This is a genomic window from Koromonas soli (genome assembly GCF_059726265.1).
Window position 1 is genome coordinate 3,735,072 of the sequence record NZ_AP040872.1, and the last position, 113,359, is coordinate 3,848,430.

Genomic DNA, 113,359 nt, shown 5'->3' on the forward strand with positions numbered 1-113,359 from the left:
AACGTATTGCGCGGCACGATCTTCTGAAGCACCCCTTTTATCAGGCGTGGAGCAACGGCCATCTTAGTCTCGATCATTTACGCGCATACGCTGACGAATATTTTCATCATGTCGCTGCCTTTCCCACTTTTCTGAGCGCGCTCCACTCCCGCCTGGCGGATGGGCCGTTGCGTCGGGCCGTCCTGCGCAACCTGGCAGAAGAGGAAATTGAAGGACGCGCTCACAGCGACATGTGGTTGGACTTTGCCGAAGGGATTGGGCTATCTCCTGATCGGGTGCGAACCGGCGAGCCAAGCCCGCCGGTCCGTAACCTGATCGAGCGGTTTTACCGCAGCGCCTGCAAGGATTCTCCCGCCGAAGTGCTTGCTACCTTTTACGCCTATGAGTCGCAGATTCCCCGCATCAGTGGGGAGCGTGCCCGAGGGCTGTTGCGGCATTATCGTGCCGACGCTCGCACCTGCGGATACTTTGCGCTCCACACCTATGCCGACGTTCGCCACTCGGAGATCTGGCGCGAGGAACTGATCAGGGTGATTGCACGCAACTGCAATCTCGCCGTTCCTGCCCTCGACGCAGCCGAACGCGCGGCCTACTGGTTGTGGCAGGCTTTGGATGCCAGTAACGCGCACAATCTTCAGTACCGCTACGCTCCCGCCATGTAGTGGAAGGCTCTCCAGGAAAGGCGGCTCATTGGGCCGCCTGTTAAAACCCTACTGTCTCTTCCCCGATTCGGACGCCTTCACAGATCCTGAATACTTTCGCTTGCTGTTCGGCCCGCAGTTCGATAGAGTGTCCGCCCTATGGTGAAAACGGTTCCAGTTGGCGCTAAAGGTACGGCAGAGGAGCGGGTGCAGTACGAACACACTCTGACGGCGCACAGTCATCAACTTCCGCCTCTTTACTCCACGCCGGACATGATCCGTTTGATGGAGACAGCGGGCTCCAATGCGTTGCATCCTTACCTCGAGCCGGGTGAAATCTCGGTAGGCACTGCCATTTCTGTGGAGCATCGCGCTCCGGCGGGCATGAACACTGTCGTGCGCGCCACCGCCGAAGTTGAGGCGATCGAGGGGCGTTTCTACAAAATCCGTGTTTCAGCGCACGAAGGGAAGCGTGAAATCGGCACGGGTGTCATTACTCGCGCCATCGTCCGCGTTGACGATTTCCTCAAGAAGCACGACATCCCCAAGCCGTAATTCTCGCGTTTTGTCCTGCTCTCAAAATAATGCTTCGAGTCGACGCCCCCATCTCCGCAATCCGCAGATGGGGGCATCGTTTGATAACGTGTGCGTCCGATGACGAGTTTCAAGTCGTGACGGAGCTTGAGCTTCCGCTGCCTCTTTCCGGTCAGGGCATAATCGGGTATTCAGGATCCCTACCCTCGCACAGCACGTCGCCCAACCGAGTCAGACTAAAGAGTTCTTTAAGCCGACTGTTGAGGTTTACGACACGAAGTTTGCAGTGTTCACGTCGAGCCGAAACGTACAGCCGAACTATTGCGCCGAGTCCCGAACTGTCCATATATTGAACGTCGGTAAGATCGAGAACGACGTTGTCCCGTCCCGTCAGTAGCGGACGCACTGTTTCGGTTAGCTCTTCCGATGTGCTTGAGTTGATTCTGCCGCTACAGAGAACCGTGGCTTCCGTGTCGTTCTTCTGGGTTATGACGTTCAATCCGGAGTTGGGAAGGGGATTCGCAGCCATGTGACCCTCCGTCCCCGCGCAGAGATGCAGTTTGGATACACTCCGCCGGGGTTTCGTCTGATTCAACTAGCCCGTCCCCTGTTGTCCAATTCCATCGTGCTACCGCGTCGAATAGAGCGCTATCGTTTCTCGGCGCCGCCTACTGACTTCGCCTCTCCCAGCAACAAATGCCGGAGCTCTGTGACCGTGATCTCGGGCTCGCCCGTGAGCATTACCGGATCCGGCGCCGAGTGAAATACATAGCTCTGCAATCCGGCTTTCTTCGCAGCGTCGGTGTTTACCTTCTTATCGTCGAGGAACAATGCTTCTTCAGGCTCGCACCCCAGTCGCTCGCAGCAAAGGCGGTAAATCTCAGGCGCGGGCTTCATGATCCCGAGTTCGCAGGAATAAATTTGGACGTCGAACTCGTCGAGCCAAGCGAATTTTCGCCGCATGGCTTCGAGCATCTTGAATTCCATGTTGCTCAGAATGGCGATCTTGTATCCCGCAGCCTTCAGGTCACGGGCAAACTGTACGGTCTCGGGACATTCCTTAGTCCATTGCTCGTTGTCCACGGCCATCAGCCGCACGGCTTCCTCGTCGCTGATTTCAATGCCGCAGTCGCTTCCGACTTTCTTCCAGTACCCTGCATTGTCCAGAGTACCCAGATCGATTGCTTCGCGATGGTGCCAGTAGATCTTCTGGAAGCTCTGCAAGTCCTTGCCAAATCGCGCACTCATCCGCTTCCAGTCTTCCAGAGTAGGCGGCAGCGACAACACTTTTCCGTAATCAAAAATGATGGCCTTCAACGTATGCATAACTGAAATCCTACACTCGCAACTTACCCAAGCGGTGGCGATTTGAGCTCGTGACACCGACGAAACCTTTGAAACCTTGAAACCTCGTCTTTTACAATCAACTCTCCATGTCATTTTCGTTTCAGGTTGAAGCCACTTGTGGCGCCGCGCGCGCTGGCCGTTTCATCACCCCGCACGGAGAGGTTCGCACTCCCGTCTTTATGCCCGTCGGCACCGTCGCTTCTGTCAAGGGTGTTCCGCAGGATCTGCTGGAAGAACTCGGCGTTCAGATCCTGCTCAACAACACCTACCACCTCTATCTCCGTCCCGGAGTCGAGACCGTGCGCCAGCTCGGCGGGGTGCAGAAGTTCATGGCATGGCACAAACCCATCCTCACCGACTCCGGCGGGTTCCAAGTATTCAGCTTGAGCGAGTTGCGCAAGCTCACCGAAGACGGTGTCCAGTTCCGCTCGCATCTGGATGGCTCGTTGCACTTCTTCTCGCCTGAAACCTCGATTGCCACCGAGATTGGCCTTGGCGCCAACATCATCATGGCCTTCGATGAATGCACCGAGTTTCCGGCCACCTACGAGCGGGCTCGCAAGTCGATGGAGATGACAGCGCGCTGGGCGCTGCGCAGCAAGCAGTATTTCGAGGCCCACAAGCATGAGGTGCCGTGGTTTGAGGAGAAGACGCGCCAATTCGGCTCCGAGCAAACTCAGGCTCTCTTCGGCATTGTGCAGGGAGGCATGTACGCCGACCTTCGCCGCGAATCCGCAGAGCGCACATTGGAGATTGGCTTCCCCGGATACGCCATCGGAGGACTTGCCGTGGGAGAGCCTCGCGACAAGACTTGGGAGATGATGGATGCGACCATTCCTCTGCTGCCCGCCGACAAGCCGCGCTATGTGATGGGAGTCGGCACGCCCGAGGAGATTGTTGAATACGTACGCCTTGGCGTGGACATGATGGATTGCGTCATGCCCACCCGCGCCGCCCGCCACGGACTGCTCTTCACCAGTGAGGGCAAGCTCAACATCAAGAACGCGCGCTTTGCCCGCGACGAAGGCCCTATCGACCCGCGGTGCCCGTGCAAGGTATGTGCAAGGTATTCACGAGCTTATCTTCGCCACCTGTATTCCTCTCAGGAGGTGCTGGCACAAGTGCTTAACACCGTGCATAATCTGGCGCATTACCTTGACATCATGCGGCGCGTCCGAGAGACTATCATTTCAGGGGAATTTGCAAACGCTCGTTCCGCCGTCTAGGGACCGGGCAAAGTTGTGGGCGTTCGCTAAGTTTTTACCTTTTCGCGGCCGTCATCCCCAATTTCTGCGTGCTGGAACTTGGAATTCGCGTTAATCTGAACTCCCAGATACCAGAAGAACTTTGGCACCACCGGTGAGTCACTCCTGTGCTCAGAGTGTGTCTCTCGTGCGCAGGCTCGCCGCGATGTTCCAGGTAGTTATATATTCTGCGCCGCGATATGCCAGCGGGCACCGGCAAGCGGCGGGAGCCCTAAAGAATGATTGCTCATTTCGCATCCCTCGTCCTGTTCCAGCAGTCTGGTGGAGGGATGACTGGTCTTCTGATGATGGTGGCGATCTTCGCCATCTTCTACTTCCTCCTCATCATGCCGCAGCAAAAACGGCAGAAGAAGTGGCAGGACATGCTGGCCAACCTTAAGTCCGGCGACCGTGTCACCACCACCGGAGGCATCATCGGTATCATTCTTTCCATCAGGCAAGCTGAGGGAACTGACGCGGGGAGCATTGTCCTGCGCGTACCCCCGGATAACCTGAAAATTGAAGTTGCTCGCAATGCCATCGCATCGGTCACCATCGACGATGGCGCAAAGAAATCTTAGGCGGTCGCGGTTTCCATGAAGAAGAACCTGCTTTGGAAAGTCGTACTCATCCTCGCTACTCTGATCGTGTTCGTCTGGGGAATTTTCCTCGGTACTGATCCTCAGAAGAGCCTTGAAGCCATCAAGACCCGCGGTCTTGTCGCTGGCATTCAGGAAAACATCCACCTCGGTCTCGATCTTCGCGGCGGCACCCACCTCATCCTTCAGGTGCAGGTCAATGATGCCGTCAACGCTGAAACCGATCAGACTGTCGAGCGTCTAAAGGATGCGCTGAAGAAGAAAAACATCAACTACGGCGACATCGTTAAGACCGATCCTGTGGCTGCTCCGCAGCGCATCAGCGTTCGTGGCGTCGATATCGGTGCCGCCGGCGACCTGCGCTCGCTCATCAATGAGCAGTTTGGTGAATACGATCTTGCCTCCGGCGCCGAGAACTCCTGGGCCGTGGCTCTCAAGCCGCAGGTTCTGGATTCCATCAAGAAGCGCGCCGTCGAGCAGGCGATCGAAACCATCCGCAACCGAATTGACCAGCTTGGTGTCTCCGAGCCGATCATTCAGGAGCACGGCCTCGGCGAATACCAGATTCTCGTGCAGCTTCCCGGCGTGGACGACCCTGCCCGCGTGAAGGAAGTCATGCAGTCCACCGCCATGCTTGAGATCCGTCAGGGTCTCGACAATGGCAAGGCCTACGGCAGCGAGCAGGAAGCTCTCGCCGCACATGGTGGCATTCTTCCTTCCGACGCGGTCATCATGAAGGGGCGCAGCATCGGTAGCAAGGGTGGCAATGAGAATGGCGAAGTCTTCTATCTGATCAGCCGTGTCTCAGCCGTCAGCGGTCGCGACCTGCGTTCGGCCGAGTCCGGACGTGAAGAGAGTGGTCGCCCGGATGTGATCTTCAATCTCACGCGCGACGGTGGCGAGCGTTTCTACAACTTCACCTCCTCACACATTGGCGAGCCTCTGGCCATTGTGCTGGACGGCAAGGTGCAGGAAATCGCGAACATCAAGGAAGCTATCCGCGACCAGGGCCGCATCTCCGGATCGTTCTCCGAGCAGCAGACGAAAGATCTTGCGATGATCCTTCGCTCGGGTGCTCTTCCGGCCTCGATCAAGTACCTCGAAGAGCGCACCGTAGGCCCGTCGCTCGGAGCTGACTCGATCCATCAAGGAATTCGTGCCGCGCTGATTGGCATGCTGGCCGTCATGGTCTTCATGCTGGTCTATTACCGTTTCGCCGGAATCAACGCAGACCTCGCGCTCGTCCTGAACCTCGTGATTCTGCTTGGATTCCTCGGCTTCTCGGGAGCCACGCTGACTCTGCCCGGCATCGCCGGTCTGATCCTCACCGTCGGTATGGGCGTCGATTCCAACGTGCTGATCTTTGAGCGTATTCGTGAAGAGCTGCGCGCCGGTAAAACTCCGCCTTCGGCTGTTGAGCAGGGATTTGGACACGCCTGGGTGACCATTGTCGATACGCACGTCACCACGATTGTTTCGGCGGCCATCCTGTTCCTGTTCGGAACCGGACCGGTCAAGGGTTTCGCCGTCACGCTGACCTTCGGTCTGCTGGCCAACCTGTTCACCGCCGTCTTCGTATCGCGCACCATCTTCGACAGCATCCTCAACCGCCACAAGGTTGGCGAGGCTCTCTCGATCTAGTTCGCCGGCGGGCAACTCCGGTAATCGGGCTGCCCGCCGCAGCAAGTCAGGTGTAGGGACCGCGGCAGCGACTGCGGCGCAAAAAGAATTCAAGAGAAGCCCGCGCTTCTCGGGTAGAAGGCTTCTACAGTGGAACTGTTTCGCAATACAAATATCGACTTCCTGAGCAAGAAGTGGTTCTTTCTCGCTCTCTCGCTCGTCTTCTCCGTCGCTGGCATCATCTCCATGGTTGCCTGGCACGGCATCCCGCTCGGCATCGACTTCCGTGGTGGCACTGTCGTGGACGTCAAGTTCACCCAGTCGCCCAACGTGGATGCGATCCGCCATGAGCTCGACCGCGCCGGTCTGAAGAACCCGACCATCCAGGCCGACACTCGCCCGGGCCGCAACGAGCTTCTCATCAAGCTCGACATCCGCGAAACCAGCGAGCAGGCACTCGATCAGGGCAAGGAAAAGATCATCAATGCCCTCGAGACCAACGCTCAGCCGGGTAAGACCGACCTGAACAACATTGGCTACACCTCGCTTCAGGACTACCTGCTCAAGAACGACCCCTTACATCTCGGAACCGATGCCCCGCAGCAGTATGGCCAGATGGCTCGCGCCATTGTTGATTTCCGTGACAAGACTCGCGGCGGCGTGCTGAATGCGGTTTCCGATATCAGCGGCATCGTTCCCGGCCCGGTCGTGCAGGCGCTACAGCAGGACTTCTTCACCTCCAACTTCGGCGTCCGCAACGTAGAAATCGTCGGACCCCAGGTCGGAGCTCAGCTTCGCCAGCGTGCATTGCTTGCTACGCTGTACTCGTTGCTCGGAATGCTGGTGTATCTCTGGTTCCGGTTCGAGCTGATCTACGGTGTTGCTGCCGTGGTCGCCTGCTTCCATGACACGCTGATCACCGTGGGTGCTTTCTCGCTGCTCAACACGGAGATCTCGCTGACGGTCATCGCCGCCATCCTCACCCTGGTCGGCTACTCGATGAACGACACGATCGTAGTCTTCGATCGTATCCGCGAGAACGTGAAGCTGCTGCGCAAGGAGTCGCTCACCGAGATTGTGAACCGCAGCATCAACCAGACGCTGAGCCGAACTGTTCTGACCTCCGGACTGACGTTCCTCACCGTTTTGGCACTGTTCCTCTTTGGTGGCGAGGTTTTGCACGGCTTCTCTCTTGCCCTGGTCATCGGCATCATAATTGGTACATATTCGTCGATCTTCATTGCCGCTCCCATGCTGGTTGCATATCAACAGTGGCGGGGTAAGCAGAGCGTGCCGGGAGCGCCGGCCACCAGTACTGAAGGCCGTCGCTACAAAACTCCTGCCAAGGCTTAACGCCGGGCTGGTCTAAAACGTGGTTCAGACAAGGCGGGCAGACCCCGAGGTCGCCCGCCTTGCTGTCTTCCGAGTCGGCTTTTCTGGTCTATCTGATTTTTTTGTGAATTTTTTTGAGGTTCGCGCCCGATTCCGGGAGCAAATGGAATCTCCCCGGTGTCTATTTGATTAAGTAACGGAGAACAGGCTTATGTTTGAAGACAGCCTCTTGGAGTCTGGCGGGAGGAACTCGAAGTTGCACCGGCGCGGCCCCTGGGCCACTATGGTGTCGTTCCTGATCCAATTCGCCCTCGTCGGCGTACTCGTGCTGATTCCTTTGATCTACACTGAAGCACTTCCCAAGCAGCAGCTGATGGGTTATCTGGTTGCTCCTCCTCCTCCTCCTCCTCCTCCGCCTCCACCGGCGGCGACCCCGGCGCCTGTTAAGGTGGTCAAGGTTCAGACCGAGATCGACAACGGTCAGCTCAAGGCGCCAACCACGATTCCTAAAAAGATCCAGATGATTAAGGAAGAGGACACTCCGCCGCCGTCGAGTGGTGGCGTTGTGGGTGGTGTAGTCGGTGGCGTACCGGGTGGTCAGGCCGGTGGTGTTGTCGGTGGCGTGCTCGGGTCCATCGTTTCCTCTGCTCCCACTGCGGTTCCCAAGGCGGCTACCCCTCAGCGCGTAAAGGTGTCCTCCGGTGTCACCACCGGTATGGTGATCCACAAGGTGCAGCCGACCTATCCTCCGCTGGCCAAGCAGGCTCGCATCTCTGGTGCGGTGGTGCTTCAGGCGGTGATTGGTAAGGATGGCAGCATTCAGAATCTGCGTGCGGTCAGTGGTCACCCCATGTTGATCCAGAGCGCCATTGATGCCGTGCGGCAGTGGAAGTACAAGCCGTACATTCTGAATGGCGAGCCGGTCGAAGTGGATACGCAGGTCACGGTCAACTTCAACCTGGCGGGAGCAAGCTAGTCCCGAATCAGGGGTAATCAGTTTCTGGCTTGCGTTATCGGCCTGAGACGGTTCCTTAACCGAACTTCAATGGTGGCAGGCGCATCTCTCTTTAGAGATCCTGCCAAACCTGCGGGTAGCTCCGCGTAAGCGGCGGCCCGGAAAGATCGCGCAGCAGCGGCTGCGCACTAACTCGAAAAATCAGAACTCTTTCAAGGCGTTCTGAGGAGGAAATTTCACTCATGGTTCTCGCAAACATTGCAACTCTGGTTCTGTGCAACCTGCACCAAGCCGCGGTCCTGCTCTTCCAGGAACCCGAGGGTGGTATCGGATGGGATCCGATCTCGCTGTGGAAGCAGATGGGCACGCTGGCCAAAATCGTGGTCATCGTCCTCTTCCTTATGTCTGGTTGGTCGATCGGTATCATGATTGATCGCGCGCTCGCCTTCTCGGCTGCCCGCAGCCAGTCGCGCGCCTTTGCCCCGGCCGTTGCCGGAGCCCTGAAGGACGGCAAGATCGAAGAAGCGATCAAGGTTGCCGACCGCAACAAGAAGAGCCACCTGGCCAAGGTTGTCGCCGCCGGGCTGCAGGAGTTCAAGGCTCATGGTGAATCCACCGAACTGCCTGGTGAAGAGCTCGAAGCTTCCCGTCGCGCCCTCGAGCGTGCCGAAGCGATCGTCCACGCTGAACTGAAGCGCGGTCTTGCTGGTCTGGCCACCATCGGTTCTACCGCCCCGTTCGTCGGTCTGTTCGGAACCGTGGTCGGCATTTTGAATGCGTTTAAGGGCATCTCGGGCGCCAAGGCAACCGGTCTGGCCGCCGTCGCTGGTGGTATTTCGGAAGCTCTGGTTACGACTGCTATCGGTCTGTTCGTGGCTATCCCGGCCGTCTGGATGTTTAACTACTTCACCGGTCGCGTCGAAGCGTTTGACGTTGAAATGGAAAACAGCTCCAGCGAGTTGATCGACTACTTCCTGAAGCGCCGCAACGTTCGCCGGTAACTGAACTCCCGGAGATAGGAACGAAATGGCAAACGGCAAGAAGAAAAGGATCGCAGGCGTCAACTCGGATATCAATGTGACTCCGATGGTGGACGTGATGCTCGTATTGCTGATCATCTTCATGGTGATCACGCCGATGCTCCAGAAGGGCGTCAGCGTGACCCTGGCGAAGACAGACAATCCGATCAAAATGCCTGAGGCCGACAAGGAAGACTCCCTCATCGTGGCTGTCATGCGCGACGGGAAGATTTACTTCAACTCCGACTCGGTTACGCCTGAGACATTGACCGACAAAGTGAAAGACAAACTTGCGAACAAGCCCGACAAGCGCATCTTCGTGAAAGCCGACGCCGGCGCCAAGTATGGCGACGTGGTCTCCGTGGTCGATAACGTCCGCTCCGCTGGAGTGGATCAGCTCGGCCTGCTCACCGAAGAGCGCAAGCAAGGCTCGCTCGAGTCACCGGCTACGCCCGGGACCAAGTAGGAGACAGCCGCTATGGCAATGGCAGTTGGCGGTGGGGACGGTGGTCCCCAGGCAAACATTAACGTAACGCCGTTGATTGACGTGCTGCTCGTGTTGCTCATCATCTTCATGGTGATCACTCCGCTCACGCCCAAGGGGCTCGACGCGCTGGTTCCCCAGCCGCCGAAGCAGCCCCAGAAGCAGACGGAGTCCAACGATCGCACGATTGTTGTTCAGGTGCTCAAGAACAACACGATCAAGATCAACCAGGACGACGTTACAATCGACAAACTCCAGGGCCGTCTGGAAGACATCTTCAAGACGCGTGCTGAAAAGGTTGCGTTCGTCAAGGGTGATGAAGACCTCACCTTCGCCGACGTAGCCGCAGTGATCGACAAGGTCCACGCCGCGGGTGTGGACAAGGTGGGTCTCATCACGGCCAAGATCGAACAGGGTCAATAGCCGTATCGCGAGAAAATGAGTACCGGGAGTGCGGTGCGAGCCGCGCTCCCTCCTCCTCGCAAGCTCCCGCATCGAGGTTCGGGAGAGTGAAGCGCCAGCAGCCTGCATCGGCCACCATTGGGCTGGCCCGGCTCCGAAGCTTCCCCTCGAGACCTTAAACTCCGGCCAAGAAATGGCAACGGAAGGTGACATCAAATGAACAGAATCGTACGCGTGCTGGCCGGTTTGTTCCTCGCTCTCATCGTACTGGCCTCTGCCGGCTGCACCAAGCTCCAGGCTCGCGACCACCTCAACAAGGGCGTGCAATCCTACAAGAATGCCCGTTACGAAGAGGCGATCGAACACTTCAAGACGGCCGTCAGTCTTGATCCCAAGCTCCTCAACGCGCGCATCTATCTCGCCACCGCCTACGCTCAGCAGTATGTGCCCGGCGCCGAGACGGAAGAAAACAAGCGCTTCGCCGCGCAGGCCATCGACGAATACAAGAAGGTACTCGCCGTTGATCCGAGCAACATCAACGCCGTCAAAGGTATCGCCTACCTCTACCTTCAGCAGAAACAGTTTGACGACGCTAAGCAGTACTACAACAAGGCCGTCCAGATCGACCCGAATGATCCGGAATCCTACTATTCCGTGGCCTTCATCGATTGGACTCAGGCTTACAAGTTCCGTCAGGAAGAACGCAACAAGATTGGCATGAAGGCCACCGACCCGCTCAAGGACAAGAAGGTCTGCGACGTGGTCAAGGCTCACAACGCTCCCATGGTTGAGGAAGGCATCAACCTCCTCAACAAAGCCCTGCAGCTCCGTCAGGACTATGACGACGCCATGGCCTACATGAACCTTATGTATCGTGAGCGCGCCGACTACGAGTGCGATACTCCAGACGCCCGCATCGCCGACCTCAAGGCGGCCGATGGCTGGGTGGACAAGACCATCGCTACCAAGAAGGAAAAGGCCAACAAGGCAGGTGGTCCGGGCGGAATCGTTCTGGATCAGCAACAGCAGCAGGGCAAGTAAGCGTCCTCTGTGGCTTTTCGCTGCGGCCCCTCTTCGGAGGGGCCGTTTGCATTTGCAGTGAAAATTCTGATTCCTTCTCTCGCCCGCTGTGTTCTAGACTAAAGCTTCACAAAACATCTGGAGTGAGTTGTGGCTGTCGATCTCAGTTGGGAACTTACTATCCTCGAAATCGTGCACGGGTTCTATCTCAACCTGCTCCACGAGTTTCTTGAGGACGAGGTAACCCCGCCGCGCGGTCTCGAACCTGAGTCCCTGCGCGCGCGAGATCGCGACGTTGACACCCTGCTGCCTGCCATGCGTCGCTGGCTCAAACTGCTCGACATGGCGATCACCCCGGAAATGCTGCGCCACAGCCTCACCGCCACGGTCGATCAGGACCTGGCCGAAGCTCTGCTCCGCTACTACGCCCGCAAGCAATCCAAGAACGATTTCGATCGCGACAAGACCGATTTTGTCGCGACGTTCCTATATCGCAATCCCCGCGTTCCGGGTCAGTGGGAGCGCCGCGGGTATTCCATGGATGGCGTCGCCCCGGTTCCACCGTTCGAGATTGCGCTGATGGAGATTCTCGACGACGCCGATCTACCGCAACTTACGCCCGACGAGACGCGCATTCTCGACGAATTCGAGTACCTGAGCGAAGAGGTCGAGCACATCAGTCATTTCGACCGCCTCATGGATTCCGGCCTGATGCAGAAGGCACGCACCATTAAGCACACCTTCGGTCCGGCCTTCTACCATCCGCACGCGCTGGCTACCATCGCCCCTTACAATGACAAGTTCGGCCGACGCTTCACCGAGCTCTTCAACTCAGCCACTTCGCGCATCAAGGCGTTTGCCGACGACATCCAGCAACGCGGGGGCAGCCTATCCTCGCGGGTCGATGGAGACGTCACCGTCCAGCAGCTCACGCAACTGGAAGTGCAGAAGATCCTGAAGACCGAGTACCGCCGCGCCCAGGATCATTTCCGCTACGTTTCGCGATTGAAGAAGGCCGTCGACTCCCGCGCGCACACTCGCATCCTCGACGAAGCATCCCGACCTGCGAGCGCAATCCGTGTTCCGACTCCGGCGCCACCTCCGATGCACGCAGCGCCCCCTGCGGCCGTACCCTCGCCCATGTCGAGCATGCATAGCTTTGGGGACCAGGCGTTGTTGCAGGAGGAAACTCGCATCCGTTCCGTGGAAGATTCGCTGCGCAGTTGGGTTCGGGCTGCCGACGAGCGCTTCCGGCAGATCGTTCCCATGAAGTTCGGCAACTTTGTCCTGCAACCGCACGAAGCGGATGCCTGCGCCGCTGAGTTTCATCAGGAGAAAAGTTTCCGTGGCGACAATGCTCGTGCTCTTGTCCGCATGGTGGCAGTCATGGCGCGCATGCAGGCTGAGATAGAGGAGTTCAAGCAGCGTCAGGACTCAACCCACCTCTGGCGTCCCCACGCCGACGCGCTTGTCCGCCTGCTCGAGGCTGCTTCGAGCGCCACCCAGAGCGCAATGGCTACGCTCAAGATCGCGTCGGATCGTGGATTGCTAGAAAAAGCGAAGGTGCTCACCGTCACTCTCGACCGCCTGCGCAATCGTATCGAACAGGTGCAGCAAACGTTGGCGCTCGCCCCCATGCAGGCAGCGCACTCGCAAATCTAGTCCCGTACCTTCTGCAAGCGGGATCCTGCTTCGACTTCCTGATTGTCTTCTCTGTTTCCCCGTGACCCGGTTTTTGGTAACATCCAGAACTTCACCCACCTCGGGGGTCTCAAGGGGAGCTCATGTTCAAACGAATTCTTGTCGCCAACCGCGGCGAGATAGCAGTTCGTGTCATTCGTGCCTGTCGCGAGATGGGCATCGAGACTGTGGCTGTCTATTCGGATGTGGACCGTCGCGCTCTTCACGTGCGCAAGGCCGATTTCTGTCAACACCTCGGCCCGGCGCAGGCGTCGGAGTCTTATCTGAATATTCCAAAAATCCTCGAAGCAGCCCGCCGCAGTGGGGCAGAAGCGATCCACCCCGGCTACGGATTCCTTTCGGAGAATGCCGGATTTGCGCGCGCCTGTCGCGAAGCGGGCTTCGTGTTCATCGGCCCCTCACCGGAGTCGATGGAGATGATGGGCTCCAAGACACGGGCGCGTCAGCACATGAAGAAGGCGGGAGTTCCTTTCGTCCCCGGAACTGAGAGCGGTCTTACCAGCGTCGAAGAGGCTCTGGAGGTTGCCGAATCGATAGGCTACCCCGTGATGCTCAAGGCGGCTGCCGGAGGCGGCGGCAAAGGAATGCGCATGGTATCCAGCGCCTCGGAACTCGCATCGGCTCTTCGCGCCGCCCAGAGCGAGGCCCAGCGCTCCTTTGGTGACTCCGAGGTTTACATCGAGAAGTTCATCGAGAACCCGCGTCACGTCGAAATGCAGATCTTCGGCGACACCCATGGAAATGTGATTTACCTTGCCGAACGCGAGTGCAGCGTTCAGCGCCGCCATCAGAAAGTTCTCGAAGAAGCACCGTGCTCGTTTGTCGATCCGGACATGCGCCGTCGTATGGGAGAAGTCGCCGTGCGTGTCGGCAAGGCAGCGAACTACTTCAACGCAGGCACCGTTGAGTTCCTCGTCGATGCCGATAAGAACTTCTATTTCCTGGAGATGAACACCCGCCTGCAGGTTGAGCACCCGGTCACCGAGATGGTCACCGGAATCGACCTCGTACAGATGCAGATCAGTGTCGCTGCCGGCGAGCCACTACCAATCAAGCAGGAAGATGTCGTGCTTCGCGGCAACGCCATGGAGCTTCGCATCTATGCCGAGGACCCCGACAACAACTTCTTCCCATCGCCTGGACGCATCACGCGCCTCATCTCGCCTTCCGGCCCCGGCATTCGCCGCGACAGCGGAATGTACGAGGGATGGGTGGTGCCGCTCGAGTATGATCCGCTGCTGGCGAAGCTCATCGGCTATGGCGAAAATCGCGAGCAAGTCATCAATCGCCTGCGTCGCGCCCTCATCGAGTACTTCATCGGAGGCATCAAGACGAACATCTCGCTCTTCCGCCGCATCCTCCTTCATCCCGAGTTCCAGGCCGGAAGCGTCGACACCGGATTCCTCGATCGCCTTCTCAAAGAGCCACGCATCACGGACGAACGCACCGAGCGTCGCCGGCCAATCGTCGCACTCGCGGCAGCGATCTTCTCTCAACAGCCGCCACCTGGCTCGCAACCAGCGCGCAATCAGGATGGACTGCACGCAGCCATGCCGCGCACCGCAACTCCCACCAACGGAAGCACCAAGCCGAGTGGATGGAAGGCTGCCGCACGCATCGAGGGGGTAGGCCGATGAAATACGAAGTTCTCGTGGATGGCAACGTATATCAAGTCGAACTGGAGCGCGTAAGCAACGGCTTTGAATGCACCGTCGATGGTGAGCCCTATGCGCTTGATGTTGTGATGACCGCGCGCGATGTGCTCTCCATCATCTACGAAGGGCGCAACTACGAAGCCAAACGCGAATACTCATTGATGGGCGAGACCCACGTCATCATCGGCTCGGAGCGCTTTAATACCGAGGTGCGCGATCCGCGTTCGCTCCGCAGCCGCCGCGCCGCCATGGCCGGGCAAGCCGGGCCAGCCAGAATCACCGCTCCCATGCCGGGAAAGGTCGTGCGGCTTCTCATCTCCGAAGGCGATGAGGTCGAACCTGGCCAGGGCCTCATCGTTGTCGAAGCCATGAAAATGCAGAACGAAATCAAGTCTACGAAAAAGGGAAAGGTCACCAGGATCCCCGTTCAGGAGTCCTCCGCCGTCAATGCGGGAGATCTGCTCGTGGTTATCGAGTAAGTGCTCAGCACAAATGAAAACGCCCGGCGCTGATGCCGGGCGTTTTTCCTTGCGATCCTTGTGAAACCTTGCAACTTGCCTCTCTACTGTCCGCTCCCCTTCAGCACCTGATCCGCCAAATAGTTCTCAATCGAGGCGCTGTTGTGCAGCGACTCATAGTAGGCGGCCTTCAGCAGTTGTTCCCTGCGGTCGCGCAACTGTTCGCGTATCGCCTGCTGCACGCGGGGATCGTTCAATTCTCTCTGCCCTGCGGGTTCGCGCGAAATCAGCTTGATGATGCGATAGCCAAATAACTGATGCGTGCCGTTATCCGCCGCCGGAAGCGGTTGCGTAAACTGCCCCGGCTTCAGCTTGCTGATCGCGTCGTAAGCCTGCTTGTCGCCCTGCAACGAGTTCTCGGGGATGAACCCGAGATCTCCGCCCGTGGCCGAAGTGTCCGGCTGCTCGCTGTAATTCATCGCGACGGTGGCAAAATCTTCTCCGCTTTCCAACCGGTTCAGCAGCATCGAGACTTTCTTCTTCGCCTCGGCCTCATTCTGCGCCTTGTCATTCTTCAGGTTTCGCACCTGAGGATTCGGCTGCGTCGTCACCAGAATCTGCGCCAGGTGATACTGCGGCACGATCAGGTTGAACTCCGCTTTGTGCTGGTTGTAGTAGTTCGAGATATCGCTGTCGCTGATGTTGATCTTCGACGTGATCTCTTTGTTCAGCACTTTCTCCACGGTGATCGAGCGCCGCAGATCGCGCTTGAACTCATCGAGTGTGATGCTGCGCTCTTTCAATCGCTGATCGAATTCTTCCTTGGTGAAAGGGGCGCGAATCTCGTTCAGCTTGCTGTCAACTTCTTCATCGGTTGCCAGCAGCCCGAGCTTTTCCGCCCTTTGCAGCAGAATCTCGTTCTCGATCAGTTCGCGCAGAATACTCATTCGCAGGCTCTGCGCCTGTTCATTCGAAGGCGAGGGCTGACCTTCGGTCTGGTTGCGATAGTACTTCTCGACTTCTGAGCGCAGAATCTTGCGTCCGTTGACTCGCGCTACGACGTCTGAGCTGCCCTGCGCGCCTTTGCATCCCGCTCCCGCCAACAATGCCAGCGCACACAGAACCAGCGCCGCGCTCCAAACATTCATCTTGCGTTTCAATCGAGATCCCTCCAAACCCTGCGTGGTACCCAGCTCAACAAACACCAGTTCTGCAAATTCACTGACAAACGTGCTTCCATCGCGATTTTCGCGAGCCGAACGTTACATCGAACTTATTCGCCTGCTCCCGCAGATGCCTTCGCCGGAGGCTCTTCGCCTACCGCCTTCAATTCCTTATCCAGCACTAGCCGCAGCTCTTCGGCGGGCACTGCGCCCTCCAGCTTCGTTCCGTTGATGAAGATAGCCGGAGTCGCCTCCACGCCCAGCGATTCGGCTTCCTTCACGCTGTCGTTCAAGTCCGTCTTGGGCTGCTCTTTTACGCAGCTTGCAAGAGTCTCGGTGTTGGCCGAGTGGCGCTTTCCCATATCCAGCGCTACGCGATCCACCTCGGCTGTCTGCACTGCCTGCGGACGCTTCTCTCCCTGAATCTCACGCCCATTGGCGTGCACGTAATCTGCGAAGTCCCAGAACGCGCCATCGCTCTGCTTCGCCAGGCACTGCGAATCGATCGCCGCACGCTCCGCCCAAGGATGAATCTGCGAAAGCGGAAAATCCTTGTACACCACCTTGATCCGGTCGCCATAATTCTTCAGCACATCGTTGATCGTGCGGTGCATCTGCGAGCAATAGGGGCATTGGAAGTCGTCATAAACAACGACCGTCACTTTTGCGTTTTTATTGCCGCGTACCGGGCGCCCTTTCAGGTCGATCTTCGACATGACTTCCGCCGTGGGATCGCGCGTCAGGTCCATCTTTACCACGGAAATCAGAGTCTTACCATCTTTGCTTACCAGCATCTGCCGCGTCTGTGACTGCGGACCATATGACATCTTCACTTCCATCTGATCGTAGCCGGCGAACTCTGTACTGGGCTTCCGCGGACTCACCTCTACGTTGACATAGGGAGGCAAGCTGAAGGTCGAGCGAATCTGCTTCTCGATTCTGCGGTCCAAGTCTGCGCCGCTCGGGCTCTGAGCCCGGCAACCCACTGCCAACAACAAAAGGCACATCATCATCAAACGGCGCATGCACACTCCCACCAGTAAGGTGCTGGTAAACCAGTAGAATTATCTCACGCGCCCCATTTCAGGGCACCCGCGGCGCTTCAAATAGCGAAGCCGCCAACAGGCGGCCCCGATCATTCATAGCTTGGATTCTCGTATTTCGGTTTCCCGCTGCACGATTCGCTCTATCGCAAACTCTCCACCGCCAGCACCGCATTCATCGACCCCGAGCGGAAGCCTTCCACATCGAGCGCAACGTACTTGAAGCCGCAGGCCTTGATCTCCGCACTCATCCGCGCAAACATCTCCAGCGAGAGCGCCCGTTCCAGTTCGTCGCGCGCGATTTCGATCCGCGCCACGTCGCCGTGGTGCCGCAGCCGGAACTGCCGGAAACCCATAGCCCGCAGCGCATCTTCTCCGCGCTCTACCTGCTCCAGCGCCTCACGAGTCACTTTGCGCCCGTACTCAATGCGCGATGACAAACAGGCCGACGCAGGCTTGTCCCACACCCGCAACCCTGCCTCAGCGGCCAGTGCGCGAATGTCCGCCTTGGTCAGTCCGGCCTCCAGCAGTGGAGCCGCGACTCCGTGCTGCTGTGCCGCCTTCTGACCCGGACGCCAATCGCCTTGGTCATCCAGGTTCACGCCATACGCAACAGCCCGCCAGCCCTTGTCTGCGGCGAACTTTTCCATCCCCGCAAAAAGTTCATCCTTGCAGTGGAAGCACCGCATCGAGTCATTGCGCTGATAATCGGTGTTTTCAATCTCTTCCGTTCGCACCGTGTCCAGCGGAATCCCGCACTCCTGGGCAAATGCGATTGCATCGCGCATCTGCGCCCGCGCCAGCGAAGGCGAATCCGCCATCACCGCCAGCATGTTGTTGCCAAGCACTTCGTGCGCGGCCCAAGCCAGGTAAGCTGAATCTACGCCACCCGAATACGCCACCAGCACCCGCCCTAGCTCTCGCAAATGCGCATAGAGACGCTCGCGTTTTGCAGCCAGTTCGTCTGCTGTTCCAAGGATGATTCCGTCTGAAGCCATGTATACATTCTAAACGAGTGCCGCGCCGGGTTCACGTGGGCCCTTAGTGGCCCTGTTTTGCAGCCTTTTCGATTAGTGCTGCCACTTCTTTCGGTCGAGAGACATACACTGCATGACTTGCTCCTGCCACTTCGACCGTGTCACTCTTCGCCCGCTGCGCATACCACCGCTCCAGGTCAGGATGAATCGCCCTGTCCTTGGTGGCCACCAGCATCCAGCTTGGTTTGCTTCTCCATGCTGGATTCGTGATCACCGCCTTGAAATTGTCGGCTGCATTCATTACCTGCGATCGAGCCATGAACGCCGCCTCGGCCTCGGGCACATCGGCGGCAAAGAGGTCGTGGAACTGTGCGAGGTCAAGATAGGTGAACCCATCCGGTGTCTTCTTGATTGCCGTTGACTTGCTCAGATCGCTCGGAAAGCGCTTGCCGTCATCGGCCTCGTTCTCTCCTGCGTCCGGCATGTGTGCCGCGATATATACCAACCCAACCACGTTCGGTTCATTTCCGGCTTCGGTGATCACTGCTCCACCGTAGCTATGTCCTACAAGGATGCACGGTCCATCCTGCAGTGCCAGTGTTCGTTTTGTCGCAGCCACATCGTCTTTGAATGTCGTCTCCGGCTCCTGCACGATGCTGACTTTGTATCCATCCTTCACCAGGATGTCGTAAACACCTCTCCAGCCCGAACCATCTGCCCACGCGCCATGTACCAGAACGATGTTTCGCACCGGAGGTTTCGATGGAGCCGAGGGCTTTTCTGCCGCGCCGCTCTGCGCCAACATCGTGCTTGCAAACAACCCGAAGAGTGTCGCCGCGCCCCTCAAGACTCGCAGCAATTCGACATGAGTGCTCATCCTCATCCTCCAATCACAAGAAGAGCCCGGAAACCTTCCGGGCCCGCGACATTTGATCGATAGCTTCAGCAGTAATCTGACAGGTGGCGCCTAGAAACCGCCGCCCGGGTCGTCATACAGTTCCATCACTCGAAGCGACTCTTCACGTTCTTTTTCTGTTGGCGCCTTCGGAGCGGCAGTCATCTTCACATGTTTTCCCATGTGTGACTTGCACATGTCCTGATTGGCGATCTTGTGCACGTTGCCGGAATCGTCCACCAGCACGGCGTCGCCTTTGATCGTGCAGGATGGGTCGCAGGTCGGCGTCATACTGCTGCCCACGCTGGTTACGCACGAAGAGGCACACACCGTGCCGCTTAACTTCATCGTGCTATCCGGGTTGTTCATGGCTTTGGACGCATCTTGTGCCTGCAATAGTCCTACGGAGCCCAGTACAACGACAAACATCCAACCGATTCGTTTCATCTCGTTTCCTCCTGGCTTGGCGATTTTGATTGAACGCAGGCGACCGGGCTACCACGTATTCGGTCTCTGCAGCACTGGGGCGGTGCTTCTTTCTCTCTTGCAGAGTCTGATGACTCCGCCCTGAGAAGGTATGCAATAAATCGAGTGCTTCTCGTCCGGGTTGCTGGATTGGTTGTCTCGATGTTGAGTGACAAACCGCGCCAACGCGCGGCGGAATAAACCATCCTTCTATTCACCTTGATCATCGAAAACGGCAGGGCTGCAGGAACATCAAGTGACCGAACAGACCATCTCGCATTACCGAATCGCCGAGAGGCTCGGTGCCGGAGGGATGGGTGTTGTTCATAAGGCGGAGGACACCGAGCTAGGTCGTTCCGTCGCCATCAAGTTCCTGCCCTCGGACGTGGTGCGCGATCAGATTGCGCTCGAACGCTTCCGCCGCGAAGCGCGCGCTGCGTCTGCCCTGAACCATCCAAACATCTGCACCATCTACGAGATCGGCCAATGGCAGGACGAGCCATATATCGTCATGGAGTATCTCGATGGCGAGACGCTCAAGCACCGCATCTCCGGCAGACCTCTCGATCTGGAAACACTGCTCGGCTTAGGCATCCAGATCGCAGATGCGCTCGATGCCGCACATGCCGAGGGCATCGTTCACCGCGACATTAAGGCAGCAAATATCTTTGTCACGCGCCGCGGGCAAGTGAAAATCCTCGATTTCGGACTGGCGAAAGTAGCCGCACGCCGTGCAGAAGTGCGTGTCACGGATTCAAACACCACGGCTGCTGCTCCTGCCGAGCAACTCACCAGTCCGGGCAGCACTCTCGGCACGGTTGCATACATGTCTCCCGAGCAGGTGCGCGGCAGGGAGGTCGATCAGCGCACGGACATTTTCTCCTTCGGTGTCGTGCTCTACGAGATGGCAACCGGGCTTCTGCCGTTTCCCGGCGAAACACCCGGACTGATCTTCGATGCCATTCTGAATCGCGCGCCTACTCCGCCCTCGCAAGCGAACCCGCAGATTCCCGCAGAGCTGGTGCGTATCATTACCAAGGCACTCGAGAAGGATCCCGAGATGCGCTATCAACATGCGAGCGACATGCGCACCGATCTCAAGCGCCTCAACCGCGAACGCGAGTCGGCCAGCACACCTGCAATTCCGGTTGCTGAGTCAAAACGCTCGTCCAGTCGCCTTCCCCTGTTCGTCGCTGCGGCCGTGCTGGTCGTCGCGATTGCCGGGGCGCTGATGATTTATCGTTCGAAGGCAAAAACAACCGCTGTTGATACGGCCGACAGGCCTGCGCCTTCCGCCGAAGTCGCTGTGCCATCCGTTCGCACAATCGCCGTGCTACCGTTCCACGATCTTTCTGGCGAAAACGAGGGAGAGTGGGGACTCGGTATGGCCGACGCAATCATCAGTCGGCTCACGACGCTGAGAAATCTTGCCGTGCGACCTACCAACTCGGTTTTGCGATATGCGAAGACGGCCGGAGATCCCGTCGAGGCCGCGCGCGAGCTTCAGGTTGATTCCGTCCTGGCAGGAACGTACCAGCGCCTGGGAAACACGACGCGCATCTCGGTTCAACTGATCGACCACGGTGCCACGCGCTGGGCTGGCCGTTTTGATCTTCAAGGCCGCGACCTGCTGCGCTTCGAAGACGATGTCGCGCAGAAGGTCGTTGAGGGCTTGAGTGTGCAGCTCTCCGGCTCCGAGCAGGAGGCACTCAAGATTCCCTCCACCTCCTCTCCTGAGGCATACAATCTCTCGTTGCAAGCCCGTGCGTACCTCAACGATTACTTCGTCACCTCGCGGCTTGAGCAACTGCGCGATGCCCGACGAGCAGCCCAGCAAGCCATTCAAAAAGATCCGGGCTTCGTGGACGCCTACTCTCTCATCACGCAGACCTTCTATTACGAGGCAGCGAATTTCCAGGAGGGCGGTGCTCGAAATCTTGCGCTTGCCGAAGAGAATGCCCGCAAGGCCGTGTCCCTGAATCCACACTCCTTCGAGGCCAATCTTTCGCTCGGCGCTGTTTACGGTGAACGAGGAAAGAATGAGCTTGCGATGCCTTTGCTGCGCGAAGCCGTAAAGCTCGCTCCGAATTCACTGACAGCCTGGGAAGACCTCGGCTATACTTACCACTACACCGGACTCACCGACCTCGCTGAAGCGGCCTTCCGTCACAGTCGCGATCTCAATCCCGCGCCGCCGCGTATCTACTGGATGCACGGGCGCATGCTGCTCTACCAAGGCAAGTACCACGAGGCGGAAGAGGAAGTCCGGCAGGGCCTTGTTCGTCATCCAGACCAGTTCAAGTTGCTCTCTTTCCTGGGATACTTTCTCTACTATCAGGGCAAGCTCGACGAGGCTGAGCAAGTGCTCAGACGCGCAGTACAACTCCGCGGTTCCAGCGGTGATGACTCGCCCCTGATTTCTCTTGCTATGGTGCACGCTGCTCGGGGACGCCGCGACTTGATCGACCCCGGCCTACTGCGCTACACGCCTGAGAGTATCGTTGACGGCGATCTCGCCGAGTGGATTGGTTCCATGTACGCGCTGCTGGGCGAAAAGCAAACGGCGCTCACCTGGTTGCGCCGAGCCGTCCAACTCGGAAATCACAACTACCCCTGGTTCCAGCGCGACAAGAACTGGGATAAGTTGCGCGATGATCCCGAGTTCCAGAGCATCATGCGCGAGGTGCGGAGCCATTGGCAGCGCTACGTTGATTTGTTCGCCCAAGCCTGAGGTTCAGGCACATTCTCGCTCATCGTCCTCGGTACACCCCGTTTTCATCCCTCGCATCCATACCCGCATAGCTAAACAAACAGGAGCTGATGGAATGGGATTATTTGGATTCGGCAATAACAAGCTGAGAGGCGCTCGTGTAGCGATCCTCGCCACCAATGGCGTTGAGCAAATAGAACTCACCAGTCCCAAGAAGGCCCTCGAGCGTGCTGGTGCAACCGTGCACGTCATCTCGCCTCATAAAGCATTCAAGGCCGGGAAGATTAAGGCGTGGAATCTCGTGAAGTGGGGCGATTCCATCAAAGTCGATGTTTCCCTCTCCGACGCGAGCGTCCATCGTTATGACGCGCTGCATCTGCCCGGCGGCGTCATGAATCCCGACTTCCTCCGCATGGATGGCGGCGCCGTCGAGTTCGTCCGTGCATTTTTCGCCGCAGGAAAGCCTGTAGCATCCATCTGCCATGGTCCGTGGCTGCTCATTGAGGCAGATGTTGTTCGCGGAACTACGCTCACCTCGTGGCCCTCGATCAAGACCGACCTCATCAATGCCGGAGCAAACTGGGTGGACAAGCAAGTAGTCGAAGACAACGGACTGGTTACGAGCCGTGGTCCCCAGGACCTCTCAGCCTTTAATCGACGAATCGTCGATTTCTTCAGCCGGCCCGTCGTCTCGGCGCGCTCCGCCGCGGCCTGAGAAGTGTTTTTCAGATGGGTTGAGACCGTAAGAAAAAAGCGCTGCTCAAATGGGCGGCGCTTTAGTATTTACCTCGCTTAACCTCGCGAAACTTCGCCTACAAGATGTAACGCGACAGATCCTGATCCTTCACGATATCCGCCAACATCTGCCGGACGTATTCGCGATCGATCTTCACTTCCTTCTCCTTCAGGTCCGGAGCTTCGAAGCTGATCTTGTCGAGCACGCGTTCCATAATCGTGTGCAGGCGGCGAGCGCCGATATTCTCTGTCGTCTCGTTCACCCGCGCGGCGAATATGGCGATCTCTTCAAGCGCGTCCGAAGTGAATTCCAGCTTCAGGTTCTCCGTTTCGAGCAGCGCCACGTATTGCTTTGTGAGCGACGATTTCGGCTCGGTCAGAATCTTGACGAAGTCTTCGACCGTCAGCGACTTCAGCTCCACGCGAATAGGGAAGCGGCCCTGCAATTCTGGAATCAGGTCGCTCGGCTTCGATACGTGGAATGCTCCGGCGGCGATGAACAGAATGTGGTCCGTGCGCAGCATTCCATACCGCGTGTTGATCGTCGTTCCTTCCACGATCGGCAGAATGTCCCGCTGCACGCCTTCGCGCGAAACATCCGGCCCATGTCCGCCTTCGCGTCCGGCGATCTTGTCGATCTCATCGAGGAAGATGATGCCGCTCTGCTCCACTCGGTCCAGCGCGGTCTTCGTCACCTGGTCCATGTCGATCAGGCGCTGTTCTTCTTCGGCGATCAGGTATTCGAATGCTTCAGCAACCTTCATCTTTCGCTTTTTCGTGCGCTGGCCAAAGATGTTGGGCAACATGTCCTTGAAGTTGATGTCCATGTCTTCAATGCCCTGGTTGCTGATGATTTCAAAGGCAGGCATGTTCTTCTCGCGCACATCGAGTTCCACCATGCGCTCGTCGAGCTTGCCTTCTCTCAATTGCTGACGCAGCTTTTCCCTCGTGCGTGAAGTGCTCTCTGCAGGCAAGGTGATCGCCGTTGAGTCGCCAGGAATCGTCGTTGGACCCGAGCCCGCGGCAAATCCCGTTGCTCCCGGAGTGCTGCTTCCCGCGCTGGCTCCATCGGTTCCCGTGGTGGTGGAAGTCGTTCCCGGCGTCGGAGGCAGCAGCAAGTCGAGAATGCGTTCTTCCGCGTTCATCTCGGCCTTTTCGGCTACGTCTTCCAGCTTTTCCTCGCGCACCATGTCGATTGCGATTTCGATCAGGTCGCGGATCATCGATTCCACGTCCCTGCCCACGTATCCGACTTCGGTGAACTTCGACGCTTCAACTTTGAGGAACGGTGAATTCGCAAGCTTCGCCAGCCTGCGCGCAATTTCGGTTTTGCCCACGCCCGTTGGCCCAATCATGATGATGTTCTTCGGCATCACCTCTTCGGCCATTTCCGGCGAGAGTTTTTGCCTGCGCATCCTGTTCCTCAGGGCGATGGCCACGGCGCGCTTCGCGTCCTGCTGGCCCACAACGTATTTATCCAACTCAGCTACAATCTCGCGCGGTGTCAGTTCGTCCAACGCGAGTGAATCTTCTTCTGCGGTCTGTGGCAAATAAATCGCCATTCCGAATCCTTTCGGCGTCCGGGCCACTTGGCTCGTTTTTCCGACGCCCACTTCAATCGCGTCCCTTGCTGGGGAGCCGCGAGTCCTACAGTTCTTCGATGGTGAACTTCTCGTTGGTGTAAATGCAGGTTTGCCCTGCGATAGTCATCGAGGCTTCGGCAACTTTTCGCGCATCTAGATCCGTGTATTCCATCAGCGCTCGTGCTGCGCTCAGAGCAAACGGCCCTCCGCTTCCGATCGCGGCGATATCGTTGTCAGGCTCAATCACGTCTCCGTTGCCGCTCAGCAGATAGGTCTGCTTCTGGTCGGCCACCAGCAGCAGAGCCTCAAGCTGGCGCAAGCTCTTATCGGTTCTCCAGTCCTTGGCCAGTTCCACGGCCGAGCGCCCTAGGTTCCCGGCAAATTGCTCGAGCTTGGTTTCAAAGCGGGCAAAGAGCGAAAAAGCATCGGCTGTCGAGCCGGCAAAGCCAGCCAGGATCTTGTCCTGGTACAGGCGCCGAATTTTGCGCGCTCCATGTTTGATCACATGATCGCCGAGAGTCACCTGCCCATCGCTCGCCATCACTACTCGTCCGTTGCGGCGTACGCACAGCACGGTAGTAGAGCGGATTCGGTTCTTTTGATTCTTGGAAGATGTCTCGGTGGAAGTAATACCAGCAGTAGATTTCATCGACATTGGCGTAGTTCACCATTATAGCAGCGCACTCACATCCATCCTTCCGAACCTCGCGTGGCCGTGGGCGACGTTCGGCTTTCGCTATTGTGTTCACCATCTATTCGCAATCTCATCGCCCACCAGCAACTCTCGCCGCGGTATTTGCCACCTAACTTCAGTGTCGGGTGCCGAATTTGCACTCTTCCCATTGACGCTATCCATTGCCGGTTGGTAGGCTTGTTGAGTCAATAAGCGAATGAGCAGGCAAGGGAGGGGCGTTCTCAACGCTCAGCGGCCACCTGCCCTCCTGTTTCTGGCTTGAGTTTGCGGCCGCATCTTTGCAATTCTTCGGAGATCACATTGCGGAAGCGCTGGTACATTCTTTTTGTCGCGCGCGACTCTGACGGTCAACTCCGCAAAATCCCCATCCCCGTACATTACCTCTACGTATTTCTCGCCGGAGCTCTCATCGGCATGTGCACCATCACCGGCATGGCTGGCTCTTACGCCCGCATGCTGTGGAAGGTGGAGCGCTTCAACGATCTGCGCGCCGAAAAGGACCAGATCAAGCGCAACTATTCGCAGCTTGAACAGGCCACCAAAGAGAAAGATGTTCAAGTAGCGTCGCTCGGTTCTATCGCCTCGGAAGTCTCGGCCATCTACGGGCTCAAGACAAACCCCCGCCTGCTGCCGACCAATGACAATGTGCAGCCCGAGCAGTATCAGGCATCGCTCAACACTCTCTACGCCCTCCGCGGATCGGCCCTTACCGGAGCCGCCGCCGCTGGCATGCAGGACGCCGGCACGCGCCGCCTTGCATCGCTTTCAGACTGGGCTCGCGCTGCAACCGCTCCATCGCTCTGGCCTGTTGAGGGACGCCTGACCAGTTCCTTCGGCGAGCGCGTCGATCCGTTCAATGGTGAAGGTGCCTTCCACAGCGGCATCGATATCTCGGTGGCCTATGGCACTCCGGTCCACGCTGCCGCCGATGGTGTAGTAACCTTCGCCGAGTTCATGAGCGGCTACGGACGCCTGATCAGCATCGATCACGGTCATGGCACCTCCACCCGCTATGGTCACCTCTCCGGATTCGCCATCTCTCCCGGCCAGCATGTTCGCCAGGGCCAGGTCATCGGATACGTCGGTACAACAGGCCGCGTCACATCGCCCCACCTGCACTACGAAGTCCGTATTCAGAGCGTTCCGGTGAATCCGCACAAGTACCTCCGCACCACCATGGCTCGCATCAATAGACACACTGAGAGCTAATCAGAACCGCCGAGCTGCTGTTTATCAGCTTGTTTCTGAGCAGAGTCAGCATTCCCATTCGCCGCTTCCATTCATCTTCAGCTCCAACTTTTGCCCTATTCCGCCGCGGAATTCACACGCATTTCACACATTTCGGAAACTTTTTCCCCGCGCCGGTGTCTGTTAAGGAGTATCTTTCCTAAACACGTGGCGTCCATTATGAGCATTGTTGATTACCTCCCAGCTAACCCTATCGTTGTCCTTGTCACCTCCTCTGCCGCCGAAGCCATTGAAGCGATGGTTCACCGGGGCATGGGTGCCGCCACCGTTGTAGATGAGCACGGCGTCGTCGCCGGCATCTTCACCGAGCGCGATGTGATGACCCGCGTCGTACTCTCCGGACGCGACCCGCACCAGATTCCTTTGCGCGAGGTGATGAGCACGCCGGTCCTTATGGCTACGCGTTCCACATCCATCGCCGAAGCCACCGCCGTCATGATCAACCACCAGAAGCGCCACTTGCCCGTGGTCGAAGACGATGGCCGCATCATCGGCATCCTCTCCATCCGCCACGTGCTTGAGCGCAAGGTGGACGAACTCACCGCACAGATTCGCGAGTCCGCCAACGTTTAGTTGACGGACTTCGTTTTATCTAACACCTCACTGAGCAAAGCTCAGCTGCTCTTTCTGTCCCTTTTCATCGGTGTTGGTTTTGTCTTTATGTCTCTTCCTGTGCTAAGCAAAAGGGCCGCCATGTTTGCTTTACTTCTCCCACCAACTTTGCAACCTTGAAACCTTGAAACTTTGAAACCTCGCCCTTTTCGAGTACTCTGCTACGTCATGCCAATTTCAGAGACTCGTCTCATCGAACGCATCCGTCTTGCCGCCGAAGCTGCGCACCCCTCGCTCCGCCGCTCCGCTCCAGCGCGTGTCACCCGCTCCATTGGAGACGACTGCGCCGTGCTCTCCACCGCTCCCGGCACAGAGACGCTCGTTACCACCGACTTCTCTCTCGAAGGCATTCACTTCCGGCGCGAGTGGCACCCTGCTGACGCGGTCGGCCATCGCTGCCTCACTCGCGGGCTATCCGACATCGCCGCCATGGGAGGTACGCCCTTTGCTGCTTTCCTGTCACTGGCTCTTCCGCACGATCTGCCACAGCGCTGGGCCGACCAGTTTTTCGATGGCCTGCTCGGCACCGCTCGCAGCGCCGGAGTCACCCTCGCCGGAGGCGATATTGCCCAGTCCCCCACGGGAGTGCTCGCCGACATCACGGTGATCGGCACGGTTCCCGAGGGCAAGGCGATCCTGCGCAGCACGGCCCGTCCCGGCGACCGAATTTTCGTCACCGGAGAACTTGGTGCTCCCTTCGCACTGCTCGAACAGATGTACGCCGCGCCCGAACGCCGCTTCCGCGCCTCGTCCTATCCGGCACACTTCTACCCGCAGGCCCAGCTTGAGGTGGCGCGCTACCTTGGCGACAAACAACTCCCCTCTGCCATGATCGACATCAGCGATGGTCTGTCAATTGATCTCGCGCGCATCTGCCGCGCCTCCGATGTCGGCGCCATCCTACAAGAAAACGCAATCCCCATCGCCTCGCTCAACCGCCATGAAGTCGAACTGCGCCACGCCCTCCACGGTGGCGACGAATACCAATTGCTATTCACCGTTCCCCCAGGCCGCCGCGTCCCCTCGGAACACAAGGGCGTTTCGATTTCGCTGATTGGCTACATTACGGAGGGCAACGAGGTCTCTATCGAGCACGAGAACGGCTACACCACCGAACTCGAACTCAAGGGATGGCAGTACTTCACGCCAGAGCCCAGTCGCGCCAATCGCCGGAGGAGATAACTCACTCGCCCCGGGGGACCAACTACCAAACGCAAAAAGGCCGCCTGTCAGGCGGCCTTCTCTGCAAACAGAACACTACGCTCGTTCGTAAAAGCGGAAGAAAAGCGACTGCTTCGAGACTGGCTCGACCTTCGCGACCAGATCCGCCAACTGCTTGTCGCTCAGTGGCGTGAACTCTTTTGCCAGCTTCACGTTTTCTTCGAGCTGCGCTATAGAGTCGCAGCCAATAATCACCGTGCTCACCGGACGCGACAGCGTGTAGTACATCGCCTCGCGCATATTCAGTGTTCCCGGCGTAGCCGCCTGCACTGCCATGCCTTCCCACGAGTGCTTTTGCTGATCGATAGGCGGAGGTGTCCACGTCGATAGAATCCTGCCGCGCGCGGGAATCTTCATGCCTATGATGCCCATCTGCCGTTCCACCGCCAGCGGCAGCAACTCTTTGTTGAAGCTGTAGTGATGCGCGTCCGCAGCATTCATCGCCAGCAGCACGGTGTCAAACGCATGCCGCCGGATGCACTCCATCAGCGCCTCGGGACGATAGTGCCCAGTCACGCCCAGGAAGCGAACGACCTTCTGCTCCTGCATCTCGCGCAGCGCTTCCATCGCGCCGCCCTTGGCAAAGATCTTTTCGACGTCGGTCATCGTGCCCACGTCGTGCAACTGCCACAAATCGATGTGGTCGGTCTTGAGCAACTGCAGCGACTTCTCGATCATGCGCAGCGAATCTTCGCGCGTGCGCTCTCTCGTCTTCGTTGCCAGAAAAGCCTCATTGCGACGGCGCTGCATCACCGCGCCAACGTACTGCTCGCTCCAGCGCTCCGGTCCGCCATAGATCGAGGATGTGTCGATGTAGTTCACGCCCAGGTCGAGAGCGCGCTCGATAATCGGCACGGCGACCTCTGCATTGTGTCCGCGCTCCAGCGCTGCCTGACCGCCAAGGCTGAAGATGCCTACGCGGAAACCGGTCTTGCCAAGATTGCGCGTCGGCATTTCCGTCTGCGTGATCGGGTTGAACGGCAACCCTGTCTTTGTCTCGACCTTTGTCGTTTCCGCCAGCGCCGAATTCGCCAGCAGTCCCACGGTGGCTGCTCCGCCGACCTTCAAGAAATCGCGTCTGCCCTGCTTGTGTCCTTGCTTTTCTTCGCTCACGTTGTCCTTCGCACCGCGCAGAAGCGCGCCCCAATCATAAACCTGCTCACGTCGATTGTGAGTGAGCAAAAAAGGCCACCCGAGCGGGTGGCCTCCTGATTCCAGACTGGTCGACTCTATTTCTTCTTCGTCGTCTTCTTTGCTGCCGCAGGCTCTGGTCCCAGCGCCGACTTCACCTGTTCAATGGTTTCGAACAGTTTCGACTGGTCCGTCACTTCGACAAACGGCACGCGAGATGAATTGCTTACAACGTAAATCGTCGGCGTTTGATGCACGCCAGTAGCGGTTCCGAGCTGGGTGTCGGCCTCAACCTTGGCTTTCAGCGCGCCGGTCGGATCGTAGAATGCGGGCAGCGCCGTGTGATGCGCGGCGGCAAACTTGTCTGCGAACTGGCGCAGGTTGGTTTTGTAGATCGACTGCTGGTTGGAAAAAATGTATCGGCGGAATTCCTCTCCCAACTGTGGCGACTGCGTGTCGAAGTAGCGCGCCATGATGTGAGCCTCCTTGCTCCACGGATGATTGGGGATCACGAAGTCATGACGCACCAGCGCGACTCCGTAATTGCGCTCGGCCTGGATCAGCAGCGGATCGGCCTTGGCGCACGCCGGACACTGCAGGTCTTCGAACACTACCAGCGCAACGCGGCTTCCTGCCGGAGGATGCAGCGCGCTCGTGTCGCCTGCCCATGCAGCCGAAACGGCGATCACAGTGATCGCAACCAGCGCAGCCAATTTCGATAAGCTCGTCATCTTCGTCATCATCGTTAGAGTCCCTTCATCTTTCTTGCGCAGGAGGCGTTACTTGTTGTCCGCCTGCAACTGCTCGATCATTGCAAATAACTGCGCACGGTCCAGCGTCTCTACAAACGGAACGCCGCGTTTGCTGTCGCTTACTACAAACACGGTTGGAGTGTGAACCACTCCCGCCCGCTGCCCCAAAACGTAATCGGCCTGCACTTTCGTCTTCAACTCGCCAGAAGGGTCATAATTCGCCGGCAACTCCATTCCATGTTGATCGGCAAAGCGCTCGGCCATACCCGCAAGGTTTTCCTTGTTGATCGACTTCTGGTTGGCATACATCCAGCGTCGGAAGTCTTCGCCAAGTTCGGGCGACCTCGTATCGAAATAGCGCGCGATCACGTGCGCCTCAAAGCTCCAGTTGTGCTGCGGCAAAGGAAAGTCGTGCCGCACGAGCGGGACCTTGTACTTGGCAACGGCCTCTTGCAGCAAGGGTTCGGCGTCGGCGCAGTCTGGGCATTGCAGGTCTTCAAAGGCGACCAGTGCTACGTGCGCGCCCTGCGGAGGCCGCAGCGCGCTTGTGTCTCCGGCCCTCATCAGGCCAGGTATGAGGACGAAACTCAGTACGGCAGCAAGTCGCAGATACCAGGCGACTTTCCTTGTGCCCATCCGCGGGCTCCTTTCGTTCTGGCCTCTCATGATAGACGAAGCATGGCGGACGCGCACTGCGAGCGGGAGTATTCGCAATCGGCGATTGTGCATGCGCGCAAAAAAAGAGAGACGCGGATTGTGTCCACGCCTCGATGCGATGCAAAAGGAGGTTACTTATGCCAGTTAGACGAAGCAGCGTAGCGGTCGTTAGCAGTGGAATGAAAAATTTCTGTTTGTTGATCGATTTATTACCGCAGGCGGCGGGGAGTGATGCAGGTTGACAATACCGCGAGCGTGGTCGGCGGGCATTGCTCAGAGGGTTATAGCCATTGCAGGAAAGGGTTCATTCTAAGGTCAATACTTCAATCCACAGCACGTGCGAGTAGAATCACCTCATGGCAGTCACAGTTCGCTCGTTTGCAAAGATCAACGTCGGATTGGCGATTGGCGAGGTGCGCCCCGACCGCATGCACGCCCTGGAAACCATCTACCAGACGATTGCCGCTCACGATGTCATCCGTGTTGAAGCCGCGCGGGGAAACGGAATCGAGATCCGCTGCAAGAATCCGCAGGTCCCTTGCGACGAGAGCAATACCTGCTATCGCCTGGCGGAGCGGATGTTGCGCTACTGGAAGCAGCGGGCCAAGGTGATGATCACTATCGAGAAGAACCTTCCGGTGCAGGGCGGACTGGGCGCGGGTTCGTCGAATGCCGTGGCCACGCTATTCGCGCTTGAGCGCGAGATGAAGGAAGAGCTTCCGGCCGAGGAGCGGTTGCGCATTGCGGCCGAGGTGGGTTCGGATTTGCCCTTGTTTTTGCTGGGTGGAACGGTGCTAGGCGTGGGACGCGGAGAGCAGGTCTATCCCTTGCAGGATTTGCCGGCGATTGCCTGCGTGCTGGTGACGCCGAAGGTTGCGGTTTCCACTCCGCAGGCATTTCGCGATTGGGACGCGTTTGTCGCGAGCCAGGGCGAGGCGGGCGCATTGACTCAAAATCAGGGCTCCGTTACACTATCTAAGTTCAATCGCTCCGCATTTGAGTGGTTGAGCCACCTGCATGAATCCGGTGTTCCCGTCGAAAAAGATGGGGACCGGGCCGAGACTCCGCTTCTCGACCTCGTCCGAGCCGGGATAGAAAACGATTTCGAAAGAGTCGTCTTTCCTCAGTATCCCGAATTGCGTGACGTGAAGCGAGTATTTGAACGCGAAGGCGCCGATTATGCTTCGCTCTCCGGCTCAGGTTCTACGATGTATGGGTTGTTCCGTACTCGTGAACGTGCAGTAGAAGCAGCCGAACGGATGAGCGCGGAAGGATTGGCGACAACCGTCACTCAAACGCTGACTCGCAGTGAGTATCGCGGTCAGATGTTTGTGAAGTAGCTTCGGCGATTCTTACTGGGCGGTAGACTAATGGTAGGTCAAGTGCCTTTGGAGCACTTCGTCCAGGTTCGAATCCTGGCCGCCCAGCCAGACCACAGGTCAAGGCAGTAACAGCAGTGAAGCTGTGCCGCGAGATTGCTCGATCGCGAGACGGTTGAAAGATGTCGCGCGCGGCCAACTTCGATTTCACGCGAATCAGGTGGGGATCAACCAGTCCCCCGCGAGGATAACGATGGAAGCAGTACCGAAGAGTGCAGTAACGGCAGCCGCCGAAGCCACACAGACGGCGCCGGAAGTCGGATCAGCGACCCCAGCCAAGGGAGTCGCCGAGCAAACTAAGGGTGACAAGAAACCTGTCACTGTTCGCCGCGATGATAAACTTCGCATTTTCTGCGGCAGTTCCAATCCCGCGCTGGCCAAGGAAGTCTGCGATTTCCTGGGGCTCCCGGTCGGGCAGATGTTCCTGACACAGTTCTCCGACGGCGAGATTTACGTGCAGATTCTGGAGAACGTTCGCGGCGCTGATGTGTTCCTCATTCAGCCCACCTGCGATCCGGTTTCGCACAACCTGATGCAGTTGCTGCTTATTATTGACGCGCTCAAGCGTGCGTCGGCACGCCGCATCACGGTCGTGATTCCTTATTTTGGCTACGCCCGTCAGGACCGCAAGGACAAGCCGCGCGTTCCGATCAGCTCCAAGCTCGTTGCCGACATTCTTACCACTGCAGGCGCCAACCGCGCCCTCGTCGTTGACCTTCACGCTCCGCAGATCCAGGGCTTCTTTAATATTCCGGTGGATCATCTGTTTGCCTCCCCGGTCCTGGTCGATCATTTCCGCAAGCTGAACCTGCCGAACCTGACGGTGGTTTCGCCCGATGCCGGCGGCGTGGAACGCGCCCGCTTCTTTGCCAAGAAAATGGATGCTCCGATGGCGATCGTTGACAAGCGCCGCACGGAGATCAACGTAACTGAAGTGATGAACGTGATCGGCGATGTGCGCGGGCGCACTTGCCTGATCCTTGATGACATTGTGGACACGGCGGGAACGCTGGTGAAGACCGTACAGGCGCTGCTGGATAATGGCGCGGTTTCGGTTTCAGCCTGCGCCTCCCACGCAGTGCTTTCCGGACCGGCCATCGAGCGCATCTCAAAGTCGAACCTGAAAGAGCTGATTGTTACCAACACAATTCCGCTGAGCGAGGCGGGGCAGAAGGAACCGAAGATCAAGGTGCTTTCGATCGCCGGTCTCATCGCGCGTGCGATCCAGTCGATCCACGAAGAGACCTCGGTGAGCAAGCTGTTTAGCTAAGTCCTGGCGCACACGGCGTGCAACAGGGCGCGAACTGAATTCAGACGTAGAAGGAACTGAACTGATGGCAACCGCAACTGCAACAAACACAGTGGAAGCGAAGATTCGCGAAGCTTCCGACAAGAACGCTGCGCGCCGTCTGCGCACCACCGGAATGATTCCGGCAGTGCTGTACGGTGCCAAGAAGGACCCGCGCGCAATCGCTGTCGATCCCAAGCAGATCCTGAAGATCCTGCATTCGGAGTCGGGTCACAACACGATTTTCGACATCTCGCTGGACGGCGAGCAAACCAAGGCCATGGTGGTGGATTGGCAGTACGAGCCGCTGAAGGGCAGCCTGCTGCACGTTGACCTGAAGCGCATTGCGATGGATCAGAAGATGCGTCTTTCGGTTCCGGTTCACATCGAAGGCGAATCCAAGAGCGTGAAGGACGCCGGCGGCTTGCTGGATCTGGTTCTGCGCGAAATCCAGATCGAGTGCCTGCCGACGGATATCCCGTCGCACATCACGGTCAATGTCAGCGAACTGAATCAGGGAGACGCGATCCGTGTCGCCGACCTGCCGCAGAACCCGGGCGTCAAGTACCTGAACGATCCCGACGCGACGGTCGTGCACGTCACCTTCGTGAAGGAAGAAGCTGCGGCTCCTGCCGAGGGCACTGAGACCGCTGCGGCCGAGCCTGAAGTCATCAAGAAGGGCAAGACCGAAGCCGAGCCTGAAGCTGCGGGCAAGGATACGAAGAAGAAATAAACGCCGTGCCGGGCTCACTGTGATTCGTTGCATGAGCCCCCGGCGATGGAAGAGGTTCGAGGGTGAAACTGATTGTCGGGCTCGGGAATCCGGGCATCGAGTACCAGTTCACACCGCATAACATGGGGTTTCTGGCGATCGATCGCATCGCCGGGCAGTGCGGAGTGAAAGTTGCAAACCGCCACTGCAGGGCAGTCACGGCGCGAGCGATCGTAGAGGGACAGCCGGTTTTGCTGGCCAAGCCCGAAACGTACATGAACCTCAGTGGGGAGTCCGTCAGGGAGTTGCTGGAACGCTACGAATGCGACCCGGCCAAAGACCTGATCGTGCTGTATGACGACCTGGCACTCCCATATGGCTCCATCCGCATCCGCGAGCGCGGCAGTGCTGGCGGACATAACGGGATGAAGTCAATCATCGCCTGCCTCGGCGGTTCGCAGGAATTCTTGCGGATTCGCCTGGGGGTAGCGCCGGGGCACAAGGTGACAAACGGCAAAGAGTACCTGCTGTCACCGATCCGGAAGGCGCATATGCAGTTGGCCGATGAGGCTCTGGACGCGAGCAGTGAGGCGGTTCGAGTGATTTTGACGCAAGGCGCGTCATCCGCGATGAACCGGTTTAACAAGATAGGGAACGACGCCGGGCAGGCGGAGTAAGGATTAGGGCCAGCGCAAGCGCAGCCCAGGAGAGAACAGATGGATCGCAAATATGAAGTGATGTTCATCCTTCGTCCCGATACACCCGAGGAGGACATCGAGCGCCTCCTCCAGACGATGGAGACCAACGTTGCCGCAACGGGTGGCAAGGTGACTGGCTTTGAACGCATGGGCAAGCGTCGCCTGGCGTACACGGTGAAGAAGTTCCAGGACGGCATCTATGTTCTGGCTTTCGTGGAAGGCCCCGGCTCGGTGCTGAAGGAACTGGAACGCCGTCTGCGCGTGCAGGAACTCGTTATCAAGTTCATCACCGTGCGCACCGACGAGGAAGATAAGCGGCTGGCGAAGGTCAAGAAGCTGCGCGACTCGAAGGTAAGAGGCCAGGGAACGCAGGGTCAGGCAGCGGCAGCTCAGGCAGCCGAAGTCGCAGCCCAGGCGGAGACTTCTCAAGCAGCGCCGCAAGCAACACCGGAAGCAGCTCCGGCGGAAGTTCCTCCGGCGACTGTGTAGGCAAGCGCCCCTCTCACGAGGTGGCGGAGAGCGCGATAGGTCGCGCTCGGAACATAAGTTCAGGCGCCGTGGGCGCCAACAAGGAGAGTTATGGCAGACGAGAGCACCAAACAGGCAGCTCCGGAAAAGTCCGAAGCAGCGGCACCTGATGCCGCAGCACGTCCCTCGGGTCCCCGTTCTTCGTCGGGACCGCGCCAGGGCGGACGCCCCGGTGCCACGGGCCGCGATGGTGGCCGCAAGTTCTTCCGGCGCAAGAAGGTTTGCAAATTCTGCACCGAGAAGATCGACAACATCAACTATAAGGACGTTCGCTTGCTTTCCGGTTTTGTTGCCGAGAGCGGCAAGATCGTTCCTCGCCGCCTGACGGGCGTTTGCACCCCGCACCAGCGCCGCGTTACCGAGGCCATCAAGCAGGCGCGCAACATCGCTCTGCTGCCGTTTGCCGCCGGCCACTGAGCCTGGGCGCACGGCTGAAACTAGAGAGGGATTGAGTCATGGAAGTCATTCTGAAAGAAGATGTTGCCAAGTTGGGCGTGCGCGGCGAAGTGGTCAACGTAGCCGAGGGCTACGGCCGCAACTACCTGCTGCCCAAGAAGCTAGCGGTTCAGGCGACGGCGGCGAATAAGGCCGTCATCGAGCAGATGAAGGCCGCCGCGGTGCGCAAGCTGGCGAAGGAAAAGGGCGATGCCGAGCTGCTGGCAAAGCAGTTCGACGGCGTCAGCCTGCACTTTGTCCGCAAGGCGGGCGAAAACGACGCGCTGTTCGGTTCGGTTACCTCGGCTGACATCGCGCATGAGCTGGAAGGCCGCGGCTTTAACATTGATCGCCGCAAGATCGAGCTGGATCAGCAGATCAAGTCGCTGGGCGAGTTCAACGTGCCAGTCAAGCTGCACAAGGAAGTCACGGTGCAGATCAAGGTCACGGTGACCAAGCAGGACAGCGAAGCAGCTGCCGAGTAGCTTTGGTTTAAGGTAAGTGAGAGGCCGGCGTCCGAGGGCGCTGGCCTTTCTTTATTCAGAACTGCAAAATAGATTGCTAACGTACTGTACTTTGTTCCGTCCAACCTTGTAGCAACGTACTCTGGCCGAATGCGGTCAGGTTCGGAGTCGCCGGGTATCGGGCAAAGACAGAGATCCCCAGAGGAAAGCATGGTGGGGCAAGGCCCGGGCCGGGTAAATGACGCCGAACTGATTCGCGCGGCGCAGCATGGAGACCATGCGGCGTTCGAAGAACTCGTGCGCCAGTACGATCAGCCAGTACTGCGGTTGGCCCTGCATCTGACGGGCTCGGAGCAGGAGGCGAGAGACATCTACCAGGAAGCGTTCCTGAAGGTGTATCGCAACCTGAACAGTTTCCGGTTCGAATGTTCTTTCTATACGTGGATTTACCGGATCGTTTCGAACCTGTGCATGGATTATCTCCGGCGCAAGCAGGTGAGGAAGGAAGACCCCTCGGTGCGGGTCAGCTCGGATGGCGAAGAGTTCGACCTCCTGGAGCAGGTTCCCGATGAGCGGGCAGCGGCGAGTCCGGAGCAGGACTTGATGCGGCGCGAGCTGGGTACGCGGATCGCAAAGGCACTCACGAAGCTGAGTCCACGGGAGCGAATGGTGTTTGAGATGAAGCACTATCAGGGATTGAAGCTACGCACGATTGGCGAGGCCCTGAATACAACGGAAGAGACGGCGAAGAACACGCTCTTCCGCGCTACACAGAAGTTACGGTCAGCCCTGGCTGACATGAAGTAAGAAGTAAAGAAGGCAAACATGAATTGCGACTGGGTTCGGGAAAACATCGCGCTGTACCTTTACGACGAGCTGGCTGATGACGCCCGTCACGAGCTGGAATCGCACGCCGATCGCTGCGCCGAGTGTGCGGCTGAGTTGCAGGCAATGCGGGCTTTCCATGGCGTGATGAGCGAAGTGCCGGAGCTCGAGGTGACCCCCAACCTGTTGGCTTCGGCGCGAATCGAGCTTTCGCGCGCGCTGGAGACCGAACCCAAACGTCGCGGCTGGCGCTGGACACTGGACCCGATGGCGCTGTGGCGGCAGGTCAAGTTCTCTCCCGCGCTGGCCGCGGTGATCTTCATGGTTGGCTTTGGCGGCGGTATTGGCACGATGTATCACATGAACGCGGCGCTGCGCAGCGGCGCGGCGCAGCAGCAGGAAGCCTCGATTGCCGGGATTCGCAACATTGTGAAAGAGCCGGGAACGGATCGAGTGCGCATCGATTATGAGCGCGCGCTGCCGGAGACGGTGCAGGGCTCGGTGAACGATCCGCAGATTCAGGCCCTGCTGGTGATGGCTTCGCGCAGCACGGCGGACTCGGGGTTGCGCATCAACTCGGTCGATCTACTGCGGCAAACGCCGGATGATCCCGCTGTGCGCGAAAGCCTTGTTTATTCGCTGCGTTCAGACAGCAATCCCGGTGTGCGGCTGAAGGCCGAAGAAGCACTGGCACCGATGGTGAAGCAGGATATCCGCGTACGCAATGCAATGCTGGAGTCGCTGCTGAATGACAATAATCCGGGCGTGCGGGCGGGCGCGTTGAAGGCGCTGGGCGCGGTGCGGGACGATACGAGCGTGCGGCAAGCGCTGACACAGTTGTCTAAAGAAGATCCGAATGAATTCGTGCGGCAGGAGTCGGCACGTTTGCTCGCGCAGTCCGCAGAAAATCAATAACAGATAGACATTTATCAATGAACGAAGCGAAGAACAATCTGGCCAACGGTGGAGCAAGTTTCCAATGTTCAGAACGCGAGGCCAGACGGTGAAAATCAGCAGAGGTCGTTTGCAGGCAGGGTGCCTGTTGCTGATGCTCGCACTCGTTCTCCCGGCGCTCGCCGATGAGCACATGGAGCGCGAAGGGCGCGGCTGGGTAGAAGAGCACTCGGGCCCGCTTACCAGCGACAGAGCTTTGTCCGTGACGCGATTCTTGGGCTCCGTGCGTGTTGTCACCGGCGCAAAGACGGGCAGCTACTCTGTGCGCGTGCATTCGCAGGAGCCGCAGGAAGCGGCCGCACGCAAGCAGTTTGCAAACTATCGCCTGATGATGCTGCGCAAAGGCGGCCAGAGCGTGATCGAAACAGTGGGGCCGCTTGATCTGGGGCTTCGCGCGGATTTGACGGTGCAAGTGCCCGGCAACATGGACAAGATCCATGTCGATACGCTCGCAGGCAAGATCACGATTCAGGGTAAAGTGAACCACCTTGAGCTGCGCACGCATGGCGGCGACATCGAGCTGGATGAGGCCGATGAGCTGAAGGCCGTCACTATGGGCGGCTCGGTGATTGTGAACCGCAGGCTTGGTGATTCGTTTCTGCAAACGGGCGGTGGCGATATCCGCGTCGATGCATCGACGGGCGATCTGGAAATTTCATCACTGGGTGGAAACATCTGGCTGAAGGCGATCAATCAGGCGCGCATACAGTCGGGCGGCGGCAACATTGAAGTGGTGCGCTGTCTTGGCTCGCTGCTGGTGCGCACCGCCGGAGGCAACATCAACCTGGGCGAGATGGGCGGCTCGGTGACGGCCGAAACCGGTGGCGGCTCGATCCGCGTGGGCGTGGCACACAGCGGAGTAGTGGCCAACACGGCGTTGGGAAATATTGAGCTCTGGAAGCTGTCGCAGGGCGCGCAGGCGCACACCGGAATGGGGCGCATCACGGCCGAGTTTATCGGCAACCGCAACCAGATGCGCGAGTCGGAACTGGTGACCTCGATGGGCGATGTGATCGTGTTCTTTCACGGTGGCACGCCGGGCAATGTGCAGGCGGTTACGGGCGGCAGTCCTTCGAAGCGCATTGTGAGCGATTTCTCAAGTCTGAAGATTTCTAATGGCCTCGCGCAATACGGGCCGCGCAGCATCGCCGCAGAAGGAGCCATCCACGGAGGCGGACCGCTAGTGCAGGTGCGCACGATGATGGGCCAGATCGAACTTCGCAAAGCCCACTAGTCTGGCTGGGCATTCTCTCCTCTACACATTGCTATCTCTCTGCTGGCGCGACGCATCCAAAGCTGCGTGAAGCCGGATTCCATTTCTAATTTCGCCAAGGTGTGTGAAGCGGTCGGTGCCACGTCGCGCAAGAGCGAGAAGGTGTCGATTGTTGCCGCGTATCTGAGCGGGCTGCCGACGGCAGAGGCGGGACTGGCGGCGCGATATCTTGGCGGGCGTCCATTTGCTGCGTGGGAGGAGCGAACGCTGCAGGTGGGCGGAAACCTGCTGTGGCGCGCACTGGTCGAAGTCTCGGGAAACGACGCGGCGCTTTCGGAGGCTTTTCGCAAGCATCGCGATCTGGGCAGCGCGGCGGAAGAGGTTTTCCATGCGCGTGCTGAGAGCGGCGGAGAGTTGATCCTGCAGCAACTGGCGGGGAGCTTCGATGCTTTGGCCGAGGCGCGGGGACCAGCTCCGAAGCTGGCGCTGCTGAACGCGCTGCTGTCGCAGTGCTCGCCTTTGGAGGCGAAATACGTCGTCAAAATCATGCTGGCCGAGATGCGCATCGGGCTCAAGGAGAGCCTGGTGGAAGAAGGCATCGCGAAGGCCTACGGCGCGGAGTTGGCGGCAGTGAAGCGCACGGCAATGCTGACGGGCGATGCAGCGGAAACCTTGCTGCTCGCGGCCGAGCATCGATTGCAGGATGCGCGCATGCGGCTGTTTCATCCGATTGGCTTCATGTTGGCCGCTCCGGCGGCGGATGCGGAGGAGGCATTCGCGGAGTTCTCGGACGCGATTATCGAAGACAAATACGACGGCATACGCGCGCAGGCGCACGTGGAGACCTTGAGCGGCAAGGTCCGCATCTACTCGCGCACGCTGGATGAGATCAGCGGATCGTTCCCGGAACTGACAGCGCCGCTTGCGACCTTTCAGGAGGACGTGGTGCTCGACGGCGAGATTCTGGCGTGGAGCAACGGGCGGGCGAGGCCGTTTCGCGAGTTGCAAAAGCGGCTGGGGCGCAAGCGCGTAACGGCGGCAATGCAGCGCGACATTCCGGTTTCGTATGTTGTGTTCGATGTTCTGGCGCTGGCCGGAGAGTTGACGATTCATCGTCCGCTGCGGGAGCGGAAGGAGCTGCTGCAATCGCTCTTTGCAGGTCGCAAGGCTTCGCCGGAGTCGCAGGCTTTTCCGACGCTGTTGCCGTTTGAGGAAGACGACAAGACGCACGCGGCGGAAGATCGCATCCTGCTTGCGCCGAATGTAGAAGCGCATTCTTCGGCGCACATGGAGGAGCTGTTCACGGCGGCACAGGCGCGAGGCAACGAAGGGCTGATGATTAAGGAAGCCGCGTCGGAGTACACTCCGGGGCGGCGCGGGAAGAACTGGCTCAAGCTGAAGCGCGAGCTTGCAACGCTCGACGTGGTGGTGACGGCGGCTGAGTATGGCAATGGGCATCGCGCGCAGGTGTTGAGCGACTACACGTTTGCAGTGCGCGATGGCGTGCAGTTGCTCAACGTGGGCAAGGCATACACAGGGCTGACGGACGCAGAAATCCTGCGCATGACGGAGTGGTTTGAGCAGCACACGATTCGCGAGCGCGGCCATGTGCGCGATGTGGAGCCCGCGGTGGTGATCGAAGTGGCGTTCAACGCGGTGATGCGTTCGGACCGCCATAACAGCGGCTTCGCGCTGAGATTCCCGCGGATTGTGAGGTTAAGGGAAGACAAGCCGGCGAGCGAGATTGATACGCTGGAGCGCGTGCGGGAGATCTACGAGCGGCAGGACGCGGAGACGAAGTTGGCGTCGTGAGTAGTGTGGGCGTAATCGAAATCACTCAAAGGATTGGGTGTGATGCAAACAGCCCACTCAACGAAAAGAGCGTTGAGTGGGGCACCCGAATGTGAAATGAATCGGTGGCCCATTCAAGCCTTCTGTTGGCTTGAGTGGGGTAGTTCGACTGCAGGGGAAAGATGTCCAGACGCACGCTCGCGGGTTTTCGCGGCCCACTCGGATTCGATCTGAACGCGGCCGGCAAAACCGGTCGCGTAGTGTCGAAAGCTGCTCCACACCCAATCTTCAGGGCGCTCACAGAGTTCACGCTTTACGGGATTGCGATGGATGTAGCGCAGCTTCTCTGAAAACTGCTCACGATCTCGAATGTTGAAATCGTAATATCGTTTTTGCCAAAGATGCCCCACTGCCAGTTGTCGGGAAACACCCTGTTTCAAGCTCTTCAAGACCACGGACAGCGTTTCTCTCGCAGGTTCGCCGAGCAGTAGATGAACGTGATCCGGCATGACAACATAGCCATATATGTGTAGGTGATACATTCGCCGAACGCGCTCGAGAGCGTCTTCGAAGATGTGCGCTGCCTCGGGGGTGATGAATACCTCACGACGGTGATAGCAGGAGAATGTAACGAAGTGCGTTTGTTGTGATTCGTGGAAACGCTTGAGCCCCCATGGCATGAAGAAAAGAGTAATGGCAGGAGTGAGGCTAAGCAAGAGAATCGTATCTTGCCGAATCCAAGTTCATATGAGGGCGGTGAAAGTCCAACTCAAAAGCCCCACTCAACGAAAAGAGCGTTGAGTGGGCCACCTGTCAAAAAACATTATGTAGGGGTTAAAAATCTAGCCGCCGACTTGGATTTTAAATTGCTGCTGGCGGGTTTTTTCGTCGCGGGTGGCGGTGAGGTTTACGTCCCAGGGGCCAGCCATTTCGAGGCTCACTTGTCCTTCGTAGTCGCCGCCGCCTCGGTTGCTCAGAGTGATGTGCTGGGCGCCGTGGTCCATGCCGGGCATGGTGACGTCGGCTTTGAGGGTGACCCCATCGGCGGGCTGGTTGGCGGCGTCGAGGACGTGAACCTTGAGCATGATCGGCGAGTTGTACTTGGGTGGCGTGGGGTCGGTGGTGAGCGTGAAGTGGAAGGGGGCAAGTTTGTCGCGAGTGTTATCGATGATGGCCGTGGGGCTGGGCGGCATGGTCGATTCGGATTTGCATCCGGCGAAGGTTAGGGTGAGAGCAGCAACGGCGACAACGGTATAAGTCGAACAACGCATCTGCTTGCTTCCTTTAATTAGTATTTCCCGCCTGCGATTGTTGTCTTTCATGCATGTGGTCGTGCTTGTGCTCGTGGTGGACGGGCAGGATGCATCCATGCTGGAGCTCGCAGTTGGCACTTTCAAACTGAATGGTGGTGTGGTGAATGTGGTGGCGGTCGGCGAGCATGTGGCGTAGCTCTTCGAGTATGGCGTTACTGGCCGAGGGTGGAATGTCGGCGATGGTGATGTGCGAAGAGAGCGCGTGGGTGTCGCTGCCGATGCTCCAGACATGGAGATCGTGCACGTCAAGCACGCCTTTGACGGCACGTAGTTCGGACTCGATGACCTCCAGTTCCATGTTGCTTGGCGCGCCCTCGAGCAGAATATTGAGGCTCTCGCGCACGATGCTGATGGAAGACCACAGGACCATGGCAGAGATGGCGATGGAGAGCGCGGGGTCGATCCAGCTCTGTCCCGTGACGAGAATGGCCCAGCCTCCGGCGATGACGGCGGCGGTCGAGAGCGTGTCGCCGATCTCATGCACCAGCACGGAACGCAGATTGAGATCGCGTGCGCCACGGAGAAGCATGAGCGTGATCGCGCCGTTGAGCAGGACACCGGCCCCGGCCACCCACATCATCAGGCCTGCGTGAACATGCTCGGGATGATAGAGCCGCTGGATGGCCGAGTAGAAGATGAAGACGGCGATCACGATCAGGCTGATGGCGTTGACGAAGGCCGCCAGCACACCAGCGCGGCGCCATCCGTAGGTCTTGGTGCTGGAGGCGGGGCGCTCGCCAAAGTAGGCAGCAAGCCAGGAGAGCAGCAGGGCAAAAAAGTCCGATGTGTTGTGTCCTGCCTCGGAGAGCAGCGCCAGGCTGTGTGCTCGGAATCCGGCGAACAGCAGCAGCAGAATGTACGCCAGGGTGAGGCCAAGCGCCAGGCGTAGAGTGCGGCTGTTGAGCGGCGGATGAGCATGGGCGTGCGAGTGCCCGGCGTGCGAATGCATGCATTGGAGTTTACGGCGGGCCAGCTTACTCATCAAGACTGCCGAACCGAAGTTGCCCTGAGTCAGCGTATGGGGGACGGCAAATTTCGCAGGATGAGCAAAGCGTGCAGGGCAAAACTTCAGGGCAGCGATGGGGGCGTGTCCGGCATCTCAGATATAGGACGACGCGATTCGCGGAATGGCGAACGCGATAGGGAGCAAGGATTTGGGCAAGCGATCTCTGGTGCTGGTTCTGGCCGTAGCGGCGTTTTCCGCCAGAGCAATCTCGCAGGAGATTGTGATTGAGCCGACGAACGGCAAAGCCCAGCCCAAAACTAAGGTGACGCGTCCGGCAGCGGTCGAAACCACGCCAGCTCCGGCGCAACCAAAGGCAGCACTGAAGACCGCCGAACAGCAGAGCTCACCGGCCAAACCAGCGGCAAAGAAAGCTGCCGGCATCAAGCGCGTTTCGGCCAAACCGAAAGCGGCTCCCGTGGAGACAAAGCCGGCGGCATTGGCAGCTCCTGAGCCCGCTCCGGTGGAAACGGCAGCGGCACCAGCGGCTCCGGCGAAGAAGATTCCGACGCGTCCCGAGTGGGCGCTGAATGACACGCGCGATGCCCAGGCGCTGCAGACGGAAATTGCCAATGCGCTGGCTCGCGATCCGAAGCTTGCGGGCTCGGCGATCAAGGTGAATGTAGATGGGGATTCAGTGACCGTACAGGGGCAGGCGATGGGAACCGAAGAGCGGTTGCAGGCTGTGAGGTTGGCGCAAAGTTATGCGTGGAATCGCAAGGTTATCGACAAGGTCGATGTGGTGAAGAGTGTCTCCGCACAGAAGAAGTGAACATACCTCCTGAATTTTCCCCGGCTGCGGCCGGGGATTTTTCATGCGCGCTAGACGGCGAGTTCGCCGAAGAGGCTGGCTTGTTCGGGGGCTGCGGGACGAAAGCGAGCCCCTTCGAGTCGCAACAGAAATTCCTTTGCGGGCAGGCCGCCGCCAAATCCGGCAAGGGTGCCATTGGAGGCGATGACACGGTGGCAGGGAACGATGATGGCCACAGGATTGTGGTGATTCGCCTGTCCGACGGCGCGCGAGGCCAAGGGCGAGCCGACTTCCTGCGCAAGCTGCGCGTAGGACCAGGTTTCGCCATAGGGGATGCGCAGAAGAGCTTCCCAACAGCGCACGTGGAAGGCGGGGCCGCGCAGATCGAGCGGCAAGTCGAACCTGCGGCGCTTTCCGGCGAAGTATTCGTCGAGCTGGCGGGTGACATCGCGAAAACGCTCGGGCTCCTCGATCCAGCGAACGTCCTTGGTGCCGTGGGGTGCGATCCAGTGTCCCTTGAAGGCGAGTATGGCGAGACCCCGCTCGCTCATGGCGAGATCGAGGTGGCCGACCGGAGAGTCGTACCCGGCGGTGAAGAAGAATTCGGATGGCTCAGGAAATAGCATCGACTGGCCAAAGATAGCATGAAAGGCAAGAGGGTCGTAATGCGGGTGGGCACAGAAAAAGGCGCGAGCCGTGTGGCCCGCGCCTCTTGCTTGCAGCCTCTCGTGTTACTGAGGCTGAGACATCGATGGCGTGGTCTGCGCAGCCGACTGCTGAGCCAAGTCGCTTACGCCGTTCTTGAGCAGCGTGACTTCCACGCGGCTGCCGCGAGCGTGCTTGGTGGTGTCGTCGGAAGCGCTAGCCAGCTTGGCATTGCCAAGTCCGAGTTCATAGATGCGATAGACCGGAATCTGGTGGTTGATGACCAGGTAGCGGACCACGGCATCGGCCAGGTGCTGCGACTGCTGGATGGAGGCGGCGCCGCGTCCCGGGGTAAAGCCCTGAACTTCAACGACGTATCCCTTCTGATCCTTCATGGTCTCGGCGAGCTGATCGAGAGCTTCCTTGGCGCTCTTGCTCAACACGGTGGCGCCGGGACGGAAGCGGATCTCAACCTGATTCGCGCTCTGGTACTGGTCGAGGTTGGCAACGACCTGCGAGACGGACTGCAGATGAGTGCTGGCCTGCTGCGCGGTCTGGTTTGCGGTGTTGGCGCGGTTGGCAGCATCGGTTGCGTGCTGGTCGGCAAGCGAGGCGTGCTGGTCGGCACGCTGGATTCCGGCGGTGGCGCGGGCATCGACGTCCTTCAGCATGCGGGCGTTGGAGGCGGTGAGTTCATCGAGCTCGTTGGCGCGATCGCGGATCGGGGCAAGCTGCTTCTGCACGTACTTCTTGCGGGCAAAGGGGTTCATGCGGCCCCAGAAACCTTCGCGCGGCGCGGGCTGAAGCGGCTCAAGCTGCTTGTCGGGATTGGCCAAGGGCGAGTTGGCATCAGTCGTCGTCTGCGTCTGGGCTGCGGGCTGCTGCTGATCGGGGACGGGGTTGCTTTGCTGCGCAACGACCGGCAGGGCAAGTGTGGCAACCAGGGGCAAGGCAAACAGGAAACGGTTTTTCATTAGCATTCCTCCGGCGGGCTGATCCGCTTTTCAGGCTACCCTGTGCGGTACCGCGACACTCTTGCTAATACAGTTCAGATGCCAAACTGAAAGTACAGGTAAGTCGATTGTTTTCAGTCAGAATGGAAGCAGAGTAGATCGAAGGAGAGGTAGGAATCGGGGATGGGTGAGTAAGAATTACAGAGCGGGAGGGGGATGAAGTCACTTGCCTCAGCTCTGGATGCGAGTACGCGCTGGCGCTGGAGCGGATCACGGGATAGACGATGTTATGTCCTCTTCCAGACTTGAGCATTACAATCCATGAGAATTTTGGAGAGCTTAGGTATGGGGCGTCATGTGAGCGAGTGGTATCAGCGGATGATCGTTCCCATCGTCGTTATAGCTGCGATAATGCTGCGCCATTTAGGACTCAGCATTCTAAAAACACTGGCTTTGCTCGTCCCGATATTCTGCGCATTGATGCTAGTGGTGATTTGGGTTGATCCCGGCCCAGGAGCGAAGGAAGTTGTGCTGCGGCTGAGGAGCCTCGTCCGTTGACAGCCGTTAGCTGTTGAAACAGGGACAGCATTACAACCCCAGGACGGCATAGCGAGTCGCATGGGGATGTTGAACAGGTAATCTGCCCACAACTCTTGGCGTCGAGTCTATTTAGGGTTAGAGGAGATGATGCGGACGTCCTGACGTGGTGGCTTACCGGAAGTTTTCTCTCGCGTCAAACTTGCGTTGGTTTCTGGAACTGACTGATCTCGCGCAAGCTTCCGCACTCAAGCGGCTGCCCGATTCGGGATACTGAGCTACTTGACGATTTATCGGGAAGTATCATGAGCGGGGCCGGGAACGTAAGGCGCATAGCTCCGTGCCCCAAACGGAGGTATCGGTAGCATCGGCAAGTCCACTACTTGGTAAGTGTGTCCATCGACGTAAATCTTACTAGTCAGTGAAAACAGACCTCGGATCTCCTCGCATTTCCCTCCCATAACAGCCCTAGACATCTGTTCGACTTCCATGAGCAGTTCTTCCACACGCGCCCTGCGGTTTCTGCCCTCTTGGGGCAGTTCCCAGGTTCCGATTCGTCCAAAACTGAAGTCCACAAGATCAAAACCATCCTCGACGTGTACCCCGAACGAGGCAGATTGCTGATAAACAGGGAGCATCTCAATGACTGTGCCATCGCCCTTCGGAGCGCGAGACACATTGAGTTTGGCGGTACCTTCGGGAAGCTCTGCCAGAAGCCTTCCAAGCAGTGATCGGAATTCTTCGATCATCGACACCATAACCCAGAGCGTAACTCAATTTTGCTGCACAAAACGGGGCAAGTAGCTCAGTATCTCGGAAATTGGTTAGAGGATTTACTGTGTCCATCTGGAAACAAGCCAAACGATTGCGAACCCGATGACGCAGCCGATTAGAAACCTGATGGCCTTAACGTTCTCCCGTTTAGGTTCGGCGGGGTCAGTTGAACGATATACCAGACGCTTACCGCGCCACTGGCTCGGCTTGTAGTAGGTTCCCATTCTGCAAGTTTGAACTAGCCGAGCGGAGAGCGCAATCCTGACAATTCCAAACTGACTCACTACCGGACGATAACAGGGCTTTTCACTCACTATCCGGAATCGGGAATTCCTTGGCGAAGGATTGATCGCCGTAAACAGATCAACACAAACTGCCGCTTGTACTTTTCATCCGTTCACAATGAACAACACTCCTGCTGCGAGAAGTGTCAGTTCGATGATGAGGACGAAGGTATGCTCTGGTATGCGATCCACAATTCGCTTTCCTGCCAACGACCCTCCAATCATGACCGGTCCGAGCGCTAAGCCAGCCAATACGGCGTGCATCGGAAGGATGGCGGAGTGCTTGTAGGCGGCGAGTTTGGCGAGGTGCATCACTACCGTTGCCAATGCTTCCGTTCCAATGTATGCGCCCTTTACAAGACCATAGGCGAGAAAGAAGGGAGCCATCAAAGGCCCAACGCTTCCTAGAAGTGCAGATAAGAAGCTGGATACCGCACCGATCGCGGCGAACGCCTTTAACGGCGGCTTCCATTCGGTGGCTGAGCGAAGATGCCGCCATACGACGGTGAGGATCAGGAATACACCCAGGATTCTCGTCAGCGCTGCAAGGGGAGCGCGCGCAAACAGCATTCCGCCGACGATGGCGGTGGGCACTCCGCCCAAAGCAAACCAGGCCACGACTTTCCAATCAAGCTGCCGACGGTTGAACCACACTCTGCTGGCATTGCCAATGAGCTGTGCGACGGTGAGGATCGGGATCGCTTCCCGGACACCGAACACCAGCACAAGCATTGGAAGCAGCACCGCGGCTCCGCCGAAACCTGTGACTGCTGCCAGCATCGCAGCGACGAAAGCCACGGCAACGAGCGCCAGTAACCGAACCGCTTCGGGCATTTCCGCCTACCTCGATGGGTCGCCTTATAACGTCATCGCCTTTGCGCGGACCTTCTTGTACTGGTCGAGGATGTAGTTGTCGGTCATGCCGGCGATGTAGTCGCAGATGACGCGGGCGCGAGATTCGGACTCGATCTGTCGCTGATAGCTGGGGGGCAGGTCGAGTGGGTGCTCCATCCAGTAGCGGAACAGGTCCTGCACGACGCGCTCTCCGTCGGCTTTTTGCGGGCGCAGGCTCTCGCTGTGGTACAGGTGGCGGTAGAGGAACTGTTTGCATTGCGCGCGCTCGTCGTCGGTCGCGGGGCTGAAGGCGGCGAGGCGCTCGGGGTGGCGGCGGACGTCTTCGACGGTGCGGATCGCGGCGGCATCGATGCGAGCGCGGGTGTTGTCGATGAGGTCGGTGACAAGGTGGTTCATCATGCGCTTGAGCGCCTCGTTGAACTTGAGCTTGTCGCGCACGGCGGTGTATTCGCGTTCGACCTGCCCGTAGAAGCGGTCGAAGATGGCGACTTCGCGGCGGATTTCGTCCAGCTTGAGCAGGCGGGCTTCGTAGCCGTCATCGAGATCGGCGGTGTTGTAGGCGATCTCGTCGGTGTGGTCGATGAGTTGGGCTTCGAGCGGAGGCCGCTGGTCGAGCAGGTATTCGGCGAGCTCGGGATACTCGGCGGGCGCGTAGTCGTGCGAGTGCTTGATGATGCCTTCGCGGACCTCGAAGGTGAGATTGAGGCCGGGGTGCGATGCGTAGCGCTGTTCGAACTGCTCGACGATGCGGAGGGCGTGCAGGTTGTGGTCGAAGCGCTCGCCGTACTCGCGCATGGCAAGATCGAGTGCCCGCTCGCCGGAGTGTCCGAAGGGCGGGTGGCCGAGGTCGTGCACGAGCGCGAGGGCTTCGACGAGTCCTTCGTTGAGCGCGAGGGCGGAGGCGATGGTGCGCGAGATCTGCGCGACCTCGATGGTGTGCGTCAGGCGGGTGCGAAAGTGGTCGGAGCGCCGGTTGGTGAAGACCTGCGTCTTGTTTTCAAGGCGGCGAAAGGCGCGGGCGTGGATGATACGGTCGCGGTCGCGCTGGAAGTCGTCGCGATAGGGATGCGGCGGTTCCGGATAGCGGCGTCCGAGCGAGGACTCGACCCGCACTGCGTAGGAGGCGAGCATGCAGGCAAGTGTAGCACTGCGGGGAAGAGCATCGGAGACCGGAGGCAGTGTGCTCTCCCACTCAAGCCAAAAGAGGGCTTGAATGGGCCACGGAGAGTAGTGAGCGCAAACAAAACCGCCAGCACGAGGCTGGCGGCTGTTTGCAAAATGCTGAGTGGTTACTTGGTGGCGCTTTCCTGCTGACGGGCCAGTTTGACCTTGGCGCCGTCGAGCTTCTTCTGGATCTTGGCAACGTCTTCGGGTTCGACTTCGGCGGAGACGGTGCGTTTCCACTCTTGCAATGAGCGCTCCCACTGTGTGGCGGCGAGCTTCAGGCGATTGGTCTTTTGATAAACGTCGCCCAAGTGCTCGTGCACGGTGGGATCGTTGTCGATGCGATCGATGGCCTTGCGCAGAGCGGATTCGGCGAGATCGTACTTGCCCATCTTGTAGTGGACCCAGCCCAGCGAGTCTAGGTAAGCGCCGTTCTGCGGATCGAGCGCGACGGCGCGGCGAATGAGCGAGAGCGCCTCTTCGAGGCGCGTGCCACGGTCGGCAAGCATGTATCCGAGATAGTTGAGCGCGGCGGCGTTCTTAGGATCGTCGGCCAGAACCTTGCGGAAGTAGCTTTCGGCTTCGTCGTACTTCTTCTGCCGCTCATAGACGGAGCCGGCGATGAAGTTGACGTAGTCTTTTTCTTCCTGCTTGCTCGAAAGCTCAAGTGCCTTGGCCAGCGCCTTCTCGGCTTCGGAGTAGCGTCGCAGGCGGCTGTTCATCTGCGCAAGCGCGATCCAGACCTCGCGGTCTTCGGCAGGATTGCCCCCGAGCATGGCCTTTACGCGGGCGATGGCGGCGTCGCCTTCACCGTTGTCGGCTTCCTGTCCGGCGAGCACCATCTGCAATCCGCGATCCTTGGGAATCTTCTGCACGGCTTCGCGGGCGGCAGCGGTGGCGGCGGGCCAGTTCTTGGCGTCGCGGTAGGTTTCGATGATTTGCTGGTATCCGCGCGTGGTGGACTCGTCGCCGAGTTCGGTCATCTTGCGGAACGTATCTACTGCCTGCTGCGTCTTGTTCTGATCGCGATAAACGGTGCCGAGACGCTCGAGGAAGATGGCGCGATTGTTGCGTTCGGCGGGCGAGTAGATGCCGTTCGACTTTTCGCTGCGCGACAGCAGGTCTTCGAGGGAGTGAGCGGCTTCATCAAACTTGCCAAGCGATTCCTGGATGACAGCGCGGTTGTACTGGATCTCCATCGAGTCCTGCGCAATGGCCTGAGCCTTGTTCAGGGTGTCGAGAGCTTTTTCAAACTGCCCGTCGCGGCGGTAGATCTCGGAAATGTGCAGAAGGGTTTGCGCGTCCTGCGGATCGGCTTCGGCAATGGCCTTGTACTGCTCGAGCGCGGCGTCGGTCTGGTTGTCGTTGAGCAGGTTCTGCGCCAGCCCTCGCACGGCGTCGAGATTGTCCTTATCGAGGTTGACGGCCTTGCGGTAGGCGGCGATGGCGTTCTTGTAATCCTTCTTCTGCTCGTAGGTGTAGCCCATCACGGAGTAAATGCGCGGTGAGCGGTCGTTGTCGGGAACAGAGTTCAGGATTTGCAGTGCGCGGTTGCTGTCGCCCTCTTCGTTGTAGAGCAGGGCGAGCGTCGTGACCGCATCCTCGGAGGAGGGTTGCAGCTTGACGGCAGTGCGGAACTCGGCTTCGGCCTTGGCGCTGTCATTATTCAGGCGATAAAGGCGGCCAAGCAGCAGGTGGTCCTCGATGCTCGAGGGATCGAGACGAACGATCTGCTCATATTGCTCGATGGCCAGGTGCAGGATTGTTTCGGTGTCGTTCTGGGTGCCGCCCTGCAGGTCGCCGATGGAACGCAGGTAGATGCGTCCGAGCAGGCGTCGCGCGTCGAGATTGTCAGGATCGCGCTTGATGACGTCCTGTGCCTCGACCACTGCCTCGCGGATGTTTCCGGTGCGGGCGTAGAGCTCGGCCAGCGCAGAGGCGAGGTAGGGCGATCCGGGATCGGCCTGGAGCGCGGCTTTGTACTCGTCCACCGCCTTGGAGGCGTACTCGGCGCGGCCAGTGACGGCCACCATTTCCTCGTACATGTGTCCGAGCTGGAAGTGGTAGTAGGCGTCGGCGCGGTTGGCCGGCTTGGCCGCCGCCGTGGTGGAAGAACTCGCGTCCGGCTTCGTCGCCGACGGGGCGCTCTTTTGCGCGGGAGTTCCGGCAGGCTCTGTCGGCTGCGATGTGCTCGCGGGCTGTTGAGCGAAAGCTGCTAGCGAAGTGCCCAGGAGGGCGGTAAGGAGCGAGCTACGAAGTATTTTCATGTTCACCAAGCCAATGGTACTTGGATGCGCTGGGACTTTCTACCGAAGCAAATTCTATTCTAGGTCAATAAACAGTACAGGATACCCATTACCCAACGGCGAAGACGGGTATCCAGCATTCCTGATTTGCGAAATCCCGCGCCCGGCCGTTACGCGGACGGAACCTGCTGCAGGACTCGAACTTTCCAGCTATTTTCCGCCGGGGTCAACACGACAAGGTAGTGCGCCTGCACGCGCTCGGTCGAGAGCACTTTGCTGCCATCGCAATACTGAATCTCGAGGTCGGCCATATCGGTGGCTTGCATGGCCGAGCCGTCGAGCGAGTAGAAGGTGACGCGCACGTGGTGGCCGTGGTCGATAATCTTGCGATTAAGCCCGTTCTGCTTCTGCGACTGGATCGCGTCCTGCCATTGCTGGCGGGCAGTGCCGGTAAAGTTTTCGTTCAGCAGGTCGGCCCGGTTCTCCTGAAGCGCCGAGACCAGCGACTTCCAGGCGTGGGCGTAATCGCGCTGCACGGAGATGGAGGTGGTGTCCTCGATGGGACGCGGCGAAACGCTGCCCGCCTCGAACGAGGTAAGCGGAGCAGGAGAGGCCGCACGCAATAAGGCCGGAGCCGCAGTGAGGCCAAGTAGTACGAGCGTAGCTAGCGAAGCACGGAGCGGGTTCATCTTCTTAATGTCGCTGATCATTCGCCGCCTCCCCAGTGGATTTCGTTTCCGAGCACGACTCCAGCGGCTACCGAGAGCGTTGCCGAGCGCGAGGAGGGCAATTCGGCACGGGCGAAGCCGCGCTTTACGCGGGCATCCACCGTGCTGCGGCCTGCGGCATCGACCGAGGTGAAGGTGACGATGGTTCCATCAGGCACTGCATTGCCGGAGCAATCCTGAATGGGATCGGTTTCAACCAGGATGTTGCCATCAGGAGCGCGCGAGGCTTTCATGCGAATGCGGCAGGGGTCGGCGGCGACTTGCTGCACGACACGGCGCACGCTGACGTCTCCGGAACTGGCGATGAACTGTGCGGAGCCGCCACGGCGTCCGGAATTCATCTGCACCCATGCGATGCCATCTTTTCCGGTGACCTTGCGTTCCTCCGCCGCGGCGCCCTCGACTCCAAGCCGGAATGATACCGGAGTAGGCGCGAGCACGAGGTTCTGATACTGATCAAAGAGAAATGCCGAACCGATGATCGCTCCCTGGGCGGCGGCAGGCACTCGCGAAGGGTGAGTGATGAACGAAATCTTACCGAGCGGTGCGGCCTTCACAAAAAACGATGTACGCTGACCATCGACGATGGCCGTGTATTCACCTGCGACACGAAGCTCGTCTCCGGGGATGGTGACGTTGCCGCGCTGCACCGTACGTTTCGAGGCACTGCCGGGACCAAATAGATACAAGGTGGCGGAGCCCGAGCCGGGAAGTTGCAGGGTGGCGTCCGCGCCAGCCTGCCCCGAGCCGGAGAACTTCATCTGCGCCACGGACAGAGTAGAAGCCGCGCAGAGAACGCCGATGGTGAGAGTGCGCCTGAGTGAATTCATGTCGGTCTATTGCACGCGGTCGCGGCTGTACTGGTTGGCCGTGACTCGATAGCTGTGAATCTGCGCTGCCAGGTCGTTACGCACGTCAACGCTGAATGGAACGGGCGTCTGCGGCGCGAGCGCCTGATCGACATAGCCGTCGGAAACCCAGATCACCTTGCCCGAGTTGTCATAGAAGGTGGCGAGCACGTGCGGAATGTTGATGGTCTGTCCGCTCTGGTTCATCAACTCGCCGGTAAGCACGGTGCGTCCGCGCGCGTCCTTTTGCAGCGCCTGGTGCATGACTCCCATGACAGGATCGGCCGAGGCCGGAACCAGCATGGCGTTGGGCTGCATGTGCACGCTCTTGATGCGCGAGCGACTCATGTTGGGGAAGTCGATGCGGAATGGCGAGATTTCCTTGGGCAGCAGCACGTGGCTGATCTTGTCGAAGCTTTCTTCCTGTGCGATCTGCTGTCCGTCCTGTCCAATGAGCGTGGCTGCGACGGAGACGAACGCGGGAACGGTGTCTTCGTTTTCGATTTCACCAAGCAGGATGAAGCTGCCGTCTTTCTCCACCGGATTCATGGAGATGATGCGCACGTGCGGAGCTTCCACGTTCTGCGCGCCCCAGTCATCATCGGAGCCGCGCGTCACGATGTCCCAGCGCAGGTAGTTTACCGGGATGACTTGCGGTGGAACCTTAGCGCGAGCCTTCACCGGCCACATCACCTTCCAGCTATTGTCTTCGCGGACGACCTTGAGGTCGCGCACGTCGTACACGGCTCCGACGGCGGAGGCCCACTCGAGTTTGGCGCGCACGGTGGCTTCCTGATCGTTTTCGCGCAACACCTTGGTTTCAAACTGCTGCAGCGAGGAGTAGGTGCGCAGATTTCCTTCCTGTCCGAAGATGTCGCGCGCGAAATCCTGCAGTGCGGTATCGCTAGCCTTGGCGACGTAGCGATATGCGCCGTCCGTGTCGTGGGTCTTCACGCGGTTCATCAGCGCGAGCACTGCACCTTCCGGCGTGGTGGCCGGGGTAAGCTTGGGCGAGTTCATGGTGGCCGTGGCCACAAGGGCGGCGGCAGCAATAATCAGGACAACAGGCAGAATGAATTTGCTCATTTTCTACTGAGCTCCCCGCATGGAGATTTCGCTGGGTTTGGCTGTGCTCGGGAACTCGAGGGTCTCCGAGTAACGACGGCGGCGATCCGGCATCAGCACGATGAATATGGCAAACAGGCTGACGCCCACCGGCACCAGGCCCCACATGATGCCTTGCCACACAGGAGGCACCGCGTTGCCGAAATCGATATGTTTGGCGGGCGGCACATCGTCCTTGGTCCACAAGGTGATGGCGCCGTTGTCATAGCTTTCCGTCTGCCGCCATCCGGCGAAAGCCAGCAGCGGCTCGTAGAAGCGGTCGCGCACAAAAATGTAGCGCAGTCCGTACTGGTCGGCATGCTTCAGGATGGCGCGTAAGGCTTCCATGCCCGCCGTGCCATAGTACTTCGAGTTATAGAGTTGGCCCGCGCCGTAGGCGGTCAACTCGGGCAACAGTCGCGCCGAGTTGTAATCGCCATCGAGGCTGCCTGCGTTGGCATAGGTTGAAACCTTTGCAAACTGATTGCTGAAGCCGAGCGTGATGTAGCGATACTTCGAGTGCTCTTCACGATTGAGGAAATCGATGACCGGCTGCACGCGCAGTTCGCCCGTGTTGATGGGGTTGAATACCACCCAGGCCACGGCCATCGCACAACTGTAAACGGCGGCGACGCCGAGGCCGACAATTCCACGGCGGCCCCAGCGGTCGATCATCCATGCGGCGAGAAGTCCGACGAAGGGCAGCGCCATAAGCGTCGCCCAGAAGGTGAAGCGCTCGTAGGTCAATACTTCATAGGCGCGTCCCAGAAGCAGGCGGCCAACCGGAGTGGTGCCGCCAAGTCCGAGCAGGGCGGTCAAATACCATCCGAAAAGCAGCGGGCGCAGACGGCGCTCCGACGATCCCTTGATGAGAATGTAGGGGATGGCCAGGATCAGCGCGCCCATGGGGATGATCCAGAAGTTCATGCCGCTATGCGGCGAAAGAATGTAGTTGTCGCGTGAGCCGTGGGGAATGGGTAGCTGATTGATCGGGTTCTGCTTCAACGAAATGAAGTAGGGAAGCAGCACCACCACGGCCGCCGCGAGAATGATGGCGCCGAATACCAAGGCGCGGGCGAACACCGCCGCAGCCGATGACTTGCGCTCGCTCTCGCTGCGGTCAATCAGGCTCAACCAGAGCACAGGCAGCGCGAACAACACGGCGCCAAACAGGAACGTCACGTGGTGCGCCGCCGCGCCAGCCATGGAGATGGCCGCGCCTTTCAGCAGGTCGCGCATTCCGCCGTCGCGCGACCAGCGGTAGAAAAACGGCAGCGCGTTCAACGTGAGCGAGGCCGCGGTCAGGGTCGGCAACTGTCCCGACTGGTAAACGAGCATGGAGAGCGATCCGAGAAAAACGGTCGCGACTGCCGCGTAGCTCGCTTCGCGCTCGGGCACCCAGAGCTTGGCGTAGCGATACATTCCTACGGGCAACAGCAGAATCACCACCATCTGCACGAACATGTACGCGCCCGTCAGCCCGAAGATGTGCGAAAACAACGCGATCCACTGGTGCGTCAGCGGCGGATAGGTTGTCTGCGACATTCCGCCGAACCACTTCTCATTCCACGGCGAGAACCAGTGATGAGCGTAGTGGCTGGCAAAGAAGATGTGCGTCGTGGCGTCGTAGGAGTTCGCCGGCAACTGCATCAAAAGCAGCGGGCCATGAACCGCAAGTGCCAGCAGCAGGATTACCAACAAAGGAATTGCGCGATTCTGAGCAGTCAATGACTTCGGGATCAATGGATCATCTCCGGCTTACGAACAGTATGTGATTCCCAGAGTTGCTCGTGGGTTTACCGCCAAGGCGAGAGAAATCACGTTCTAGCCCTGCTCAGAAATTGGATGCACCTCGGGATTGATTCACACAGCGGGCCTTAGATTTCAGGGCCGAATTTGCGAGTTCTCAAATATCAGGGCGTTCCCGCAAGACGTGAGAAGACGCTTGGCTGCTTCTCTGCATCCCAAGACTCAGTGGAGCAGTTCTCCGATTGTTGCGATGACCGCACTCCAGAGTGACCAAGTGAAAAAAATTCTCGTGATTGCCAGTTCGTTGTGTCTGCTGTCGTCGGCCGTTGTGCTGCGCGCTCAGGACATCGACCTGGGAAATGGCGCACACACGCCATCAAAGAACCAGAACCAGAAGAAATCGAGCGAAGGCCTCGGTTGGGGCGCAAGCATTGAAGTTGGACGCAATGCGCGCGCCGCCGAAGATTCGCTGAAGCGCGGCAACGCCCAGGCGGCCACCGAGGCCGCTGAGCGCGCCGTGAAAGCAGCGCCGCAGAACGCGAAGCTGTGGTTTCTGCTTGGCTATTCTTCGCGGCTCGCGGGGCAGTATGCGCGTTCGGTTGAGGCTTATCAGCAGGGGCTCAAACTCGAGCGCAACAATCTCGACGGCCTCAGCGGACTGGCGCAAACCTATCAGCGCATGGGGCGCCTTGAGGAAGCCAAGCGCCTGCTGATGCAGGTGGTTAACGCCGGGCCGAAACGCGAGAACGATCTGCTGATGGCCGGTGAATTGTTTATCCAAACCGGCGATACGCGGCAGGGCATAGCGCTGCTTACGCGCGCCGAAGCTGCGCGTCCGTCGTCGCACGCTGAGGTCATGCTCGCCGTCGCTTACCTCAAGATGAAGCAGCCCGAGCAGGCCAAGAAGATGCTCGATGAGGCGAAGCGTCGCGATCCGAAAAATCCATCCGTGTTCCGCGCGGTCGCAAATTTCTATCGCGAGCAGCACGACTACAAGAGCGCCATTTCCGCGTTGAAAACCGCACCGGGTCAGCACACGGAAGTGCTCGCGGATCTCGGCTATACGTATGAGTTGGCCGGCGACAAAAAGCAGTCGGCTGATACTTACGCAAAGGCCGCAGGCCTTGCACCGCAGCAGATTGGCTTGCAATTAAGCGCTGCACAGGCGGAGTTGCGCCTTGGCGAACTCGGACGCACCCGCGAGTTTCTGGCGAGGGCCGAAAAGCTCGATGCCAATCACTACCGTTTGCATGCATTGAAGGCGCAGTTGGCGCGCACGGAAAATCGCAACGCCGATGCCATTCGCGAATACCAGTTTGCGATTTCGCATCTGCCATCGGGAGCGGTTCCGGAAGGACAACTGTATCCAATCCAGTTGCGGCTGAATCTCGCCGAGATTTATCGCGAGACAGGGAACGATCAAGCGGCGCATGAGCAGATTGCTGCCGCCGAAGCGCTCGTCAATCAAATGCAGATCGAAGGCCCGGCGCGTGCCGAGTTCCTGCGCGTGCGTGCGTCGATACGCATTGGCAGCAACGACCTGCAAGGCGCGGAAGACGACCTGAAGGAAGCCATGCGGCTCGATCCGGGCAACACGGCGATTGCGTTGCAATACGCGAACCTGCTGTGGCATTCCAAGCGCATGGGTGAGGCGCGCAATCTCTACGGGCAGGTTCTGAAGTCGGATCCGAAGAATCGCTATGCGCTCGAGGCGTTGGGATACATGGCGCGGGAGGCCAACGACAACGCTACGGCCGAGCGTTACTTCAACGAGTTTGCCAACGACTATCCCGACGACTACGTTCCGCATCTCGCGTTGGGCGACCTGTTTACTTCGGCAGGACAGTTTGATCGCGCCAATGCCTCGTATGAAGCGGCCTACAAACGCGCACCGCACAATGCAGTTGTCGTCGCCAATGCGGCAAACGCGGCCATCCAGGCAGGACAATTCCCGGCGGCCTCCACGTGGGTCGATCGCGCAACTGGCACCATGCAGGACGATCCTCGCATCATGCGCGAACGCGAGCGCGTTCTCTTCCATCAGGGCAAGTATGGAGAATCGGCGCGGCTTGGATACCAGGTGCTGGCGCAGTTGGAGAACGATCGCAATGCGTCCGTGTATCTCGCCTATGACTTGTACAACCTTGGGCGCTATGACGAGTCGCTCACGCTGACCGAGCGCTACTCGCGCATTCTGCCGAAGGAGCCGAACTTCCCGCTGCTCACCGGCCACGTGCACAAGCAGAATCAGTTGTTGCAGCAGGCGGTGGAAGACTACACGGATGCAATCAATCGCGATCCGAAGATGGTGGAAGCCTACGTCAACCGCGGCTACGTCCTCAACGATTTGCAGAACGCCGAAGCAGCGATGCAGGATTTCCATACAGCGCTCGGGTTGCAGCCTTCAAATGGTGTCGCTCATCTCGGGCTCTCGTTCTCCGAGTTGCAGCTTCATCACGGGCGCCCAGCTCTGGAGGAAGCAGACAAAGCAGAGAAGCTGCTCGGTGAGTCGGGTGCCATTCACCTGGCGCGAGCCACTGCGTATCGCGATCTGCGGCTGATCGACAAAGCGGAGCAGGAGTACGTCGCGGCGCTCAAGTATGCTCCCGATGATCTCAAGCTGCACCTCGCGTTGGCGGATACGGAATTTCATGGCCGCCGCTATGCTCCGGCGATCCAAACGCTGAATAATGCATTGTCCATTTCGCCGGACGATCCGGAAATTTATGCCCGTCTGGCCAATGCCCATGCCGAGTTGCATCATCGCGATCAGACGTTCCGCTATATCGAGGCTGCCGAAAAAGCAAGCCCCGATTCCTCGGCGGTCCTGCTGAACACAGGCACGGCGCTCCTTACGCTTGGCGATCAGAACGCAGCGATGCAGCGCTTCTCGCGTGCCTTGGAAGCTCCGGATGCGGATCGCGTCGAAGCTCGCCTTCTCTTCGCCCGCGTTTTTGTGCACGAGCACAAGTACGACGCAGCGCAGCAGCAGATTGCATTGGCGTTCGCCGAGTCGCGTGTCGGCGAAGCATCGCCGGTGACGGCCGACGACTTCATTGAAGCCGCCAATTTGTTCTTGGGTATGAATGAGTTCGATCTGGCACGTCGCTACTTTGAACGCGCGCACCAAGCGGGTGCTGCCGATGAGGTGGTCACTATCGGACTTGCCAACACCAACATCGCACAGGGACATACGAAAGAGGCCGAGGCGCAGCTTGCGACTCTTGGCAGTGCGGCTGATTACAGCAACAACTTCGACTATGCGATGGCGAAAGGAAATATTTATCGCCAACAGCATCAGCCGTTTTATGCGATGACGGCGTTTGCGCGTGCCAACCAACTGGGTGGCAACGATGAGACCGCCGAGTATGCAATGCAGCAAGCTGCGGGAGAGCAAGGGGTTCAGGTGAATCAGCGCGTCAGCCTCAGCTCCGATGTGTACGTGCACGCGATTATCGACGACGCGACAATCCTGGGGCTTGACCGCCAAATATTTCACAATGCACAGGGCGGAGCCATCCCCCCGCCCCGTTCCTCTCTCGAAACCTTATGGACGAGCGGATACAAGGCCGATCTCGGCAAATATCCAACTCTGAGTGGATTTTTCCAGTTACGTAACGCACGAGGTCAGGTTTCGTTACCAAGCCAGACTCTGATTCTGAATCGTGATACTTGGGATTACACGATGAACTCTGCTCTGAACCCGGTACTCAGGCTCGGCCCAGCGACGTTCACGTTTAATACCGGTTTGCAGTTCACGATTCGACGCGACAAGGAGAGCCCGATCGAACTCAACCAGAACCTGTTCCGCCAGTTCGCTTATGTGTCCACCAATGCCATTGGCAACTGGCTCACAGTGCAGGGAGAGGCCTTCCATGAGAGCGGCCCGTTCACCGATCAGCGTCTGCACTCGCGCGAACTCGGTGCGCGAATACAGTTCATCGTCGGGCGTCCGTGGGGACGCACGCAATTCATCACCGCTTATGGCACGCGTGATCTTTTGTTCCGTCCGCTGATCCGCGAGTTTTACTCAACGACAACTTCGGCAGGCATTCAGCATGAATTCAGCGACAAGCTGCGCGTTGCGGTTGTCGGCGAATACATCCGCTCATGGCGTGTGCAGGATTTGAGCTACTGGATTGCGCAAGCGATGCGTCCGGCGGCTGAAGTGGAATGGAAGCCCACGCGGCGCTGGACTGTGAATGGCAACTTCGCCTTCTCGCGCGGCGAAGGCATTCACGATTATGACAACGTGCAGAGCAGTTTCCTCATCTCTTACATCAAGCCAATGCGGCGAGAAGTGAACGACAGCTTCGGCCAGGTTCCGGTGGAATATCCCATTCGGTTCTCTTTCGGAGTTGAGCATGCGAATTACTTTAATTTCGCTGGCCACAATCAAACGATTCTGCGTCCGGTCATTCGTTTGACGTTGTTTTAAGGCCAGAGGGGCTCCATGAAGATTTGTCTAGTTACGGCTTTCCCGCCATCGCGCAGGGGGCTGAATGAGTACGGATATCATATCGCCCGGGAGTTGCAGAGCGACCCGCTGCTCAGCCTCACAATCTTGGGTGACCGACTGGAAACCGACCAACCAGAGCTGGATGATTTCGATGTCATTCGTTGCTGGGACTTCAACAGTTTGTCGAACCCAATTCGCATCCTTCGCGTGATCCGCGAACTCAAGCCGGATGTGGTGTGGTTCAACCTGCTGTTCTCGACATTCGGAACAAATGCAGTTGCTGCCTTTGTTGGGTTGATGATGCCGCTGCTGGTGCGGCTCTCGGGAACTTATACGCACATCACGCTTCATCACCTGATGGACAACATCGATCTGCAGCATGCGGGCGTGCGCTTTCCGCGCACCTATCGCGCGGCTGGCTACATTGCAACGCGGATGCTGCTGATGGCCAACTCCATCTCAGTTCTGCTGCCCGCGTACCGCCGCACCCTGATGCAGAAGTACAACGGCAATAATGTTCATTTTCGTGCTCACGGCATTCTTTCGGCGCGTCCCGAGCCGCCGGCCTTCGAGAAGCGCGGCAACCCCGAGCATCGCATTCTGGCATTCGGCAAATGGGGAACTTACAAGCGGCTTGAGCTGCTGATCGAGTCATTCAAGGAGATTCATCGCCGTTGCCCGCAGGCGCGGCTGGTCATCGCCGGCAGCAATCATCCCGCAACTCCGGGCTATGTCGAGCGTGTAGCAGCCTCGGTGTCCGACAACCCCTATATCCGATTTACCGGCTATGTAGAGGAAGAGGCAGTGGCGGAACTGTTCTCGACCGCAAGCGTCATGGTGATGCCTTACTCCTCGGCGACCGGGTCGAGCGGTGTGGCTCACCTGGCCTGCGAGTTCGGACTGCCCATTGTCTGCGCCGACATTCCCGATTTCCGCGAGATGAGCGACGATGAACAACTCGCCATCAGCTTCTTCAAAACAGGGGATGCCAACAGCATGGCTGACTGCGTGGTTGAGTTGCTCTCCAACCAGGCGCTGCAGCACGAGATGGGCGAAGCCAACTTCTCAGCCGCGTTGCGTCAGACCATGCCGATGATCATGCGGCAGTATCTTCGCTCGTTTGACATGCAGCACCGCCACAATGCGTTGCGGCCTTTTTCACGATTCCGGCGATTGCCGCAATGGGTGCCGATGCGATCCACCATCTTCCGCGCTGCTGCGCCGAGGTGGTCTCCATGGATCTAGGCGGCCGCAAATTCGCAAAAGATGCTTTGGTGAAGTTAGGGGCCGCCGGTCTTCGCGGCGTGCGTGCGCTGGTGCTGGTTGGCGGACGTCCTGAAGAGGAACAGTTTGGCGAGTTCCCGCTCGCCATGCTCGACGTGCTTGGCCGTAGCGTGCTGATGCGTACTCTCGATCGACTTCGCGCGAACGGCGTTGGTGAGATTGCAGTGATCTGCGAAACTACGCCGCTGCCATCTCAGCACACGTTCGAGGCTTGCGCATTCAGCGTCACCTCCGCCGAGAACTTCTGGAGCGAGGCGCTGCAACAGTTCCGCCGCCTGAGCCGCCAGTCGGAGAGCGTTCTCATCATCCGCCTGGGCGCCTGGGCTGAGGTGAATTACCCGATGATGGTGCGCGAGCACAGGAATTCGGGTGCGGCACTCATGAGGGCCTGCGCACGTAATGGCCAGCCACTGGACATTTACGTGGTTTCTTCCAGCAGCCAGACCGAGGCCGCAGCCCTGCTGCGAGGCGAGTTGAAGGATGATCGCGTCGAATGCGCAGAGCACAAGACGCGCGGTTACGTGAACCTGCTGACCGATGCGGCGAACCTGCGCGGGCTGGCTCTGGACGCCTTCGCTGGCGCATCGAAGATTCGTCCTTGTGGCCGCCAGCTTCGTCCCGGCGTGTGGGTCGGTCGCGGTGTCCACATTCATCGCGAGGCGCGCATTGTTGCCCCGGCCTTCATCGGCGACGGAGTGAAGATACGCGATGCAGCGGTGGTCACGCGGGGAAGTTCTCTGGAGCGCAACTCCGAAGTGGATTGCGCCACCATGGTCGATAACTCCACGGTGCTGCCCTACACGCGCATTGGAGCAGGGCTTGAGCTTGAACGCGCGGTCGTCGGATTCAAACAGGTACATAGCTTGCAGCGCAACGCTACCGTGCACATCGACGATCCGCACATGCTGGCGCTCACGACCTCGCGCGCATCGATTCAACTTTTCAGTGGTGCAAACTGGTTGATCAACTTTCTTCCAAATCTTTTCTGGAAGTTCTTTGTCGAATCCAAGGCAGAAAACTCGAAGGAGCCACAGGAAGATGTGCTCGAAACACGAACTCCTGCATTGGAAGAGACATCGCTGGCAACCGCAGACTCACAACCTAAGTCATATCGAGAAATGGTGGTGACGAGACGATATGGAAACGAGTAGGCCTGTAATCGTGAAACGAGTTCCGGAAAGCCTCAACCTTCGGCAAGCCCGCGCTTTTCTGGATGAGGTACGTCCACTTTTGCAACATGATCGTCCGCAACTCGTTTTCGATCTGTCGCAAGTTCGCAAGCTGGATTCAGCTGGCGTGGACATGCTGGTTTATTGCATGAAGGAAGCTTCCCGTCGCGATGGTGACCTGAAGCTCGCTTCTCTCAGCCCGCAGGCGCAGGTGGTGCTTGACCTGACGCGCACCAGCCGATTGTTTGAGACCTATGCCACGTCGGCAGACGCGGCTCGCAGCTTCAGCGGCTATCTGCCGAACATGGTTCGGCAGTTCCATCCCGAGTCCGAGAGCTTCGGCCAGAGTGAAAGGAAAATCGCGTGAGCGTACGCGAGCAGGTTCTGGGGCCCTGGCCGCAGTCTCGCATGCGCACTGCATTCGAGACCCTGAAGGCGCAGGGGTCCGAGCGGAAGGTGTTTACCGGAAGCGTGGTCATGCTGGCCGGTTCGGTGCTGGTGTCGCTGGCCAACTTCGGCTACAACATCGGCGTCGCGCATCTGCTCGGGCCGGGCAGCTTCAGCCATGCGGCTGCGGCTGTGACTCTGCTCATGCTCGCCTCCTGCATCAATCTGGCGTATCAACTCGTCACAGCCAAGCTGATCGCCAAGGCGGTCACGTCGGGCGAACGCGCCGCCGTGTATCAGTCGATGATGCGGCGTGCCTGGATGGTGGGTTGCGGGCTCGCGGCCTCCATGCTCGCGGCCAGCAACTGGATATCGCACTATTTACGCATGCCGTCGGCAACCCTGATTCAGCTGCTCGGCATCGGAATGCTCTTCTACATCCCTCTTGGTGTGCGGCGTGGCGGTATGCAGGGCAATTGCAAATTCCTTCGATTGAGCCTGAACCTTGCCGCCGAAGCGTTTGTAAAGCTGATTACAGCAATGATCCTAGTCTTGAGCGGTGCCGGAGTGTTTGGTGCCGTGGCGGCGATTTCGCTGTCGGTATTTGCCGCGTTCCTGCTGCCGACCGATGATGGCGAGTTGCGCGAAGTCTCTGCACCGTATCAGCCCGGTTCGGTTCTCGAAAGCATTCAGGCCATCATCTTCTTTATTGGCCAGGTCATCATCAACAACGTGGACATTCTGATGGTGAAGCACTACTTCGCGCCGGACGATGCGGGCATCTACGCCGCTGTCGCGCTGGTGGGAAGGCTTCTGTACTTTGCCACCTGGTCGGTGACCAGCGCTATGTTTCCGGTATCTGCTGGCAGCAGTGCTGAGAGTGACAGCCGTCGCGTTTTGATCGTGCCTTTGTTGTTCGTCGCGGGACTCTCCACGGTGTTCGTCGTCTTTCTGGCGAGTTTCCCTGGACTGGTAATGAGAACGTTGTTTGGCAGTGACTTCCATCGCGTAGGTGCCGGAGTTGAGCAGCTGCTTGCGATGAATGCCGTTGCCACAGCCGTGTACGCGGTCTGCGTTGTCCTGATCACGTACGAGATGTCACGAAGAATTGCAAACACAGGATGGCTGCAGCTGGTAGTTAGCCTGCTCATCATCCTTTCCGTCAGCATTTTTCATGCTTCCCTGATGCAGGTAATTGTGATCCAGCAGGTGCTGCGCGGCCTGCTGTTGATGGCTGTTGCATATCCCTTTTTTCGTAGTGCCCGTGGCCTGGGTGAGGAGGCAGCATGAGGAAACTGCGACGCTCTAATGAATCCGAAGTCATAGCTGAGTTCCTGAAGAACGAGTATTACCAGGAAGAATTCCACGCCGACCGCGACAGCTTTGAGCGCCTGGTGCTAGAGGCAGACCTTACCAATGAGCGTGAGAGCGCGCTGCGTCGCGCGCTGCTGTTCCGGCGTCGCGGGCATATGTGGCGCGAACTTCCTGATGATACGCAGTGGTGGGAGGTCGAACTGGAGCCCAGCGATCTGCAGTACGTGCGTGTGTTTCCCCGCGCACAATGGCGCAAGATTGCAGGAGAAAGTTTCCTTCTTCGCGACATCGTCAACCGCATTCGCACCGTGAAATTTTCCGGCGGCAAGCGTGACTTCATCGCACGCGTGCAGGCTCTGTGCTATCGCCTGCGCAAGGAGCAGGACCGCAGCGCTGTTCTCCTTATCGGTGTCGATGAGCAGAGCCCGCTGACGATTCTCGAAGGCAATCACCGTCTCACCGCGGCGCTGCTCGCCGGGCCCGAAATGTTTGGCCGCCAGTTTCGCGTCTTCTGCGGATTCTCTCCGCATATGTCGCGCTCCTGCTGGTATGAGACGAACCTGCCCAACCTGTGGCGCTATGGGCAGAATCGCCTGAAGCATTTGTTCTACGATCGCGAGGCCGATGTTGGTCGCGTACTGCGCAACATGAATGCCGCCCCGCAGTCACCTGTCCTCGAAAGCGCCACCATGGACCCGGTGCGAGCGGGAAAGATTGCCGGCGGCTCAACGAAGTAGAAATCGTAAGGAGAGTTTCGAAAATGTACGCGAAACAGTCAGCCAAATTTGCCATTCCAGTGCTGGTTACCGCGCTGCTGATGTCCGGCAATGCCTATGCGCAGAACACGCCGCAGAATGCGCCTCCCAGCAACCAGCAGCCAAGCGGCGTAAGGGTTGATCCCTCGGTTGGCCCGCTCACTCCAGCCGAGCCCTCGCAACCCGCGACGCAGGGCCCGGCCGATAACAATACGTTGCCCGCCGCACCACAGCCGCAGACCACACCTCCTGTGCAGCAGCGGCAGCAACAATCGCAGCAGCCTGCCGCCCAGGAACCTCTGGGTGCCGCCGCGGCCGAGCAGGTAAAGACCGCCGGGGGAGCAGCATCGCGCCCCGCCGGTAATGCCATCGCTCCGGCCAAGCAGCGCCAGTATCGCTCGCTTCTTATCAAGCTCGGAGCCGTCGCCGCAGCGGGCATTGCCGCGGGCGCGGTGTACGGACTCAGCCACGCCACTCCCAGTACTCCGCCGCACACTGCTACTGCGGCTGCAAAATAGGCCAACTATGTCATCTTCTTCGGGGCAGTTGAAGGAATCGATTGTCGTCAGCTTCTCGGGGCTCGACGGCGCTGGCAAAACGACGCAGATCACCGCGTTGCGCGAAGCGATCGCCGAACTCGGCCTCGAGTCGCAGCTCATCACCTTTTGGGATGACGTTGTGGTGGGCACCCGCTACCGCCAGAGCTTTGTGCACAAGGTGCTCGGCAGTGAAGAGGGCATCGGTGCGCCGGGGCGTCCCGTCGAGCGCCGCGACAAAAACGTGCGTGCCTGGTATCTCACGCTCTCGCGCCATCTGCTCTACCTCGCCGACGCCATCAGCTTGCGCATCAAGTTGATGCGCGCGCGCCGCGGACAGCCGAAAGTCATCGTGATGGATCGCTACATCTACGACGAGCTAACGAATCTTCCGCTGCAGAATAAGTTTTCGCTGGCCTACGCCGCGTTCCTCGCCTGGATCGCGCCGCGCCCGCAGCTTGCGTTTGTGCTCGATGCCGATCCGGAAGCAGCTCGCGCCCGCAAGCCCGAGTATCCGGTGGATTTCATGCGGCAGTCGCGCCGCTCCTATTACCGGCTGGCGCAGCGCCTCAAGAGCATTACCCTGATTCCGCCACTCGATCTCGACGAAGCCAAGCGCGCCGTCATCAGGAGTTTTCTGCGCGTGCTGGAGCGTCCCGAGGGTGAAATCACGCTGCCGCGCGTTGCCGCCTGACGCATCATCAACTCAAAGACAAAACCCACATCCAAAGATGTGGGTTTTGTTTTTGCTTGCAGCGATCGCTAAACAGGCTCGGCAATTGCAGCCTCAGCCGGACGAATCTGGTGGACGTCCACGAAGTCGGTTGGATACTTCCCCGTGTAGCACGAGGTGCAATAGTGCGGATCCCCCACCGGTTCGCCACATGATGCGCGCAGGCCTTCGAGCGACAGATAGGCCAGCGAGTCAGCGCCGATGAATTCCTGCACTTCCTGCACCGACTTACGCGCGGCAATCAGTTGACGGCGCTCGGGAGTATCGACTCCGTAGTAGCAGGGCGAAGTCGTCGGCGGACACGAAATGCGCATGTGCACTTCAGTCGCTCCGGCATCGCGTACCAGGCGCACAATTTTCTGGCTCGTGGTGCCGCGCACGATCGAGTCATCGATCAGGATGACGCGCTTGCCGGCGAGCAACTGACGAACTGGATTCAACTTGAGCTTTACGCCAAAGTCGCGCACCCGCTGCTCGGGCTCGATGAAGGTGCGTCCGACGTAGTGATTGCGGATGAGTCCGAACTGCATAGGAATGCCGCTCTCGCGCGCATATCCCAGGGCAGCGGTGAGTCCGCTGTCGGGCACGCCGACGACGAGGTCGGCATCTACCGGAGCCTCACGTGCAAGCTGGCGTCCCATCTCCTCGCGGGCCGCCTGCACGCTCAGGCCGAACACCAGCGAGTCGGGACGAGCGAAGTAAACCTGCTCAAAGATGCATTGTGATTGCGTCAGCGCGGGCGCAAAGAAATGCGAGTGCACGCCTTCCGGCCCAACCACCACCATTTCGCCGGGCTTCACGTCGCGATCATAATCGGCACCCACCAAGTCGAACGCACAGGTCTCGGAGGCAAACACAATGGCATCCGGCGCGCCATTCTTTCCCTTGATGTGCCCCATCGCCAGCGGACGGAACCCGCGTGGGTCGCGCGCGGCGAAGATGTGATCATTGGTCGCCAGTACAAAAGAGAACGCACCTTCAAGACGGCGCAGGGCATCGGCCATCGCCTCGGGCAGCGTCTTCTCGCGCGACTGCGCGATCAGGTGCAGCACGATCTCAGTGTCGCTCGAGGTCTGGAAGATTGACCCCGCGAGTTCGAACTTCTTACGCAGCTCGGCGGCATTTACAAGGTTGCCGTTATGCGCAATGGCGATCTGGCCCTTGTTGCAGTCCACCTGGATCGGCTGCGCGTTGAGCAGTGCCGAGTCGCCCGCTGTGGAGTACCGCGTATGCCCAATCGCATGCGAGCCGGGCAGCTTCTGCAGCGCTGCCGGGGTGAAGATATCGGCCACCAGTCCCATGGACTTGTACACGTGCAGACGGCGACCGTCGCTCGAGGCGACTCCCGCCGACTCCTGTCCGCGATGCTGTAGCGCGTGCAGCCCGAGGTAGCACAGCTTGGCCGCCTCCGGATGGCCATACACCGCCACCACGCCGCATTCTTCGTGTAGCTTGTCCAGTTCGAACTCAACCATTACGGCCCGCCTTGTACGTCACAACGCCGAAGCGCAATCTGACGGCAATGGCACGGCCGGAGCCGTGCCGAATTCCTGTGAAAATCTGTAGTGTTACTGCGCTCGCACCGGTTATTGGCCGAGGCCTGCGACCACTTCCGGCTCGGTCTGCAGAGCCTTCTCCAGCGCCTCGTGCCAGCTTACCTTGAAAGCAGAAACGTAACCCTCAATGACAGCATGGCCGTCAATGCGGATGGCGAAGCTTCCCTCCGTGGTAGATCCAATAGCCTGTGCGTTCAATCCATATTTTACCGCAGTATCTTCGATTGTTCGCACGTTTCTGGAATCGCAGGTTACCAAAGCACGCGAGGCGTCCTCGGCAAACAGCACGCACTCGGCAGGAAGCCCGGCTGAAATCAGCTCCACCTCGGCACCCAGGCCCTTTGGGAAGCCCATCTTGGCCAGTGCCACGGCGATTCCGCCCTCAGCCACGTCGCGAGCCGACTCAACCAGGCCTTCTGCGGCCACCGCCTGCAAAGTTTGCTGCAGCGCCTTTTCGGCCTTCAGGTCGAGAATCGGAGGCACGCCCCACATCTCGCCCAACACGTTCACGGCGTATTCTGACGAGCCAAACTCGACCTGCTCCTCACCGCTATGCGCCTTCTGCCCAGGCGTAATCAGCACAATCGTGCGTCCAGGGGCGCGAGCAGTGGAGGGGACTGCCTTCTTCACGTCCTTGAGGATGCCCACAATGCCCAGCGTTGGCGTGGGGTAGATGCCCTCGCCCAACGTCTCGTTGTAGAAGCTCACGTTGCCGCCCGTGATCGGAGTTTCGAGCGCGGTGCAGGCCTCGGCCATGCCGTCGATCACGTCGGAGAATTGCGCCATAATGGGCGGCTTCTCAGGATTGCCAAAGTTCAGGCAGTTGGTCGCCGCCACCGGTTCTGCGCCCGTCGCGGCCACCATGCGCGAGGCACGTGCCACGTTGTGCATGGCTCCCAGCTTGGGATCGAGATAGCACCAGCGCCCGTTGCCGTAGAGTGCCATGGCCAATCCGCGCTCAGTGGCCTTAATGCGGATGACGCCCGCCAACTCGCCCGGCCCCTGCATCGTGTTCGTCTGCACCATGGAGTCGTACTGCTCATAGACCCAGTGCTTCGAGCAGATATTGGGGCTCGCCAGCAGCTTATGGAATTCGTTGTTGAAATGGTTCTTTGTACCCAATTGCAATGCGCCGGGTTTTTGCTTCGGCACCGGAGCGGTCCACTCGCCCACCTCGCGGTGATACAGCGGAGCGTCATCGGTCAGCGCCTCGTTCGGAATCTCGGCCACCGTAACGCCATGATGCTTCACGCGCATGGTGTTCTCGCCGATCACCTGCCCCACGGTCACGGCGTCGAGTCCCCACTTGCGGAAGACCTTGAAAACTTCTTCCTCGCGGCCCTTCTGCGCGACGAGCAACATGCGCTCCTGCGACTCGCTGAGCATGATTTCGTAGCTGGTCATGCCGGTTTCGCGCTGGGGAACCAGATCGAGTTCGATTTCCAATCCTACGCCGCCGCGGCCGCCGAGTTCGCAGGTCGAGCAGGTCAGGCCCGCCGCACCCATGTCCTGAATGCCGACAATCGCGCCGGTCTTCATTGCTTCGAGGCAGGCCTCGAGCAGCAGCTTTTCCATGAAGGGATCGCCGACTTGCACATTGGGGCGCTTTGCTTCGCTGCCTTCGCTGAATTCTTCGCTCGCCATGGTCGCGCCGTGGATGCCGTCCTTGCCGGTTTTCGAGCCGACATAGATCACCGGATTTCCGGCGCCTGAGGCTGAGGCGTAGAAGATTTCATCTTTCTTTACCAGCCCGAGCGCGAATGCATTCACCAGCGGATTGCCCGCATAGCAGCTCTCAAAGCGGGTTTCACCGCCCACGTTCGGCACGCCAAAGCAGTTGCCATAGCTGGCCACGCCGCCTACCACGCCATCCATCACCGAGTGGTTCTTGTGCAGCGTCGAGCGATCCATGCGGCTGTCGTGCTCGGGCGACACGTGCCCGAAGCGCAGCGAATCCATTACCGCCACCGGCCTTGCGCCCATGGTGAAGATGTCGCGCAGAATGCCGCCAACGCCAGTGGTCGCCCCTTGGAACGGCTCAACAAAGGATGGATGATTGTGCGATTCGATCTTGAACGCACAGGCCCACTCGCCGCCGATATCGATAATGCCGGCGTTTTCGCCCGGTCCCTGCATCACCAGCTTGCTCTTGGTCGGCAGGCGCTTCAGGTGGACGCGCGATGATTTGTAGGAGCAGTGTTCGCTCCACATCACGCTATAAATGCCCAGCTCGGTCATGGTGGGCACGCGGCCCTGCCACTTCACAATGCGTTCGTACTCCTCCGGAGTCAGTCCATGACTGCGGATAATCTCCGGTGTAATCTTCGGCTCTTTTTCTGGGGTAGGCATGGCAGACCCTTTTATTCTCGCATGCCCAATCCCGAGAGCGAAAGCCGCCACCGGGTTTGCGCCACGCAGACAAGGGCCGGATTACTGCGCGTTCTTCGCCAGGTAAGCTCCCACGCCGCGCTCCAGGCGGGCGTAGTCCGACTGCGTAGCCTGCACGAGTGCCTGTTCTGGAGTGTCGCCATCGGCAATCAAGTCGAGCACCCGGCGAACCGCATGCATGCCAAAACTCGTTCGCAGATATTCAGTTACGGCCAGTGACTCTGCGTAAGCAACCTGCGCCTGTTGCGCGTTGAAGCGCAGGAACGAGCCTTCCAGCACGCGCAGCGGAGCCTGCTTGCCGGCCTCGAACATCTGCGCCAGCGGTGCGGCAAATTCACTCGAACTGCGCGGCTCTTCCATTTGCGCCAGCCCCTCGTTGAGCCAGTGCGGGCAGCGCCCATGCGTGAGGGAGTGCACGAATGAATGCGTGAGTTCATGCTTCAGAACCGATTGCAGTTCCGGCGTGACGCTCGTCAGTTCGCGCACCGGAATGCGCAACTTGCCATCGTTCAGCGCGCCAGACCATTGCGGCGCGCGCGTCACGTCGTAGAACTGCTGTTGCGTGTAGAGAATCACGGTGATCGTGTTTCCCGGAGCAAATCCCAGCTCGCGCTGCAGTTCCAGATACTGGCGCTCGAGCGTCTGCATCAGCTCCGTCGCAAAGCTGAAGCTTGTATCGCGTCCCTCGTACCGCAACACAAAATGTGATCCTTCGCGCTCATGGAAGGTGCCCTCGACATCTCCCTCGCGATGCGCCTTTTCGAGGTAGGCCTTGATGGTCGGGTTAGGGCTAATCTTCTGTGCTTTCTCCCAGCTCTCAATCGCCTCGGCGAATCGACCAGCATCGTAATAGGCCAACCCGGCGATCTGCATCCCCTGCACCGAATGCGGAGCCATGGAGAGCGCCTTCTGCGCCTCGCTTACCGCCTCCTGGTACTGTCCACCATCGAGCAGCAGCACGGCATACCAGTCGTGGAGCTCGGGTCGTTGCGGCTCAAAATCCACGCATCTGCGCATATAGCGTCGCGCGGCCTCGCCGTCTCCATGCTCAAACGAATACTGCGCGGCGAGGAAGTTGGCCGCAGCCGCGCGCGTTGCATTTCCTCCGGCTTCAATCTCGAACAGCATGTGATCATTGACGCGGCCATAGCTCACCACCTGCCTGGAAAGTGCTTCCATGTCCACGCCCTGCACGGGCGGAACCTTCGGCAGGGCCGTTGCAAGCTGGCTATGGGAGACATGAGGGCGAGTGCCGGGAGCGGCGACGGTTGGGGCAGGTTCCTTCGGAGGCGCAATCAGTCCGCTCTTCGACGTGCCAATCGAGATGCCGAACTGGCTGGCATGTTCAACGCTTGCGACCGATGCTTTCGGCACCGAGTAATGCGTGTTGCCGATGCTGTACTCCACGGTGTCGCCCTTCTCCGTCACCGTGTTGGCGGAGATCGTCGTGCCATTCTTCAGATGGATCGAGTCAGCCCAGCAGGTTCCTGCTTGCAACAGCAGGAGGACCGCAAGAAGGGAATGCATTGAAAGTGCCATGGCGCGCTCCGGGCATCAACTCTCAATAAGATGCACTTCGGAACTTCGCCGTGCGAGATCCTGCCTGCCAATGTTTATTCTTAGAGTTTCATTGTTGAACGAAGCGAGTCCCGCGCCTATTGCACCTTCACCGGCACCATCTCGCGTTCGGCGCGACCATCCACAAACCGCAGGCATGGAATTTCCAGCACCAGAACATGGTCCAGCAGGTTGGGCCTCATGCGGAATGCGCCCTGCTCAAACGATAGCTGCACCTTGCTGCCATTGATCGTCTGGGGCGATTCGATCGGCGCGGCAGGATTGGCGCACATATACAGCGAGGCCACGTCGCAGAATTGCAGAACATCGACCAGCGCATGCACTTCTTCCAGCGCCAGCCCGGTCATCGGCAGCAGCCGGTCCACCCGCGACGCCTCGCGGTTCAGGAACTGCTCGACCTGCGATTTCTGCTCCGGCGTGCCTGAGCCGTGTTCGAGAAACGGATGCGTCAGGCGTGCAAAGTGTGCGCTCACCAGCAGGCCGCCCAGCGGTCCCGTGCTCTGCGCCGCCTGTATTGACCCCATCCACGCCTGCAAAAAGCGCTCCGGTGCCGTGTTGATGAACGAAACCGGCGCGCCCGAGTCGTTCTGTTTCGGCTGCATCGGCGAGTCGATGTCGCCGTCGAAGGGCATCCAGCCCACGTCGTGCATGGCAATCGCCCGCACCACGGCGTCGTTCACATTCGGCACTTTCACGGCGTCGAAGGCTGCCGCCAACTCACCCGAAATCCGCGCATGGTCCGGTTGCGTCACGAACCAGTCGGTTACAGCGGCGTTGCGCTGCACCTCGGCAATTGCCTCAAATGCCGGACGTGCGTCGCCCGTGGATTCCTGCGCCGACAACTTGCTCCGAAAGATCAATTTCCGTGCCTCACGTTCTCGATTTTGCTGGCCCGCCTCGGCAATGACCATTGCGTTAAGATGGTACCTGATTGCAGCCAGGACAGCCCCGAATGTACTTCGTTCTCACCCGTTTCCGCGGCATCGCCATTTCGCTGTGCGCACTCGTGCTGCTCGCTCTCGTGGGCTGCGATGCCGAGCCGCGAAAGTCTGACGCGGAACTCGGGCTCAACCCCACCCAGGCCATGGGACGCCATGTCTTTGATGCCAACTGCGCGCGCTGTCACGAGCCCTATTCGAAGCGCGGTCTGCATGGCCCCAGCCTGCGCAACATCTACAAAAAACAGTACTTGCCTAGCGGCATGCCAGCCAATGACGACCGCATCACCGAGGTCATCCAGCGTGGACGGGCCAAGATGCCGGCCTTCGGAGGCACGCTCTCCGATTCGCAGATCGCCGCCCTGCTCGCCTATCTCAAGACGCTCTAGCCCGGGAGGCCAAGGCGTAGAATGAGTCTTTGTCGATGCCCGCGCATCGTACACTTAAGAGAACCCGATGGCGACCTCCGAGCTGATCCAGATCCAGACCGTCCCTGCCGCACCGGCGCCCAAGCCGCGCTGGTTGCGCGCCAAGGCCCCCATGGGCGAGCAGTATCACGAACTTAAGAAGCTGGCCCGCGGCCTTTCGCTCAACACCGTTTGTGAATCCGCCCACTGCCCCAACATCGGCGAGTGCTGGAACCATCGCACCGCGACATTCATGTTGCTGGGAAATCTTTGCACCCGGCGCTGCGGATTCTGCGCCGTTCCCAAGGGGCGTCCTGAGGCGATTGATTACGACGAGCCGCGCCGCGTGGCCGAAGCTGTCTCCGAACTTGGATTGAAATTTGCCGTTGTCACCAGCGTGAATCGCGACGACGACAACATCGGCGGAGCCAAGGTCTTTGCCGAAACCATCCGCGAAATTCGCCGCCTCCAGCCCGACTGCTCCGTCGAGGTGCTCATCCCCGACTTCCAGGGACGCGAAGACTGCCTGCAAATCGTACTCGATGCCCGGCCCGACATCCTGAACCACAACACCGAAACCGTGCCGCGCCTCTATCGCGTCGCCCGCAGCGGTGCCCGTTACGAACGCACACTGCACCTGCTCGCCCGCGCCAAAGAGCTCTCGTCTGATACGGTGACCAAGACCGGAATCATGGTTGGCCTCGGCGAAGATATGGATGAACTGCTGCAGGTCTGCCGCGATCTCTCCGAGCAGAAGGTGGACATTCTCACCATCGGCCAGTACCTGGCGCCCTCGCGCGATCATCTGCCTGTAAAGCGCATGTATCCGCCCGAGGACTTCGCCCTGCTCAAGCAGGAAGCGCAGAAGATGGGCTTCCGCCACGTCGAATCCGGCCCACTCGTCAGGTCGAGCTACCATGCGCATGAGCAGGCGGAGAGCACAAAGAACAACAACAGGTAGTAACTGGCGCAAAGAAGAACATCGTTATAACCGCTAGCGCGCCTTTCGGCTGCCTAGCGGTTTTTCTTCATTGGCGGAACGAACTTGTAGTCGATGTCCCAGGGGAAGTAGATCCACTTGTCCTGGCTGAATTCCTTCACGCACACATCGACCACCTGCCGTCCTCTTGGCTTGGCGTATAGCGTGGCGAAATACGCCTTGGGCAGCAGCTTGCGGATGACGCGCGCGGTGTTGCCGGTATCGACCAGGTCGTCGATCAGCAGGAATCCTTCTCCGTCGTGTTCCACACCCTTCAGGATCGTGACCTCGTGGCGCTTGTTTTGTGCGCCGTCTTCAGCCGCCGAGTAGTAGCTGGACGCGCAGATCGTGTCGAGCAGATGCAGTTCCAGCTCGCGGGCGACCAGCGCTGCCGGAATCAAGCCGCCACGCGCAATGGCGATAATGCCCTTGAACGGGCCTCGTTCCACCAGTTCGCGACACAGAATGCGCGTATCCCGGTGCAGTTCGGGCCATGAAATCACGATGTCATCGCGATATGGGCTGGTGATCGTGTCGGCCAGGGACTGATTTTCGCTGTGCATAGCTAATACTTTATGTGCGAAATGACCGTATCGCCAAACAGAAAGCAACGCGGACGGCTCCAAGAATTGGTTCAGCTCTGGAAAGCTCAATTTACCGGGAAAGGAGGAACTTGGCAGAAGAATAGGGCTGCAACTCGCCTTCGCCGCAGCCCTCGATTGTGGATGCGGTTATGCGGACTTCAGATTGCCACATTCGACAGCGCAGAACGCGCTTAGCCCTAAGCCGAGTCTGTCATCAGCAAGGCACAGCAATGAGGATTGAAACTGTCCCAAAATTTTGCATTGCATCGGAGCTGCTTTCGGAACAACATCCCGCGTTCAAGCCTGTGCTCTGTGTTGGGAGTTCCCCATACTCCAGCGAGACGAGAATCGAAAGTGAATTTCTCCGGAATCATTTGTAAAGGAGCAGAAGCCATGGCCGTCACGCAGACACAAAAAAACAAATTCGAATTGCTCAACTTCTCTCAACCACAGGAACGGCGGGAGTTTCCGAAGGGCCAGCTTGAACTCCTCAAGGTTGGTGACGTGACCTTCGGGCGCGCAACTTTTGAGCCCGGATGGAAATGGTCACAGCACGTGAAGCCAATCGCCGGAACCAATACCTGCCAGGCCTCGCATCTCGGATTCCAGTTGAGTGGCACCATGCACATCAAAATGGATGACGGCTCCGAGCGCGATATCCATCCCGGCGAGGTCGCCAGTATTCCTCCGGGACATGACGCCTGGGTTGTCGGAAATGAACCCGTGATCTTCATCGACATCACGGGAATGGAAGAGTACGCCAAGCAAAGAAAAGCTGCGTAGATGATCTGACTACCTAGCGATCGGAGTGGTGTCAGCTTCGGCAGAGGCGGCACCACTCCACGATGTTTGTGGCAGCTTATTCTTTGCGGAGTTCGCCCAGCGTGCTCACCGCCGCACTGGTCATCAGCAGCAGGTCGGTTTCGACTACGACAAGCCTCGAGCCTTTTTGGATCTCGCTGGCAGCCATCGCCCTCGTGCCGCAGAAGATGCCGAATGGAATTGACGCCTGCGCGCAAGCAGTTCGAATCGCTTCGATGGCGGCCCGCACCTCAGGATGCCCAATGTCTCCAGTTCGTCCCATGCTCGCCGAGAGGTCGTAAGGGCCTACGAAGATCGCATCCACGCCTTTCACTGCAACTATCTCCTCAATTTGTGCGACGGCTGCTGCGTGCTCCACCTGCAAAATGAGCCCAACCGAGCTGTTCGCCCGCTCGACGTATTCGCCGAACCCGAGCCCGTAGCCATGCGCGCGCCCAATGCCCACGCTCCTTGCGCCCATCGGCGGATACTTCGCAGCGCGAACCGCAGCTCTGGCCTGATCGGCGCTGTTCACCAGCGGGACAACAACGGCGTCGCAGCCCGTATCGAGCGCCTTTGCAAAGTGCTCCGCCGTGTTCGAGGGCAGCCGCAGAACGGTGTAGGCCCGCTCTGCCACTGTCTGAGCGATGGCCTGTGCTGCGGCAACGTCGATCAGCGAATGTTCCAGATCGACGAATAGCCAATCAAAACCGGCGATGGCCAGTGCCTCTGCCACCTCCGGCGACCGGACACTCACCAGCGTTCCGATCATGCACCCGGATCCGCTCAGCTCTTGGAGAAAATTTCGTATTCGTTTCATCGCAGCTCTTCCGAGATGATTGTATGCGTCCCGTCAACACACATCGAAGCACCTCTCCGGCAGCAATCAACCTGCGATGTTTTTGCGGAACTCACATGCATTGTCCTCACTTCAACATCATCCAATAGCGCATGCCAGAACGTCGCCTCCTGAGTACATGGAAGGAAATTGCCTCCTACCTCAATCGCGGAGTGAGAACCGTCCAGCGATGGGAGTTGACCTACAAAATGCCGGTTCATCGCCTCGATGTGGATGCGTCGGTGTTTGCTTACGCCGACGAGATCGATGCCTGGATGCAGCGCACCAAAACCGACAGTGTCCCGTATGTGCGTCCCACCGTGGTAGTCCTCGACCTCGCGATGCCCAACGCGCTTTCCACACTCAAGCTTGAGCTGGAAGGTGCAAAGTTCAACGTGCTTACGGCCTTCAGCTCGGCCGAAATGCTCGCCACCGCTGCGCGTTACGACGTGGATGGATTCGTCGTGGATGCCGTCATTCTCGACGTGCATCCAGCCGAGATCGGATGCAAGCTGAAGCGACTTTATCCGAATAAGCTGCTCGTGCTCCTGGGCGATGATCCCGTTGACGCCTACGACCACGTCATCGCTCCCGGGAACATGGCCGAGCTCATCGACTGCCTGGTGCAGAAATTCGGTATGCCTCGGCTCGCCTAACGACCAGACGAACAGCAGCCGGGCACCCCAGGTTCGCGCCTGTCACCACGCTAACCCGGAACAAGGAAACGCTCGCTCGACCTCTCGTGGGCCGGGACACAAACTGCTAATGCTTGAACACGCCGAGGAAGTTAGGGCTGCGCGCGTCGATCATCGCAATGCCTTTATTGCTCTTCTGGCTCGTTCCATACACGGCGGCCCACAGCAGCTTGTTCGATTTCGTATCCATGCCGAGTTCGTAGTACACGGGTTGTTTCGCGTCTCGCTTGATCAGGTCGGCGCCGCCGTGTTCCTTCGAGATCTTGGCCGCAGCGTCTGAATCCACCATGACGTCATGGGTTGAAAACGTCAGCACCGTCGCGCCTGCCGCATACGGAAACTCGCGGTTTGCCGTCACCCCAAATGCTGGACTCTCCTTCAACAGGCTGCCCGAGCACATATACGTGCGCGACAGTCCGCGGCTGGCCGAGGCGAAGAACGCTTTCCACACCGTCGCCTTGCCCTCCTGCCCATTCGATTCGGCGTTGACCTCCGACTCCATGTGATAGGGCAGGGCATCGGGCTGCCATTTCAAGGCCATGTATGACATGCGCTCCAGGCACGGACGCGCCGTGAGCAAGGTGACTTCCTTCTTTTCCGCTGGCTTGGCCGCTTCGACGGAAGTTGGTTTGGTTGGTTCTGAACCGCACGAGCAGAGCAGTAGTAGAGCGCCGGCGACTAGAGAGAAACTAAAGCGGGTAGTCATGAGTTCACCCTCAAACGAGAATTCTGTTCTCACTTCAGAGCGCCCATACTCTACTCCCGGCGGCTTCATACCGCTTCTGTTTTCGTGCGCGGAGCGGCACATTTCTTCCCGAACCGGAGCGCCAGCGCCAGATCAAATAAAAAAGCCCGCGATGTTCCGCGGGCCGTCGTTTCGAGCAGAGTTGATTTACCAGACGTGGCAGGCGTTCACCGGAACCATCGCATCGCCCGGCTTGCAGCCGAACGCCTTGGGGAACTCCGGCGAGTTCTGCACCGTGCCAATAACGCGGAACTTGCCCGGCGAGTGCGGGTCCGTCAGTGCCAGTTCGCGAGCGCGCTGCGGCGTCACGTTTTCGCACCACACCTGCGCAAAACCGATGAAGAAGCGCTGCGACGGAGTGAAGCCATCGATCGGCTGCTTCATCTTGTCGCCAAGCTGCTTGGTCATCGCCATGTATGCCAGTTTCAGACCGCCATTGTCCGCCGTGTTTTCGCCCAGCGTCAGCTTGCCGTTCAGGTGCACTTCGCCCTTGTCGTCCTTTACGGAAACGAAGTTCGAGTACTCATCGGCAACGCATCCAGCGCGCTTTTCAAACTCAGGACCATCCGCCGGACCCCACCAGTTGGTGAAGTTTCCGTCGCCATCAAACTTGCGTCCCTGGTCGTCGAAGCCGTGCGTCAACTCGTGTCCGATAACCACGCCGATGCCGCCATAGTTCACCGACTCATCGACCTTGGCGCTGAAGAAAGGCGGCTGCAGGATTCCGGCAGGGAAGTTGATGTTGTTTTCGCTCGGGCTGTAGTAGGCGTTCACCGTCGGAGGCGTCATGCCCCACTCGGTCTTATCCACCGGCTTGCCCAGCTTGTCGAGGTCGCGCTTGATCTCAAAAATGCTGGCCTCGCGCGCATTGCCCACAAAGTCGTCACGCTTGATCACGACCTTGCTGTAGTCCTTCCACTTGTCGGGATAGGCGATCTTGTTTGAGACCTTCACCAGCTTGCCGTTCGCGGCCTTCTTCGTCTCAGGGCTCATCCATTCAAGGCTCTGGATGTCTTCTCCCATCGACTTCTCGACCGCAGCCACCAGCACATCCATGCGCTGCTTGGCTTCCTTGCCAAACGCCTTCTCGACGTAGATCGGGCCGAGCGCTTCACCCAGCGCGTTGTCCGTCATCGACGTGCAGCGCTTCCAGCGGGCTTCCAGCTCTTTCTGGCCAGAGAGGAACTTTCCCTGGAACTCGAAGTTCTCTTCCACGAAAGGCTTTGACAGCAGCGAGGCCGATCCCTTCACCACGCGCCAGCGCAAGTAGGTCTTCCAGTTGTCGATCGGCTCGCTCACCAGCAACCCGCTCAGCTTCTGAAAGAAGTCGGGATTGCCAACGTTGAGCGAGTCGAAGTCCCTCGCGCCTACCAGCTTGAAGTAGCGCGGGAAGTCGATTTCCGGTGCCTGCTTCAGCAGTTCGGCGATCGTCATCTTGTGGTCGCGGTTCTTGGGGTCGCGGCGCGATACGCGATCCATGGAGGCATCGGCGATCTTGGTCTCAAGCGCTAGCACCGTAGCCGCGTCCTTCGCTGCCTGCTCCGGAGTTTCGCCCGCCAGCGTCATCATTTTCGTGATGTGCTCGACGTACTTGCCGCGGACTTCCGTCATCTTTGCGTCCTGCTTCACGTAGTAGTCGCGGTCAGCCAGCGTAAGCCCGCCCTGGTCCACGTGCGCAATGTTAATGGTGGAGTTGTGCAGGTCCGGCCCCATTCCAAATCCGAAGATCGGGCGCATTCCCTTGGCGTGCATTTCGGCCACCAGGTCGAGCATTTGCTGCTTGGTGGTGATTGCCTGCACCTTCTTCAGCCACGGCTCAATCGGCTGGATGCCCTTGGCATCGACTGCCTTTTCATCCATGCAGGCGGCGTAGAAGTTGCCAACCTTCTTCTCGTTCGGCGTGTGCTTGCCCGGCTTGGCTGCGTCTTCCAGAATCGCGTGCAGAACGTGCAGGTTGTACTCGCGCAGTTCATCGAAGCGGCCATAGCGCGCCTTGTCTGCGGGAATCGGATGCGATGCGCGCCATCCGCCGCAAGCGTACTGATAGAAGTCCTGGCAGGGATTGGCCGTTAGGTCCATCGCCGATTTATCGAAGCTCACCGGAGCCGGAGGCGCTGATTGCGCCATCGCAGCACCGCAGGCGAGCAGAGCCACGGAGAAAATGTTCAGAAAACGCATTCGGAATCTATCCTCGATTCAAAACCGGTAAGGATCACCACGCCCATATTGAACAGGCACGAAAGAGCCCCTTATCGGTGATTCCTGCGAACTTATCAGGAATGTAGCCGAATTGCGAGTGCCCGTAATGATTCTTTACGATTTCGTTTCAAGGTGACCCACATCCGCCATCTTTTGGCGAATGTGGGAAGCCTGAACTTGCCGAGGGAAGCTGAAATTCAGCATTTGTCTAGAAGATGTGCAGCTTGATACTCAGATACCGCTTCGGATTTTCGCGGATCGCCCGCACCAGTCCGTTGCTTTCGACCAGCAGCTTGTCGGTGTTGTTGTAGAGCGACGGATCTTTCAGCAGCTTACCCGCCGTGCCCTGTCCCGCCTCGAGCTGAGTCGAAATCGTGGAGAGGTTTGTGACCAGCGTATCCAGCTTCTTCGCAAATTCCGGGTCCTTGGCAAATTTCCCAAGCCCGCCCTCCCCGCGATTGATCGAGTCAATCAACTGGTTCGCTTTTACCAGAGTCTGGTTCGCGTTGTCGTAGAGCGACGGGTCCTTCATGAACTTGCCGATGGTGCCATTGCCGTTGTTCACGTTGTCGGCGATGGCGTTCATCTTGTCGACCGCAGCACTGGCGCGATCATAGAGCGAGTCGTCGTTCATCAGTTTGCCCAGGCTGCCGCGGCCATTGTTGATGTCCGTCAGCATGCTGTTCACCTGAGCCACCGAGCTGTTCATGTTGTTGTAGAGCTGCTTGTCATAGATCAGCTTGCCGACCGATCCCTGCTGATCTTCTACCGCGCCCACGATCTTATCCACGCGCTTGATCAGCACGTTCAGGTTCTGCAGCGTCGTCTGTGAACTGCGCACCACATCCTGAATATCGGGCACCGACTTGGAAGGCAGCTCTGCGCCATTCTGCGCCATTGGCTGCTTCGCCTGTGTCGAGTCGATGTCGATGAATGTCTCGCCCAGTACGCCCGAGGTCGAGAGCAGCACCTGCGAATCGCCGTGGATGAAGGGCTGAAACCTCGAGTTGACCTTCATCCGAATCTCTACCGGAGTGCTCGCGCCGTTCGCGTCATGGTGGTTCACCACGCGGATATTCTCCACGTTGCCGATATCGACGCTCTGCAGGCGCACCGGCGCGCCATTGCGCAACCCGCCCGCGCTGTCCGTGTAGGTCACATAGCGCAGCGTCGGCGTAAACAACCCTGTCGTACCGCTCATCAGGAAGACGAGAAATGCCAACACTATTGCGGCGAACACAACAGTCAGCCCCACTCGAAGCTGAGCCCAGCGAAGTTGCTTTTGACTAGGCACGGTATCTCCAATCGCGACTGCTTCGAATCATAACAAACCTATGCTGCTGCGCTCCTCTTCGCGTATCACTCATTCGGATTCCAGTACCACCTGTGCCATCGCCATGCTCTTGATGTGCGTAATCGTCACCAGCGCCCGCCGCACGCCCATTTCGTCGGCAATCTTGCGCGCCTCACCTGCAAACCTGATGATCGGCTGTCCGCTCGGCGCGCGTGAAACTTCAAAATCCCGCCATGCCACGCCGCGACGCCATCCTGTTCCAATGGCCTTCATCGCCGATTCCTTGGCGGCAAAGCGTCCTGCAAAGCGCTCCATGCGGTTCGGTTTCGACTCGCAGTACGCGCGCTCGGCTTCGGTGTAAATGCGCGACAGGAACCGCTCTCCATGGCGCGCAATCGCCGCCTCAATCCGGTCAACCTCACACAAGTCCACGCCAATTCCAACAATCATGATGTTCAGCGTACACGAAGCCCTTCGCTTCGCGCCTTGATCAATTAGATGCAGAACCCAATTGCCGTCCCGAAAAAAGCCACACTTACCCGACTTCCACCAGCCCATAGCGGCGGTTCCAGTGGCTTTTCAAATAGTGCATCACCATACGTTTCTCTCCGTCGGTGATCTCCGCGCAGTCTTCTTCCAGCAGTCCTCGCGCCTCGCGCTTCGCGCATTCCAGCAGCTTGCGGTCGCGGATCAGGTTTGCCACCCGCAGACTCGGCATCCCGGCCTGTCTTGTGCCAAAGAACTCTCCCGGCCCGCGCAGTTCCAGGTCTTTTTCCGCAATCTCAAATCCGTCGTTTGTCCGAACCATTGTGTCCAGCCGCTGCTGCGCGTCTTCGCTTACCTTGCCGCCGGTCATCAGCACACAGTAGGACTTTGCACTGCCGCGCCCAATGCGCCCGCGCAACTGATGCAGTTGCGACAACCCAAAGCGCTCCGCGTGCTCAATCACCATGACCGATGCATTCGGCACATCCACGCCAACCTCGATCACCGTGGTGGCGACGAGAATCTGCACCTCACCGGACTTAAAGCGCCGCATGATCTCGTCTTTCTCGTCGGCGCTCATGCGCCCATGCAGCAGCCCCAGCTTCATCTCGGGGAATGTTTTCTTGCGCAGCTCGTCGTACATCTTCATCGCCGCTTTCAGCCCTGTATCCTTCTCGTTCTCCTCGATCACCGGATACACGACATAAGCCTGCTGACCTGCCGTCACCAGCTTGCGCACAAATTCCCACACTTCCTCATCGCGCTCGTCGGGCACCACGCGCGTGCTCACCGGAGTGCGTCCCGGCGGCAGTTCGTCAATCACGCTCACATCCAGATCGCCATAGAGCGTCAGCGATAGCGTGCGCGGAATCGGCGTTGCGGTCATCACCAGAACATCCGGCTGCACTTCGCTGTTCTTGCGCATCAGTTTCATGCGCTGCAACACGCCGAAGCGGTGCTGCTCGTCCACAACCACCAGCCCCAGCCGCTCGAACTCCACGTTGTCCTCGAGCAGTGCGTGGGTTCCAATCACCATCTGCGCGTGTCCTTGCGCCACATGGTGCCGGATCGCGCGTTTGCGGTCTTGCTCCAGCGATCCCGTCAGCAGCACCACTCGGTATCCCGCGGGCTCCAGAATGCGCCGTGCCGAAAGATAATGCTGCGTGGCGAGGATTTCCGTGGGAGCCATCATGGCGACCTGGTAGCCGCTTTCCATCGCCATCGTCGCCGCTTCGAAGGCCACAATCGTCTTGCCCGATCCCACATCGCCCTGCAGCAGCCGCCGCATCGGAGACCCATGCGCCATATCTTCGGCGATCTCCTTCAGTACTTTCTTCTGCGCCTGCGTAGGATGAAACGGCAGCACGCGCTTCAGCGCCTCGCGCACCTTGTCCGTGATTTCAAATGCGATACCCGGCTGCAACCGCGCCTTGCGCCGCTTCAACTCCAGCCCCAGCTCCAGGAAAAACAGTTCCTCGAAAATCAGCCGCTGGTGGGCCGGAGTCCTCGCTGCCTGCAAGTCGGCGAAATTCTCTCCCGCATCGGGCCAATGCACGTTCCAGAAAGCTTCCGCCCGCGGCACCAGTGCCAGCCGCCCGCAGATGGCCGTCGGAATCGCATCGCCCACATCTTCCGGCATGTGCTCCAGCGCCGTGCGTATCACCCGGCGAAACCAGCGGGCGTTCAGCTTTCCCGTCGCCTCGTAGATCGGCACAATGCGCCCAATCTCAAGCGACTCAAATTTCTTCTGCTCTTCCGTCTCAATTGGCGGCTCGCCCTCCTCGGGCGGCTCGTGCAGAATTTCGAACTGCGGCTGGATCATTTGCAGTCCGCCGCGCCCGAAGGTCGAGTATTCGACCTTGCCATATAGCGCGACCAGCGCCCCCGGCTTGAATTTTCCTTCCAGGTATCCGCCGCGAAACCAGATGCACTTCAGCTTGCTTCGCCCCTGTCCCGCCGTCATCTCAAAGATGGGCATTCGTCGCGTACGCAGCAGCGCGCTCGTGCGCACCTCGGCAATCACCGAGGCCATCTCTCCCGCCTTCAGTTGTTCAATCGTGCGCGGATTGATGCGGTCTTCGTATCGGAAGGGCAGATAGTACAGCAGGTCTTCCAGAGTATGGATTCCCTTTGCGGCCAGGGTCTCCGCCACACGCGGGCCTATGCCCTTCAGGTACTGCACTTCTGTCCGTAACTCTGGCATCTCTCGCATGTTAACGCATTGCGCCCTGTGCAACTCCCGGTGGCCTACATCCGCCTTCTTTTGGTGAATGTGGGAGAGCACCTGACACCATCTCCTCTGCCAACTTTTCTCTCGGGCGAGGTGTCAAAGTAGATGTGTCGGGAAACTTCTGGAGATCGCTTGCCGCCGTACTCATCGGGAACGCGATCTACTTTGCCTGTTCCCGCTATCTTCCTCCTGCCGCCCGGCACAACACTGCCGAACTCGACCTTGGGTTGCTTGTAGATTTTTGGTTTTGCCTAGTCGTAATGGGTTTTTTGGAACTTTGGTTTCGGCACAAAAGACAGATACGAAGGCCGCGCTAATGTAGTATGGCCTTAGATTTTGGCTTTTGCTGTTATCGGGCTGCTTATGCAACGGATTGCCATCCTTTACGACGCCAGTCAGGCGGTCTTGTCCACCTTCGATCTTGACGAGGTTCTGAACCAGGTCCTCGCGATCGTGCGGGACTACTTCCAGTTGCAGAGCGGCAGCATCATGTTGCTCGACGAAACATCGCAGCGCCTGTACGTGCGTGCCGAGTTCGGCGCCAGCCGCACGTCGCCTGATTTCTTCGTCCCCTTCGGCAAGGGCATCACCGGAACCGCCGCCAAGGCTCGCCGTCCGATCTATTCGGCGGATGTCACGACCGATCCGCGTTACATCGCATATGTGCCCACCACTCGATCCGAGCTTGCGATTCCGCTGATTGTGGGCGATCAGGTTGTGGGCGTTCTTGACTGTCAGAGCGACGAGACGGCTTTCTTCGACAACGAAACCGTCGATCTCCTCACGCTTTTCGCGACCCAGGCCTCCATCGGCCTGCAGAATGCGAAGCTCTACTCCATGCTTCAGCGCCGCGCTGCGCAGATAGAGGCCATCAACGCAATCGCCAAGCGCACCACTGTGGAGCAGGAGTTAAAGGATCTGCTCGAACGCCTTTGCACCCAGATTCCTCAGTCGTTTCCGGTCGAGCACGTGGCCATCATCCTGCGTGATGAAGAGGGCGACCTCGTCCTCCGCGCCCATCAGGGCACGCTTGCCACCTCCCTCAACGAAGGCGATGTGCTTCCAGCCGAGTACGCCGCCAGCAGCGGTCCCGAATCAAACCGCCACTATATCGGCCCGGCCTCCAGTTGCTTCCCCACGGCGGTGGAGGAAGTTCGCATCCCCCTGGTTTCCTTCGGCGAAAACGTGGGCCTGCTCGTCTGCCTCTCGACCAAGCAGAAAACCTTCCTGGCCAATGACATTCAGGCCCTCGAGTCGGTGGCCGACATTCTTGCCACCGCCTCCCAGAATGCCCGCTACGTCGAGCACGTGCGCCAGCTTGCCTATCGCGACGGCCTCACCGGAGTCTTCAATCGCCGCTATTTCGAGACGCGCCTCATTGACGAGGTCACTCGCGCCGCCCGCTATGGCGGAGGCGTCAGCGTACTTATGATCGACCTCGACCATTTCAAGAAGATCAATGACGAGTTCGGGCACATGATCGGCGACGATGTTCTGCGCGAAGTTTCCAACGTCTTCGTCCATCAGTTGCGCAAGCTTGACGTGGTCTGCCGGTATGGAGGCGAGGAATTCTCCGTCATACTCCCTGCCACCCAGGCTGTGGCCGCCGTTGCCGTGGGCGAAAAGCTTCGCTGCGCCGTCTCCAGCGTCAAATTCCCCGGAGTTCCGTATCCTGTAACCATCAGCGCCGGGGTAGCCGAGTTCCCGGCCAACGGCATCACCCGCGACGAAATCGTGGGAGCCGCCGACACTGCCCTCTACAACGCCAAGGCCAGCGGACGCAATCGTGTCTGCCTTGCTTCCTCCTCCTCGGCCTCTGCAAACGGGGAATAGCCGTCTGCCCGGTTCTCTCCCTGATTGACAGCCAGAACCGGCCCCCGTACCCTTATCTAAGAAGTTACGGCGTATCTTCTTGCCCTCTTGGGGCGTCTAATACTTACCTATGTCTTTTCGTTCTCACCTTCGTTTTCACACCGCTTTGCAGCTTGCCCTCGCTCTGGAGAGCGCGGAAGAAACTCTCGTCGGCGGCCAGGCCGTTCTTGAAGGCGTCATGATGCGGTCCCCGCACGCATGGGGCATCGCCATTCGCAAGCCCGACGGGCAGATTGCGACCCATTCCGAGCCGCTCGCAAAGCCCAGTGACAAGCATCCCTGGAAGGCGTGGCCTTTCATTCGCGGCATTGTTACCCTCGGCTCCGCCATGGTCCTGGGATTCAAGGCTCTCCGCTACTCTGCCGACGTCGCTCTGGAAAACGAAAAGACCGAAACCGGTGAAAAGCTCGAGATGAGCGGCTGGGCCACGGCGCTGAACATCGCTCTCTCCCTCGGCTTCTTCATCTTTATGTACAAGTTCCTGCCCTTTGCCGCTGCCCGTTCGCTGCGCCACTGGGCTCCCGAGACCGGAAACTCCGTGCTATTCGCCCTCGTCGAGGGCCTCATCCGTCTGGCTATTTTCCTTGGTTTCATCTGGATCACCTCGCGCTGGAGCGACATTCGCCGCGTGTACCAGTACCACGGCGCCGAGCACAAGACGGTCTTCGCCTTCGAGAATCACGATCCGCTCACGGCTCAGGCCGTCCAGCGCTATTCCACGTTCCATCCGCGCTGCGGCACCAGCTTCCTGATGACCGTCATGATCATCTCGATTGCCGTGTACGCCTTGGTTCCGGTGCATGGCTTCTGGGCCGGATTCGCCTCCCGCATCGTGCTTCTGCCTGTGATTGCCGGCGGCTCCTATGAGATCATTCGATACGCGGCCAAGAAGCGTTCTTCGCTGTTCGGGCTCATGACCGCCCCGGGACTCTGGTTGCAGCGCATTACCACCCAGCCTCCCGATGACACCCAGGTCGAGTGCGCCATCGTCGCCCTCAACCACGCCATGGAACTCGAAATGCAGCATGGCGGAGAAATGGTAATCGCCTGATGATTTGCACTTCCATCCCGGCTCTCGCCTCGCAGCTTCACCTTTAGCGGCGCCCGCCGCTCTTTGCGCTTTTTGCTGCCCGTTCCACCCAAAATTTCAGAATCATCCGGCCGTGCGCGCTTTCTTGCGCCAGCGCGGCCTGAAAGCTCAGGGACATCATGTTTGATCGTTTAGACCAGATCGAGGCGCGCTGGAAGGAATTGAACGAATCCCTCGCCGCCCCCGAAATCATCAACGACTCCACCGCCTATCAGAAGGCCGCCAAGGCTCAGGGCGAGCTCGCACCCATCGTCGAGAAGTACCACGAGTTCAAGAAGATCAAGGATGGCATCGCCGACTCGCGCGCCCTCGTCGCCTCCGAAACCGATCCCGACATGAAGGCCTATGCCGAGGAGGAGCTGCACTCGCTCGAACAGCAGCTTCACGTCGCTGAAGAGGAGCTTAAAGTCCTCCTTCTCCCCAAGGATCCCAACGACGAAAAGAACATCATCCTTGAGATCCGCGCCGGCACCGGGGGCGACGAAGCCACCCTCTTTGCCGCTGAAATCTTCCGCATGTACATGCGCTATGCCGAGTCACGCCACTGGAAAGTCGAGGTCCTATCCAGCTCCGAATCCTCCGTCGGCGGCCTTAAGGAAGTCATCGCCATCATCGAAGGCAAGCGCGTGTACTCGCAGCTCAAGTACGAGAGCGGCGTGCACCGCGTGCAGCGCGTTCCCGACACCGAAACCCAGGGCCGCGTCCACACCTCGGCCGTCACCGTCGCCGTCCTCCCCGAAGCCGAAGACGTGGACATCAAGATCGAAGCCAAAGACATCCGCATCGATACCTTCTGTTCCTCCGGTCCCGGCGGCCAGTCGGTGAACACGACCTACTCCGCCGTGCGCATCACCCACTTGCCCACGAATACCGTGGTGAGCTGCCAGGATGAAAAGTCGCAGATCAAGAATCGCGAAAAGGGTATGCGCGTTCTCCGCTCCCGCCTATACGAACTCGAGCAGGCGAAGCAGCAGGAAGCGCTTGCCAAGGAGCGCCGTTCTCAGGTCGGCTCCGGCGATCGCAGCGAGAAAATCCGCACCTACAACTTCCCGCAGAACCGTGTCAGCGACCACCGCATCGGCCTCACCGTCCACCAGCTCGACCAGGTGATGGAAGGCAAACTCCAGCCCTTCGTCGACGCCCTCGTGACCCACTACCAGGCCGAGAAACTCAAAGGCGAAGCCGCCAACGCTTAACCAAAATTAGTATCGGGGCGTGCGCATCCGACCGCACTCTCCGCGATCCAAGCACCGCCCCATATACGCTTGCCTCTTCTGGCAAGCGTATATGGGTTCCAACAAAGTCGCGGGAAGCGCGTTCCAAGATTTCGCTGTTGCCTTGGCCTTTGCTTCGCTTTTGCTCCTGGTTTTCACCCTTCGCCGTACAATGCAGTTGTGCAACTCCGCCAGGCCATTCACTCCGCCATCGCCCAACTCGAACTCTCCGGCATCGACTCCCCCCGTATATCCGCCGAGGCCTTGGCTTTCCATGTCCTCCATTGCGACCGCGCCTACCTCTTCGCGCACCCCGAGCGCGAATTAGCTGCCGACGAGCAGTCACAATACGACGCGCTTATCTCCCGCCGCGCCTCCGGAGAACCCTTGCAATATCTCACCGGACACCAAGAGTTCTGGAAACGCGATTTTCTCGTTACCCCCGCCGTCCTCATCCCGCGCCCCGAAACCGAACACATCATCGAAGTCGTCCTCGAACTCGTTCAGCAAAATTCGCTCAGCCCCCGCCTCAAACTCGTCGATGTCGGCACCGGCTCCGGAGCCATCGCCATCACCCTCGCCTGCGAACTCCCCGACGCCGAAGTCTTCGCCGTCGATCTTTCTCCCGCCGCACTTGCTATTGCGCGCACGAATGCCGAGCGCCTTGGCGCGCACGTGCGATTTGCGGAAAGCGACGTCCTCGCCTCCGTTTCTCGCGACGGCACCTTCGACTTCGTCGTTTCCAATCCGCCCTATGTCGGCCTCAACGAGTCAGATAAAGTTCAAAACGTCGTGAAAGATTACGAGCCGCACATGGCGGTCTTCGCCGGAGACAGCGGACTCGACGTTATCCGCCGGCTCATTCCCCAGGCCCGCGAAGCCCTCCGCCCCGGAGGTTATTTGCTAATGGAGATCGGCTACACCCAGTCCGAAGCCGTGATGTCGCTTCTTGACGGATGGAACGACGTTCACTCCGTCGCCGACCTCGCCGGAATCCCCCGCGTCATCGTCGCACGCAAACCTTGAGGTGCTCCAGAGTTGGCGTTCCTTTGGATTCTGTCCAGCAGCATCCGAGCTCTGCCTGAGTGCATCTAGAGAACATTCCTCGAAACCGCACGGCGAGGCTGTCAATCAAGGGGAGCTTACGTGGCACACCAGTTCTCAAAAATCATGTTCACCGAAGCCGTGAAAAAGTTACAGGAGCGCTACGGTTCGCGCCGACAATACGAGCGGCTCGCCCAATCGGGGGCCGACTACGACCAATTGGGTCCGGACGAAATTCAGTTCATTCAGCAGCGCGATTCCTTTTACATCGCCTCGCAGGGAGAGAATGACTGGCCTTACATTCAGCATCGCGGAGGACCAAAGGGTTTCTTGAAGGTGCTCGATCCGAAGACGCTTGCGTTCGCGGATTTTTCCGGCAACAAGCAGTACATCACGGCCGGCAACGTCGCCCACAACGACAAGGTCACGCTTTTTCTTATGGACTACCCGCATCGGACTCGGTTGAAAATCCTCGGCCATGCGGAAATCACTGACATTCAGGGCGATTCTCCACTCGTAAAGGAGTTGGCGGCTGCGGGCTATAAAGCGAAGGTTGAGAGACTGTTCAAAATCAACGTCGTTGCATTTGACTGGAATTGCCAGCAGCACATCACTCCCCGCTACACAGCGGAGGAGATTCTCGACCAGATCGATCAAAACGAGGCTGGCCTCGTGAAATCTTGAACATTGCCATCACCGCCTCGTTGTTTCGCGCTCTTATCGGCGTAGCTCAGAATCAGACAGGGGTGGCCCATTCAAGCCCGTTGTTGGTTTGAGATGGGCTTTGACTTTCGATTTTTGCATGTCTTTCCTGCTATAGTCTCCAGCCATGTTCGAGCGATACACAGAGAAAGCTCGGCGCGTCATCTTCTTCGCCCGCTACGAAGCCAGCCAGTTTGGCTCTCCCTATATCGAAACGGAGCACCTCCTGCTCGGGCTCTTGCGTGAAGACAAAGCGCTGGCGCGTCTTGTCCTGGCCTCGCCCACTACGGCCGAATCGATCCGCAAGCGCATCGAGGAGATGACCGTGATCCGCGAGAAAGTCTCGACCTCCGTCGATCTGCCTCTCAGCAACGAATCCAAGCGCGTCCTCGCTTATGCAGCCGATGAAGCAGATAAGCTTGGCCATAAGCACATCGGCACCGAACATCTTCTTCTTGGCTTGCTGCACGAAGAGAAATTCACCGCGGCATCGCTGCTGCACCAGTCGGGGCTCGATCTGCAAAAGGCGCGCGAGAGGATCGTAGCCTCCGCACTTTCCGGCTCCACCGGGCAAGTGATGCGCGAGCAGACTCCCATCCCCACCGTCCACAGCGTCGAGTTCGTCTGCGGACACGACCTCGTCGCCGCCTTCGGAGCGCCCCACGCCCCCATCCCACGCATCGGCGAAGAAGTCATATTTCGGAACCAGGGCGGCGAAGACCTCTCCTACCAGGTTGATAACGTCACCTACGTCTTCAGCGCCTCCCCCTCGGAAACCGCCATCCCTTACCAACCCTCCCGCGTCCTCATCGAACTCAGTCGCCTGCATCGCGACTCAACCGCTTAGTCGGAGAACGCCCGAAGCTACCCCCGACAGGGTGGCCCAGAGTTGGCGTTTTTCCAACTCTGGGATTGTTGCCCTTGGCGGCTTAGTCAATCCCTGCTTTTCGCAAAACCCTATTGCACAACCAGTGATCCACTCCTCTGCTTGTTGACTTGTAATTCACGGATTTCACCCCGGCACTCGCATCAAAATCACGCGCCCAAGTCGCAAAACCCGACCAAATCGCCTACTTTTTGCCCCGAAATGCCCCCAATCCAATTCCTGTCAAGCCCCGGATACCCGCAGATTCCCCATAACCCACTCACAGTGCAACACTTACAAATTCCTCACCACTGAGGGGATTACCACCCCATCTTTGTTACTCTGGAAATAGGAAGGATTCCCTCCTGCCTGCAATCGGCTTCTAACTCCTTTGTTTCCTAATTTTTACGCGGAAATATGGGGGGAGGGGGCTGGCTTGCACCTCTGCCCCAAAAAGCTGAAACTGTTCGCATGTTGAAGGTTGGTTTGACGGGCGGAATTGCCTGCGGAAAAACCACGATTCTGGCAATGTTTGCCGAGCTTGGCGCGCACACCTTGCGCGCCGACACCGTTGCGCATCGCCTCATGAATCCCGGCGAGCCGATGTTCGACGCTATCGTTGCCGCCTTCGGCCAGGAAATCCTTGCGCTCGACGGCACCATCTCGCGGCCAAAGCTCGCGGCAGCGGCCTTTCCCAATCGCATCGCCGAGCTGAACTCCATCGTTCATCCGCGCGTGCTGGCCTTCGAGGACAACTGGATGCGCGAGGTTGGCGAGACCGATCCGGAATCGGTCGCCATCTGCGAAGCCGCGCTGCTTATCGAAGCCGGAGGACTCTCGCGCTACGACCGCCTGATCGTTGTAACCTGCAGTCTGGAGCAGAAGATCGAGCGCTTCGCCCAGCGCACCGGAGCATCGCCCGAAGCGGCGCGTGAAGAGGTTCTCAAGCGCATGGCCGCCCAGATGCCTGAAGAGGAAAAGGCCCGCATGGCCGACTACGTGATCGACAACAGTGCGGACAGGGCAGCCGCCGCGGAGCGCGTCGCCGAAGTGTGGCAGAGGTTGAAGTCCGCTGCGCAAGCCTCACGCTGACCGCGGTTACTTCACCTTCTCCCAGACCATCGTCCAGCGGCTCTCGCCCACAGGATTGAGCTTCTCGGTACCGCTGTAGGTGAGCTTGTCGTTCTCGAAGCGGTAGTTGCGTGGCTTCGGCTCGCCGACCTGGTTCGGATCGAGGGAGACCTCGGGAATGTGCGCCGCAACGTGGGCTTTCTCGTCCACCGTGTAGGTGCCGCAGTAACCGCCAAATCCGTCGTAGGCGGTCTTCACCTCCTGCGGCGTGGGATGCTCAGCATCGACCCACTTCGGGCGGTCGGGATCGACCACCTGTGCGCAGACGTGGCCGCTGGCGTCGTACATAAGGTATCCCTGCGCATGCGGCCCAAACCCATATGGACGCGTGGTGCCGTCCGGCAGGACCTCGGTAGAGGACACCAGCCGCCACGTTCCCACGAAGGGCCGTAGTGCGGTGTTCGGCGCTGATGGCTTACCGCTCTGCGCCAGTGCGCATGCGGCAACGAGCAGCATTCCACACAGGAAAAGCCTACGCAAACCTTCATCCTCCTGACCAGGAAAGTGCAATCACCACTGACAGAAGATGCAGAAACGTCCTACAAAGTGCGCTTGAACAACGGCACCGCAAGCCCCAGACTGATGAACCCGAACAACGTCAGGTAAATGATGTCCTGCGAGACCGCTGCCCACGACGCATCCTTGAGCAGCGTTGCCTTGAGCCCATGTACCGCGTAGCTGAACGGATCGATATAGGAGATCGCGCGCAGCCACTTCGGGAAGGCCTGCACCGGATAGATCGCTCCGCTCGGGAAGTAGAGCAGCGTGTTGAGGATGCCGAACATGGCGCGCGGCACCAGCGGATCTTCCACCCGCACCATGAGCAGGAACATCATGCCATTGAAGGCGAAGGACGTAGCGCAGATCAGCAGGAACCACTGCAGCATGCGGTCTGGATGGAACGACGCACCGAGTCCGGCGATGAGCGAGCCCAGCACAGTCAGCGTGCATCCGGCGAGTACAGCCTTGAATGCACCAGCCAGGTTCAGGCCGAGCACCATCTCCATCGCCGTGATCGGCGTAACGAGATAGCCCTCGTGCACGCCTCTCGCCTTGTCGTCGATGTACAGCATGCCACCGCCGATCATGACCGAGACGAACATGGCCAGCGTGATCGAGCCCGGCAGCAGGTACTTGAGATACTCGACATAGGGATAGAGCTCCACGATGTCGAGCGCCACCTCGCTGGGAATGCGCTTGGCCGAGGCTTCGGGCAGGTTGAGCGATACCACCAGCTCCTGCATCTTGGACTGCAGCGAGTTGGCCATGAACTGGTCGCTGTTGTCCACCACCATGCCGAGCTGGGGATTCTCTCCCGCATAGTAGCGGCGGGAGAACTGCGAGGGGATGATGAGCGCCCCTTCCAGCCGCCCCTGCCGCACGTCTTCCCGCGCCTGCACCTCGTCAGTGTAGGGAACCATGACGAACGTGCGCACGTTGGACTGCACCGAGCGGAAGGCCTCCTGGATGCGGATGGCCTGAGTGCCGTGGTCCTCATCCACGATGGCCACCCTTGCGTCCCGTATCTTGCCGCCGAAGGCGTTGCCCAGGATGATGAGCTGGATAAGCGGGAAGATCATGGCCGTGACCATCAGGGTTGGGGAACGGAAGAACTTACGCATCTCCCGCTCGATGATGGCTAGCATTCTGGTCATGGCTGCATCCCCGGGCGCGGCGGCATCATGAAGCCGAAGGCCTTCACCTGCTCGTCGCGGAGCTGGCGGCCGGTGTAGTGCACGAATACGTCATCGAGTGAGGTGTTCTGCACGCTCAGGGTCTTGATCTCCACCTTGGCGCGCACGGCCAGCTCCACCAGCGCGGTCGTGGTCTGGGTGCCGGTGGTGGTCAGCACGCGATACATGTTGCCCCCCTCCTCCTGCACACTCTCAACCCCGGGTAGGGCACGTAGCCGCTCCACCCACCCCTCCGGCACCCCCGTAAATTGCGCCTCCACCACATTATTCCCAGGAACGCTGGATTTCAGCGTCATTGGAGAATCAAGCGCGACGAGCTTGCCGTGATCAACAATGGCGATGCGATCGCAGAGGCGGTCGGCTTCGTCCATGTAATGCGTGGTGATCAGAATCGTGAGCTGGCGGCGGCTCTTGAGCTTGTTGAGCATCTCCCACACGGCGACGCGCGAGACAGGATCGAGGCCTGTAGTCGGCTCGTCGAGGAAGAAAATGCGCGGGTTGTGGACAAGTCCGCGGGCAATTTCGGCGCGACGACGCATGCCACCGGAGAGTGTCTTCACCTGCGCATCTCGCCATTGTGTGAGGTCGACGGCCTCGAGCAGTTCGTCGATATTGCGCTCGCGCTCTGCTCGCGGAACTCCGTAGAGCTTGGCGTAGATTTGCATGTTTTCGGCGATAGTCAGGTCGATGTCGCTGGTCATCGCCTGCGGAATAACGCCCATCATGCGGCGCGCGGCATCGGCGTTCTCGCTTACATCGTATCCGCCGATGAAAGCCTTGCCGCTGGTGATCGGAATGAGAGTGGTCATCATGCGGATGAGCGTGCTCTTGCCGGCACCATTGGGACCGAGCAGGCCGAAGATCTCGCCGTCCTTCACGTCGAAGGTCACGCCTTTGACGGCCTCGAAGTCGCCATATTTCTTGACGATGTTCTCGACGGCGATTGCCTGTCCTTCGTGTCCGACGTGATGTCCTCTTGTACGACTGAGAATGTTCATGCCAGCTCCGCTATTTGCCGATGAGAAGACGCTTTGGCAGGAGAACCTCGGCAGTCATTCCGGGAACGTAGGTTTCTCGCGGGTTGTCGATCAGCAGCTTCAAGCGCACGGTGCGAATGTCGCGCTTGGTGCGGCTGTAATCACGCTCAGTTGCGAAGTCGGCTTCGGCAGCCTTGGCGATGATTTTGCCGGGAACGCGCTCTCCACCAGGCATGCGAACATCGAGCGTGTCTCCGAGTTTCACCACCTGCGCTTGCGTTTCAGGAACTGCTGCGTAAACCCATGTTTGAGCGAGATCGACGATGGTGACGATGGGCGTGCCCACGCTCACGATTTCACCCTCGCGTGCGGCGCGAACGCTGACGGTGCCATTTATCGGTGAAGTGACGCGCGTGTAATCCATGCGAACTTCGGCTTCAACGAGCTTCGCGTTGGCCGAGTTCATCTGGCCTTCGGTGGCGGCGATGTTGCTGTGCGCGGCGGCGGCCTGATTGATGCGTGCGCGCATTGTGTTCACGGTGGCTTGCGCGGCATTGACCTGTTCGCGGTTGGCGCGCACGCGAGCTTGGTTTGCGGCAAGTGTCTGCTCAGCGCGATCTCGCTCCTGTTGGCTCGCGACACCTTGCTCGGCGAGAGTGACGATGCGCCTGGTGTCGAGCGCCTGCTGATGCTCGACAGCCTGGCTTTCTTCGAGCGCGGCTTGAGCGGAGAGTAGCGCAGCCATCGCGTTTTTCAACTGCGCGTCGGTCTCGCCGTGAGTGCTGGCATAGGTTGCGCTGCTCTGATGAACTTGCGAACGAAGGCTGGCAACGGTGGCGCGGGCCGCATCGCGCTCGGCGGCGAGATCCTGATTGTCGATCTGCGCAATCAACTGGCCCTGCTTCACGGGTTGACCTTCGTCAACCGGCAGGTGTTCGATGCGTCCGGCAACTTTGCTGCTGACAATCACCTGGTTGGCATCGACGGTGCCAATGAGAACCAAGTCGGTGCCGCCGCGCGTGGAAATGAAATAAAACGCGAGCGACAGCAGGAACACAATGCCTAGCATGACGAAGACGCGGTACTTGGGGTTCATAACAAATTCGTTCCTTCCAATCGTTCGAGCACACAGCCCATTCCGTGTGCTCGATTATTCGTGCTGAGCAGTTGAACATCCGGCGCGTAGATTGCGGGGCATGGCATCACGAGCGTCGGCAATCTTCTTGGCGAGCCGGATGCCTTGCGTGCGATCTCTGAATAAAGCCGCGGCGATAAAGTCGAGCGATGAGGCGATATGAGTGCGAATTCCGTCGGGCGAAAACGGGTCGATACCGGTAACGATCCGCATGATTGGGGCCGACATGAAGTAGAAGACGTTCAAGCCGAACATCGAACGAAGAATCGCCGTCCCTGCACGCTTTCGAAATTCACCGCGAGCGATGCCTTCCTGCACGGCCCTCATCCCCGCTTGTTGTAGGGGGATGAAGTGAGAGGAGCCCATGGCGCGAAGGTCGGGGGAGATTTTTCCGGAATCGCGTGCGCGTGAAAGCTCCTGCTGAATGAACCGCGGGTAATTTGGGTTCTGCACTAAATATTCGAAATGCAGGCGCGCGAAGCGAAGCAGTTTCTCGCCGGGGTCGAGTGAACTATCGAGCATGGGCAGAGCGTCGCCGACAAAACCGCTAAATACCTCATGCAGCGCAGCGGAGTAAAGGCTCTCTTTGTCCTTGAAGTAGTAGTAGAGCAGGGCCTTGTTGACGCCAGCGGCTTCGGCAATGGCCGCCGTGCGTGCACCGGCAACTCCGCGCGAAGCGAATTCGGCAATGGCGTGCTCGAGGATTGAGCCGCGGCTTGCCGCTGCGTTGCGGGGACGAGGCTGAGCTGTTTTTCGCTTGGAGGTCGTCATTCTCTAAACTAACTAACTGGTTAGTTAGTTTAGCCCCGAAGGAAGAGGAAAGGCAACTGAGCGCGGGCCAAGGGTGAATCTGTTCTTACGTGAAACTAGATGGCGCGCAAGGTGATGCTTCCGTCTGAGGTATGGACCTGCAGGGTCGGACCGCCGCCGTGAAGTTTGCCCCGGATCCGGTTCTTATCCATGCGTCCGGTGACCTCGACAGGGAGCTGCACGTCGATGTGGCTGTCACTGGTCCAGGCGTCAAGGTAGGCGGAGAAGTCGGAGGGGAGGCCGAGGGTAATGGAACCATCGGATGTGCGGAGATTCCAGTTGCCGTTCATGCGCGAGCCCTTCCACACGCTGGCCGAGATGCGTCCGTCGCTGGTGTTGAGATCGAGTTGATCGAAGCGTCCGGCGACGTCGATTGAGCCATCGGAGGTGCGGGCGCGCAGATTGCCGTCGAAATTCTCGACACGGATGGAACCGTCGGAGGTGATGAGGCGGGCATCGCCCTTTACGCCCGCAACATGTAGCGATCCGTCGGAGGATGCGAGGTCGAGAGTTGCGTTTACGGGGACATTGACCTCGATGCGAACGGATTTTACGCCAAAGCTGAAGTTAATGTGACGAGTCGGGATCTTCACCTGCAGGAAGACTGAGTCGCCGCTCTGCTGTGCGAGCACCGCGAGTTCACCGGGTCCAATGCGCCATCCGTCGGCGACCACGCGGGCAGAGATGGTGTTCCCTTGCACGCCGCGCACCTCGATGCGGGCATCGTTGGTCTGAACGCGGAGTTGTGGATGAGCTCCGATGGTGAAGTCGCGCTTCCACTCCTCGGCGCACGCAAAAGAGCCGCTGAGCAGCAGGGCGAACAGGCAGAAAAGCTTGATCCTCATGATGGCAGTCCTTTCTGACGGGCTACGACAGCCGCGCAGAAGAAGAGTACGCAAAAACGCCGCCGAAAGTTCCAATGCTCGGCGGCGCTCATTGCTCAGAAGGTGTTCGAGGCGGGGCCGTTGCCCTATGTTCCTCTTGTGACCTCTAATCTTTCGTGTACTGGTTGCGTTTCTTGTCGCCGTGCCGTTCCAGCGCGAGCTGGATCAGGCGGTCGATCAGCGCGGAGTACTCGATCCCCGAGGCGCCCCAGAGCTTGGGATACATGCTGATGGACGTGAAGCCGGGCATCGTATTCACCTCGTTGAGGTAGAAGTGGTTCGTGACCGGGTCCATCAGGAAATCGACGCGAGCGAGCCCGGAGCATTCGCAGGCTTTAAAGGCGCGGATCGACATGTCCTGAATCTGGCGAACCTGAGTGTGATCGAGCTTGGCGGGAATGAGCAGTTCGGAGCCGGCATCGATGTACTTGGCGTCGTAGTCGTAGAACTCCTTGGCCGGGACGATCTCGCCGCAGATGGAGGCGATGGGTTCATCGTTGCCGAGAACGGCACACTCGATTTCGCGGGCCTTGTTGCGCTTTCCGCCGACACCTTGCTCGATGATGATCTTGCGGTCAAAACGGGCGGCTTCGTTCATTGCCGCCGGAAGTTCACTGGCGTCGTGAGCTTTGCTGATTCCTACGGAGCTGCCGAGGTTGGCGGGCTTTACGAACACAGGGTACTTGAGCTGCGATTCAACGGCTTTTTCGATCTGCTTGGGGCTGCGTTCCCAGTCGGAGCGGAGCACGGTGAGGTGCTTCACCATCGGCAGGCGTGCGTCGCAAAACAGGCGCTTCATCACATCTTTATCCATGCCGGCAGCCGAGCCAAGAACTCCGGAGCCTACATAAGCGATGTCGGCGAGTTCCAGGAGGCCTTGCAGCGTGCCATCTTCGCCAAAGGTGCCGTGCAGCACGGGGAAGATGACATCGACCGAGATAGGATCGGGGCCGTTGTTGTTGCGCGGAGTCTCGAAAGGCACGATCGAGTTGGTGGAAGGCATGGGCGGAACCAGAACGGCTTCACCCTTGGAGAGCACGGCGGCCGAGGAGGTCGCAGCTGGATCGCCTGCACGCAGATTCTTTTCGCTGCCGGCGACGAACTCACCCTTGATCAACTGTTCGGCGTGCGAATCGGTGAGCCAGAGACCCTGCTTTGTGATGCCGATGGGCACCACTTCGTACTTTGTGCGATCGATCGCCTGCATGACGGAAGCGGCGGAGAGGAGGGAAACCTCATGCTCGCCACTGCGTCCGCCAAAAAGCACACCAACACGGAGTTTCTTCGAGGTCATAACGTGGAGCTTCCTTGGGCTACTCGTCCGATTATAGACGCAGCTGTATAGAAGCTCAGGTCCCACGAACACCTGAAAGGCGCAGCAGTTGTTCACCAAGTTGAGTCGGACGGGAGGAGGATGCAGCAGAATCTCCGGCGGCAGGAGACGTGAGGACGTCCCATCTCCTGTCGCCGGTGATGAAACCTCTACAGGATTTTCTTGCCAAAACAGGAACTGGCAAGCTCGACGGCGAGTTCCGCGGTGCGGTTATATTCGTCGATCACGGGGTTGACCTCAACGATGTCGAGGGAGGTCATGCGTCCGTGGTCGGCGATGATTTCCATTGCAAGGTGTGCCTCGCGATAGGTAGCGCCGCCGGGAACACGGGTGCCAACGCCGGGAGCATCTTCGGGATCGACCCAGTCCATGTCGAGCGAGATGTGATAGCCCACGGTGCCGCGTCCGGCCAGGCGAAGGGCCTCTTCCATGATGGTGCGCATGCCGCGCTCGTCGATGTCGCGCATGGTGAAGACCTGAATGCCGGTGCGGCGGATGTTTTCTTTTTCAGCCATGTCTACGTCGCGGATGCCGACGAGGACGCAATTCTCGGGACGGATCTTCGGGGTCCAGTCGAACAGTTTGCCCAAGGGGTCGAGGCCATCGAGTCCCATGAGGGCTCCGAGAGGCATGCCGTGTACGTTGCCGGAGGGCGAAGTTGCCGGAGTGTTGATGTCGGAGTGGGCGTCAATCCAAATAAGGCCAATGTGCTGGCCTTCGCGGCGATAGTACTCGGCGACGCCGCTGACCGAACCTGCAGCGATGGAGTGGTCTCCGCCGATCGACAGCGGGGTGCGTTCTTCCTCGAGCGCGTGCAGGACTTCCTCGGCGAGTTTGCTGCAGGTGCCGGTGATCTCGCGGAGGTAGCGGGCGTGGGCGTCTCCGAAATTTTTCTGCTCGGGGAGCGTGACGCTCACATTTCCGCAGTCTTCAACTTCGTGGCCGAGAGATTCCAGTTTCGCCTGCAATCCGGCGACACGTACGGCGGAAGGGCCCATATCGACGCCACGGCGCTGCTGGCCTAAGTCGAGCGGGACACCAATGACACGAATCTTCTTCTTGATTACGTCGGGGAAAGATGCGGGGATGCTGACCATATGGGGATCCGATTGTTGCGCCAGGGGCCGAAGCCCCCAGCTGGTTTGTTTCGATGCCAAGCGAAAATGCCGCCGGCGGATAACCTATACCAACAGAAGCTGTTTACGGATACATGCGATTCAACATGCGCGGGAACGGAATGGTTTCGCGCACGTGATCGAGCTTACAAATCCATGCTACGGCGCGTTCCAACCCCATGCCGAAGCCGGAGTGCGGTACGCCACCGAATTTGCGCAGATCGAGATACCACTGGAAAGCTTCCTCTGGAAGTTCGTGCTGCTTGATGCGCTCCAGCAGGCGCTCGTAGGAACCCATGCGCTGCGAGCCGCCGATGACTTCGCCATAACCTTCGGGCGCCAGCACATCGACGCAGAGGGCCTTGGTGAGGTCCTGCGGATCGGGCTCCATATAGAAAGCCTTCACCGCCGCCGGGTAGCGGTGGATCATTACGGGACGATCAAACTTGGAGGAGATGTAGGTCTCGTCCGGTGAGCCGAAGTCATTGCCGTACTCGAACTTAAGCTCCAGTTCGCCTTTGGCATAACCCTCGTCGAGCATTTTGACCGCGTCGTCGTATGAGAGCCGCGGGAAGGGCGCTTCGATCTTTTCCAAGGGTTCGATGTCGCGGCCGATGACGGTCAACTCGTGGCGGCGGTTCTCGAGGACGCGCTTCACGATGAAGGTGATGAAGTCCTCGGCGAGCTTCATGATGTCGTCGAGGGTAGCGTAGGCGACCTCGGGCTCGATCATCCAGAACTCAGTGAGATGGCGGCGGGTTTTGGACTTTTCGGCCCGGAAAGTTGGCCCGAAACTGTAAACCTTACCGAGCGCCATGGCCGTAGCTTCGATATAAAGCTGGCCGGACTGGGTGAGATAGGCCTGCTCGTCGAAGTAATCCACCGGGAACAAGGTGCTGGTGCCTTCGCAGGCGGCCGGGGTCAGGATTGGCGGATCGGTGCGGACGAAATCGCGGGAGTAGAAGAAGTCATGCATGGCGCGCTCGATTTCCGAGCGGATGCGCAGGATGGCTACCTGGCGCGGTGAACGCAGCCAGAGGTGGCGATGCTCCATCAGGAACTCGACGCCGTGATCTTTGAGCGAGATGGGGTAAGGAGTGTCTTCCGGTACCTTCTGAACGACTTCGACCGAGGCCAGGTCGAGTTCAAAGCCGCCGGGAGCACGTTTGTCTGCTCGGACCTTGCCGTGAATGATGACGCTGGATTCCTGGGTGAGGCCCTTTACGGTTTCGAAAATCTCCGGAGTGACGGCGTTTTTAGCCATTACACCCTGCACGAGGCCTGTGCCGTCGCGGAAGATGGGGAAGAGCAACTTACCGCTTTCGCGCAGGTTATAGAGCCATCCGCGCAAGGTGACATCCTGGCCCTCAAATTGGCCGAGGTGTTCAATGGTGGTAATCGGTGCCATGGGTGCTTCCTAAAAGCCTTCGCGGAAAGAATTGCCCGGCAGAAAGCAACGTCGGGCAGCGCGAGGCACAACAAGCGATTGTAAGCTCTGGCACTGGGGGATGGGTAGCCAGTCAATGATCGGGCCAAAAACGCTTGAAATCGAGAGCTGCCCGCCAGATTGTTCCAGAGAACACACCTAAGGGACACCTAGATACCGACTCGGCAACACCTAGGCAAATTCGTGACGAAGATCACGAATTCAATTTATCTACTCTGCCTTGAGAAGGGCGTCCAAGCTGGTCAGGAATAAACAGGTTACGACTTGTTCTCTGGATTCGAGTGCCCCTCTCTGCCCAAATCCAGCAACTCAGACCAGCAACTCACGTTGCACACCTAGGGAGTGTACTCTGGAACCCTTAGTTTCCCTACGTGAGTAATCCCAAAGGCCCTAGGAGGTTAGCTCCACATACATTCCCGCGATGCTGCTCGATAGTGGTTCATGTCAGCCGCTGGTCACCAGATTGAAACGGGACAGCGGATTCCACTACTGAGGTTCTGTGAATGATGAAAACCCTGCTCGGCGCGCTTGTCCTTTTGTCCGCCTCTGCATTTGCTTCCGTATCGGTCTCGGTGTCAGCGCCGACTTCCTACGCTACCGTTTCTGCCCCCATCAAAGTTTCAGCGAGTGCTTCCAGCGCTAATACGATTACGGCTTGGCACGTTTATTTAGATAGCAACGACGCATACAGCACGACAGGCACATCATCGATCAGCACCAGCATCTCCGCGGGCCAGGGTACACATACCCTCGTGATTCGCGCCTGGGATAGAACAGGAGCATATGGCGACAAGACGGTGACCGTCACGGTTTCCGGTTCAAACACGACGACCGCTCCGACTTCCGGTTCGGGACTTCCAACACCTCCTTCGACCGCGAAGGTTTTCACCAACATTGACCAGATGAGCAGCGGATGGGGCGCCTGTAACACCGCGGCCTGCGCCGGCGGTAACGGTGGCGGCGCTTACTGGCAGGCTTTCAACCAGACTTCACCCTCGATGGACGGAAACAGCATGGAGGTCTATCACGACGGTGTGTGGGGCAACGCGCTCTGGTATAAGAAGCTGGGATCCAATGACTGGGCCACGAACTTCCTGTGGGACTTCTATGTCTACCTCGACGCGAACTCGACCAAGGCTGCTCAATCGCTCGAATATGACGCCTTCCAGTTCGTGAATGGCTACAACTACATGATCGGTACCCAGTGCAACTACGGTGCGGGCGTGTGGGATACCTGGAACGAGTACACCGGACACTGGCTGCACACGACGATTCCCTGCGCGAAGTTCTCGACCGGCGCATGGCACCACATCCAGTGGTACATGACGACGAATCACACGAATCACAACTACACGTACAAGACGCTTGTAGTTGACGGAAAAACCTACACTCTGAACCAGACTCAGCCTGCGAAATATCTGGGATGGGCCAGCAACGCTGGCGTGCAGTGGCAGCTCGACGTGAACGCCACTGGAAGCGGTTACCATGAGTGGGTTGACAAGGCGAAACTGACGATCTGGTAAGACCGGATCTGACCGATTCACTGAAGGCTGGCCTCGCGCCAGCCTTTTCCCTTTTCTGGCGTGAATGCTGGAAAAGGGATGCAACCCGGGCAACCGCTCGGAGAGTTTCTGGATCACTGCTCAGGCACCGCAAGTGCGACCGGAGTGTCCCATGGCAATTCATGACATGCTGCTGCCTGAGTTTGATCAGGAGATGGCAAGCACGCGCAAGATGCTCGAATCGGTTCCCGATGATCGCCTCGACTTTCAACCCCACCCGAAATCCTGGAAACTGAATCAGCTAGCCGGCCACGTCGCTGACCTGCCGAGCTGGGTCGCTCACACCATGAATGTTGAGGTGCTCGAGTTGGAGCCCGACAAGTATCAACCTTTCGTGCCAAATAGTCGTAAGCAGATGCTCGATCAGTTCGATAAGCATGTATCCGAAGCGCGAGCGTCGATTGCGAAGGCGAGTGACGAGGACTTCATGCACGACTGGAGCATGAAGTGGGAAGGCAAGACGGTGATGACCATGCCGAGAACAGCCGTTCTGCGCAGCTTTGTGATGAATCACCTGATTCACCATCGCGCGCAGCTCGGAGTATATCTGCGCCTGATGAACGTAGCGGTTCCTGGCATGTATGGGCCGTCGGCCGACGAGCCTGCGTTCGGGTCGGCAAGTAAGGCAGCGTAAATCTCGGATTGCGAAGAGCCCCGGGTACCCGCTTCGGGTTACCTGGGGCATTTTGCATCTGCGGTCTCTACCGGTACTCTTGTGCATGTACTTACGTGGAGAAACGTTTGCCAAAACTGGTAATCGCCCTGGTACTTCTGTTCGTTACCAATCCAGCCATCGCTCAAACCACGTCGACCTTGCTTGAGCGAATCCGGCAGGTAATGTCAAACCCGCTTCTGAAGCACTCGACGTTGGGCGTGGAAGTCTATGACCTGACTGCGGAGAAAACGCTTGTTGCGATCAATCAAGACAAGCTGTTCACCTCGGGTTCGACGACGAAGGTGGTGACGGAAGGCACGGCTCTCGCACTGCTCGGCGCAAACTACCGTTTCCATACCCGCGTGTACTACACAGGCAAGATATCCGACGACGGCACTCTGGATGGCGATCTGGTTCTGGTCGCGAGCGGCGATCCGAATCTCTCGGGACGAGTGAAGCCGGATGACACGCTGGATTACACCTCGAGCGATCATGCGTATGCGGGAGTGCTGCCGGGGCGTTCGGTGTATGGCGAGCCGCTCAGGGTGTTCAAGGAACTGGCGTCGGGCGTGCTGATGAAGGGCATCTGGCGCATTCGCGGCGATGTGCTGGTGGATGCGTTGATGTTTCCTTCGACACAGACAGAGCCCGGAACTCGCACCGTGATCTCGCCGGTGATCTTCAACGACAACGTGATCGACGTGACGGCCACTTCCGCTGCAAAGGCGGGCGGCGCGGTGTCGCTTTCGGTCTCGCCTGACCTACGTTATCTCCGGGTGATCAACAAGGTGAAAACGGGCAAGCCGGAATCCGATGCCGAACTGCAGTTTACGTCTGATTCGCTGCAGCAGGATGGAACGCACGTTGTCACGCTGGAAGGCAATGTTCCGGCGGGCGGTGAAAAGGCTCAGGCTGCGTACAAGGTGAAAGATCCTGTTGCATATGCGGCAGAAGGCTTCAGGGAAGCCTTGCGCTGGGCAAAGATCGTGCTCGAAAAGCCCGAAGACGCAGAGCCAGGCGATGCTCAGGCGCAGAAAAGAACCCTGCTTGTCGAGCATGTATCTCCTCCATTCAAGGAAGAAGTGAAGCTGACGCTGAAAGTGAGCCAAAACCTGCACGCGGCGACGACGCCGTATCTGCTGGGATCGATTCTCGGACATGCGTCGAATGGCGCTTTCCAAAAAGGCATGGCGCTGGAGAGGCATTTTCTGGCGGAAGCGGGGCTGCATCCTGAATCGGTTTCGCAACTGGATGGAGAGGGAGGGATTGGGTCGGCCTTCTCGCCTGACTTCATGGTTCGATACCTTGCCTTTATGGTGCGTCAGCCTTATGGAAAAACGTTCCTCGACGCGCTCCCTGTGCTGGGGCGTGATGGAACGCTCGAGGCGGTGAAGCAGGATTCGCCTGCGGCCGGGCACGTGCATGCAAAGACGGGGTCTTATGTGGTTCCGAACTCGTTGGGCGGAGTCACGCTGCTTGGCAAAGGGTTGGTCGGATACATCGATGCGGCGAATGGGCATCGCCTGGTATTTGCGGCCTTTGCCAACCTTGCTCCGCTGCGCGATATGGATCACGTTGCCGAAGTTGGAGAACTGCTCGCAAAGATCGCAGAAGCGTCGTATCGGTATGCGCCAGAGAGCGATAGTGCACCGAAGTCTTCGAAGCGTCCGCTGGCCAGAAAACGATGAACTGCGATTAGCTCTGTTTAGAAAACAACGTAGTGTTTCGCGCTAAACTGTCGATTGCGTTTCAGTGTGCCGCGCGGTTGCAACGTGGTAGCTGTCTGCCATCTCCTCCTGGCTCAGGTAGCGTATGGGTGCTTCGGGGGGAATGCGCTGTATGACCTGCGCCACTCCACTCAGCATTGCGCTTTGAGCAGGAGTGATGGTTCGGCGCAGTAGAACGCCGCAGTTCTCCAATATCAGGAAAGCGCGGCGATGGTATGGACGGTCCCAGTCGCGATCGTGCAGGTCGGGGATCGTGATCGCACGGAATATCTCTGCTGTGACCGATGCCGAGCAGATTGACTGGCCAGGAAAGATGAGACCTCCGGCAAGAATTGATCGTGCGACTGGATCTACACCCATCGCGTGCAGAGCTTCGTCCTCGGGCAGTGTCCAGCTAGAGCCATCAGCAAACGGCTTGAGCGATGTGTAGTCCGCAGTCGCACAAGGGCGCGGAGGAATGGTTAGTCGCTGCTCGACTTCCCGCAGCATGTTTTCAATGGCGCAGCAGTCTTCCGCCCCGAGCACCAGACCGTGGTTTCCCAGCACGAGAATGTCCTGTTTATGTGGTGAGATCACAACACGCTGGATTTCTTGAGCAAGGGGCAGACCAGAAGGCACGTGGGGAATGAAGTGCCAGATTAGACCCTTCAGCCTGCGCTCGAGCTGAGACGCCGCGTCGCTTCTGATCGCCCATGCAATCGTATTGACCGAGTGCAGGTGGACGATGACGCGGTGCGGGAGAACGGCATGCATGGCGGTTTCGATCGATGCGCGGATGTAGCGTTCGGCTGGATCGATATCGCTCTCGATGCTCTGTCTGATTTCGGCCAGATCGAGCGGTACCAGGATGTCATCTCGCTGGGCGTCGGCCATCCACTTGCCCGAGGCTTTGATCCATAGCACGCCGTCGATTTTCAGCGAAAAATTTCCTGCACTCGCCTGCGTCAGCAGCAAGTTGCTGCCTACACGGAAAGAGAACTCGCGTAGTTTCGCTAGCTCATTTTGACAACAGTCGGTCATCTTGTCCTCCCGTTTGGCAGACTAGGGAAGCACGCGCAGTGGGTCCTCGACTGACATGACTCGAGCCGCCTCTGTCGAACGTTTCTGGCCGATTTTGACCGATGCGCGGAAGATGGCTCCGACCGGAATGAAGCCGGCGAGCTTGTGGGCCGCGACAGCGGCCAATCCCATAGAGGCGACGCATCCGCAGGAACTGCAATCTGGATTGCCTCCAAACTGGCAGGGGACGATTTTGGTTTTTAGATCTGCCGAAATGGTGCGAGTGGTCAGCGAGAAAACACAGTCGCTCGGGCCATGCGGCGGAGCAGCAAATTGCTGGATCAAGCCCTCGGGCATGTCGAGCTTGGGAAACTCTCGGCGCAACTGGAGCATGTCAGCGATGGCTTGCTGGCGCTCGTGTGGCTGGAGGATTTCCGGTAACTCTTCGCCGATTTGAGGAGTGAACAGGCTGAACCAGACCTTGTTGATCTCAGGCCGGGGAGTCCAGTAGGAGAGGAAGTCACGAAGATATCCGGGACGCTTCATCATTTGTGCGGTCACCGTGCAGTGGATCGTGACGCGTTGGCCCGCGATGTTCTTCTGAATGCGTTCGTAGGTGGCGGGTGCTCGGCGCCGATCATGTTCCGGCTGCAAGCCATCAATCGAGACGACAATATTGAAGTGGTTGAGCTTTGCCCACTCCGGCGCGAGCGGACGAAATGCACTGGTGACGATCTGAACGTGAATGCCTCGCTTGAGCAGGAGCGGCACAAGAGATTCAAGTTCGCGATAGCGCACCAGAGGATCGCCTCCCACGATGGAAAGGTGCAACGGCTTCAGCCGATCGACGACTTCCAGAACTCCGTCGATCAGCTCCTGCCCCTTGCGGTCGTGGAGTTGCCGGAGTGTGACGTTGCCTCCGAGGTGTCCTTCCTCATAGGCGTAACAGCCCGGACAACGCAATGGGCATTCGCGCGTAATCTCGATGGAGAGCGACGGGCGCTCGCCGTTGAGGATTTTGCGCCAGGCTTTAAGAATCTCTGAAGTTTTCACTGTGTCCTTTAGCACTCGCGAGGCTCTGGACGTAAATTTCCCGTCGTAGGAGGCTCGCGGAGGAACGAGGCGCTCATGTGGAGCGCGCAGTCAAGAAGCCGTAGAGGTTCGTGGGTCAGGTGAGTTTCGGGGGAGAGGTATCTGCTGCGTACTGGGAAATCCGCACGGGATCGCCAGGCAGGGACGGCTCCTCTTCCGAAACGAAGGTGGTCCAGCGTATCTCTAAGAGTTCGGTGGAGCGGATCGCGCAACCGGGAGCGGAATGCCGGTTGGCAAGAGTGCAGTTCAGGGGCCGATGTTGGCAATTGATGATGCTCGTGCCATGCGGATGGAGCGCAGGGGGGTCAGGGATCGCGTCGAGGGATGCGACCAGCATCAAAAAGCTAAGAACCGGGATGATGTACAGCTTCAGCTTCATTCGCTCAATCCCGCTTAGGCCTCGTAGGATGCGTAGAAGGAGTCGCGCGAGGCGAGGAAGCATACTCGGAACTCGGTTTTGCGCTGCAGTTGTGCAGGCGGAAGGCAGCCTAAGCGTTTGACACTGCGACGGGTGGCACTTTATCCTTGAAATCTGTCCCGAGGAGTGTTTCCCGCCAGGAGTAAGGGAAGACGCAGGTTCGCTCGGCGAACTGGCTAGTTCCTTGTGTTTCACTCGCTTACAAGCGAAGCGGTTGTCAGGCTACCGGCTAGGCGGGGCTTCGGGAGCATGTGGCATCATGAAGATTCGTGTTCAAGACCTGGAAGTCCGGAAGCTGGAATTTGACGTCCAGTTTCAGCCCGGAGAGATCGATTTTGGTCCAGAAGTGCGCCAAATCGGATCGCTTCAGACCGAAGGCCGCGCAGAGTTGATTCGTGAGCACCACGGCGGAAACGCATCAATCGATGATATCCGCGTGGTAGGTAAGCTGGACGGACGGATCGAAGTAAGCTGTGCCCGTTGTCTGGACCCGGTTGAGATTCCGATTTCGCGCTCGTTCGACCTGCTGTATCGCCCACTGGCGTCGGAGAAAGGCTCCGATGAAGTGGCGATTCATGAAGCGGACACCGAAATCGGGTACTACAAAGGCGAGGGAATGGAACTCGAGGATTCGCTGCGGGAGCAAGTCCTGCTAGCGGTTCCGATCAAGACCCTTTGCCGTTATGATTGCAAAGGCTTGTGCCCCGTTTGCGGAACGAATCGAAACGAAAAGCTTTGCGATTGCGAGCAGAGCAAGCCGGATCCCCGCTGGGCGGCACTCGGCGAGTTGAAAAAGAAATTGCAATAGCGCCCAAGGGGCGACTTTGAGTTCGCGGTCCGGTTTGTGGCCGCATGGAAATTGAAAGGTAGTCGATCATGGCAAATCCTAAACGGCGACACTCCAAGCAGCGCACGGCCCTCCGTCGCGCCCACGACCATCTCACCGCCCGCTCCGTCAGCGAGTGCCCCAACTGTCACGAAGCCAAGCTTCCCCATCGCGCGTGCGCGAAGTGTGGCTACTACAAAGGTCGCGAAATCGTTGAGGTCGAAAAGGCCAAGTAGGCCTCCCTTAGCGGACGATGTCGATAACCATCGCGGTCGATGCCATGGGTGCAGACCGCGCCCCAAAGCCAGAAATTGAGGGCGCGATACTCGCAGCCAAGCACTGTGACGTTCGAGTAATCCTGGTAGGGCAGCAGGACATAGTGAAAGCCGAGATGGCACACTATCCTGAAGCCCGAACCCTACCCATTGAGGTCGTTCATGCCTCGGAGTTCATCGGCATGGACGAAAAGGCTGCGCACGCCGTCAAGCAGAAGCGCGACTCGTCAATGCGCGTCGGACTTCGCCTGGTGAAGGAAGGCGTTGCCAGTGGGTTTGTGTCTGCCGGAAACACCGGCGCGGCCATGGTCACGGCCAAACTCGTATTGGGCGTGATTCCGGGCGTTGATCGGCCTGCGCTCGCCACCGTGTTTCCTACGGCGGCGAAGACGGCCACGATCATGCTCGACGTGGGCGCCAATGTCGATTGCAAGCCGCAAAACCTCCAGCAATTCGCCATCATGGGCGAAATCTACTTCCGCACCATTTTCAGTGGACGATTCCCCACGGCAAGTCATCCGCGTGTGGGATTACTCTCGGTTGGGGAAGAAGAGACCAAAGGCAACGACCTTACGCGCGACGCCTTTCAGTTGATCAAGGGACTCCCCCTGAATTTCCTCGGCAATGTCGAAGGCCGCGACCTGTATAACGGACGCGCCGATGTCGTGGTATGCGATGGATTCGTCGGTAATGTCGCGCTCAAGGTGAGCGAAGGACTGGTGGAAGCCGTACGCGCGATTCTGAAGGAATCGCTTCAGGCTTCAATGACTCGACAGCTTGGGTATCTGCTGGCGCGCGAGGCGTTCAAGGATTTCCGCAAACGACTGGATTACTCGGAGTATGGCGGTGCGCCGCTTCTTGGTCTTAAGGGTGTGGCCATTGTGAGCCATGGGTCTTCGAACGGCACGGCCATCAAGAACGCAATCCGCGTCGCCAAAGAATTTGCGCAGTCGGGCCTGAACCAGACGATCGAAGACCAGATCCGCGCCGCTCGCGAGCGTATCGCGGCTGCCGAAAAGGTTTAGTATTTGTGAGCGAGCGCCAGCTTAGGCGATGGCGCGCTTGATAGAAAACAGGAAAGCACGGCGATGCCGTGACGTTTCCCGGATGAGCGCCGACGACCGCGTGGACTCGCGTTCAGCAACAGCGAAACTGCACTCGCCTTCGCCCGTCCGGTATTCATACTTTGCATGGAGCCATTATGGCGAACCCAGTGGCACATCGTATTGCCGGACTCGCATTCCTTTTTCCAGGTCAGGGCTCACAAGCCACAGGCATGGGCAAGGATCTTGCCTTTAATCACCTTGTCGCACGGCGTACGTTCGAAGAGGCCGACGAGGCTCTTGGTTATTCCCTTAGCAAGTTGTGCTTTGAAGGACCGGACGAAAAACTCCGGATGACGGAGATCACGCAACCGGCGATCCTGACCGTTTCGGTCGCCGCTGTTCGCGTGCTCGCAGAGGATGGCATTGTGCCGAGTTTCGTAGCCGGGCATTCTTTGGGTGAATACTCAGCACACGTTGCGGCAGGGACGATCAGCTTCGCAGACGCGGTGCGCACCGTGCGAAACCGCGGCAAGTACATGCAGGAAGCCGTGCCGGTGGGTGTTGGCGCAATGGCCGCCATTCTCGCCCTGAGTATCGAGCAGATTCGTGCTGCTTGCAGCGAGGCGATTGCAGAGTTTCCCGGGCAGGTATGCGTGCCCGCTAATATCAATTCACCGGGACAGGTCGTGATCAGCGGCTCAAAAGCAGCGGTCGAAAAGGCCGCAGAGCTCTGCAAGCATAAGGGTGCGAAGCGCGCCGTAATGCTTCCGGTGAGTGCTCCATTCCATTGTCCGCTGATGCAACCGGCGCAGGACCGCCTGGCGGAAGATCTTAAGGCTTTGAAGTTCGAGAACCCGCAGGTACCAGTGATGTGCAATGTTGAATCGGCACTGGTGTGCGATGCGGAAAAATCTCGGGACACGCTCATCCGGCAGGTGACCGGTGCAGTGCAGTGGGAATCTTCCATCCGCGCACTGATCGCACAGGGTACGACGCAATTCCTGGAGGCGGGGCCGGGATCGGTGCTGACGGGACTGCTGCGGCAGATCGACAAGGCACAGCCGTGTATGAATGTGGAGAACGAGTTGACGCTGCAGAAGGCGAAACCTGTTTTCGCGGCAAAGAAGTAAACCGCTATTGTGATGAAAGGTCCGCTGATGCGGACCTTTTTTGCTGCGTGCAGGAATGTGGTTATTCGACCATCTCGTCCGGCGAGAAGCCTAGAGTCTTGTCTTTGAACTCGACGCGGACAGAACAGAGTTTCTTGCGCTCGTTGACGCGCACCCCAACCACGACTCCGCTCGCATCGGGACGCGGCTTTTGCGCGGCCACGATTTTATAGCTCTTGATCGGCCCCCACTCCCCGCCCGGACCCCAGTCGAGATAGAAAGCATGGAACGTGTAGCGTTTGTATTTTTCGGGGTGCTGTTTCCAATCGGGATCATTCATCCAAACGCCGTAGGCCGCCTCGAAGTTCTGCGACTGCAGATCGGCAAAGAACTGCTTGACGTGGCGCTCTTCAGGCCAAAAGCGGTTCATCCAGAGTACGACGGCAATGGTGATGACCGCGACGATTGCGGAGATAACGGCGATGCGGCGGCGTCTGACTTTCGCTGCGTCGTACGGTTGGGCGTCGAAAAGTGAAGTGGACATGGCTCGGCTTCAAAGCTAAGAAGCCGGAGGGCAAAAGTCAACTCGGCTGGAAAGTGAAAAAGGTCCGCGCGTCGGCGGACCTCCTGATTCGACTGGTCGTTTAGAGGTTCATTCCCTCGGTGCCGGTGCGGTTCATGCCGCCTTCGGTGCCAGTGCGAGCTTGATTCATAGCGGACCGGGCGGTTGTCTTTACCTGTTCGACGCCGCGCTGGATCCGCTCACGGCCCTGCTCATAGCTCTCGCGGGCGGAATTCGCAAGATCGCTGGCGCGGTCGCTCAGGTTCTCACGGGTTTCTTCGCCGCTCATTGGGGCGAACAGAACCCCTAGTCCAATTCCCAGCCCAAGGCCAAACAAGAAACTCTTCATTCTGCTCCTCCTGCGGAGATGATGAGGCCAGCCCTCAGCTGCCTCGCCACGGATTTACGTCCGGGGCTCTCTTGAATTCCGAATACTGATCACGCAGAAACCTCTGCGCCTATCTAACAGATGCGGTGTTGGCGTCAAGGTTTGCCGTGCGGCCAAGAGCTTGCAGCAGCAGGATTGGTTGCGCGGAAAAGGAAAGCCCCACTCTCGTCGAGAATGGGGCTTGATTTTTGGGGGCGGTAAAAAACTACTTCAGATCTTCCTTATGCGAGTTGGCAATCTGTCCAACGACGTTCTTCTCGTTTTCTTTGGAGAGTTGGTCGTAAATGACCTTTGCCTTGTCCACCTGCCCTTGCGAGGCGTAAATGTCGGCGAGTGCAAGCTGCACATTGGCCTTGGGGACGGAGGTGGTCGGCTTCTCGCTTAGACCCTGAAGCAGGTTGATGGCGTCCTGATCGCGCTTCTCTTCGCGATAGACCGAGGCCAGAGCATACTTGGCGAGAGCTGCCAATTCCTTGCGACGCGTCCCGCTTAGCGCCCGAAGCTGATCTTCAGCGACCTTGAAATTACCTAGCTCCATTTCCGTCAGTCCAGCGAGGTAGCGGGCATACTGACCCGAAGCCGTCCAGCCGTACTGTTCACTGATCTGATAAAACGCGTTCTTCGAGGCGATCAGGCGCTCCTGCTCGCTGTTGAAGGTGGTCATCGAACCCTCTTTGGGCGCGCCGGGAGGAATCACCGGAGCGTTGTAGGTCACCAGCGCTCGTCCGAGAGCATCGGATGCCTGCGTTTCACGAGAGTTCATATACCAGAAAGCTCCCGCGACGACGCAGGCAACCACTACGACAGCAACAACAGCCTGAATAATTCCGGAGCGATGCTCTACTACTTCCTGAACGGCTTCCGCGGCAGACGCGGCGAATTTGTCCTGCTTTA

The 113,359-nt window shown here is 58.8% G+C and carries 107 protein-coding genes, 1 tRNA gene and 1 pseudogene (2 of these 109 only partly in view); 58 read left to right on the forward strand and 51 right to left on the reverse strand.

Features of this window, described 5'->3' with window-relative positions; all coding sequences use genetic code 11:
- On the forward strand, positions 1-662 hold the 3' portion of the coding sequence (locus AC6IY8_RS16245) for an iron-containing redox enzyme family protein (protein ID WP_497775615.1). The gene continues 34 nt to the left of window position 1, outside the view; only the last 662 of its 696 coding nucleotides appear in the window; its start codon lies off the left edge, out of view; the stop codon is at positions 660-662.
- Between the two features lie 138 nt (positions 663-800).
- Positions 801-1,196 carry a thioesterase family protein gene (locus AC6IY8_RS16250; protein ID WP_497775616.1) on the forward strand — a complete coding sequence of 132 codons (396 nt, stop codon included), beginning with the start codon at positions 801-803 and terminating at the stop codon, positions 1,194-1,196.
- A gap of 151 nt (positions 1,197-1,347) precedes the next feature.
- Here AC6IY8_RS16250 and AC6IY8_RS16255 read toward each other — a convergent pair whose 3' ends face one another.
- Complete coding sequence (locus tag AC6IY8_RS16255) at positions 1,348-1,704, reverse strand: STAS domain-containing protein (RefSeq protein ID WP_497775618.1); 357 nt, start codon at positions 1,702-1,704, stop codon at positions 1,348-1,350.
- Positions 1,705-1,823: 119 nt separating this feature from the next.
- Positions 1,824-2,501 (reverse strand): HAD family hydrolase, encoded by a 678-nt coding sequence (locus AC6IY8_RS16260; RefSeq protein ID WP_497775619.1) that lies wholly within the window; start codon positions 2,499-2,501, stop codon positions 1,824-1,826.
- 107 nt (positions 2,502-2,608) lie between these two features.
- Here AC6IY8_RS16260 and tgt point away from each other — a divergent pair, with 107 nt between their 5' ends.
- The 12 genes from tgt (at position 2,609) to AC6IY8_RS16320 (ending at position 15,032) form a co-directional block, all read left to right on the forward strand.
- Positions 2,609-3,748, forward strand: a complete 1,140-nt coding sequence (gene tgt, locus AC6IY8_RS16265; RefSeq protein ID WP_497775621.1) for a tRNA guanosine(34) transglycosylase Tgt — start codon at positions 2,609-2,611, stop codon at positions 3,746-3,748.
- Positions 3,749-4,005: 257 nt separating this feature from the next.
- Entirely contained in the window at positions 4,006-4,347 is a 342-nt protein-coding gene (yajC, locus tag AC6IY8_RS16270) for a preprotein translocase subunit YajC (protein WP_497775623.1), read from the forward strand.
- Between the two features lie 15 nt (positions 4,348-4,362).
- Positions 4,363-6,006 carry a protein translocase subunit SecD gene (gene secD / locus AC6IY8_RS16275; protein ID WP_497775626.1) on the forward strand — a complete coding sequence of 548 codons (1,644 nt, stop codon included), beginning with the start codon at positions 4,363-4,365 and terminating at the stop codon, positions 6,004-6,006.
- A gap of 129 nt (positions 6,007-6,135) precedes the next feature.
- Positions 6,136-7,338 carry a protein translocase subunit SecF gene (gene secF, locus AC6IY8_RS16280; protein ID WP_497775628.1) on the forward strand — a complete coding sequence of 401 codons (1,203 nt, stop codon included), beginning with the start codon at positions 6,136-6,138 and terminating at the stop codon, positions 7,336-7,338.
- A gap of 190 nt (positions 7,339-7,528) precedes the next feature.
- Positions 7,529-8,293 (forward strand): energy transducer TonB, encoded by a 765-nt coding sequence (locus AC6IY8_RS16285; RefSeq protein ID WP_497775629.1) that lies wholly within the window; start codon positions 7,529-7,531, stop codon positions 8,291-8,293.
- Between the two features lie 221 nt (positions 8,294-8,514).
- Positions 8,515-9,273 carry a MotA/TolQ/ExbB proton channel family protein gene (locus AC6IY8_RS16290; protein WP_497775630.1) on the forward strand — a complete coding sequence of 253 codons (759 nt, stop codon included), beginning with the start codon at positions 8,515-8,517 and terminating at the stop codon, positions 9,271-9,273.
- 25 nt (positions 9,274-9,298) lie between these two features.
- The gene (locus AC6IY8_RS16295; protein WP_497775632.1) at positions 9,299-9,757 is read left to right on the forward strand and encodes an ExbD/TolR family protein; all 459 of its coding nucleotides are present in this window, start codon (positions 9,299-9,301) and stop codon (positions 9,755-9,757) included.
- Positions 9,758-9,769: 12 nt separating this feature from the next.
- The gene (locus tag AC6IY8_RS16300) at positions 9,770-10,198 is read left to right on the forward strand and encodes an ExbD/TolR family protein (RefSeq protein ID WP_497775634.1); all 429 of its coding nucleotides are present in this window, start codon (positions 9,770-9,772) and stop codon (positions 10,196-10,198) included.
- Between the two features lie 195 nt (positions 10,199-10,393).
- A complete protein-coding gene (locus tag AC6IY8_RS16305; protein ID WP_497775636.1) occupies positions 10,394-11,218 on the forward strand; it encodes a tetratricopeptide repeat protein in 825 nt (274 codons plus the stop codon).
- A gap of 129 nt (positions 11,219-11,347) precedes the next feature.
- The gene (locus AC6IY8_RS16310) at positions 11,348-12,859 is read left to right on the forward strand and encodes a hypothetical protein (RefSeq protein ID WP_497775639.1); all 1,512 of its coding nucleotides are present in this window, start codon (positions 11,348-11,350) and stop codon (positions 12,857-12,859) included.
- A gap of 122 nt (positions 12,860-12,981) precedes the next feature.
- Positions 12,982-14,535, forward strand: a complete 1,554-nt coding sequence (accC, locus tag AC6IY8_RS16315; RefSeq protein ID WP_497775642.1) for an acetyl-CoA carboxylase biotin carboxylase subunit — start codon at positions 12,982-12,984, stop codon at positions 14,533-14,535.
- Positions 14,532-15,032 carry an acyl-CoA carboxylase biotin carboxyl carrier protein subunit gene (locus tag AC6IY8_RS16320; RefSeq protein WP_497775644.1) on the forward strand — a complete coding sequence of 167 codons (501 nt, stop codon included), beginning with the start codon at positions 14,532-14,534 and terminating at the stop codon, positions 15,030-15,032. The genes accC and AC6IY8_RS16320 overlap by 4 nt, the downstream gene beginning before the upstream one ends.
- 83 nt (positions 15,033-15,115) lie before the next feature.
- Here the strand turns inward: AC6IY8_RS16320 and AC6IY8_RS16325 are convergent, their stop codons facing one another.
- The 5 genes from AC6IY8_RS16325 to AC6IY8_RS16345 all read right to left on the reverse strand — a co-directional run bounded on the left by AC6IY8_RS16325 (position 15,116) and on the right by AC6IY8_RS16345 (position 19,536).
- Complete coding sequence (locus AC6IY8_RS16325) at positions 15,116-16,171, reverse strand: SurA N-terminal domain-containing protein (RefSeq protein WP_497775646.1); 1,056 nt, start codon at positions 16,169-16,171, stop codon at positions 15,116-15,118.
- A 113-nt stretch (positions 16,172-16,284) separates the two neighbouring features.
- Entirely contained in the window at positions 16,285-17,199 is a 915-nt protein-coding gene (locus AC6IY8_RS16330; RefSeq protein ID WP_497775648.1) for a DsbA family protein, read from the reverse strand.
- 161 nt (positions 17,200-17,360) lie between these two features.
- Complete coding sequence (gene larE / locus AC6IY8_RS16335; RefSeq protein WP_497775651.1) at positions 17,361-18,215, reverse strand: ATP-dependent sacrificial sulfur transferase LarE; 855 nt, start codon at positions 18,213-18,215, stop codon at positions 17,361-17,363.
- Between the two features lie 43 nt (positions 18,216-18,258).
- Positions 18,259-19,071 carry an alpha/beta hydrolase gene (locus AC6IY8_RS16340; RefSeq protein ID WP_497775653.1) on the reverse strand — a complete coding sequence of 271 codons (813 nt, stop codon included), beginning with the start codon at positions 19,069-19,071 and terminating at the stop codon, positions 18,259-18,261.
- A 90-nt stretch (positions 19,072-19,161) separates the two neighbouring features.
- Positions 19,162-19,536, reverse strand: a complete 375-nt coding sequence (locus AC6IY8_RS16345; RefSeq protein WP_497775655.1) for a hypothetical protein — start codon at positions 19,534-19,536, stop codon at positions 19,162-19,164.
- A gap of 274 nt (positions 19,537-19,810) precedes the next feature.
- Here AC6IY8_RS16345 and AC6IY8_RS16350 point away from each other — a divergent pair, with 274 nt between their 5' ends.
- Positions 19,811-22,285: a protein kinase domain-containing protein gene (locus AC6IY8_RS16350; RefSeq protein WP_497775657.1), complete on the forward strand. Its 2,475-nt coding sequence runs from the start codon at positions 19,811-19,813 to the stop codon at positions 22,283-22,285.
- 94 nt (positions 22,286-22,379) lie between these two features.
- Positions 22,380-22,979 (forward strand): type 1 glutamine amidotransferase domain-containing protein, encoded by a 600-nt coding sequence (locus tag AC6IY8_RS16355; RefSeq protein ID WP_497775659.1) that lies wholly within the window; start codon positions 22,380-22,382, stop codon positions 22,977-22,979.
- A gap of 97 nt (positions 22,980-23,076) precedes the next feature.
- Here the strand turns inward: AC6IY8_RS16355 and hslU are convergent, their stop codons facing one another.
- Together hslU and hslV are read right to left on the reverse strand one after the other, a co-directional pair.
- Positions 23,077-24,561, reverse strand: a complete 1,485-nt coding sequence (gene hslU / locus AC6IY8_RS16360) for an ATP-dependent protease ATPase subunit HslU (RefSeq protein ID WP_497775661.1) — start codon at positions 24,559-24,561, stop codon at positions 23,077-23,079.
- An 85-nt stretch (positions 24,562-24,646) separates the two neighbouring features.
- Positions 24,647-25,231, reverse strand: coding sequence for an ATP-dependent protease subunit HslV (gene hslV, locus AC6IY8_RS16365; RefSeq protein ID WP_497775663.1), 585 nt, complete (start codon positions 25,229-25,231; stop codon positions 24,647-24,649).
- Positions 25,232-25,576: 345 nt separating this feature from the next.
- Here hslV and AC6IY8_RS16370 point away from each other — a divergent pair, with 345 nt between their 5' ends.
- From AC6IY8_RS16370 to thiL, 3 genes are all read left to right on the forward strand, one after another.
- Entirely contained in the window at positions 25,577-26,485 is a 909-nt protein-coding gene (locus AC6IY8_RS16370; RefSeq protein WP_497775664.1) for a M23 family metallopeptidase, read from the forward strand.
- A gap of 198 nt (positions 26,486-26,683) precedes the next feature.
- Positions 26,684-27,097: a CBS domain-containing protein gene (locus tag AC6IY8_RS16375; RefSeq protein ID WP_497775665.1), complete on the forward strand. Its 414-nt coding sequence runs from the start codon at positions 26,684-26,686 to the stop codon at positions 27,095-27,097.
- A gap of 207 nt (positions 27,098-27,304) precedes the next feature.
- On the forward strand, positions 27,305-28,318 hold the full coding sequence (thiL, locus tag AC6IY8_RS16380; protein WP_497775667.1) for a thiamine-phosphate kinase: 1,014 nt from the start codon (positions 27,305-27,307) through the stop codon (positions 28,316-28,318).
- Positions 28,319-28,393: 75 nt separating this feature from the next.
- Here thiL and AC6IY8_RS16385 read toward each other — a convergent pair whose 3' ends face one another.
- The 3 genes from AC6IY8_RS16385 to AC6IY8_RS16395 form a co-directional block, all read right to left on the reverse strand.
- A complete protein-coding gene (locus tag AC6IY8_RS16385) occupies positions 28,394-29,470 on the reverse strand; it encodes an aldo/keto reductase (RefSeq protein WP_497775668.1) in 1,077 nt (358 codons plus the stop codon).
- A gap of 116 nt (positions 29,471-29,586) precedes the next feature.
- Positions 29,587-30,219, reverse strand: coding sequence for a DsbA family protein (locus AC6IY8_RS16390; protein ID WP_497775669.1), 633 nt, complete (start codon positions 30,217-30,219; stop codon positions 29,587-29,589).
- Between the two features lie 48 nt (positions 30,220-30,267).
- Positions 30,268-30,876: a DsbA family protein gene (locus AC6IY8_RS16395; RefSeq protein WP_497775671.1), complete on the reverse strand. Its 609-nt coding sequence runs from the start codon at positions 30,874-30,876 to the stop codon at positions 30,268-30,270.
- A 377-nt stretch (positions 30,877-31,253) separates the two neighbouring features.
- Here AC6IY8_RS16395 and ispE point away from each other — a divergent pair, with 377 nt between their 5' ends.
- The 12 genes from ispE to AC6IY8_RS16455 all read left to right on the forward strand — a co-directional run bounded on the left by ispE (position 31,254) and on the right by AC6IY8_RS16455 (position 41,205).
- Positions 31,254-32,237 (forward strand): 4-(cytidine 5'-diphospho)-2-C-methyl-D-erythritol kinase, encoded by a 984-nt coding sequence (gene ispE / locus AC6IY8_RS16400; protein ID WP_497775672.1) that lies wholly within the window; start codon positions 31,254-31,256, stop codon positions 32,235-32,237.
- A gap of 16 nt (positions 32,238-32,253) precedes the next feature.
- Positions 32,254-32,327: transfer RNA gene (locus AC6IY8_RS16405), tRNA-Gln, on the forward strand.
- Positions 32,328-32,469: 142 nt separating this feature from the next.
- A complete protein-coding gene (locus AC6IY8_RS16410; protein ID WP_497775674.1) occupies positions 32,470-33,546 on the forward strand; it encodes a ribose-phosphate diphosphokinase in 1,077 nt (358 codons plus the stop codon).
- A 64-nt stretch (positions 33,547-33,610) separates the two neighbouring features.
- Positions 33,611-34,297 (forward strand): 50S ribosomal protein L25, encoded by a 687-nt coding sequence (locus AC6IY8_RS16415; protein ID WP_497775675.1) that lies wholly within the window; start codon positions 33,611-33,613, stop codon positions 34,295-34,297.
- 62 nt (positions 34,298-34,359) lie between these two features.
- A complete protein-coding gene (pth, locus tag AC6IY8_RS16420; protein WP_497775676.1) occupies positions 34,360-34,953 on the forward strand; it encodes an aminoacyl-tRNA hydrolase in 594 nt (197 codons plus the stop codon).
- 39 nt (positions 34,954-34,992) lie between these two features.
- Complete coding sequence (gene rpsF / locus AC6IY8_RS16425; protein ID WP_497775678.1) at positions 34,993-35,463, forward strand: 30S ribosomal protein S6; 471 nt, start codon at positions 34,993-34,995, stop codon at positions 35,461-35,463.
- 90 nt (positions 35,464-35,553) lie between these two features.
- A complete protein-coding gene (rpsR, locus tag AC6IY8_RS16430) occupies positions 35,554-35,919 on the forward strand; it encodes a 30S ribosomal protein S18 (protein WP_497775680.1) in 366 nt (121 codons plus the stop codon).
- A gap of 38 nt (positions 35,920-35,957) precedes the next feature.
- The gene (rplI, locus tag AC6IY8_RS16435) at positions 35,958-36,422 is read left to right on the forward strand and encodes a 50S ribosomal protein L9 (RefSeq protein ID WP_497775681.1); all 465 of its coding nucleotides are present in this window, start codon (positions 35,958-35,960) and stop codon (positions 36,420-36,422) included.
- A gap of 189 nt (positions 36,423-36,611) precedes the next feature.
- The gene (locus AC6IY8_RS16440) at positions 36,612-37,208 is read left to right on the forward strand and encodes an RNA polymerase sigma factor (RefSeq protein WP_497775683.1); all 597 of its coding nucleotides are present in this window, start codon (positions 36,612-36,614) and stop codon (positions 37,206-37,208) included.
- A gap of 18 nt (positions 37,209-37,226) precedes the next feature.
- Positions 37,227-38,141, forward strand: a complete 915-nt coding sequence (locus AC6IY8_RS16445; protein ID WP_497775685.1) for a HEAT repeat domain-containing protein — start codon at positions 37,227-37,229, stop codon at positions 38,139-38,141.
- A gap of 64 nt (positions 38,142-38,205) precedes the next feature.
- On the forward strand, positions 38,206-39,414 hold the full coding sequence (locus tag AC6IY8_RS16450; RefSeq protein ID WP_497775687.1) for a DUF4097 family beta strand repeat-containing protein: 1,209 nt from the start codon (positions 38,206-38,208) through the stop codon (positions 39,412-39,414).
- Between the two features lie 66 nt (positions 39,415-39,480).
- Positions 39,481-41,205, forward strand: coding sequence for an ATP-dependent DNA ligase (locus AC6IY8_RS16455; RefSeq protein WP_497775688.1), 1,725 nt, complete (start codon positions 39,481-39,483; stop codon positions 41,203-41,205).
- Positions 41,206-41,318: 113 nt separating this feature from the next.
- Here AC6IY8_RS16455 and AC6IY8_RS16460 read toward each other — a convergent pair whose 3' ends face one another.
- The 3 genes from AC6IY8_RS16460 to AC6IY8_RS16470 all read right to left on the reverse strand — a co-directional run bounded on the left by AC6IY8_RS16460 (position 41,319) and on the right by AC6IY8_RS16470 (position 43,479).
- Entirely contained in the window at positions 41,319-41,864 is a 546-nt protein-coding gene (locus AC6IY8_RS16460) for an REP-associated tyrosine transposase (RefSeq protein WP_497778642.1), read from the reverse strand.
- Between the two features lie 162 nt (positions 41,865-42,026).
- Positions 42,027-42,455, reverse strand: coding sequence for a FixH family protein (locus AC6IY8_RS16465; RefSeq protein ID WP_497775690.1), 429 nt, complete (start codon positions 42,453-42,455; stop codon positions 42,027-42,029).
- Positions 42,456-42,468: 13 nt separating this feature from the next.
- Complete coding sequence (locus tag AC6IY8_RS16470) at positions 42,469-43,479, reverse strand: cation diffusion facilitator family transporter (RefSeq protein WP_497775692.1); 1,011 nt, start codon at positions 43,477-43,479, stop codon at positions 42,469-42,471.
- A gap of 172 nt (positions 43,480-43,651) precedes the next feature.
- Here AC6IY8_RS16470 and AC6IY8_RS16475 point away from each other — a divergent pair, with 172 nt between their 5' ends.
- Positions 43,652-44,272, forward strand: a complete 621-nt coding sequence (locus AC6IY8_RS16475) for a BON domain-containing protein (protein WP_497775693.1) — start codon at positions 43,652-43,654, stop codon at positions 44,270-44,272.
- Between the two features lie 50 nt (positions 44,273-44,322).
- Here the strand turns inward: AC6IY8_RS16475 and AC6IY8_RS16480 are convergent, their stop codons facing one another.
- From AC6IY8_RS16480 to AC6IY8_RS16525, 10 genes are all read right to left on the reverse strand, one after another.
- Positions 44,323-44,877 carry a methylated-DNA--[protein]-cysteine S-methyltransferase gene (locus tag AC6IY8_RS16480; protein ID WP_497775695.1) on the reverse strand — a complete coding sequence of 185 codons (555 nt, stop codon included), beginning with the start codon at positions 44,875-44,877 and terminating at the stop codon, positions 44,323-44,325.
- A gap of 105 nt (positions 44,878-44,982) precedes the next feature.
- On the reverse strand, positions 44,983-45,870 hold the full coding sequence (locus AC6IY8_RS16485; RefSeq protein ID WP_497775697.1) for an OmpA family protein: 888 nt from the start codon (positions 45,868-45,870) through the stop codon (positions 44,983-44,985).
- An 806-nt stretch (positions 45,871-46,676) separates the two neighbouring features.
- Complete coding sequence (locus AC6IY8_RS16490) at positions 46,677-47,135, reverse strand: hypothetical protein (RefSeq protein ID WP_497775698.1); 459 nt, start codon at positions 47,133-47,135, stop codon at positions 46,677-46,679.
- Between the two features lie 414 nt (positions 47,136-47,549).
- Complete coding sequence (locus AC6IY8_RS16495; RefSeq protein ID WP_497775699.1) at positions 47,550-48,278, reverse strand: sulfite exporter TauE/SafE family protein; 729 nt, start codon at positions 48,276-48,278, stop codon at positions 47,550-47,552.
- Between the two features lie 24 nt (positions 48,279-48,302).
- Positions 48,303-49,430 carry a deoxyguanosinetriphosphate triphosphohydrolase gene (locus AC6IY8_RS16500; RefSeq protein WP_497775701.1) on the reverse strand — a complete coding sequence of 376 codons (1,128 nt, stop codon included), beginning with the start codon at positions 49,428-49,430 and terminating at the stop codon, positions 48,303-48,305.
- Between the two features lie 158 nt (positions 49,431-49,588).
- The gene (locus AC6IY8_RS16505; RefSeq protein ID WP_497775702.1) at positions 49,589-51,730 is read right to left on the reverse strand and encodes a tetratricopeptide repeat protein; all 2,142 of its coding nucleotides are present in this window, start codon (positions 51,728-51,730) and stop codon (positions 49,589-49,591) included.
- Positions 51,731-51,879: 149 nt separating this feature from the next.
- Positions 51,880-52,419: a hypothetical protein gene (locus AC6IY8_RS16510; RefSeq protein WP_497775704.1), complete on the reverse strand. Its 540-nt coding sequence runs from the start codon at positions 52,417-52,419 to the stop codon at positions 51,880-51,882.
- Positions 52,416-53,267 (reverse strand): hypothetical protein, encoded by an 852-nt coding sequence (locus tag AC6IY8_RS16515; RefSeq protein ID WP_497775705.1) that lies wholly within the window; start codon positions 53,265-53,267, stop codon positions 52,416-52,418. Before AC6IY8_RS16515 ends, AC6IY8_RS16510 begins: the two co-directional genes overlap by 4 nt.
- Before the next feature lie 6 nt (positions 53,268-53,273).
- Positions 53,274-54,371, reverse strand: coding sequence for an FxLYD domain-containing protein (locus tag AC6IY8_RS16520; protein ID WP_497775706.1), 1,098 nt, complete (start codon positions 54,369-54,371; stop codon positions 53,274-53,276).
- 3 nt (positions 54,372-54,374) lie between these two features.
- Entirely contained in the window at positions 54,375-56,132 is a 1,758-nt protein-coding gene (locus AC6IY8_RS16525) for a hypothetical protein (protein WP_497775707.1), read from the reverse strand.
- Positions 56,133-56,412: 280 nt separating this feature from the next.
- On the opposite strand from AC6IY8_RS16525, the gene AC6IY8_RS16530 reads away from it, so the two are divergent.
- The 8 genes from AC6IY8_RS16530 to AC6IY8_RS16565 are packed head-to-tail and all read left to right on the forward strand — an operon-like array spanning position 56,413 to position 66,736.
- Positions 56,413-60,576 (forward strand): tetratricopeptide repeat protein, encoded by a 4,164-nt coding sequence (locus AC6IY8_RS16530; RefSeq protein WP_497775708.1) that lies wholly within the window; start codon positions 56,413-56,415, stop codon positions 60,574-60,576.
- 15 nt (positions 60,577-60,591) lie between these two features.
- A complete protein-coding gene (locus AC6IY8_RS16535; protein WP_497775710.1) occupies positions 60,592-61,842 on the forward strand; it encodes a glycosyltransferase in 1,251 nt (416 codons plus the stop codon).
- Entirely contained in the window at positions 61,779-63,032 is a 1,254-nt protein-coding gene (locus AC6IY8_RS16540) for an LbetaH domain-containing protein (protein WP_497775711.1), read from the forward strand. Before AC6IY8_RS16535 ends, AC6IY8_RS16540 begins: the two co-directional genes overlap by 64 nt.
- 10 nt (positions 63,033-63,042) lie before the next feature.
- The gene (locus tag AC6IY8_RS16545) at positions 63,043-63,417 is read left to right on the forward strand and encodes an STAS domain-containing protein (RefSeq protein ID WP_497775713.1); all 375 of its coding nucleotides are present in this window, start codon (positions 63,043-63,045) and stop codon (positions 63,415-63,417) included.
- A 41-nt stretch (positions 63,418-63,458) separates the two neighbouring features.
- Positions 63,459-64,727 (forward strand): MATE family efflux transporter, encoded by a 1,269-nt coding sequence (locus AC6IY8_RS16550; protein ID WP_497775715.1) that lies wholly within the window; start codon positions 63,459-63,461, stop codon positions 64,725-64,727.
- Positions 64,724-65,488, forward strand: a complete 765-nt coding sequence (locus tag AC6IY8_RS16555; protein ID WP_497775716.1) for a hypothetical protein — start codon at positions 64,724-64,726, stop codon at positions 65,486-65,488. Before AC6IY8_RS16550 ends, AC6IY8_RS16555 begins: the two co-directional genes overlap by 4 nt.
- A gap of 23 nt (positions 65,489-65,511) precedes the next feature.
- Positions 65,512-66,024: a hypothetical protein gene (locus AC6IY8_RS16560; RefSeq protein WP_497775718.1), complete on the forward strand. Its 513-nt coding sequence runs from the start codon at positions 65,512-65,514 to the stop codon at positions 66,022-66,024.
- Between the two features lie 7 nt (positions 66,025-66,031).
- Positions 66,032-66,736, forward strand: coding sequence for a dTMP kinase (locus AC6IY8_RS16565; RefSeq protein WP_497775720.1), 705 nt, complete (start codon positions 66,032-66,034; stop codon positions 66,734-66,736).
- A 68-nt stretch (positions 66,737-66,804) separates the two neighbouring features.
- Here the strand turns inward: AC6IY8_RS16565 and purF are convergent, their stop codons facing one another.
- The 4 genes from purF to AC6IY8_RS16585 all read right to left on the reverse strand — a co-directional run bounded on the left by purF (position 66,805) and on the right by AC6IY8_RS16585 (position 73,157).
- Complete coding sequence (gene purF, locus AC6IY8_RS16570) at positions 66,805-68,250, reverse strand: amidophosphoribosyltransferase (RefSeq protein WP_497775722.1); 1,446 nt, start codon at positions 68,248-68,250, stop codon at positions 66,805-66,807.
- 111 nt (positions 68,251-68,361) lie between these two features.
- On the reverse strand, positions 68,362-70,680 hold the full coding sequence (gene purL / locus AC6IY8_RS16575) for a phosphoribosylformylglycinamidine synthase subunit PurL (RefSeq protein WP_497775723.1): 2,319 nt from the start codon (positions 70,678-70,680) through the stop codon (positions 68,362-68,364).
- 81 nt (positions 70,681-70,761) lie between these two features.
- On the reverse strand, positions 70,762-72,258 hold the full coding sequence (locus AC6IY8_RS16580; RefSeq protein ID WP_497775724.1) for a tetratricopeptide repeat protein: 1,497 nt from the start codon (positions 72,256-72,258) through the stop codon (positions 70,762-70,764).
- A 116-nt stretch (positions 72,259-72,374) separates the two neighbouring features.
- Positions 72,375-73,157 (reverse strand): DUF3891 family protein, encoded by a 783-nt coding sequence (locus AC6IY8_RS16585; RefSeq protein ID WP_497775726.1) that lies wholly within the window; start codon positions 73,155-73,157, stop codon positions 72,375-72,377.
- Positions 73,158-73,249: 92 nt separating this feature from the next.
- Here AC6IY8_RS16585 and AC6IY8_RS16590 point away from each other — a divergent pair, with 92 nt between their 5' ends.
- Both AC6IY8_RS16590 and lipA read left to right on the forward strand, forming a co-directional pair.
- Entirely contained in the window at positions 73,250-73,624 is a 375-nt protein-coding gene (locus tag AC6IY8_RS16590; protein ID WP_497775728.1) for a c-type cytochrome, read from the forward strand.
- A gap of 67 nt (positions 73,625-73,691) precedes the next feature.
- The gene (gene lipA / locus AC6IY8_RS16595) at positions 73,692-74,603 is read left to right on the forward strand and encodes a lipoyl synthase (RefSeq protein ID WP_497775730.1); all 912 of its coding nucleotides are present in this window, start codon (positions 73,692-73,694) and stop codon (positions 74,601-74,603) included.
- A 53-nt stretch (positions 74,604-74,656) separates the two neighbouring features.
- On the opposite strand, the gene gpt is transcribed toward lipA, so the two are convergent.
- Positions 74,657-75,184, reverse strand: a complete 528-nt coding sequence (gene gpt, locus AC6IY8_RS16600; protein ID WP_497775732.1) for a xanthine phosphoribosyltransferase — start codon at positions 75,182-75,184, stop codon at positions 74,657-74,659.
- A 414-nt stretch (positions 75,185-75,598) separates the two neighbouring features.
- On the opposite strand from gpt, the gene AC6IY8_RS16605 reads away from it, so the two are divergent.
- Positions 75,599-75,988 (forward strand): cupin domain-containing protein, encoded by a 390-nt coding sequence (locus AC6IY8_RS16605; RefSeq protein ID WP_497775734.1) that lies wholly within the window; start codon positions 75,599-75,601, stop codon positions 75,986-75,988.
- Positions 75,989-76,064: 76 nt separating this feature from the next.
- Here AC6IY8_RS16605 and AC6IY8_RS16610 read toward each other — a convergent pair whose 3' ends face one another.
- Complete coding sequence (locus AC6IY8_RS16610) at positions 76,065-76,826, reverse strand: HpcH/HpaI aldolase family protein (RefSeq protein WP_497775735.1); 762 nt, start codon at positions 76,824-76,826, stop codon at positions 76,065-76,067.
- Positions 76,827-76,957: 131 nt separating this feature from the next.
- Between AC6IY8_RS16610 and AC6IY8_RS16615 the strand changes: the two genes are divergently transcribed.
- Positions 76,958-77,500 (forward strand): response regulator, encoded by a 543-nt coding sequence (locus tag AC6IY8_RS16615; RefSeq protein WP_497775736.1) that lies wholly within the window; start codon positions 76,958-76,960, stop codon positions 77,498-77,500.
- A gap of 106 nt (positions 77,501-77,606) precedes the next feature.
- Here the strand turns inward: AC6IY8_RS16615 and AC6IY8_RS16620 are convergent, their stop codons facing one another.
- From AC6IY8_RS16620 to recG, 5 genes are all read right to left on the reverse strand, one after another.
- Positions 77,607-78,245 (reverse strand): hypothetical protein, encoded by a 639-nt coding sequence (locus tag AC6IY8_RS16620; protein ID WP_497775738.1) that lies wholly within the window; start codon positions 78,243-78,245, stop codon positions 77,607-77,609.
- Positions 78,246-78,431: 186 nt separating this feature from the next.
- Positions 78,432-80,462, reverse strand: coding sequence for a M13 family metallopeptidase (locus AC6IY8_RS16625; protein ID WP_497775740.1), 2,031 nt, complete (start codon positions 80,460-80,462; stop codon positions 78,432-78,434).
- A gap of 229 nt (positions 80,463-80,691) precedes the next feature.
- The gene (locus tag AC6IY8_RS16630) at positions 80,692-81,777 is read right to left on the reverse strand and encodes an MlaD family protein (RefSeq protein WP_497775741.1); all 1,086 of its coding nucleotides are present in this window, start codon (positions 81,775-81,777) and stop codon (positions 80,692-80,694) included.
- 69 nt (positions 81,778-81,846) lie between these two features.
- Positions 81,847-82,227: a holo-ACP synthase gene (acpS, locus tag AC6IY8_RS16635; protein WP_497775743.1), complete on the reverse strand. Its 381-nt coding sequence runs from the start codon at positions 82,225-82,227 to the stop codon at positions 81,847-81,849.
- An 85-nt stretch (positions 82,228-82,312) separates the two neighbouring features.
- Entirely contained in the window at positions 82,313-84,466 is a 2,154-nt protein-coding gene (gene recG / locus AC6IY8_RS16640) for an ATP-dependent DNA helicase RecG (protein WP_497775745.1), read from the reverse strand.
- A 390-nt stretch (positions 84,467-84,856) separates the two neighbouring features.
- Between recG and AC6IY8_RS16645 the strand changes: the two genes are divergently transcribed.
- The 7 genes and pseudogenes from AC6IY8_RS16645 to coaE all read left to right on the forward strand — a co-directional run bounded on the left by AC6IY8_RS16645 (position 84,857) and on the right by coaE (position 92,372).
- Positions 84,857-86,326 carry a diguanylate cyclase gene (locus tag AC6IY8_RS16645; RefSeq protein WP_497775747.1) on the forward strand — a complete coding sequence of 490 codons (1,470 nt, stop codon included), beginning with the start codon at positions 84,857-84,859 and terminating at the stop codon, positions 86,324-86,326.
- 109 nt (positions 86,327-86,435) lie between these two features.
- Positions 86,436-87,416, forward strand: coding sequence for a DUF1385 domain-containing protein (locus AC6IY8_RS16650; protein WP_497775748.1), 981 nt, complete (start codon positions 86,436-86,438; stop codon positions 87,414-87,416).
- Positions 87,417-87,574: 158 nt separating this feature from the next.
- Positions 87,575-88,651, forward strand: a complete 1,077-nt coding sequence (prfA, locus tag AC6IY8_RS16655; protein ID WP_497775750.1) for a peptide chain release factor 1 — start codon at positions 87,575-87,577, stop codon at positions 88,649-88,651.
- Between the two features lie 198 nt (positions 88,652-88,849).
- On the forward strand, positions 88,850-89,695 hold the full coding sequence (gene prmC, locus AC6IY8_RS16660; protein WP_497775753.1) for a peptide chain release factor N(5)-glutamine methyltransferase: 846 nt from the start codon (positions 88,850-88,852) through the stop codon (positions 89,693-89,695).
- 120 nt (positions 89,696-89,815) lie between these two features.
- Positions 89,816-90,397, forward strand: coding sequence for a pyridoxamine 5'-phosphate oxidase family protein (locus AC6IY8_RS16665; RefSeq protein ID WP_497775754.1), 582 nt, complete (start codon positions 89,816-89,818; stop codon positions 90,395-90,397).
- Positions 90,398-90,542: 145 nt separating this feature from the next.
- Positions 90,543-90,956, forward strand: a pseudogene (locus AC6IY8_RS16670) (Clp protease N-terminal domain-containing protein); the annotation flags it as partial.
- A gap of 795 nt (positions 90,957-91,751) precedes the next feature.
- The gene (coaE, locus tag AC6IY8_RS16675) at positions 91,752-92,372 is read left to right on the forward strand and encodes a dephospho-CoA kinase (protein ID WP_497775756.1); all 621 of its coding nucleotides are present in this window, start codon (positions 91,752-91,754) and stop codon (positions 92,370-92,372) included.
- A gap of 6 nt (positions 92,373-92,378) precedes the next feature.
- Here coaE and AC6IY8_RS16680 read toward each other — a convergent pair whose 3' ends face one another.
- From AC6IY8_RS16680 to asnS, 9 genes are all read right to left on the reverse strand, one after another.
- The gene (locus tag AC6IY8_RS16680; protein WP_497775757.1) at positions 92,379-92,891 is read right to left on the reverse strand and encodes a lipocalin-like domain-containing protein; all 513 of its coding nucleotides are present in this window, start codon (positions 92,889-92,891) and stop codon (positions 92,379-92,381) included.
- A gap of 59 nt (positions 92,892-92,950) precedes the next feature.
- Positions 92,951-94,066, reverse strand: coding sequence for an ABC transporter permease (locus AC6IY8_RS16685; protein WP_497775759.1), 1,116 nt, complete (start codon positions 94,064-94,066; stop codon positions 92,951-92,953).
- Complete coding sequence (locus tag AC6IY8_RS16690; protein ID WP_497775760.1) at positions 94,063-95,103, reverse strand: ABC transporter ATP-binding protein; 1,041 nt, start codon at positions 95,101-95,103, stop codon at positions 94,063-94,065. Before AC6IY8_RS16690 ends, AC6IY8_RS16685 begins: the two co-directional genes overlap by 4 nt.
- Before the next feature lie 10 nt (positions 95,104-95,113).
- A complete protein-coding gene (locus tag AC6IY8_RS16695) occupies positions 95,114-96,178 on the reverse strand; it encodes an HlyD family secretion protein (RefSeq protein ID WP_497775761.1) in 1,065 nt (354 codons plus the stop codon).
- A gap of 54 nt (positions 96,179-96,232) precedes the next feature.
- Entirely contained in the window at positions 96,233-96,988 is a 756-nt protein-coding gene (locus tag AC6IY8_RS16700) for a TetR/AcrR family transcriptional regulator (protein ID WP_497775762.1), read from the reverse strand.
- A gap of 95 nt (positions 96,989-97,083) precedes the next feature.
- Positions 97,084-97,872, reverse strand: a complete 789-nt coding sequence (locus AC6IY8_RS16705; protein WP_497775764.1) for a DUF4097 family beta strand repeat-containing protein — start codon at positions 97,870-97,872, stop codon at positions 97,084-97,086.
- A gap of 145 nt (positions 97,873-98,017) precedes the next feature.
- On the reverse strand, positions 98,018-99,205 hold the full coding sequence (locus tag AC6IY8_RS16710) for a D-alanine--D-alanine ligase family protein (RefSeq protein WP_497775765.1): 1,188 nt from the start codon (positions 99,203-99,205) through the stop codon (positions 98,018-98,020).
- A gap of 188 nt (positions 99,206-99,393) precedes the next feature.
- Complete coding sequence (rocF, locus tag AC6IY8_RS16715) at positions 99,394-100,341, reverse strand: arginase (RefSeq protein WP_497775766.1); 948 nt, start codon at positions 100,339-100,341, stop codon at positions 99,394-99,396.
- Between the two features lie 103 nt (positions 100,342-100,444).
- A complete protein-coding gene (asnS, locus tag AC6IY8_RS16720) occupies positions 100,445-101,767 on the reverse strand; it encodes an asparagine--tRNA ligase (RefSeq protein ID WP_497775767.1) in 1,323 nt (440 codons plus the stop codon).
- A 542-nt stretch (positions 101,768-102,309) separates the two neighbouring features.
- On the opposite strand from asnS, the gene AC6IY8_RS16725 reads away from it, so the two are divergent.
- The 3 genes from AC6IY8_RS16725 (at position 102,310) to dacB (ending at position 105,711) form a co-directional block, all read left to right on the forward strand.
- Entirely contained in the window at positions 102,310-103,329 is a 1,020-nt protein-coding gene (locus tag AC6IY8_RS16725) for a hypothetical protein (protein WP_497775768.1), read from the forward strand.
- 151 nt (positions 103,330-103,480) lie between these two features.
- Positions 103,481-104,002 (forward strand): DinB family protein, encoded by a 522-nt coding sequence (locus AC6IY8_RS16730; RefSeq protein WP_497775769.1) that lies wholly within the window; start codon positions 103,481-103,483, stop codon positions 104,000-104,002.
- Positions 104,003-104,109: 107 nt separating this feature from the next.
- Entirely contained in the window at positions 104,110-105,711 is a 1,602-nt protein-coding gene (gene dacB / locus AC6IY8_RS16735) for a D-alanyl-D-alanine carboxypeptidase/D-alanyl-D-alanine endopeptidase (protein WP_497775770.1), read from the forward strand.
- Between the two features lie 42 nt (positions 105,712-105,753).
- Here the strand turns inward: dacB and AC6IY8_RS16740 are convergent, their stop codons facing one another.
- The 3 genes from AC6IY8_RS16740 to AC6IY8_RS16750 all read right to left on the reverse strand — a co-directional run bounded on the left by AC6IY8_RS16740 (position 105,754) and on the right by AC6IY8_RS16750 (position 108,220).
- On the reverse strand, positions 105,754-106,770 hold the full coding sequence (locus AC6IY8_RS16740; RefSeq protein ID WP_497775771.1) for a class II aldolase/adducin family protein: 1,017 nt from the start codon (positions 106,768-106,770) through the stop codon (positions 105,754-105,756).
- Between the two features lie 21 nt (positions 106,771-106,791).
- Positions 106,792-107,802, reverse strand: coding sequence for a radical SAM protein (locus AC6IY8_RS16745; protein ID WP_497775772.1), 1,011 nt, complete (start codon positions 107,800-107,802; stop codon positions 106,792-106,794).
- 115 nt (positions 107,803-107,917) lie between these two features.
- Positions 107,918-108,220: a hypothetical protein gene (locus tag AC6IY8_RS16750; protein WP_497775773.1), complete on the reverse strand. Its 303-nt coding sequence runs from the start codon at positions 108,218-108,220 to the stop codon at positions 107,918-107,920.
- A 298-nt stretch (positions 108,221-108,518) separates the two neighbouring features.
- Here AC6IY8_RS16750 and AC6IY8_RS16755 point away from each other — a divergent pair, with 298 nt between their 5' ends.
- The 4 genes from AC6IY8_RS16755 (at position 108,519) to fabD (ending at position 111,536) form a co-directional block, all read left to right on the forward strand.
- Positions 108,519-109,067 (forward strand): YceD family protein, encoded by a 549-nt coding sequence (locus AC6IY8_RS16755; RefSeq protein WP_497775775.1) that lies wholly within the window; start codon positions 108,519-108,521, stop codon positions 109,065-109,067.
- Between the two features lie 68 nt (positions 109,068-109,135).
- Positions 109,136-109,321, forward strand: coding sequence for a 50S ribosomal protein L32 (gene rpmF / locus AC6IY8_RS16760; RefSeq protein ID WP_497775776.1), 186 nt, complete (start codon positions 109,136-109,138; stop codon positions 109,319-109,321).
- 17 nt (positions 109,322-109,338) lie between these two features.
- Positions 109,339-110,385, forward strand: coding sequence for a phosphate acyltransferase PlsX (gene plsX / locus AC6IY8_RS16765; protein ID WP_497775777.1), 1,047 nt, complete (start codon positions 109,339-109,341; stop codon positions 110,383-110,385).
- Positions 110,386-110,561: 176 nt separating this feature from the next.
- Positions 110,562-111,536, forward strand: a complete 975-nt coding sequence (fabD, locus tag AC6IY8_RS16770) for an ACP S-malonyltransferase (protein WP_497775778.1) — start codon at positions 110,562-110,564, stop codon at positions 111,534-111,536.
- Positions 111,537-111,597: 61 nt separating this feature from the next.
- Here the strand turns inward: fabD and AC6IY8_RS16775 are convergent, their stop codons facing one another.
- The 3 genes from AC6IY8_RS16775 to AC6IY8_RS16785 all read right to left on the reverse strand — a co-directional run.
- Positions 111,598-112,059 (reverse strand): hypothetical protein, encoded by a 462-nt coding sequence (locus AC6IY8_RS16775; protein WP_497775779.1) that lies wholly within the window; start codon positions 112,057-112,059, stop codon positions 111,598-111,600.
- Positions 112,060-112,159: 100 nt separating this feature from the next.
- A complete protein-coding gene (locus AC6IY8_RS16780) occupies positions 112,160-112,426 on the reverse strand; it encodes a YtxH domain-containing protein (protein ID WP_497775780.1) in 267 nt (88 codons plus the stop codon).
- Positions 112,427-112,670: 244 nt separating this feature from the next.
- On the reverse strand, positions 112,671-113,359 hold the 3' portion of the coding sequence (locus tag AC6IY8_RS16785; protein ID WP_497775781.1) for a tetratricopeptide repeat protein. It continues 22 nt past the right edge of the window; only the last 689 of its 711 coding nucleotides appear in the window; the start codon falls outside the window, past its right edge; its stop codon occupies positions 112,671-112,673.

What these genes read in the sequence shown, in the direction of transcription:
- AC6IY8_RS16250 (WP_497775616.1), top strand. Translation starts at nt 801, where the DNA reads ATGGTGAAAACGGTTCCAGTTGGCGCTAAAGGTACGGCAGAGGAGCGG.
- AC6IY8_RS16255 (WP_497775618.1), bottom strand. Translation starts at nt 1,704, where the DNA reads ATGGCTGCGAATCCCCTTCCCAACTCCGGATTGAACGTCATAACCCAG.
- AC6IY8_RS16260 (WP_497775619.1), bottom strand. Translation starts at nt 2,501, where the DNA reads ATGCATACGTTGAAGGCCATCATTTTTGATTACGGAAAAGTGTTGTCG.
- tgt (WP_497775621.1), top strand. Translation starts at nt 2,609, where the DNA reads ATGTCATTTTCGTTTCAGGTTGAAGCCACTTGTGGCGCCGCGCGCGCT.
- yajC (WP_497775623.1), top strand. Translation starts at nt 4,006, where the DNA reads ATGATTGCTCATTTCGCATCCCTCGTCCTGTTCCAGCAGTCTGGTGGA.
- secD (WP_497775626.1), top strand. Translation starts at nt 4,363, where the DNA reads ATGAAGAAGAACCTGCTTTGGAAAGTCGTACTCATCCTCGCTACTCTG.
- AC6IY8_RS16285 (WP_497775629.1), top strand. Translation starts at nt 7,529, where the DNA reads ATGTTTGAAGACAGCCTCTTGGAGTCTGGCGGGAGGAACTCGAAGTTG.
- AC6IY8_RS16290 (WP_497775630.1), top strand. Translation starts at nt 8,515, where the DNA reads ATGGTTCTCGCAAACATTGCAACTCTGGTTCTGTGCAACCTGCACCAA.
- AC6IY8_RS16295 (WP_497775632.1), top strand. Translation starts at nt 9,299, where the DNA reads ATGGCAAACGGCAAGAAGAAAAGGATCGCAGGCGTCAACTCGGATATC.
- AC6IY8_RS16300 (WP_497775634.1), top strand. Translation starts at nt 9,770, where the DNA reads ATGGCAATGGCAGTTGGCGGTGGGGACGGTGGTCCCCAGGCAAACATT.
- AC6IY8_RS16305 (WP_497775636.1), top strand. Translation starts at nt 10,394, where the DNA reads ATGAACAGAATCGTACGCGTGCTGGCCGGTTTGTTCCTCGCTCTCATC.
- accC (WP_497775642.1), top strand. Translation starts at nt 12,982, where the DNA reads ATGTTCAAACGAATTCTTGTCGCCAACCGCGGCGAGATAGCAGTTCGT.
- AC6IY8_RS16320 (WP_497775644.1), top strand. Translation starts at nt 14,532, where the DNA reads ATGAAATACGAAGTTCTCGTGGATGGCAACGTATATCAAGTCGAACTG.
- AC6IY8_RS16330 (WP_497775648.1), bottom strand. Translation starts at nt 17,199, where the DNA reads ATGCGCCGTTTGATGATGATGTGCCTTTTGTTGTTGGCAGTGGGTTGC.
- larE (WP_497775651.1), bottom strand. Translation starts at nt 18,215, where the DNA reads ATGGCTTCAGACGGAATCATCCTTGGAACAGCAGACGAACTGGCTGCA.
- AC6IY8_RS16340 (WP_497775653.1), bottom strand. Translation starts at nt 19,071, where the DNA reads ATGAGCACTCATGTCGAATTGCTGCGAGTCTTGAGGGGCGCGGCGACA.
- AC6IY8_RS16345 (WP_497775655.1), bottom strand. Translation starts at nt 19,536, where the DNA reads ATGAAACGAATCGGTTGGATGTTTGTCGTTGTACTGGGCTCCGTAGGA.
- AC6IY8_RS16355 (WP_497775659.1), top strand. Translation starts at nt 22,380, where the DNA reads ATGGGATTATTTGGATTCGGCAATAACAAGCTGAGAGGCGCTCGTGTA.
- hslU (WP_497775661.1), bottom strand. Translation starts at nt 24,561, where the DNA reads ATGGCGATTTATTTGCCACAGACCGCAGAAGAAGATTCACTCGCGTTG.
- hslV (WP_497775663.1), bottom strand. Translation starts at nt 25,231, where the DNA reads ATGAAATCTACTGCTGGTATTACTTCCACCGAGACATCTTCCAAGAAT.
- AC6IY8_RS16375 (WP_497775665.1), top strand. Translation starts at nt 26,684, where the DNA reads ATGAGCATTGTTGATTACCTCCCAGCTAACCCTATCGTTGTCCTTGTC.
- thiL (WP_497775667.1), top strand. Translation starts at nt 27,305, where the DNA reads ATGCCAATTTCAGAGACTCGTCTCATCGAACGCATCCGTCTTGCCGCC.
- AC6IY8_RS16390 (WP_497775669.1), bottom strand. Translation starts at nt 30,219, where the DNA reads ATGACGAGCTTATCGAAATTGGCTGCGCTGGTTGCGATCACTGTGATC.
- AC6IY8_RS16395 (WP_497775671.1), bottom strand. Translation starts at nt 30,876, where the DNA reads ATGGGCACAAGGAAAGTCGCCTGGTATCTGCGACTTGCTGCCGTACTG.
- ispE (WP_497775672.1), top strand. Translation starts at nt 31,254, where the DNA reads ATGGCAGTCACAGTTCGCTCGTTTGCAAAGATCAACGTCGGATTGGCG.
- AC6IY8_RS16410 (WP_497775674.1), top strand. Translation starts at nt 32,470, where the DNA reads ATGGAAGCAGTACCGAAGAGTGCAGTAACGGCAGCCGCCGAAGCCACA.
- AC6IY8_RS16415 (WP_497775675.1), top strand. Translation starts at nt 33,611, where the DNA reads ATGGCAACCGCAACTGCAACAAACACAGTGGAAGCGAAGATTCGCGAA.
- rpsF (WP_497775678.1), top strand. Translation starts at nt 34,993, where the DNA reads ATGGATCGCAAATATGAAGTGATGTTCATCCTTCGTCCCGATACACCC.
- rpsR (WP_497775680.1), top strand. Translation starts at nt 35,554, where the DNA reads ATGGCAGACGAGAGCACCAAACAGGCAGCTCCGGAAAAGTCCGAAGCA.
- rplI (WP_497775681.1), top strand. Translation starts at nt 35,958, where the DNA reads ATGGAAGTCATTCTGAAAGAAGATGTTGCCAAGTTGGGCGTGCGCGGC.
- AC6IY8_RS16440 (WP_497775683.1), top strand. Translation starts at nt 36,612, where the DNA reads ATGGTGGGGCAAGGCCCGGGCCGGGTAAATGACGCCGAACTGATTCGC.
- AC6IY8_RS16445 (WP_497775685.1), top strand. Translation starts at nt 37,227, where the DNA reads ATGAATTGCGACTGGGTTCGGGAAAACATCGCGCTGTACCTTTACGAC.
- AC6IY8_RS16450 (WP_497775687.1), top strand. Translation starts at nt 38,206, where the DNA reads ATGTTCAGAACGCGAGGCCAGACGGTGAAAATCAGCAGAGGTCGTTTG.
- AC6IY8_RS16460 (WP_497778642.1), bottom strand. Translation starts at nt 41,864, where the DNA reads ATGCCATGGGGGCTCAAGCGTTTCCACGAATCACAACAAACGCACTTC.
- AC6IY8_RS16465 (WP_497775690.1), bottom strand. Translation starts at nt 42,455, where the DNA reads ATGCGTTGTTCGACTTATACCGTTGTCGCCGTTGCTGCTCTCACCCTA.
- AC6IY8_RS16470 (WP_497775692.1), bottom strand. Translation starts at nt 43,479, where the DNA reads ATGAGTAAGCTGGCCCGCCGTAAACTCCAATGCATGCATTCGCACGCC.
- AC6IY8_RS16480 (WP_497775695.1), bottom strand. Translation starts at nt 44,877, where the DNA reads ATGCTATTTCCTGAGCCATCCGAATTCTTCTTCACCGCCGGGTACGAC.
- AC6IY8_RS16485 (WP_497775697.1), bottom strand. Translation starts at nt 45,870, where the DNA reads ATGAAAAACCGTTTCCTGTTTGCCTTGCCCCTGGTTGCCACACTTGCC.
- AC6IY8_RS16490 (WP_497775698.1), bottom strand. Translation starts at nt 47,135, where the DNA reads ATGATCGAAGAATTCCGATCACTGCTTGGAAGGCTTCTGGCAGAGCTT.
- AC6IY8_RS16495 (WP_497775699.1), bottom strand. Translation starts at nt 48,278, where the DNA reads ATGCCCGAAGCGGTTCGGTTACTGGCGCTCGTTGCCGTGGCTTTCGTC.
- AC6IY8_RS16500 (WP_497775701.1), bottom strand. Translation starts at nt 49,430, where the DNA reads ATGCTCGCCTCCTACGCAGTGCGGGTCGAGTCCTCGCTCGGACGCCGC.
- AC6IY8_RS16505 (WP_497775702.1), bottom strand. Translation starts at nt 51,730, where the DNA reads ATGAAAATACTTCGTAGCTCGCTCCTTACCGCCCTCCTGGGCACTTCG.
- AC6IY8_RS16510 (WP_497775704.1), bottom strand. Translation starts at nt 52,419, where the DNA reads ATGATCAGCGACATTAAGAAGATGAACCCGCTCCGTGCTTCGCTAGCT.
- AC6IY8_RS16515 (WP_497775705.1), bottom strand. Translation starts at nt 53,267, where the DNA reads ATGAATTCACTCAGGCGCACTCTCACCATCGGCGTTCTCTGCGCGGCT.
- AC6IY8_RS16520 (WP_497775706.1), bottom strand. Translation starts at nt 54,371, where the DNA reads ATGAGCAAATTCATTCTGCCTGTTGTCCTGATTATTGCTGCCGCCGCC.
- AC6IY8_RS16535 (WP_497775710.1), top strand. Translation starts at nt 60,592, where the DNA reads ATGAAGATTTGTCTAGTTACGGCTTTCCCGCCATCGCGCAGGGGGCTG.
- AC6IY8_RS16540 (WP_497775711.1), top strand. Translation starts at nt 61,779, where the DNA reads ATGGGTGCCGATGCGATCCACCATCTTCCGCGCTGCTGCGCCGAGGTG.
- AC6IY8_RS16550 (WP_497775715.1), top strand. Translation starts at nt 63,459, where the DNA reads ATGCGCACTGCATTCGAGACCCTGAAGGCGCAGGGGTCCGAGCGGAAG.
- AC6IY8_RS16555 (WP_497775716.1), top strand. Translation starts at nt 64,724, where the DNA reads ATGAGGAAACTGCGACGCTCTAATGAATCCGAAGTCATAGCTGAGTTC.
- AC6IY8_RS16560 (WP_497775718.1), top strand. Translation starts at nt 65,512, where the DNA reads ATGTACGCGAAACAGTCAGCCAAATTTGCCATTCCAGTGCTGGTTACC.
- AC6IY8_RS16565 (WP_497775720.1), top strand. Translation starts at nt 66,032, where the DNA reads ATGTCATCTTCTTCGGGGCAGTTGAAGGAATCGATTGTCGTCAGCTTC.
- purF (WP_497775722.1), bottom strand. Translation starts at nt 68,250, where the DNA reads ATGGTTGAGTTCGAACTGGACAAGCTACACGAAGAATGCGGCGTGGTG.
- purL (WP_497775723.1), bottom strand. Translation starts at nt 70,680, where the DNA reads ATGCCTACCCCAGAAAAAGAGCCGAAGATTACACCGGAGATTATCCGC.
- AC6IY8_RS16580 (WP_497775724.1), bottom strand. Translation starts at nt 72,258, where the DNA reads ATGGCACTTTCAATGCATTCCCTTCTTGCGGTCCTCCTGCTGTTGCAA.
- AC6IY8_RS16590 (WP_497775728.1), top strand. Translation starts at nt 73,250, where the DNA reads ATGTACTTCGTTCTCACCCGTTTCCGCGGCATCGCCATTTCGCTGTGC.
- lipA (WP_497775730.1), top strand. Translation starts at nt 73,692, where the DNA reads ATGGCGACCTCCGAGCTGATCCAGATCCAGACCGTCCCTGCCGCACCG.
- gpt (WP_497775732.1), bottom strand. Translation starts at nt 75,184, where the DNA reads ATGCACAGCGAAAATCAGTCCCTGGCCGACACGATCACCAGCCCATAT.
- AC6IY8_RS16605 (WP_497775734.1), top strand. Translation starts at nt 75,599, where the DNA reads ATGGCCGTCACGCAGACACAAAAAAACAAATTCGAATTGCTCAACTTC.
- AC6IY8_RS16610 (WP_497775735.1), bottom strand. Translation starts at nt 76,826, where the DNA reads ATGAAACGAATACGAAATTTTCTCCAAGAGCTGAGCGGATCCGGGTGC.
- AC6IY8_RS16615 (WP_497775736.1), top strand. Translation starts at nt 76,958, where the DNA reads ATGCCAGAACGTCGCCTCCTGAGTACATGGAAGGAAATTGCCTCCTAC.
- AC6IY8_RS16620 (WP_497775738.1), bottom strand. Translation starts at nt 78,245, where the DNA reads ATGACTACCCGCTTTAGTTTCTCTCTAGTCGCCGGCGCTCTACTACTG.
- AC6IY8_RS16625 (WP_497775740.1), bottom strand. Translation starts at nt 80,462, where the DNA reads ATGCGTTTTCTGAACATTTTCTCCGTGGCTCTGCTCGCCTGCGGTGCT.
- acpS (WP_497775743.1), bottom strand. Translation starts at nt 82,227, where the DNA reads ATGATTGTTGGAATTGGCGTGGACTTGTGTGAGGTTGACCGGATTGAG.
- recG (WP_497775745.1), bottom strand. Translation starts at nt 84,466, where the DNA reads ATGCCAGAGTTACGGACAGAAGTGCAGTACCTGAAGGGCATAGGCCCG.
- AC6IY8_RS16645 (WP_497775747.1), top strand. Translation starts at nt 84,857, where the DNA reads ATGCAACGGATTGCCATCCTTTACGACGCCAGTCAGGCGGTCTTGTCC.
- AC6IY8_RS16650 (WP_497775748.1), top strand. Translation starts at nt 86,436, where the DNA reads ATGTCTTTTCGTTCTCACCTTCGTTTTCACACCGCTTTGCAGCTTGCC.
- prfA (WP_497775750.1), top strand. Translation starts at nt 87,575, where the DNA reads ATGTTTGATCGTTTAGACCAGATCGAGGCGCGCTGGAAGGAATTGAAC.
- coaE (WP_497775756.1), top strand. Translation starts at nt 91,752, where the DNA reads ATGTTGAAGGTTGGTTTGACGGGCGGAATTGCCTGCGGAAAAACCACG.
- AC6IY8_RS16685 (WP_497775759.1), bottom strand. Translation starts at nt 94,066, where the DNA reads ATGACCAGAATGCTAGCCATCATCGAGCGGGAGATGCGTAAGTTCTTC.
- AC6IY8_RS16690 (WP_497775760.1), bottom strand. Translation starts at nt 95,103, where the DNA reads ATGAACATTCTCAGTCGTACAAGAGGACATCACGTCGGACACGAAGGA.
- AC6IY8_RS16695 (WP_497775761.1), bottom strand. Translation starts at nt 96,178, where the DNA reads ATGAACCCCAAGTACCGCGTCTTCGTCATGCTAGGCATTGTGTTCCTG.
- AC6IY8_RS16700 (WP_497775762.1), bottom strand. Translation starts at nt 96,988, where the DNA reads ATGACGACCTCCAAGCGAAAAACAGCTCAGCCTCGTCCCCGCAACGCA.
- AC6IY8_RS16705 (WP_497775764.1), bottom strand. Translation starts at nt 97,872, where the DNA reads ATGAGGATCAAGCTTTTCTGCCTGTTCGCCCTGCTGCTCAGCGGCTCT.
- AC6IY8_RS16710 (WP_497775765.1), bottom strand. Translation starts at nt 99,205, where the DNA reads ATGACCTCGAAGAAACTCCGTGTTGGTGTGCTTTTTGGCGGACGCAGT.
- rocF (WP_497775766.1), bottom strand. Translation starts at nt 100,341, where the DNA reads ATGGTCAGCATCCCCGCATCTTTCCCCGACGTAATCAAGAAGAAGATT.
- asnS (WP_497775767.1), bottom strand. Translation starts at nt 101,767, where the DNA reads ATGGCACCGATTACCACCATTGAACACCTCGGCCAATTTGAGGGCCAG.
- AC6IY8_RS16725 (WP_497775768.1), top strand. Translation starts at nt 102,310, where the DNA reads ATGATGAAAACCCTGCTCGGCGCGCTTGTCCTTTTGTCCGCCTCTGCA.
- AC6IY8_RS16730 (WP_497775769.1), top strand. Translation starts at nt 103,481, where the DNA reads ATGGCAATTCATGACATGCTGCTGCCTGAGTTTGATCAGGAGATGGCA.
- AC6IY8_RS16740 (WP_497775771.1), bottom strand. Translation starts at nt 106,770, where the DNA reads ATGACCGACTGTTGTCAAAATGAGCTAGCGAAACTACGCGAGTTCTCT.
- AC6IY8_RS16750 (WP_497775773.1), bottom strand. Translation starts at nt 108,220, where the DNA reads ATGAAGCTGAAGCTGTACATCATCCCGGTTCTTAGCTTTTTGATGCTG.
- AC6IY8_RS16755 (WP_497775775.1), top strand. Translation starts at nt 108,519, where the DNA reads ATGAAGATTCGTGTTCAAGACCTGGAAGTCCGGAAGCTGGAATTTGAC.
- rpmF (WP_497775776.1), top strand. Translation starts at nt 109,136, where the DNA reads ATGGCAAATCCTAAACGGCGACACTCCAAGCAGCGCACGGCCCTCCGT.
- plsX (WP_497775777.1), top strand. Translation starts at nt 109,339, where the DNA reads ATGTCGATAACCATCGCGGTCGATGCCATGGGTGCAGACCGCGCCCCA.
- fabD (WP_497775778.1), top strand. Translation starts at nt 110,562, where the DNA reads ATGGCGAACCCAGTGGCACATCGTATTGCCGGACTCGCATTCCTTTTT.
- AC6IY8_RS16775 (WP_497775779.1), bottom strand. Translation starts at nt 112,059, where the DNA reads ATGTCCACTTCACTTTTCGACGCCCAACCGTACGACGCAGCGAAAGTC.
- AC6IY8_RS16780 (WP_497775780.1), bottom strand. Translation starts at nt 112,426, where the DNA reads ATGAAGAGTTTCTTGTTTGGCCTTGGGCTGGGAATTGGACTAGGGGTT.